Source organism: Salinispora oceanensis (assembly GCF_000383575.1).
In the GTDB taxonomy this organism is placed as follows: Bacteria; Actinomycetota; Actinomycetes; order Mycobacteriales; family Micromonosporaceae; genus Micromonospora; species Micromonospora oceanensis.
The window spans coordinates 2,016,523-2,129,062 of sequence record NZ_KB911579.1; the positions used below are offsets into that span (position 1 = coordinate 2,016,523).

General features: G+C 70.0%; 110 protein-coding genes, 2 tRNA genes and 3 pseudogenes (1 of these 115 cut by a window edge). 72 read left to right on the top strand and 43 right to left on the bottom strand.

The window, feature by feature from the left end; all coding sequences use genetic code 11:
- The 4 genes and pseudogenes from SALPAC4_RS28925 to SALPAC4_RS26390 form a co-directional block, all read right to left on the bottom strand.
- A pseudogene (locus SALPAC4_RS28925) lies at positions 1-104 on the bottom strand (SigE family RNA polymerase sigma factor); the annotation flags it as partial.
- 272 nt (positions 105-376) lie between these two features.
- Positions 377-550 carry a hypothetical protein gene (locus SALPAC4_RS27930; RefSeq protein ID WP_019870113.1) on the bottom strand — a complete coding sequence of 58 codons (174 nt, stop codon included), beginning with the start codon at positions 548-550 and terminating at the stop codon, positions 377-379.
- A gap of 110 nt (positions 551-660) precedes the next feature.
- Entirely contained in the window at positions 661-1,140 is a 480-nt protein-coding gene (locus tag SALPAC4_RS26380; protein WP_019870114.1) for a hypothetical protein, read from the bottom strand.
- A gap of 388 nt (positions 1,141-1,528) precedes the next feature.
- Positions 1,529-2,029, bottom strand: a complete 501-nt coding sequence (locus SALPAC4_RS26390; RefSeq protein ID WP_080640877.1) for a SigE family RNA polymerase sigma factor — start codon at positions 2,027-2,029, stop codon at positions 1,529-1,531.
- A gap of 125 nt (positions 2,030-2,154) precedes the next feature.
- Here SALPAC4_RS26390 and SALPAC4_RS0109420 point away from each other — a divergent pair, with 125 nt between their 5' ends.
- The 4 genes from SALPAC4_RS0109420 (at position 2,155) to SALPAC4_RS0109435 (ending at position 6,513) form a co-directional block, all read left to right on the top strand.
- A complete protein-coding gene (locus SALPAC4_RS0109420; protein ID WP_027644820.1) occupies positions 2,155-2,919 on the top strand; it encodes an ABC transporter ATP-binding protein in 765 nt (254 codons plus the stop codon).
- Complete coding sequence (locus SALPAC4_RS0109425; RefSeq protein ID WP_019870116.1) at positions 2,904-4,595, top strand: hypothetical protein; 1,692 nt, start codon at positions 2,904-2,906, stop codon at positions 4,593-4,595. Before SALPAC4_RS0109420 ends, SALPAC4_RS0109425 begins: the two co-directional genes overlap by 16 nt.
- Before the next feature lie 99 nt (positions 4,596-4,694).
- Positions 4,695-5,255: a sigma-70 family RNA polymerase sigma factor gene (locus tag SALPAC4_RS0109430; RefSeq protein WP_397537987.1), complete on the top strand. Its 561-nt coding sequence runs from the start codon at positions 4,695-4,697 to the stop codon at positions 5,253-5,255.
- Entirely contained in the window at positions 5,248-6,513 is a 1,266-nt protein-coding gene (locus tag SALPAC4_RS0109435; protein ID WP_019870117.1) for a hypothetical protein, read from the top strand. The genes SALPAC4_RS0109430 and SALPAC4_RS0109435 overlap by 8 nt, the downstream gene beginning before the upstream one ends.
- Positions 6,514-6,611: 98 nt before the next feature.
- On the opposite strand, the gene SALPAC4_RS0109440 is transcribed toward SALPAC4_RS0109435, so the two are convergent.
- The gene (locus SALPAC4_RS0109440) at positions 6,612-6,797 is read right to left on the bottom strand and encodes a DUF397 domain-containing protein (protein ID WP_027644822.1); all 186 of its coding nucleotides are present in this window, start codon (positions 6,795-6,797) and stop codon (positions 6,612-6,614) included.
- Positions 6,794-7,579, bottom strand: coding sequence for a helix-turn-helix domain-containing protein (locus tag SALPAC4_RS0109445; protein WP_027644823.1), 786 nt, complete (start codon positions 7,577-7,579; stop codon positions 6,794-6,796). Before SALPAC4_RS0109445 ends, SALPAC4_RS0109440 begins: the two co-directional genes overlap by 4 nt.
- Before the next feature lie 547 nt (positions 7,580-8,126).
- On the opposite strand from SALPAC4_RS0109445, the gene SALPAC4_RS0109450 reads away from it, so the two are divergent.
- The 11 genes from SALPAC4_RS0109450 to SALPAC4_RS0109500 all read left to right on the top strand — a co-directional run bounded on the left by SALPAC4_RS0109450 (position 8,127) and on the right by SALPAC4_RS0109500 (position 18,841).
- Entirely contained in the window at positions 8,127-8,834 is a 708-nt protein-coding gene (locus SALPAC4_RS0109450) for a flavin reductase family protein (protein ID WP_019870120.1), read from the top strand.
- Between the two features lie 135 nt (positions 8,835-8,969).
- The gene (locus tag SALPAC4_RS0109455; RefSeq protein WP_018733028.1) at positions 8,970-9,338 is read left to right on the top strand and encodes a DUF485 domain-containing protein; all 369 of its coding nucleotides are present in this window, start codon (positions 8,970-8,972) and stop codon (positions 9,336-9,338) included.
- Complete coding sequence (locus SALPAC4_RS0109460) at positions 9,316-10,989, top strand: solute symporter family protein (RefSeq protein WP_019870121.1); 1,674 nt, start codon at positions 9,316-9,318, stop codon at positions 10,987-10,989. Before SALPAC4_RS0109455 ends, SALPAC4_RS0109460 begins: the two co-directional genes overlap by 23 nt.
- Positions 10,990-11,134: 145 nt before the next feature.
- Positions 11,135-12,112 (top strand): NAD-dependent epimerase/dehydratase family protein, encoded by a 978-nt coding sequence (locus tag SALPAC4_RS0109465; RefSeq protein ID WP_019870122.1) that lies wholly within the window; start codon positions 11,135-11,137, stop codon positions 12,110-12,112.
- Positions 12,113-12,182: 70 nt separating this feature from the next.
- Positions 12,183-13,490 (top strand): LCP family protein, encoded by a 1,308-nt coding sequence (locus SALPAC4_RS0109470; RefSeq protein ID WP_080640879.1) that lies wholly within the window; start codon positions 12,183-12,185, stop codon positions 13,488-13,490.
- 263 nt (positions 13,491-13,753) lie between these two features.
- A complete protein-coding gene (locus SALPAC4_RS0109475) occupies positions 13,754-14,692 on the top strand; it encodes an LCP family protein (RefSeq protein ID WP_019870124.1) in 939 nt (312 codons plus the stop codon).
- A gap of 48 nt (positions 14,693-14,740) precedes the next feature.
- Positions 14,741-15,076 carry a rhodanese-like domain-containing protein gene (locus SALPAC4_RS0109480; RefSeq protein WP_019870125.1) on the top strand — a complete coding sequence of 112 codons (336 nt, stop codon included), beginning with the start codon at positions 14,741-14,743 and terminating at the stop codon, positions 15,074-15,076.
- 9 nt (positions 15,077-15,085) lie between these two features.
- Positions 15,086-15,877: a glycerophosphodiester phosphodiesterase gene (locus SALPAC4_RS0109485; RefSeq protein ID WP_019870126.1), complete on the top strand. Its 792-nt coding sequence runs from the start codon at positions 15,086-15,088 to the stop codon at positions 15,875-15,877.
- Between the two features lie 53 nt (positions 15,878-15,930).
- Positions 15,931-17,388 carry a sensor histidine kinase gene (locus SALPAC4_RS0109490; protein ID WP_019870127.1) on the top strand — a complete coding sequence of 486 codons (1,458 nt, stop codon included), beginning with the start codon at positions 15,931-15,933 and terminating at the stop codon, positions 17,386-17,388.
- 63 nt (positions 17,389-17,451) lie between these two features.
- Positions 17,452-17,895, top strand: coding sequence for an ATP-binding protein (locus tag SALPAC4_RS0109495; RefSeq protein WP_019870128.1), 444 nt, complete (start codon positions 17,452-17,454; stop codon positions 17,893-17,895).
- A 13-nt stretch (positions 17,896-17,908) separates the two neighbouring features.
- Positions 17,909-18,841 (top strand): DUF5926 family protein, encoded by a 933-nt coding sequence (locus tag SALPAC4_RS0109500; protein WP_050564975.1) that lies wholly within the window; start codon positions 17,909-17,911, stop codon positions 18,839-18,841.
- On the opposite strand, the gene SALPAC4_RS0109505 is transcribed toward SALPAC4_RS0109500, so the two are convergent.
- Positions 18,828-20,090, bottom strand: coding sequence for an arginine deiminase (locus SALPAC4_RS0109505; RefSeq protein ID WP_019870130.1), 1,263 nt, complete (start codon positions 20,088-20,090; stop codon positions 18,828-18,830). The genes SALPAC4_RS0109500 and SALPAC4_RS0109505 overlap by 14 nt on opposite strands.
- Before the next feature lie 164 nt (positions 20,091-20,254).
- Here SALPAC4_RS0109505 and SALPAC4_RS0109510 point away from each other — a divergent pair, with 164 nt between their 5' ends.
- The 5 genes from SALPAC4_RS0109510 (at position 20,255) to pheA (ending at position 23,833) form a co-directional block, all read left to right on the top strand.
- Positions 20,255-20,965: a hypothetical protein gene (locus SALPAC4_RS0109510; protein ID WP_027644826.1), complete on the top strand. Its 711-nt coding sequence runs from the start codon at positions 20,255-20,257 to the stop codon at positions 20,963-20,965.
- Between the two features lie 199 nt (positions 20,966-21,164).
- Positions 21,165-21,623, top strand: coding sequence for a hypothetical protein (locus SALPAC4_RS0109515; protein WP_019870132.1), 459 nt, complete (start codon positions 21,165-21,167; stop codon positions 21,621-21,623).
- 74 nt (positions 21,624-21,697) lie between these two features.
- A complete protein-coding gene (locus SALPAC4_RS0109520) occupies positions 21,698-22,081 on the top strand; it encodes an ACT domain-containing protein (protein WP_019870133.1) in 384 nt (127 codons plus the stop codon).
- A gap of 297 nt (positions 22,082-22,378) precedes the next feature.
- Entirely contained in the window at positions 22,379-22,867 is a 489-nt protein-coding gene (locus tag SALPAC4_RS0109525) for a hypothetical protein (RefSeq protein WP_027644827.1), read from the top strand.
- 9 nt (positions 22,868-22,876) lie between these two features.
- On the top strand, positions 22,877-23,833 hold the full coding sequence (pheA, locus tag SALPAC4_RS0109530) for a prephenate dehydratase (RefSeq protein ID WP_019870136.1): 957 nt from the start codon (positions 22,877-22,879) through the stop codon (positions 23,831-23,833).
- 75 nt (positions 23,834-23,908) lie between these two features.
- On the opposite strand, the gene SALPAC4_RS0109535 is transcribed toward pheA, so the two are convergent.
- Positions 23,909-24,253, bottom strand: coding sequence for a metallopeptidase family protein (locus SALPAC4_RS0109535; protein ID WP_018733044.1), 345 nt, complete (start codon positions 24,251-24,253; stop codon positions 23,909-23,911).
- A 150-nt stretch (positions 24,254-24,403) separates the two neighbouring features.
- Here SALPAC4_RS0109535 and SALPAC4_RS0109540 point away from each other — a divergent pair, with 150 nt between their 5' ends.
- Both SALPAC4_RS0109540 and SALPAC4_RS0109545 read left to right on the top strand, forming a co-directional pair.
- Entirely contained in the window at positions 24,404-25,117 is a 714-nt protein-coding gene (locus tag SALPAC4_RS0109540) for a hypothetical protein (protein WP_019870137.1), read from the top strand.
- 191 nt (positions 25,118-25,308) lie between these two features.
- Entirely contained in the window at positions 25,309-26,130 is an 822-nt protein-coding gene (locus SALPAC4_RS0109545; RefSeq protein WP_019870138.1) for an HAD family hydrolase, read from the top strand.
- Between the two features lie 23 nt (positions 26,131-26,153).
- Here the strand turns inward: SALPAC4_RS0109545 and SALPAC4_RS0109550 are convergent, their stop codons facing one another.
- Positions 26,154-26,762 carry a bacterial proteasome activator family protein gene (locus SALPAC4_RS0109550; RefSeq protein WP_018733047.1) on the bottom strand — a complete coding sequence of 203 codons (609 nt, stop codon included), beginning with the start codon at positions 26,760-26,762 and terminating at the stop codon, positions 26,154-26,156.
- 87 nt (positions 26,763-26,849) lie between these two features.
- On the opposite strand from SALPAC4_RS0109550, the gene SALPAC4_RS0109555 reads away from it, so the two are divergent.
- Both SALPAC4_RS0109555 and SALPAC4_RS0109560 read left to right on the top strand, forming a co-directional pair.
- Positions 26,850-27,650 carry an alpha/beta hydrolase family protein gene (locus tag SALPAC4_RS0109555; RefSeq protein ID WP_019870139.1) on the top strand — a complete coding sequence of 267 codons (801 nt, stop codon included), beginning with the start codon at positions 26,850-26,852 and terminating at the stop codon, positions 27,648-27,650.
- 75 nt (positions 27,651-27,725) lie between these two features.
- The gene (locus SALPAC4_RS0109560) at positions 27,726-28,925 is read left to right on the top strand and encodes an ABC transporter substrate-binding protein (RefSeq protein WP_019870140.1); all 1,200 of its coding nucleotides are present in this window, start codon (positions 27,726-27,728) and stop codon (positions 28,923-28,925) included.
- 63 nt (positions 28,926-28,988) lie between these two features.
- Here the strand turns inward: SALPAC4_RS0109560 and ddaH are convergent, their stop codons facing one another.
- Positions 28,989-29,774, bottom strand: a complete 786-nt coding sequence (gene ddaH, locus SALPAC4_RS0109565) for a dimethylargininase (RefSeq protein ID WP_027644828.1) — start codon at positions 29,772-29,774, stop codon at positions 28,989-28,991.
- 106 nt (positions 29,775-29,880) lie between these two features.
- Between ddaH and SALPAC4_RS0109570 the strand changes: the two genes are divergently transcribed.
- Both SALPAC4_RS0109570 and SALPAC4_RS0109575 read left to right on the top strand, forming a co-directional pair.
- Positions 29,881-30,336, top strand: a complete 456-nt coding sequence (locus tag SALPAC4_RS0109570) for an Lrp/AsnC family transcriptional regulator (protein WP_019870142.1) — start codon at positions 29,881-29,883, stop codon at positions 30,334-30,336.
- 154 nt (positions 30,337-30,490) lie between these two features.
- The gene (locus tag SALPAC4_RS0109575) at positions 30,491-32,467 is read left to right on the top strand and encodes a beta-propeller domain-containing protein (RefSeq protein ID WP_019870143.1); all 1,977 of its coding nucleotides are present in this window, start codon (positions 30,491-30,493) and stop codon (positions 32,465-32,467) included.
- Here the strand turns inward: SALPAC4_RS0109575 and SALPAC4_RS0109580 are convergent, their stop codons facing one another.
- From SALPAC4_RS0109580 to SALPAC4_RS0109590, 3 genes are all read right to left on the bottom strand, one after another.
- On the bottom strand, positions 32,468-32,761 hold the full coding sequence (locus SALPAC4_RS0109580) for a DUF6457 domain-containing protein (protein WP_019870144.1): 294 nt from the start codon (positions 32,759-32,761) through the stop codon (positions 32,468-32,470).
- Positions 32,758-33,396, bottom strand: a complete 639-nt coding sequence (mobA, locus tag SALPAC4_RS0109585) for a molybdenum cofactor guanylyltransferase (RefSeq protein ID WP_019870145.1) — start codon at positions 33,394-33,396, stop codon at positions 32,758-32,760. The genes SALPAC4_RS0109580 and mobA overlap by 4 nt, the downstream gene beginning before the upstream one ends.
- An 84-nt stretch (positions 33,397-33,480) precedes the next feature.
- Complete coding sequence (locus SALPAC4_RS0109590) at positions 33,481-34,581, bottom strand: DUF4192 domain-containing protein (RefSeq protein WP_019870146.1); 1,101 nt, start codon at positions 34,579-34,581, stop codon at positions 33,481-33,483.
- Positions 34,582-34,731: 150 nt separating this feature from the next.
- Here SALPAC4_RS0109590 and SALPAC4_RS0109595 point away from each other — a divergent pair, with 150 nt between their 5' ends.
- The 7 genes from SALPAC4_RS0109595 (at position 34,732) to SALPAC4_RS0109625 (ending at position 43,536) form a co-directional block, all read left to right on the top strand.
- Entirely contained in the window at positions 34,732-35,679 is a 948-nt protein-coding gene (locus SALPAC4_RS0109595; RefSeq protein ID WP_019870147.1) for a fructosamine kinase family protein, read from the top strand.
- Entirely contained in the window at positions 35,642-36,655 is a 1,014-nt protein-coding gene (gene moaA / locus SALPAC4_RS0109600) for a GTP 3',8-cyclase MoaA (RefSeq protein WP_019870148.1), read from the top strand. Before SALPAC4_RS0109595 ends, moaA begins: the two co-directional genes overlap by 38 nt.
- Position 36,656: 1 nt before the next feature.
- Complete coding sequence (locus tag SALPAC4_RS0109605; RefSeq protein ID WP_019870149.1) at positions 36,657-36,953, top strand: MoaD/ThiS family protein; 297 nt, start codon at positions 36,657-36,659, stop codon at positions 36,951-36,953.
- Positions 36,954-36,966: 13 nt separating this feature from the next.
- Positions 36,967-38,217 carry a metallophosphoesterase gene (locus tag SALPAC4_RS0109610; protein WP_027644830.1) on the top strand — a complete coding sequence of 417 codons (1,251 nt, stop codon included), beginning with the start codon at positions 36,967-36,969 and terminating at the stop codon, positions 38,215-38,217.
- A gap of 61 nt (positions 38,218-38,278) precedes the next feature.
- Entirely contained in the window at positions 38,279-41,467 is a 3,189-nt protein-coding gene (locus SALPAC4_RS0109615) for a UvrD-helicase domain-containing protein (protein WP_019870151.1), read from the top strand.
- A gap of 79 nt (positions 41,468-41,546) precedes the next feature.
- Positions 41,547-42,059: an LppU/SCO3897 family protein gene (locus SALPAC4_RS0109620; RefSeq protein WP_019870152.1), complete on the top strand. Its 513-nt coding sequence runs from the start codon at positions 41,547-41,549 to the stop codon at positions 42,057-42,059.
- A 238-nt stretch (positions 42,060-42,297) separates the two neighbouring features.
- Positions 42,298-43,536: an ATP-binding protein gene (locus SALPAC4_RS0109625; RefSeq protein WP_019870153.1), complete on the top strand. Its 1,239-nt coding sequence runs from the start codon at positions 42,298-42,300 to the stop codon at positions 43,534-43,536.
- A 58-nt stretch (positions 43,537-43,594) separates the two neighbouring features.
- On the opposite strand, the gene SALPAC4_RS0109630 is transcribed toward SALPAC4_RS0109625, so the two are convergent.
- Positions 43,595-44,131: a GNAT family N-acetyltransferase gene (locus SALPAC4_RS0109630; protein WP_033664357.1), complete on the bottom strand. Its 537-nt coding sequence runs from the start codon at positions 44,129-44,131 to the stop codon at positions 43,595-43,597.
- A 145-nt stretch (positions 44,132-44,276) separates the two neighbouring features.
- Here SALPAC4_RS0109630 and SALPAC4_RS0109635 point away from each other — a divergent pair, with 145 nt between their 5' ends.
- Together SALPAC4_RS0109635 and SALPAC4_RS0109640 are read left to right on the top strand one after the other, a co-directional pair.
- Positions 44,277-44,822 carry a DoxX family protein gene (locus SALPAC4_RS0109635; protein ID WP_027644832.1) on the top strand — a complete coding sequence of 182 codons (546 nt, stop codon included), beginning with the start codon at positions 44,277-44,279 and terminating at the stop codon, positions 44,820-44,822.
- 210 nt (positions 44,823-45,032) lie between these two features.
- Positions 45,033-46,469 carry a glycosyltransferase 87 family protein gene (locus SALPAC4_RS0109640; RefSeq protein WP_027644833.1) on the top strand — a complete coding sequence of 479 codons (1,437 nt, stop codon included), beginning with the start codon at positions 45,033-45,035 and terminating at the stop codon, positions 46,467-46,469.
- A gap of 64 nt (positions 46,470-46,533) precedes the next feature.
- Here SALPAC4_RS0109640 and SALPAC4_RS0109645 read toward each other — a convergent pair whose 3' ends face one another.
- Genes SALPAC4_RS0109645 through moaC form a run of 4 tightly spaced genes read right to left on the bottom strand, consistent with a single transcriptional unit; the run spans position 46,534 to position 49,228 of the window.
- A complete protein-coding gene (locus SALPAC4_RS0109645; RefSeq protein WP_018254968.1) occupies positions 46,534-46,962 on the bottom strand; it encodes a molybdenum cofactor biosynthesis protein MoaE in 429 nt (142 codons plus the stop codon).
- Positions 46,959-48,212, bottom strand: coding sequence for a molybdopterin molybdotransferase MoeA (locus SALPAC4_RS0109650; protein WP_019870157.1), 1,254 nt, complete (start codon positions 48,210-48,212; stop codon positions 46,959-46,961). The genes SALPAC4_RS0109645 and SALPAC4_RS0109650 overlap by 4 nt, the downstream gene beginning before the upstream one ends.
- Positions 48,213-48,266: 54 nt before the next feature.
- Positions 48,267-48,740, bottom strand: a complete 474-nt coding sequence (locus SALPAC4_RS0109655) for a MogA/MoaB family molybdenum cofactor biosynthesis protein (protein ID WP_019870158.1) — start codon at positions 48,738-48,740, stop codon at positions 48,267-48,269.
- Positions 48,737-49,228 (bottom strand): cyclic pyranopterin monophosphate synthase MoaC, encoded by a 492-nt coding sequence (gene moaC / locus SALPAC4_RS0109660; protein WP_019870159.1) that lies wholly within the window; start codon positions 49,226-49,228, stop codon positions 48,737-48,739. The genes SALPAC4_RS0109655 and moaC overlap by 4 nt, the downstream gene beginning before the upstream one ends.
- Positions 49,229-49,407: 179 nt before the next feature.
- Here moaC and SALPAC4_RS0109665 point away from each other — a divergent pair, with 179 nt between their 5' ends.
- The 3 genes from SALPAC4_RS0109665 to SALPAC4_RS0109675 are packed head-to-tail and all read left to right on the top strand — an operon-like array spanning position 49,408 to position 51,740.
- Positions 49,408-50,733: a glycosyltransferase 87 family protein gene (locus tag SALPAC4_RS0109665; RefSeq protein ID WP_019870160.1), complete on the top strand. Its 1,326-nt coding sequence runs from the start codon at positions 49,408-49,410 to the stop codon at positions 50,731-50,733.
- Entirely contained in the window at positions 50,717-51,349 is a 633-nt protein-coding gene (locus SALPAC4_RS0109670; RefSeq protein ID WP_019870161.1) for a phosphoribosyltransferase, read from the top strand. Before SALPAC4_RS0109665 ends, SALPAC4_RS0109670 begins: the two co-directional genes overlap by 17 nt.
- A 19-nt stretch (positions 51,350-51,368) precedes the next feature.
- Positions 51,369-51,740, top strand: a complete 372-nt coding sequence (locus tag SALPAC4_RS0109675) for a TFIIB-type zinc ribbon-containing protein (RefSeq protein WP_019870162.1) — start codon at positions 51,369-51,371, stop codon at positions 51,738-51,740.
- Positions 51,741-51,867: 127 nt separating this feature from the next.
- Here SALPAC4_RS0109675 and dnaB read toward each other — a convergent pair whose 3' ends face one another.
- The 5 genes from dnaB to rpsF form a co-directional block, all read right to left on the bottom strand.
- Positions 51,868-53,274, bottom strand: a complete 1,407-nt coding sequence (dnaB, locus tag SALPAC4_RS0109680) for a replicative DNA helicase (protein WP_019870163.1) — start codon at positions 53,272-53,274, stop codon at positions 51,868-51,870.
- A 412-nt stretch (positions 53,275-53,686) separates the two neighbouring features.
- Positions 53,687-54,133, bottom strand: coding sequence for a 50S ribosomal protein L9 (gene rplI / locus SALPAC4_RS0109685; protein WP_018733075.1), 447 nt, complete (start codon positions 54,131-54,133; stop codon positions 53,687-53,689).
- 14 nt (positions 54,134-54,147) lie between these two features.
- Positions 54,148-54,387 (bottom strand): 30S ribosomal protein S18, encoded by a 240-nt coding sequence (gene rpsR, locus SALPAC4_RS0109690; RefSeq protein WP_007073789.1) that lies wholly within the window; start codon positions 54,385-54,387, stop codon positions 54,148-54,150.
- Positions 54,388-54,428: 41 nt separating this feature from the next.
- Complete coding sequence (locus tag SALPAC4_RS0109695; protein ID WP_019870164.1) at positions 54,429-54,956, bottom strand: single-stranded DNA-binding protein; 528 nt, start codon at positions 54,954-54,956, stop codon at positions 54,429-54,431.
- Between the two features lie 91 nt (positions 54,957-55,047).
- Complete coding sequence (rpsF, locus tag SALPAC4_RS0109700; RefSeq protein WP_012015748.1) at positions 55,048-55,338, bottom strand: 30S ribosomal protein S6; 291 nt, start codon at positions 55,336-55,338, stop codon at positions 55,048-55,050.
- A gap of 534 nt (positions 55,339-55,872) precedes the next feature.
- On the opposite strand from rpsF, the gene SALPAC4_RS0109705 reads away from it, so the two are divergent.
- On the top strand, positions 55,873-56,664 hold the full coding sequence (locus SALPAC4_RS0109705) for a deoxyribonuclease IV (protein WP_018745588.1): 792 nt from the start codon (positions 55,873-55,875) through the stop codon (positions 56,662-56,664).
- Positions 56,661-58,829, top strand: a complete 2,169-nt coding sequence (locus SALPAC4_RS0109710; protein ID WP_019870165.1) for a hypothetical protein — start codon at positions 56,661-56,663, stop codon at positions 58,827-58,829. The genes SALPAC4_RS0109705 and SALPAC4_RS0109710 overlap by 4 nt, the downstream gene beginning before the upstream one ends.
- 16 nt (positions 58,830-58,845) lie before the next feature.
- Here SALPAC4_RS0109710 and SALPAC4_RS0109715 read toward each other — a convergent pair whose 3' ends face one another.
- On the bottom strand, positions 58,846-60,324 hold the full coding sequence (locus SALPAC4_RS0109715; protein ID WP_027644834.1) for a glycosyltransferase family 87 protein: 1,479 nt from the start codon (positions 60,322-60,324) through the stop codon (positions 58,846-58,848).
- Between the two features lie 162 nt (positions 60,325-60,486).
- Positions 60,487-62,688: a transglycosylase domain-containing protein gene (locus SALPAC4_RS0109720; protein WP_223874727.1), complete on the bottom strand. Its 2,202-nt coding sequence runs from the start codon at positions 62,686-62,688 to the stop codon at positions 60,487-60,489.
- Here SALPAC4_RS0109720 and SALPAC4_RS28425 point away from each other — a divergent pair.
- Positions 62,660-63,277, top strand: a complete 618-nt coding sequence (locus SALPAC4_RS28425; protein WP_027644835.1) for a hypothetical protein — start codon at positions 62,660-62,662, stop codon at positions 63,275-63,277. The two genes, SALPAC4_RS0109720 and SALPAC4_RS28425, sit on opposite strands and share 29 nt — an antisense overlap.
- Positions 63,278-63,529: 252 nt before the next feature.
- On the opposite strand, the gene SALPAC4_RS0109730 is transcribed toward SALPAC4_RS28425, so the two are convergent.
- The gene (locus SALPAC4_RS0109730; RefSeq protein WP_027644836.1) at positions 63,530-63,985 is read right to left on the bottom strand and encodes a DUF5318 domain-containing protein; all 456 of its coding nucleotides are present in this window, start codon (positions 63,983-63,985) and stop codon (positions 63,530-63,532) included.
- Between the two features lie 172 nt (positions 63,986-64,157).
- Here SALPAC4_RS0109730 and SALPAC4_RS0109735 point away from each other — a divergent pair, with 172 nt between their 5' ends.
- The 3 genes from SALPAC4_RS0109735 to SALPAC4_RS0109745 all read left to right on the top strand — a co-directional run bounded on the left by SALPAC4_RS0109735 (position 64,158) and on the right by SALPAC4_RS0109745 (position 66,928).
- Positions 64,158-64,793: a PadR family transcriptional regulator gene (locus SALPAC4_RS0109735; RefSeq protein WP_019870170.1), complete on the top strand. Its 636-nt coding sequence runs from the start codon at positions 64,158-64,160 to the stop codon at positions 64,791-64,793.
- Positions 64,794-64,816: 23 nt separating this feature from the next.
- Positions 64,817-65,896, top strand: coding sequence for an inositol-3-phosphate synthase (locus SALPAC4_RS0109740; RefSeq protein WP_019870171.1), 1,080 nt, complete (start codon positions 64,817-64,819; stop codon positions 65,894-65,896).
- 117 nt (positions 65,897-66,013) lie between these two features.
- A complete protein-coding gene (locus SALPAC4_RS0109745) occupies positions 66,014-66,928 on the top strand; it encodes a hypothetical protein (protein ID WP_027644837.1) in 915 nt (304 codons plus the stop codon).
- Between the two features lie 107 nt (positions 66,929-67,035).
- Here SALPAC4_RS0109745 and SALPAC4_RS0109750 read toward each other — a convergent pair whose 3' ends face one another.
- Positions 67,036-67,653, bottom strand: coding sequence for a hypothetical protein (locus tag SALPAC4_RS0109750; protein ID WP_019870173.1), 618 nt, complete (start codon positions 67,651-67,653; stop codon positions 67,036-67,038).
- 492 nt (positions 67,654-68,145) lie between these two features.
- Between SALPAC4_RS0109750 and SALPAC4_RS0109755 the strand changes: the two genes are divergently transcribed.
- Both SALPAC4_RS0109755 and SALPAC4_RS0109760 read left to right on the top strand, forming a co-directional pair.
- Complete coding sequence (locus tag SALPAC4_RS0109755; RefSeq protein ID WP_019870174.1) at positions 68,146-69,864, top strand: RCC1 domain-containing protein; 1,719 nt, start codon at positions 68,146-68,148, stop codon at positions 69,862-69,864.
- Between the two features lie 85 nt (positions 69,865-69,949).
- The gene (locus tag SALPAC4_RS0109760; RefSeq protein ID WP_018735417.1) at positions 69,950-70,183 is read left to right on the top strand and encodes a DUF397 domain-containing protein; all 234 of its coding nucleotides are present in this window, start codon (positions 69,950-69,952) and stop codon (positions 70,181-70,183) included.
- On the opposite strand, the gene SALPAC4_RS0109765 is transcribed toward SALPAC4_RS0109760, so the two are convergent.
- The 3 genes from SALPAC4_RS0109765 to SALPAC4_RS0109775 all read right to left on the bottom strand — a co-directional run bounded on the left by SALPAC4_RS0109765 (position 70,180) and on the right by SALPAC4_RS0109775 (position 72,659).
- Positions 70,180-70,668, bottom strand: a complete 489-nt coding sequence (locus SALPAC4_RS0109765; protein ID WP_019870176.1) for a methylated-DNA--[protein]-cysteine S-methyltransferase — start codon at positions 70,666-70,668, stop codon at positions 70,180-70,182. The genes SALPAC4_RS0109760 and SALPAC4_RS0109765 overlap by 4 nt on opposite strands.
- Before the next feature lie 89 nt (positions 70,669-70,757).
- The gene (locus SALPAC4_RS0109770; protein ID WP_019870177.1) at positions 70,758-71,774 is read right to left on the bottom strand and encodes an alpha/beta fold hydrolase; all 1,017 of its coding nucleotides are present in this window, start codon (positions 71,772-71,774) and stop codon (positions 70,758-70,760) included.
- Positions 71,775-71,825: 51 nt separating this feature from the next.
- Positions 71,826-72,659, bottom strand: a complete 834-nt coding sequence (locus SALPAC4_RS0109775) for an alpha/beta fold hydrolase (RefSeq protein ID WP_020113480.1) — start codon at positions 72,657-72,659, stop codon at positions 71,826-71,828.
- Positions 72,660-72,794: 135 nt separating this feature from the next.
- Between SALPAC4_RS0109775 and SALPAC4_RS0109780 the strand changes: the two genes are divergently transcribed.
- Positions 72,795-73,427 (top strand): TetR/AcrR family transcriptional regulator, encoded by a 633-nt coding sequence (locus tag SALPAC4_RS0109780; protein ID WP_019870179.1) that lies wholly within the window; start codon positions 72,795-72,797, stop codon positions 73,425-73,427.
- A 24-nt stretch (positions 73,428-73,451) separates the two neighbouring features.
- Here the strand turns inward: SALPAC4_RS0109780 and SALPAC4_RS0109785 are convergent, their stop codons facing one another.
- On the bottom strand, positions 73,452-73,856 hold the full coding sequence (locus tag SALPAC4_RS0109785) for a hypothetical protein (RefSeq protein WP_019870180.1): 405 nt from the start codon (positions 73,854-73,856) through the stop codon (positions 73,452-73,454).
- A gap of 120 nt (positions 73,857-73,976) precedes the next feature.
- Between SALPAC4_RS0109785 and SALPAC4_RS0109790 the strand changes: the two genes are divergently transcribed.
- Both SALPAC4_RS0109790 and SALPAC4_RS0109795 read left to right on the top strand, forming a co-directional pair.
- Complete coding sequence (locus tag SALPAC4_RS0109790) at positions 73,977-74,492, top strand: SigE family RNA polymerase sigma factor (protein WP_019870181.1); 516 nt, start codon at positions 73,977-73,979, stop codon at positions 74,490-74,492.
- Positions 74,489-75,631 carry a TolB-like translocation protein gene (locus SALPAC4_RS0109795; RefSeq protein ID WP_019870182.1) on the top strand — a complete coding sequence of 381 codons (1,143 nt, stop codon included), beginning with the start codon at positions 74,489-74,491 and terminating at the stop codon, positions 75,629-75,631. The genes SALPAC4_RS0109790 and SALPAC4_RS0109795 overlap by 4 nt, the downstream gene beginning before the upstream one ends.
- A gap of 9 nt (positions 75,632-75,640) precedes the next feature.
- Here the strand turns inward: SALPAC4_RS0109795 and SALPAC4_RS0109800 are convergent, their stop codons facing one another.
- Complete coding sequence (locus SALPAC4_RS0109800) at positions 75,641-77,098, bottom strand: CCA tRNA nucleotidyltransferase (RefSeq protein ID WP_019870183.1); 1,458 nt, start codon at positions 77,096-77,098, stop codon at positions 75,641-75,643.
- Between the two features lie 144 nt (positions 77,099-77,242).
- Between SALPAC4_RS0109800 and murJ the strand changes: the two genes are divergently transcribed.
- The 7 genes from murJ to SALPAC4_RS0109835 all read left to right on the top strand — a co-directional run bounded on the left by murJ (position 77,243) and on the right by SALPAC4_RS0109835 (position 85,694).
- Positions 77,243-78,985 carry a murein biosynthesis integral membrane protein MurJ gene (gene murJ / locus SALPAC4_RS0109805; RefSeq protein ID WP_027644709.1) on the top strand — a complete coding sequence of 581 codons (1,743 nt, stop codon included), beginning with the start codon at positions 77,243-77,245 and terminating at the stop codon, positions 78,983-78,985.
- Positions 78,986-79,453: 468 nt separating this feature from the next.
- Positions 79,454-81,055 (top strand): protein kinase family protein, encoded by a 1,602-nt coding sequence (locus SALPAC4_RS0109810; RefSeq protein ID WP_027644710.1) that lies wholly within the window; start codon positions 79,454-79,456, stop codon positions 81,053-81,055.
- Positions 81,056-81,098: 43 nt separating this feature from the next.
- Positions 81,099-81,833 carry an RNA polymerase sigma factor SigM gene (sigM, locus tag SALPAC4_RS0109815; RefSeq protein WP_027644711.1) on the top strand — a complete coding sequence of 245 codons (735 nt, stop codon included), beginning with the start codon at positions 81,099-81,101 and terminating at the stop codon, positions 81,831-81,833.
- Complete coding sequence (locus SALPAC4_RS0109820) at positions 81,830-82,807, top strand: hypothetical protein (protein WP_019870187.1); 978 nt, start codon at positions 81,830-81,832, stop codon at positions 82,805-82,807. Before sigM ends, SALPAC4_RS0109820 begins: the two co-directional genes overlap by 4 nt.
- Positions 82,808-82,997: 190 nt before the next feature.
- Complete coding sequence (gene trxB / locus SALPAC4_RS0109825) at positions 82,998-83,951, top strand: thioredoxin-disulfide reductase (RefSeq protein WP_018730981.1); 954 nt, start codon at positions 82,998-83,000, stop codon at positions 83,949-83,951.
- 34 nt (positions 83,952-83,985) lie between these two features.
- Positions 83,986-84,309 (top strand): thioredoxin, encoded by a 324-nt coding sequence (gene trxA / locus SALPAC4_RS0109830; protein WP_018738665.1) that lies wholly within the window; start codon positions 83,986-83,988, stop codon positions 84,307-84,309.
- A 206-nt stretch (positions 84,310-84,515) separates the two neighbouring features.
- Positions 84,516-85,694 (top strand): N-acetylmuramoyl-L-alanine amidase, encoded by a 1,179-nt coding sequence (locus tag SALPAC4_RS0109835; protein ID WP_019870188.1) that lies wholly within the window; start codon positions 84,516-84,518, stop codon positions 85,692-85,694.
- A 58-nt stretch (positions 85,695-85,752) separates the two neighbouring features.
- On the opposite strand, the gene SALPAC4_RS0109840 is transcribed toward SALPAC4_RS0109835, so the two are convergent.
- Positions 85,753-86,418: an N-acetyltransferase GCN5 gene (locus SALPAC4_RS0109840; protein ID WP_018730978.1), complete on the bottom strand. Its 666-nt coding sequence runs from the start codon at positions 86,416-86,418 to the stop codon at positions 85,753-85,755.
- A gap of 128 nt (positions 86,419-86,546) precedes the next feature.
- On the opposite strand from SALPAC4_RS0109840, the gene SALPAC4_RS0109845 reads away from it, so the two are divergent.
- Both SALPAC4_RS0109845 and SALPAC4_RS0109850 read left to right on the top strand, forming a co-directional pair.
- A complete protein-coding gene (locus SALPAC4_RS0109845; RefSeq protein WP_019870189.1) occupies positions 86,547-87,860 on the top strand; it encodes an aminotransferase-like domain-containing protein in 1,314 nt (437 codons plus the stop codon).
- Positions 87,861-87,867: 7 nt separating this feature from the next.
- Positions 87,868-88,848: a D-alanine--D-alanine ligase family protein gene (locus SALPAC4_RS0109850; protein WP_019870190.1), complete on the top strand. Its 981-nt coding sequence runs from the start codon at positions 87,868-87,870 to the stop codon at positions 88,846-88,848.
- A gap of 34 nt (positions 88,849-88,882) precedes the next feature.
- On the opposite strand, the gene SALPAC4_RS0109855 is transcribed toward SALPAC4_RS0109850, so the two are convergent.
- From SALPAC4_RS0109855 to rpmH, 9 genes are all read right to left on the bottom strand, one after another.
- On the bottom strand, positions 88,883-89,806 hold the full coding sequence (locus SALPAC4_RS0109855; RefSeq protein ID WP_223874863.1) for a hypothetical protein: 924 nt from the start codon (positions 89,804-89,806) through the stop codon (positions 88,883-88,885).
- A 790-nt stretch (positions 89,807-90,596) separates the two neighbouring features.
- Entirely contained in the window at positions 90,597-91,589 is a 993-nt protein-coding gene (locus SALPAC4_RS0109860) for a ParB/RepB/Spo0J family partition protein (protein WP_027644712.1), read from the bottom strand.
- A gap of 27 nt (positions 91,590-91,616) precedes the next feature.
- Positions 91,617-92,918 (bottom strand): ParA family protein, encoded by a 1,302-nt coding sequence (locus tag SALPAC4_RS28930; RefSeq protein ID WP_080640881.1) that lies wholly within the window; start codon positions 92,916-92,918, stop codon positions 91,617-91,619.
- 359 nt (positions 92,919-93,277) lie between these two features.
- Complete coding sequence (rsmG, locus tag SALPAC4_RS0109870) at positions 93,278-94,006, bottom strand: 16S rRNA (guanine(527)-N(7))-methyltransferase RsmG (RefSeq protein WP_019870193.1); 729 nt, start codon at positions 94,004-94,006, stop codon at positions 93,278-93,280.
- An 82-nt stretch (positions 94,007-94,088) separates the two neighbouring features.
- Positions 94,089-94,748, bottom strand: a complete 660-nt coding sequence (locus SALPAC4_RS0109875; protein ID WP_019870194.1) for a Jag family protein — start codon at positions 94,746-94,748, stop codon at positions 94,089-94,091.
- A 101-nt stretch (positions 94,749-94,849) separates the two neighbouring features.
- Positions 94,850-95,980 carry a membrane protein insertase YidC gene (gene yidC, locus SALPAC4_RS0109880; RefSeq protein WP_019870195.1) on the bottom strand — a complete coding sequence of 377 codons (1,131 nt, stop codon included), beginning with the start codon at positions 95,978-95,980 and terminating at the stop codon, positions 94,850-94,852.
- 3 nt (positions 95,981-95,983) lie between these two features.
- On the bottom strand, positions 95,984-96,271 hold the full coding sequence (yidD, locus tag SALPAC4_RS0109885; protein WP_026323417.1) for a membrane protein insertion efficiency factor YidD: 288 nt from the start codon (positions 96,269-96,271) through the stop codon (positions 95,984-95,986).
- Positions 96,268-96,678, bottom strand: a complete 411-nt coding sequence (gene rnpA, locus SALPAC4_RS0109890) for a ribonuclease P protein component (protein WP_019870196.1) — start codon at positions 96,676-96,678, stop codon at positions 96,268-96,270. Before rnpA ends, yidD begins: the two co-directional genes overlap by 4 nt.
- Before the next feature lie 35 nt (positions 96,679-96,713).
- The gene (rpmH, locus tag SALPAC4_RS0109895; RefSeq protein WP_018730967.1) at positions 96,714-96,851 is read right to left on the bottom strand and encodes a 50S ribosomal protein L34; all 138 of its coding nucleotides are present in this window, start codon (positions 96,849-96,851) and stop codon (positions 96,714-96,716) included.
- Between the two features lie 694 nt (positions 96,852-97,545).
- On the opposite strand from rpmH, the gene dnaA reads away from it, so the two are divergent.
- The 5 genes and pseudogenes from dnaA (at position 97,546) to SALPAC4_RS0109920 (ending at position 103,904) form a co-directional block, all read left to right on the top strand.
- Positions 97,546-99,312 (top strand): chromosomal replication initiator protein DnaA, encoded by a 1,767-nt coding sequence (gene dnaA, locus SALPAC4_RS0109900; protein ID WP_020113481.1) that lies wholly within the window; start codon positions 97,546-97,548, stop codon positions 99,310-99,312.
- An 800-nt stretch (positions 99,313-100,112) separates the two neighbouring features.
- Positions 100,113-101,246 (top strand): DNA polymerase III subunit beta, encoded by a 1,134-nt coding sequence (gene dnaN, locus SALPAC4_RS0109905; RefSeq protein WP_018734662.1) that lies wholly within the window; start codon positions 100,113-100,115, stop codon positions 101,244-101,246.
- Between the two features lie 21 nt (positions 101,247-101,267).
- Positions 101,268-102,158: pseudogene (gene gnd / locus SALPAC4_RS0109910) on the top strand (phosphogluconate dehydrogenase (NAD(+)-dependent, decarboxylating)); the annotation flags it as partial.
- 14 nt (positions 102,159-102,172) lie between these two features.
- Positions 102,173-103,306: a DNA replication/repair protein RecF gene (gene recF / locus SALPAC4_RS0109915; RefSeq protein WP_019870199.1), complete on the top strand. Its 1,134-nt coding sequence runs from the start codon at positions 102,173-102,175 to the stop codon at positions 103,304-103,306.
- Positions 103,296-103,904: a DUF721 domain-containing protein gene (locus tag SALPAC4_RS0109920; RefSeq protein ID WP_027644713.1), complete on the top strand. Its 609-nt coding sequence runs from the start codon at positions 103,296-103,298 to the stop codon at positions 103,902-103,904. Before recF ends, SALPAC4_RS0109920 begins: the two co-directional genes overlap by 11 nt.
- Here SALPAC4_RS0109920 and SALPAC4_RS0109925 read toward each other — a convergent pair.
- Complete coding sequence (locus SALPAC4_RS0109925) at positions 103,895-104,476, bottom strand: hypothetical protein (protein ID WP_019870201.1); 582 nt, start codon at positions 104,474-104,476, stop codon at positions 103,895-103,897. The genes SALPAC4_RS0109920 and SALPAC4_RS0109925 overlap by 10 nt on opposite strands.
- Positions 104,477-104,968: 492 nt before the next feature.
- On the opposite strand from SALPAC4_RS0109925, the gene gyrB reads away from it, so the two are divergent.
- From gyrB to SALPAC4_RS0109975, 9 genes and pseudogenes are all read left to right on the top strand, one after another.
- Positions 104,969-106,915 (top strand): DNA topoisomerase (ATP-hydrolyzing) subunit B, encoded by a 1,947-nt coding sequence (gene gyrB / locus SALPAC4_RS0109930; RefSeq protein WP_027644714.1) that lies wholly within the window; start codon positions 104,969-104,971, stop codon positions 106,913-106,915.
- 134 nt (positions 106,916-107,049) lie between these two features.
- A complete protein-coding gene (gene gyrA / locus SALPAC4_RS0109935) occupies positions 107,050-109,569 on the top strand; it encodes a DNA gyrase subunit A (protein ID WP_019870203.1) in 2,520 nt (839 codons plus the stop codon).
- A gap of 4 nt (positions 109,570-109,573) precedes the next feature.
- Positions 109,574-110,515, top strand: a complete 942-nt coding sequence (locus tag SALPAC4_RS0109940; RefSeq protein WP_019870204.1) for a DUF3566 domain-containing protein — start codon at positions 109,574-109,576, stop codon at positions 110,513-110,515.
- 126 nt (positions 110,516-110,641) lie between these two features.
- Positions 110,642-110,715 (top strand) — tRNA-Ile (locus SALPAC4_RS0109945).
- A gap of 219 nt (positions 110,716-110,934) precedes the next feature.
- Positions 110,935-111,303: a VOC family protein gene (locus SALPAC4_RS0109950; protein WP_019870205.1), complete on the top strand. Its 369-nt coding sequence runs from the start codon at positions 110,935-110,937 to the stop codon at positions 111,301-111,303.
- 142 nt (positions 111,304-111,445) lie between these two features.
- Complete coding sequence (locus SALPAC4_RS28430; protein WP_018221871.1) at positions 111,446-111,574, top strand: DLW-39 family protein; 129 nt, start codon at positions 111,446-111,448, stop codon at positions 111,572-111,574.
- Positions 111,575-111,600: 26 nt separating this feature from the next.
- Positions 111,601-111,673: transfer RNA gene (locus tag SALPAC4_RS0109960), tRNA-Ala, on the top strand.
- Positions 111,674-111,734: 61 nt separating this feature from the next.
- Positions 111,735-112,401, top strand: a pseudogene (locus SALPAC4_RS28935) (helix-turn-helix domain-containing protein).
- An 87-nt stretch (positions 112,402-112,488) separates the two neighbouring features.
- On the top strand, positions 112,489-112,540 hold the 5' portion of the coding sequence (locus SALPAC4_RS0109975) for a VOC family protein (RefSeq protein WP_019870208.1). 476 nt of this gene lie beyond the right edge of the window; only the first 52 of its 528 coding nucleotides appear in the window; it begins with the start codon at positions 112,489-112,491; the stop codon falls past the right edge of the window.

The following is a 112,540-nucleotide window of genomic DNA, read 5'->3' on the forward strand; positions in this document are numbered from 1 at the left end:
GCATCCTGCGCCTCACCCAGATCACCACCCAGCGCATAAAGCACCGTGACAACCCGATGTCGCGTGCTGCGGTAAAACTCCGCGAAACCGTCTTCCGCATCCACTAGGCTCCACCCCTCTCAACTTCGCCACTATCACCCGCCACGAACCAGGACGGTTGCCGAAAACATCCAGCGATCGACATCACAGTGAAGAACCAACTGGTCCTAGCCGACCGGCTGCGTCCACGGACGCGATGTAGGACTTGCCCGTAATAGGCGTGCTGCGTAGATAGGTAACAATCCCGTGATAGGGGTCTTGCGTCACGCCTGGTCTCGTCCCGGATCGGCGGCGTCCAGCCCGGGCCCTCCACCACGGCGAGGCCCGGAGCCGGGAATCATCTCAACAGGCGGCGTCGATGGGCCACCAGTTCGCCCTGTCGCACGAAGAGCCAACGGGACGTCAGGTCGCCGATCCGACCAACCAGCAACGACTCGTCCCCCGCGAGGTCCGAGGCGAAGACCTCCATCCCCTTGCTGCTGTCCGGGTCTCGGGGCTTACCGCCGGCCACCTCCCGCCGAACGTTTCCATCACAGCCGGCCGGCGGCGCCCGCCGAAGTAGTGTGCAGAGACCGTAGCCAGGGCCCTCCGCTGCGGGAGAGCCCTGGCCCATAGCTCAGCTCAGCAAGCGTCGGTACCAGCACAGAGACGTGCTGCCACCTTCTGCGCGAGTGGCCTCGCCTCGGCTCCGGTCGTTTGGTACTCAAGGTCCAGTTGAGCAACCAGGTCGCCCTGCCGGACGAAGAGCCACCGGTTGGGGATGCCCTGGATCACACCGGCAACCAGCACCGAATCCGCACCGGCCAGGTCCTCGGCCAGGATCGAAAGCGAACTGTCAGGGACGAGCATCTTGCAGCCCGCGACAAACTGGCGCACGTTCTCCATCACGGTGAGCGCATCGTCGCCCGAATGGCGGGTGACCCGTTGGTTGATCCACTCGGTCGGCGACCGGTAGACCATGCCGCGTCGACCCACCTCACCCTCCAATAGGGATGGCTGCTCGCTGCTGCAGTAGATGGCCACCGATTCCAGTGCCCAGTCCCCGTCCAGGTCGTCCTTGACGGCCTCGAAGCCGTCGGGGAAGTCGGAGGCTTTCAGCATCGCGGCTGCCGGGACTGTCTGCGGCGGTGGCTCCGACTGAGCCGGGGCCGGAGCCACCGGACTGCTGGGCGTCGTCGACGGCGCCTGCGTCGGCGAGGGTGGGCGGGAGGGCGTCGGGCTGCTGCTGGGGCTAGGCGAAATACTGGGCGAGAGGCTGGGCGAAGTGCTGGGTGAGGGGCTGTTCGTCGCGGGTGGTGCCGGTGGCGCCGGTTCCCGGCCTTCGGCCAGGGCCACCGCACCAGTAGCAACCACAGCGACAGCGACAACGCTTGCCAAACCAGCAACAAGACGGGTCTGCCGGGTCCGCCGCCGGGCACGCGCACGCACCTGATCAACCGGATCCCAATTCAAAGCTTCAGTATCACGATACAACTCGGAAAAAAACGAATCAGACATGATTGACCTCCTCCGGAAACGAGGTGTCAAGAAGGACAGCAAGAGCTTTACGCCCACGAGCAAGACGAGCCTTCACAGTGCCCGTCGGCGCACCCGTCTGATCAGCAATCTCAGCAACAGACAGATCCACCAGATGATGCAAGACAACCGCCTCCCGCTGCTCACTCGGCAACTGCCGCAACGCAGCTACCAACGCCACAGTGTTCTCCGACGGAGGCCCAGCGGCCGCACCGACACCATGCCGGCGATACGCAGAAATTCCATTACGAATCTTGCGCCAACGATTCACCAACCGCCGGTGCCCAACAGTCCGCACCCACGCCTCCGGATCGTCGTACGTGCTGATCTTCGACCAACGCTGCCAAGCCCGCACATACGCCTCCTGCGCAGCATCCTGCGCCTCACCCAGATCACCACCCAGCGCATAAAGCACCGTGACAACCCGATGTCGCGTGCTGCGGTAAAACTCCGCGAAACCGTCTTCCGCATCCACTACGCTCCACCCCCTCTTAACTTCGCCACTATCACCCGCCACGAAGCAAGACGGTTGCCCAGAGACACCCAACAATCGCCACCACAGTGGAAGACTGGCTGGCCCTGGCCGACTACGGTTTACGAATGACAGCAGAGCACCCCGCCCTCGCGCTGCGCGGTCTGGTGAAGCGCTTCGACGCGAAGATGGCCGTGGCCGGCGTTGACCTGACCGTGCCGGCCGGCTCGTTCTACGGGCTCCTCGGGCCCAACGGCGCCGGCAAGACGACCACGTTGTCAATGGCCGTGGGGCTGCTCCGGCCAGATGCCGGCGGCGCCTGGGTGCTCGGCCACGACGTCTGGGCCGACCCGGTACGGGCGAAGCAGCTCCTCGGCGTCATGCCCGACGGCGTACGCCTCTTCGACCGGCTCAGCGGCGCCGAGCTGCTCGCGTACCACGGCCTGCTGCGTGGCATGGACCCGGCGGTGGTCAACCAACGCGCGGCGGAGCTGCTGGACGTACTCGCGCTCGCCGACGCCGGCCGGACCCTGGTGGTGGACTACTCGGCCGGGATGAAAAAGAAGATTGGCCTGGCCTGCGCGCTGCTACACGGCCCCCGGCTGCTGGTGCTGGACGAGCCGTTCGAGGCGGTCGACCCGGTGTCGGCGGCACTGATCCGGGACATCCTCACGCGGTACGTCACCGGCGGTGGCACCGTCGTCTTCTCCAGTCATGTGATGGAGGTCGTGGAGCGGCTCTGCTCGCACGTGGCGATCCTCGCCGACGGCGCCATCAAGCGGGTCGGCACCCTGGACGAGGTCCGCGGAGAGCAGACGCTGGAGCAGGTCTTCGTGACGGTCGTCGGCGGACGCACCGCGACCGGTGAGGAGCTGGCGTGGCTGTCGCGGTGACCGACGCGGTATCCGATGTGGGGGCGGCCCGGCGGGTCTCGGCCTGGCACTTCGTCCGACTCAAGCTGCGGGTGCTGGGCAACAACTTCCGGGGCCAGGGTTGGCGGGTCGGCCTCTTCGTGCTCGGCGCGTTCGTTGGGCTCTGGTTCGCTGCCTTCGGCTTCTTCCTCTTCGCCGCTCCGGGCCTCGCCGGCAACGACCAGTACGCGACGCTGCTGGCGGCCTTGGGTGGTGGGCTGGTGGTGCTGGGCTGGTTCCTGCTGCCGCTGATCTTCTTCGGGGTCGACGAGACGCTGGACCCGGCCCGCTTCGCGCTGCTTCCGCTGCCCCGCCGGACCCTGGTCACGGGTCTCTTCGCGGCGGCGCTGGTCAGTGTTCCGGCGGTCGCCGTGCTGCTGGCCGCCACCGGTTTGGTCTTCACCGCGGGGGTCTTCGGCGGCTGGCCGGCCGCCCTCACGCAGGCGGTCGGGGTGCTGGCGGGCCTACTGCTCTGCGTCGCCGCCGCCCGCGCCGTCACCAGCGCCTTCGCCACGATGCTGCGTTCGCGTCGGGTCCGCGACCTGGCCGCGGTCCTGCTGGCGGGGGCCGCCGCCCTCATCGCCCCGGTGCAGCTGGCCGCCGCCGCCGCGCTGCAGGACGCGGACTGGGACCGGCTGGCCGCGGTGGCGGCCGTGGTCGGCTGGACACCGTTCGGCGCGCCGTGGACGATCGGCATCGAGGTCGCGCAGGGGCGGGTCTGGGCCGCACCGGTGAAGCTGATGATCACGGCATTCACCGTGGTGGCGCTGCTGCTCTGGTGGTCTCGCTCACTGGAGTCGGCGATGATCGGCACCGCGAGCAGCGGCAGGACGTCAACCCGGTCACCGGCGACCGGCACCGCTGTCACGCAGCTCTTCCCCCGGCTGCTGGGCTGGCTCCCCCGGGGCCGCTTCGGCGCGTTGGTGGCGCGGGAGGCACGCTACTGGTGGCGGGACGCCCGCCGACGGGCGAACCTGATCACGTTGGCCGTGGTCGGCCTCTTCGTCCCGGTCATGCTCAACCTCGGCAGCGCCGGCCTCACCGGGGGCGGCGGCGCCACGGAAAGCTCGTCCCCGGTCCTGGTCACTCTCTCCATGGTCTTCGTCGGGGTGCTCGCCGCCACGACCCTGGCCAACCAGTTCGGCTTCGACGGCAGCGCGTACGCAGCGCATGTGGTGGTGGGGGTGCCGGGCGCGGTGGAGCTGCGGGCCCGGATTGCGGCGTTCTCGCTCTACCTGCTGCCGCTGGTTCTGCTCATCTCCGGGGTGCTCGCCCTCCTGGTGCTGGGGCAGCCGGGGTGGATCGGCCTGACGGCGGGGAGCCTGCTCGCCACCTTCGGCGCCGGGCTCGCGGTCAACACCCTGCTGTCGGTACTCGGGGCGTTCTCGTTACCGGAGACGAGCAACCCGTTCGCGATGAACAGCGGCGCCGGGGTGGCCCGCAGCCTCCTCGCCATTCTGTCCATGCTCGCCTCGGCGGTCGCGGTGATCCCGATGGTGGCAGCCGCCGCGCTACTCGGCGACGTCTGGCTCTGGCTGGCCCTGCCGGTCGGCGCGGCGTACGGGCTGGGGGCGGCGCTGCTCGGCGCCTACCTGGCCGGCGACGTGCTGGACCGGCGGCAGCCCGAACTACTGGCGACCATCACCCCCCGTCGCTGAAAACTTCGACCCGTTGAACCGCAACCCTCGATGGTGTCAAGGGGTCTGCTGAGTAGTGCCGCGATCAGGCGGCCAGCCAGCAGGGGAGGCGCCAACGTGATGGTAGGGACACACGGCCCGGGGGAAACCCGGGAAGAACCGCCACCCGCGGTCACGGAGGGCGCGGGTGGTGTGGGTGACAGCTTCGAGGAGTTCTACGCCGCCACCTTCCAACCATTGATGCTCCAGCTCTACGCCTACACAGCCGACGTTGACCAGGCCCGCGACGCGGTCCAGGAGGCATTCAGCCGGGCCTGGCCCCGCTGGAACAAACTGGTCCACTACGACCACCCAGCGGCTTGGATCCGCACCGTCGCCATGAACGTCGCCCGCAACCGCTGGCGTCGGCTCCGCGCCGCCCGCGCGCATGCCCGCTTCCGCCGCGACGACGTCACCGAAGGACCAAGCCCAGACCGGGTGGCGCTGGCCCGCGCACTCGCCACGCTGCCCGAAAAGCAGCGACGGGCCATAGTCCTCTTCCACGTGGCCGACCTCAGCATCACCGAGATCGCCGACCAGGAAGGAGCCGCTACCGGCACCGTGAAGTCCTGGCTGCACCGAGGCCGGGCCGCACTAGCCGCCGCACTCTCCGACTCGGGGACGGAGGAAGCCGATGCCTGAGAACGACAACACCCCAGACCTGGACGACTTCTTCACCGCATTCAACTCAGGTGGACCACTGGCGATACCAGCCGGCGCCGTCGCCGCACAGCACGTCGCCCGCCGCCGTCGTACCACCCGGCTGGTCGCCGCCGGTGTCCTAGCCGTGGCGGTACTCGCCGCGACCCCAGCCATCGCCGCTACCTGGCCCGATCAGGATCCACCCGTACCACCAGCCAACACACCGACACCGGAACCGCCCCCGACGACGTCTCCGGCTCCATCCAGCTCCCCCAACCCGTCCGCCTCCCCAACCCCGTCGGCCACACCCAGCACCGCACCACCGGACGGCCAGATCGGGAAGACGGAGCTCGGCAACGCCACGCTGGAGCTCCCCGCCTGGCCCGATTACCTGAAGGACCACTGCCCAGCAGGACGAGTGAAGTTCTCCGACGGCACCGCCCAGCTCGCGCCCAACTCGGAACTCCGGATCGCAATCTCCGAGGTCAGCCACGTCGACTTCGATCGGGACGGAGCGAAGGAGACGGCCGCTTTGATCAACTGCAGTGGGATTGAGATGGGCGAGTCGCGGGTCCTCGCCTTTGACCGGGACGCCTCCGACAACATCGTGACGATGGGTCTGGTGACCGGGCACACCGGCGACATCGCCTGGATCAAGGGGATCCGCGCGAAAGGCACCGCCGTCGAGGTGGAGGTCGTGGACGCAGCCGGCGAAGGAGTCGTGGACGGGTTCGCACAGTCGCAGTGGCGGGCCTACTCCTTCTCGGGCAAGGGCTTCGTCCAGTCTGGCGGACCGAGCACGTTCCCGCCGAACCCGCACGTCAGCGACCTCTCCATCAGCGGGCATGACGTGCAGCTCGTGCCAGATGGCGCGGACACGGCGTCCGGCACGCTGAGCCTGACCGTCAGCAACCAGGGTCCGCAGCGGGCCACCGACCCCTTTCTGACGGTGGATCTGCCAAGTGAGGTCACGATCACCTCGCCACCCGCGAAGTGCGAGACGTCGAAGACTCCGAGCGGTACGCGCTATCGATGCTGGCTGCCGGCGCTGGCGGTGAATGCCGACTCCGTCGTCAACCTTCCGCTGTCCGCGCCGCAATCCGTACTCGGAGGGGCGCAGCCCAGCCAGTGGGACGCCAACATCGTCTGGGGTTTCACCGGAACAGAAACCGGAGACGGCAAAGGCTGGCCCTACCCCGAGCCCGACGGCGCCGAGGCCGACAACTCAGCGAAGGGAAACCTGCTGCCAGCCCCGTAATCAACACACGGAGCCGCCCAGCGATCGCCACCTCGGTCGCTGGGCGGACGGCGCGTCCGCCGGTCACGCGGGGCGCAGCCAGGCGGGCCCGCTGCCGGTCAGCGGAGGCGGGTAGCGGCGACGAACGTGCGCCAGGACTCGGGGCCGAACGTCAACGCGGGGCCGGCCCGGTCCTTGCTGTCCCGCACCAACACCACCCCGGCCAGATTGTCCGCCACCTCGACACAGTTGCCTTCATTGGCCGACCTGGTTGGCTTCCGCCATCGTGGCTCGGCACTCATCATGGCGTCACCTTCAGCTTGTTGATCATATCGATGGAGACACGTTCGTTCAGGGCCTCGCCGAGTAGATGCTCCCACTTGCGCTGCACCAAGCGTATCCACTCCGGGTAGTCAGCGATCTGTCCCCGGGCCGCGTTGTCGAGGCAGAGCAGATTGTCGCTTCCGGGGAGTTCCGCGATCACGAAACCCCCACCCATGGAGGCGTGGGCACCAACCTCGAGCGGCAGGATGTGTAGGCGCACCTGCGGTAGCTCGACCGCTTCGAGTAACCGACTGAGCTGCCGATCCATGACAGCACGCCCTCCGACAGGTCGGTGCAGGGCACTCTCGTCAATTACAAACACGCACTCGGACGACTCGTTCTGATGGAGGACCAGCTGCCGCCTCATCCGGAGACTGACGAGTTCCTCCACCCGCTCGGTTCGGTACAATCCGCCCGCCGAAACCACCGCTCGCGCATACTCCTCGGTTTGCAGGGGGCCGGGGATCAGACAGGGTTCGAAGTAACACAGTCGGACTGCTCGCTCTTCGTGCCCCGGCCAGGATTCAAACCAGGACGGCCCACCCCTGCCCTCATCCTCCTGGAGCAGAATGGTGAGGAGTCCTCCCGTTCCTAATGCCTGATCGGCAGCAACGGCGAACTCCATGGTTGGGCGACGCCGGCCGGTTTCGATCGCAGCCACGGTGGACGGGCTCCATCTGATCGAAGCGGCTAGCGCCTCCTGTGACATTTCTGCGCCCGCCCGAGCAGCCTTGAGTGCCCGGATCCACATCTCGACGTTCATCCTCACCTACCAGGTAAGTACGTGACCGCGTTCTGTAGTAAGCACTGGCATCCTCCCCCGCCCGGAGCACCGAGTCCAGGGTGGAAGCTGCGCGGCCCGGCTGGTGGAGGCGACGACCCGGTGGTCGGTCCTGCGTCGGGTCGCCCCGGTCACTTTCGGTCGGGGCGGCCCGCTAGCTGGAGGAGGCAGCGATGCTCAGACTGTTCCGACGAAACAGCGCGTCGCGGTGGTACCGCCGCAGGGGCCGGCCGCCGGCATTCAGCCCACGGGGCACGACGGCGTTGGGGCGGGCGCCAGCCCCGCCGCAACAGCCTCCAGCGTGGGCCAGCTGGCCCACGCTGGAGTCACCCCGACCGGGCCGAGCGGGCTGGCTGACCCCGGCGCAGACCTGGCGGGCCAACGGTGGCCGCTGGTGAGTAGAGCGCGACCACCAGCGGGCCGCCCAGCGGCGAGCCGAGTGGTGCCGCACGTACCGATGCGCCCGCTCTGGCGGTGTCGGGCGTGTGGCGCCCCCTGGCCCTGCCAACCGGCGCGGCTCGCGTTGTTGGTGGAGTACCGGCACGATCGACCGGCGCTCCTCGTCTACCTGGGAACGCTGCTCGCGGAGGCGGCAGCGCAGCTCGCGCCTCCGCACCGGAGTGAGCTGTCGGACGGACTGCGGGAACGCTTCGTCGGCTGGGCGCGGGCCGGGGACGGCAGAATGTTCCACGTGAATCATGAGCCGGGCGCTGACATCCACCACACCGACCCGTTCGCCGTTCCCACCGGCCAGCGGTCCCCCGTACGCCGGCTGCGCGGTCGGCTGGCGACACCGGTGACGCTCTGGACGGCGCCCGGCCCGGCCGGGTTGACGGTGTCCTCGACGCTGGTGGCGGAGGGTGAGCCGGACCGGCTACTCGGGTTGGTTGACCCGGAGTCGGAGCTGTGGGCGGCGGCCGAGGCGGCGGGGCGCTTCGCGGTGGCGCCACTCGGCCCGGCGCACCGGCAGCTCGCCGACCGGTTCGCCGGGCTCTTCCCGTCGCCGGGCGGCCTCTTCGCCACCGGCGACTGGACCGACACCGAGTACGGCCCGGTCCCGTCGGACGCCGGTGGCTGGACCGGCTGCCGCCTCGACACCGCTCGGGAGTACGGGTGGGCGCTGCTGGTGGAGGCCACGATCGTCGCCGTCGAGCTGGTTGAGGAGGCGGAGCCGCTGCTGCACTACCGGGGCCGGTACCGCGAGATCACCGGAGGCGGTCGCCGGTCACCGGAGTGAGCCAGGTCACTCGGCGCAGCCACGGTGCCGTTCGGCGCAGCTGACGACCAGCGACGATCGCCGCCTTCCGGGCCGGGTAGCGGATTCCCTACCGTGCGCGAAACCCCGGATACCTGTGAAGGTGGTGAGCCACGGATGTCCACGGACACACCCGCGTCCGCCCCGGCCGAGTCGGCGGCGGAACGCTATCTGGCCGTGCAACGGTCGGCCGAGTTCGCCGGGTTGCGGCGAGCGTTGCGCGGCTTCGTCTTCCCGATGACCGTCGCGTTCTTCCTCTGGTACGCGCTCTACGTGATCCTCTCCGCGTACGCGCGGGACTTCATGGGCACGAAGATCGTCGGCAACATCAACGTGGCGCTGGTCTTCGGCCTGCTCCAGTTCGCCTCCACCTTCCTGATCGCCTGGCTCTACTCCCGGTACGCCGCCCGCCGGATCGATCCGGTGGCGGACCGGATCCGCGCGGAGTTCGGGGAGGTGACCCATGACCACGGTCCTCGCGGCTGAGGCGGGTGACAGCACCGCCCGGAACCTGACCCTCACGCTCTTTCTCGTCTTCGTGGCGGTGACGCTGGCGATCACGGTGTGGGCCAGCCGGCAAACCAAGACCGCCACCGACTTCTACGCGGGTGGCCGCTCCTTCTCCGGCTTCCAGAACGGCATGGCGATCGGCGGCGACTACATGTCGGCGGCGTCGTTCCTCGGCATCGCCGGCCTGATCGCCCTCTACGGCTACGACGGCTTCCTCTACTCGATCGGCTTCCTGGTCGCCTGGCTGGTGGCGCTGCTGCTCGTCGCCGAGCTGTTGCGCAACTCCGGCCGCTACACGATGGCCGACGTGCTCGCCTTCCGGATGCGGCAGCGTCCGGTGCGGACGGCCGCTGCGGCCTCCACCATCACAGTCTCGATCTTCTATCTGCTCGCTCAGATGGTAGGCGCGGGGGCGCTGGTCGCACTGCTGCTGGGCATCAAGCCGGGTACGACCTTCCTCGGCCTGGACGCGGACGCCGCCAAGATCGCCACGATCATCATGGTCGGCGCGCTGATGGTCACCTACGTGACGGTGGGCGGCATGAAGGGCACCACCTATGTGCAGATCGTGAAGGCGTTCCTCCTGATGGGCGGCGCCGTCGTGATGACGCTGCTGGTGTTGGCGAAGTACAAGTTCAACCTCTCCGACCTGCTCGGGGACGCGGCGGACGTCTCCGGCAAGGGCGCCGCCCTCCTCGGTCCGGGGCTGCGGTACGGCGTCGAGACCCCCGGCGACGCCCTGACAACCTTCTACAGCAAGCTGGATCTGCTCTCCCTCGGCGTCGCGCTGGTGCTCGGCACGGCCGGCCTGCCGCACATCCTCATCCGCTTCTACACCGTGCCGACGGCGAAGGCCGCCCGGAAGAGCGTCCTCTGGGCGATCGGCATCATCGGCACCTTCTACCTGCTCACGCTCGCCCTCGGCTTCGGCGCCGCGGCGCTGGTGGGAAGCGAGGCGATCACCGCGCAGGACCGGGCCGGGAACACCGCCGCACCGCAGCTCGCCGAGGTGTTGGGGGTGGACTTCCTCGGCGGGGAACTGGGCGGGGCGACCCTGCTGGCGGTCATCGCGGCGGTCGCCTTCGCGACGATCCTGGCGGTCGTCGCCGGTTTGACCCTGGCCTCCTCGTCCAGCCTGGCGCACGACTTCTACGCCAACGTAATCAAGAACGGCACCGCCTCCGAGCGGCAGGAGGTGGCCGTCGCGCGGATCTCCGCCCTGGTGATCGGCGCGATCTCGATCGTCCTCTCCATCTTCGCGCAGAACCTGAACGTCGCCTTCCTGGTCGCCCTCGCCTTCGCGGTGGCCGCGTCGGGCAACCTGCCGGCGATCCTCTACAGCCTCTTCTGGCGGCGGTTCAACACCAACGGCGCGGTCTGGGCCATCTACGGTGGCCTCTTCGCCGCGGTCTTCCTGGTCTTCTTCTCTCCGGTCGTCTCCGGTTCGCCGACCGCGATGTTCCCCGACCAGGACTGGCAGTGGTTCCCCCTGTCCAACCCGGGCCTGCTCTCCATCCCGTTCGGCTTCCTCTGCGGCTGGTTCGGGACGGTGATCTCCAAGGAGCGCGACGATCAGCGCTACGCCGAGTTGGAGGTTCGCTCGCTCACCGGCGCGGGCGCGCACTGACCGTCCCGGGGCGGCGACATCGCGGTCCGGGCGGCGACACCCTGGGCCGAGCCGGCGGCACCCGGGCGGGCCGGGCGGGGCGACGATGCCCCGGCCCGGCCCTTCCGCGCCGGGCGGGAACCGACTGCTCGGTAGGGTGGCCGCCATGAAGGTTGTGCAACGCTTCGGCCCCGGTCATCGCATCCTCGTCACCGGTGGGGCGGGTTTCGTCCCCTCCCACCTGGTGGACGCCCTCCTCGCCCGTGGCTGCACGGTCGTGGCGGTGGACAACTTCGTGACCGGTTCCAAAGAGAACGTCGCCCACCTGGCGGAGACGTCGACCTTCACGCTCATCGAGGCGGATATCTCCGACGGGCTTCCCGAGCACCACCCCGCCCTCGCCGAACGGTTCGACGCCATCCTGCACATGGCGTCACCGGCCAGCCCCACCGACTTCGAGAAGCTGCCGGTGGAGATCCTCCGGGTCGGCTCGGTCGCCACCCTGCACCTGCTGGACCGGGCGGTCGCCGACGGCGCCCGGTTCCTGCTGGCCTCCACCTCCGAGGCGTACGGGGACCCGTTGGAGCACCCCCAGCGGGAGACGTACTGGGGCAATGTCAACCCGATCGGGATCCGGAGTGTCTACGACGAGTCGAAGCGGTTCGGCGAGGCGGCGACGATGGCGTACCACCGGAGCCGGGGGGCGGACGTCGCCATTGTGCGAATCTTCAACACCTACGGCCCACGGATGCGGCCAGACGACGGCCGGGCGATCCCGACGTTCATCGCCCAGTCGCTGCGCGGCGAGCCAATCACCGTGCACGGCACCGGGGATCAGACGCGCTCCATCTGCTACGTCGATGATCTGGTGCGGGGCATCCTGTTGCTGCTGGATTCGACCGAGACCGGGCCGGTCAACTGCGGGACCGAGCACGAGCTGAGCATGCGTCGACTGGCAGAGTCGATCGTGTCGCTCTGCGAGAGCAACTCCGAGGTGACCTATGTCACCCGGGCTGCGGATGATCCGAAAATGCGTCGACCGGATCTCACCCGGGCCCGGGAACTCCTCGATTTCGAGCCCGAAGTTACGCCCGAGGAGGGCCTGCGCCGCACGATTGCGTACTTCCGCGACCGGCTCGGGTAGCCGCCCGCGGCGGTCCATCGACGAAATCGGGTGCCACCGGCTTACAGCATCCCGACGTACCCTGACTCGCATGTCAGCGACCACCGCCGCCGCTTACCCGCTCCCGCACCTGAGTCGCAGCACCGGGCGGGCACGGGTGGGCGGCCCCACCACCGGACATGCCCGCCCCGCGCCGACAGGCTGGAACCCCGCGCCGGTCGGACCGACCGGCGGCGGGCCGCTCGGCCCCGGCGGGCCGGGTGGTCCCGGCGGGCCCGGTGGGCCGGGCGGTCCCGGCGGGCCCGGTGGGCCGGGCGGTCCCGGCGGGCCCGGTGGCCCCGGCGGTCCCGGTGGGCCGGGGGGCCGCTCCGGCCCGGGCCGACCAGGGCGGCGTGGCTCACGCCCTCGCTGGGTCCGGATCGCGTTGGTGGCCGGAGTCGCCGTCCTGGTGTTCGCGCTGCTCGCCGCCACCGGGGCCTGGGTCTACGCTCGTGGCCTCGACAATGATCTCGCCCGGACCAATCCGTTCCCGCCGGGGGAAGCCCAGGACCGACCGGTCAAAACGGTTGATGGCGCGCTGAACATCCTCCTCGTCGGCACGGACTCCCGGGATCCGGACGCGCCGATGGACCAACGCGGCGAGTGGCGCGCCGACACGATCATGGTGATGCACATTCCCAGTAACCACCAGGAGGCATACCTGGTGTCGATCCCCCGTGACCTGTACGTGCCGATCCCGGAGAGCGCGGACGCCGACTGCGACTCGGGGCAGCGCCGAAAGATCAACGCTGCTTTCGCCTTCGGGGGCCTTCCCTTGGCGGTCCGCACCGTGGAGTGCTTCACCGATGTCCGCCTCGACCATGTCATGGCGATCGACTTCGGCGGGTTCGAAGAGGTGACGGACGCCCTCGACGGCGTTGATCTCACGGTGGAGAAGACGATCACCTCGATCCACAAGCCCTACCGGACCTTCACCGAGGGCGTCAACCACATGGACGGCGCCGAGGCGCTGGACTGGGTCCGGCAGCGCAAACAGTTCGCCCGGGGCGACTTCGACCGGATGCGGCACCAGCAGGAGTTCCTCCAAGCGCTGATGAGCAAGGCGGCCAGCACCGGGACGCTCACCAACCCGATCAAGCTGAACGACTTCCTCAAAGCTGTGACCGCCGCGGTCACCGTTGACGAGGACTTCTCCCTCATCGACATCACCCTCCAGTTCCGCAACCTGCGCGGGGAGAACCTGACCTTCGTGACCAGCCCGCACAACGGCAGCCAGACCATCAACGGCGAATCGGTCGTGGTCTCCGATCGGGAGCAGGCGCTCGCGATGTACCAGGCGATCTCCGCGGACAAGATGGCCGACTGGGTCGCGGCGAACGAGAGCGACGACGGCAGCTGATTCCACGCCGGGGCGACGCCGCCGCCGGCGTCGCCCCGGCGGATCCCCGTGGGTCCGCCACTTCGACGCCGACCAGGTTGGGAACCGGCGAACGGACCCGACGGTGGCCCGACGGACCGTAGCCTGACGTGAGAATTACTCACAGACGGTGGCGGGGAGGAAACACGTCCAGGTCGAGGGGCGGACAGGAGCGGGCCGACGCGGGCGTCCGGCGCGGACGGCCACGTTGGGCCCGCCTCCTAATCGGCATCGGCCTCGCGCTGGTGCTCCTGGCCGGCCTCGCCGCGGTCGGCCTCTACCGGCTCGCCCAGCGGTACGACCAGGCCGTAGAAAGGGAAGAACTGCTCGACCCGGACGCCCGGCGGAGCCGGACAGATCTGGACGGTCCGCTGAACTTCCTGCTCGTCGGCACCGACCGCTGGCGGAGCAGCACCACCGCCGACCGAAGATCGGACACCATCCTCATCGTGCACGTGCCGGCGGGCGGGCGTGAGGCGTTCCTGATGTCCGTACCCCGAGACCTTCTGGTCACCATCCCCGCCGCCCCTGGCTTCGGTGGCGGAGAAGACAAGATCAACGCCGCCTACCAACACGGCGGTGGTGGAAAGTCCGGCACCCAACTACTCTCCGCCACTCTCGCTCAGCTCACCGGCATCCGCTTCGACGGCGCAGCAAAGATCGACTTCTCCGGCTTCCGCGATGTCATCGACCACCTCGGCGGTGTACGCCTGTGCGTTGACACCGAATTCCGCTCGATCCACACCGACCGGGTCTTCACCCCCGGCTGCCAGGAGATGGACGGCGGCACTGCGCTGGACTTCGCCCGCCAGCGTTACGACCTGCCCAACGGCGACTACGACCGGCAGGCCCACCAACAGCAGCTACTCCGGGCGATAGTGCAGCGCGCCTCCGAGACCTCGATCCGCACCAACCCGGTCCGCCTGGACCAGGTGATCCGAGCGGTCGGCAACTCGCTGACCGTGGACACCAACGGCGTACCCCTGGCGGATCTGATTCTCGCGCTGCGGGACCTGCCGGCGGACGCCCTCCGCGGGATCCAACTGCCGTCCTACCCGCAGACCATCGACCAGGTCTCCTACGTCGTCCTCCAGGAAGACAGCGCCGGCCTCTTCGCCGCCGTCCAGAACCAACGGGTGCCGCAGTGGGTCCAGGCCAACCCCCGGTGGGTCACCCAGCTCTGACCAACCGGCAACACCCACCCGGAGAGCGCGGCCCCTAAGCTGGAAGCCGTGTTCGGACCCCGCGTACCCACCGTGACCGTAACCGAGATCAACGACGACGTGTACCTGCTCGATGTCCGGGAGGACGACGAGTGGATCGCTGGTCACGCACCCGGTGCCCACCACCTACCGATGACCCAGCTGCCCACCCGGCTGACCGAAGTGCCCGACAACCGGGAGGTGGCCGTCATCTGCCGATCTGGCGGGCGCTCCGCGCAGGTCGTCACCTATCTCCTGCGCAACGGCTGGGAGCAGGTACGCAACGTCGAAGGCGGGATGGGCGAATGGGCCGCCACCGGACGGCCGGTGGTCGGCGGCGACGGACAGCCAGGCCGGGTCCTGTAGCCGCACGCCATGGGCCGCCCCCTGGTCTTCGCCCACCGCGGCTCGTCGTACGACCTTCCGGAACACACGCTGGCCGCGTACCTGCGCGCCCTTGACGAGGGCGCCGACGGGGTGGAGTGCGATGTTCGGTTGACGCGCGACGGGCACCTCGTCTGCGTGCACGACCGTCGCCTGGACCGCACCAGCAACGGGCACGGTCCGGTCAGCACGCGGACGCTCGCCGAACTGGAACGGCTCGACTTCGGGTCCTGGCACCCGGGCCCCCCGCTGGCCGACGGCGACGAAGGAGTGGACGAGTCGTACCTGCGGCTACTCACCCTGGACCGGCTCCTGGAAGCGGTCCGCACCGCCGGCCGGCCGGTCCGGCTGTTGATCGAGACCAAACACCCGTCCCGGTACGGGCGACACGTCGAGCGCCGGCTGGTCACACTGCTCGACCGGCACGGGCTGACCGTGCCGAGGCCCGACCACCCACTCCAGGTCACCGTCATGTCGTTCTCGCTGCTGGCGGTGCGGCGACTCCGTGCGTTGGCCCCCGCGCTGCCCACCGTGCTGCTGTTGGATCGGTTACCGCGCGGGCTCCGGCCGAGCCGATTGCCGTTCGGCATCCAGATCGCCGGGCCTGGCCTCGCGCTGGTGCGCTCCCACCCCACCCTGGTCCCCGCACTGCGGGCAGCCGGAAACCAGGTGTACGTCTGGACCGTCAACGACCCGAGTGACCTGGATTTGGTGCTGGCTATGGGGGTGGACGGCATCATCACCGATCGGCCGGCCCCGACGCTCACCCGGCTCCACGGCTGAGCGTGGGACCAACGGGCCTGTCCCCGAATCCGGTCGGCGGGCACACTCGGAGCATGCCGAGACGCACGGACTTCTCTGCTCTGATCGACGGCCACACCGCGGTGATCGAGATGGTCAACTCTGGTGAGGCCGGCGTGCCGGCGCTCAACCAGCTCCTCCGGGTGGTCCAGCAGGCGCTGGGGGCTGCCGGGATGGCCTTCATCGAGTTCGCCCCCACCGGGGGCCGGGTCATCGCCGCCACCGGCACCGTCGAATGGAGTCTCGGCCATCCCCTGCCGACAGACGACCCGGACGCCATCTGTCTCCTCTCCGGACCCCGGAGCCGCCAGCTCGACACCGACCGCCTCACCGGCCGGCTCGGGGCGAAACTCACCGGCTCGGCTCGGTCCCAGATGCTGGTGTCCCGCGCCGAGATCGGCGGGCACGTCGTGGGCAGCCTGCACGCCCTCTACCCCGCCACCGAGGAGCGGCCGTGCCCGGACCAGCAGTGCGTCATCGCCTACGTCGCCTCCTGCATCGCCCACCTCTACGGCGACCAGCGCGGCCTACCGGTACACGTCGACGGGCCGATCGTGGCGGCGCTCGCCGACGGTCTGGCCGTGGTGGACCGCGAGGCCCGCGTCCGACTCTGGAATCCCGCCGCCACCCAGATCACCGGCCATGCGGTCACTGACGTGATCAGCCAGCCCGTGCCGTTTCCCCTCCCCCCACCGGGGCAGGCGCTCGACCACCGGCTGCCGGATGGTCGCTGGCTGCGGGTCACCTCGGGAGAGCTCCCCGGGCCGGGAACGCTCCGCGTGGTCACCTTCCGGGATGTCACCGACCAGCAGCCGAGCATCACCGATCACGACCTCTTCGTCGCGGTGACCAGCCACGAGCTGCGCACACCGGTGACCGTCATCAAGGGGTACGCGGACACTCTCACCGATCACTGGGAGGCGCTGAGCGACGCTGACCGACAGCTGGCTGCCCAGAAGATCGGGCAGCGCGCCAACGAGTTGGCCCGCCTCGTCGACCGGCTCCTCTCCTCCACCGCCGAGGCGGGCTCCGGTGGAACGCCGCCCGCCCCGTACGACCTGGCCGACGCCCTGCGGGCGGCGGTGACCGAACTCCCCACCGAGCTGCGACGTCGAATCACCCTTACCGCGCCGGTCGGCCTGCCCCGGGTGCTCGGTCACCCGGCCAGCCTGGCGACGGTCCTCACCGAGCTGTGCACGAACGCCGGCAAGTACTCGCCCCCGGCCAGCCCGATCACGGTCACCGCCGGTGCCGACGGACAGACCGCCTTCATCCGCGTCACCGACCAGGGCAGCGGCATCCGACCAGAGCACGTGGAGCGTGCGTTCGACCAGTACTGGCAGGGCGATTCCGGCGACCGCCAGCGCTCTCCCGGAGCCGGGCTCGGCCTCTTCCTCGTCCGCCGAATCGTGGAACAACAAAACGGACGGGTATCCCTCCGGCCAAAAGCTGGTGGCGGTACGGTCGCAGAGGTACGGCTGCCACATGGATGATCAAGGGTGGCGGGGTGTGAAGGGGCGACAGTGTTGACGGAGACTCCCGAACAGACGTGGTGCGTGGTGGTCCCCCACGACGGGGCGGGAGCCCGCCAGGCGCGGCACTGGCTCGCCGACGAACTGGGGAACGCCGTGCCGCCAGCGCTGCTCGCGGATCTCGTGGCGGTCCTCGCGGAGCTGGTCGGCAACGCCGTACGGCACGCCGACCCGCTGCCGAACGGGGTGATCCGGGTGGGGTGGCGGTTGCGCCCCAATCCGGCGGGGCCCCAAATCCGGCTACAGGTAACTGACGGCGGAGCCCCCGTGCAACCGCGGATCCGGGCAATCGAGCCCGACGCACCGGATGGCCGGGGCCTGCACATCGTCGCCGGGTTGTCCAGCCGCTGGGGCGTTGACCGGGATGGCCTCGGGCAGAGCGTCTGGGCTGAGTTCGATCCGGTCGGCCAGCACGCGGAGCCGGTCGGCACCGATGCGGTCGACAAACCTGATCTGGTGGTCGCCTGACCGGCGGGGCCGGATGGGTCCGACCGCCGTCAGCCCACGCGGCCCTCTAGGCTGTCCGACCGTGAGCAAGCGTCGAAAGAGCCAACGGGCCGGGCACACCACCGGGAAGCGGGAGAAGATTCGGGATGTCTTCGTGCCCCGCCCCTTCGAGGGCCTGACCGACGAGCCAGAGTGGATCGCCCTCCGCGAGCTCGTGCCGGCCGCCACCGCACCCCTGCGCCTCGCCCCCGACCTGGTGACCGAGTTCGGCGAGCGGGAGGTCCTGCTGGCCACCGTCCTGCCGGTGGCGGCACCGGCGATGGTGCAGCCAACCGGCCGGGTCCTGCTCGGCCTCCAGCGGCATCAGCAGTCCGGCGACGTCTCCCGGGACCTGGCCGAGGCGTTGCTCTGTGCGCTGCGTACCGAGCCTGGCCACCAGGTCAGCGTGCCGCCGCTGCCCGGTCCGGGGCCCCGGCTGCCGGACGTGCTGGTTGATGCTCCACTGGAGATCACCCTGCACGACAGCTTCCAGTTCTGGCTCGACCCGGACTCGACTGACAATCCGACCGTGCAGGCGTCGCTGGAGCGGGCCAACGCCGCGATCTACCCGACCGTGCGGCTCACCGCCGCCCGCGCCGCCTACTGGTGCCAGGTCTCGGAGAAGGCGCACGTCCGCTGGGTGCTCCCCGATGACGAGGACGCCGCCCTGGACGCGCTGGCCCACCTCAGCGTGGCCGGCACATTGACCCTGGGCGAGGAGACGAAGTTCGCCGGCATGTTCCGCGCGCACGGCCGCCTCGTACCGGTCTGGGATCTTCCTGAGGAGACGCCGGCTGGTCACTGGGAGCAGCCGGTGGCGGAGTTCGCCGAACGCTACGCCGCGGCCCTGGCAGCCGCCGTCCCCGTGGACGCGGCGGCCCGACGCGCACGGCACGGGCTCCTCGGCCGCCAGCTCACCCTCCGCTGAGTCCACGCGGCCGGCGGAGGGGAGAGGTCAGATCAGTCTCCCGGCCGAGGGGGGCGCGGAGCAGCGGGCAGGACATGCAGCGGGGGCCACCCCGGCCGGATCCCAGCTCTGACCCAGCGATCGGGATAACCTCGATGCCGGCTCGCTCAAGCTGCGCGTTGGTCTCCGTGTTCCGTTCGTAGCTGACGCAGAGCCGGGGTGCCAGGGCAAGGGTGTTGTTGCCGTCGTCCCACTGTTCCCGCTCGGCGGTCACCGGATCCAGGCCGGTGTCGATCACCCGCAGCTGGTCCAGGTTCATCGCGTCCGCGGCGGCCCGCAGGAACGGCGCCGGCCCGTCCAACCGCAGATCATCGCCGTCCGTCCCGGCGATCACCGTGTACGCGACGAGCGTGCTGGCGATGTTCGGGTACATCAGCACAGCGTCGGCGTCGACCATCGTGCAGACGGTGTCGAGATGCATGGTGGCCCGCTCCTGGGCGATCGGCACGACCAGGATGGTGTGGGCCAGGTCCGCGGCGAAGACCTGGCGGGCGAGACGCTCGGCACCCGCCGGCGTGGTCCGCTCGCCGACGCCGACCGCCAGCACTCCGGGGGCGAGCAGCAGCACGTCCCCACCCTCCAGATGCTCCATCCCCGGGCGGTACGCCAACTCCGTGCCGGCGAAACGTGGATGGTGGCGGTAGATGGCGTCGGTCAGCGTGCTCTCCCGCCGACGGGCGGGCATGGCCAGGCTGGTGACGGCGACCTGACCGCCGATCCAGACCGAGGAGTCGCGGGTGAAGAGCAGGTTCGGCAGCGGGTCGATGACGAAATCGTGCCGGTCCATCAGCTGGTAGACCAAGCCGCCGGGACGCTCCCGGCCGATCCGCAGTTCCTCGTGGGCCAGGCCGGCGATGAGGACACCGGCCAACATGGCCGGGTCAAGGTAGGCGAGGTGGTCAGCGACCCGGGCGCGGAGCTGGTCGCCGAGCCGGGGCGAGCGCAGCACCTGCTCGGTCAGCTCGGCCCGGGCGTCGTCGCCGGCGAGCGTCTCGGTGAGGAGCTCTGCCAGGTGGAGCACCTCCACGCCGCGCTCACGCAGGGCCGTGGCGAAGGCGTCGTGCTCCTCCTGCGCGCGGCTGACCCAGGGGATCGCGTCAAAGAGCAGCGAGCCGCTGTTCCTAGGGGTTAGCCGGGCCAACTCGGGCCCGGGGCGGTGCAGCATGACCGTACCGAGGCGACCAACCTCACTGTCCACGTAGTGGCCCACCTTCGCAGCCTAGAGCCTGAGGTCACGGCGTCCGACAGAAACAGCGATGGATGAATGCGGCATTCATCCGCAGTCACTCCGGCGCTCCAACTTGCCCACTCGGGGGAGTAGCGACGTAGAGTAGCGGGGACATAACTTCGAGGGACCTTTTGCCGGAGGTCGCGATGACTGTCTACCCTGCTCGCCGAGCCGCACCCGCCGCCCAGGCGTTACCGCCGATGGCGGTGCCGCGCCCCCGGGTGGATAGGCCGGGCACACTCACACCACCCCACTCCTCCCCGCTCGAGTGGGCCCGCCGCCGACGGGCCGAGCGAGGAGCACGGCGGCTGGAGGCAGCCGGGGCACGGGCCCTGGGCCGGCTCGACCAACTCGGTCCGGCCTGGCACGTGATCGAGTGGCCGCGCACCGACTCGATCGACCTCCTCCGCGACGCCGCCGACAGCGAACGCGCCGGCTTCCTCGCGATCGGCCCGAGTGGGCTCTACGCGGTAACCATCGTTGACCACGGTCGGGCCCGGGTGCTGGTGGCCGGTGAGGTCGTGCAGATCAACGGCAAGCGTCCGGCCCACGTGGCGGAGGCACGTAAGGACGCAAGGCGGGCGAGCAAGGCCCTCAGCAGTGCGGTCGGGCTACCAATCCCGGTGACGCCGGTGCTGACCTTCGTCGGCTCCGGCGTCATCAGTGTGTACGGCCTCCCGGAGGACTGTCTGATGGCCACTCATCGGGAACTGGACCGCCTCCTCGTCGCCGCCGGAAACCGAATCAGCCCGGAAACGGCGGCCAAGCTGTCCCGGGTCGCGCAGCATCCGGGCACCTGGCGCAACGGCAGTCATCGCCCGGCGGCCGACTACCGGTGGTATGGCGACGGCAGCTGACAAGCCGGGGCGCCGACGGTACCGTCGGTGGGGACGTAGCGCGGCCCGGGTGCGATCGACGCCCGTCAGCCGCGCCGCCGCCGGCCCGACCTTCGCCGCCTTCCCGCCAGGTAGGTACGGCTCAGCCCGCCGCCGTCAGCGGAGATGCGTTGAGTCACGCTAGCGTGGACAGACCGTCCGGTTTTAAGAAGGAGGTGCGGTGGCCCACGTCGAGCTCTCACTCTCAGAAGTCCGCGTGCCGGCGGTAGGGGCACCGCCAGAGCAGGAGTACGACAACGTCACCTCCTGGTCGATGACCGTCTCCCGGGCCGCCGAGCCCTGCGTGCTCATCGCTGCCGACACCCGCGTGGTCGCCGTCTCCGCCTCCGGGTCCCAGCTGCTCTTTGTCGGCGGCTGCCAGGACATGATCGGGCAACCGTTACTCGACGGTGGCCTGCGGTTACTCGACTTCACCGCCAACCGGGGCGAGCTGAGCGAGCCGGAGCTCGACAAGATCCCACCGCTCCTCGCCATCACCTCCGGCCGCCTCGCCCGCGGGCTGCTCCGGATCAAAGGGGTGTCGGCGCGCGCACCGGACGCCACCGTTGACGCCATCTCCACCCCGGTTCACCGCGCCGGCGTAGTCGTCGGCTCACTCACATTCTTCTCCGAGGTCTGACCCGCACCCGGCATGTGGCGCGCGCCGCACGCGGTGTGCTGGGTAGGAACCGTCCGAGGCCGTAAGGTGCCCTCATGCTGGATATCGCTCTGCTGCCGGGTGATTACGCTGTCTGCCGCCTGGCAGCCGGCTCTGCCCTGCCGCCCGGTCTGTCGGGCGGGCTGAGCGACGATGACGTGGTCACGGTGAGCTGGACCACCGACGGCGTGTCCGTGATCTGTCCCGCAGCACGCGCTCCGGCACAGACCGAGACCACCTGGCGTTGCCTACGCGTGGTCGGCCCCTCTGACCTTGCGCTCTCCACCGGCCTGGCCGCCCTCATCGACCCGCTGGCCGGGGCCCGCGTCTCCGTGGTTGCCTTCTCCACCCACGACACCGACTACCTGCTGGTCCCGGCGGTCCGCCTCGATCAGGCCGTCACGGCGCTCGACCAAGCCGGCCACCGGGTCCGCACCTAGCCAGCGCCGGTGTCGCGGCTCGCCAGCGGCGCGGTGGGCCGGTGGTCATTGGCCTCGGTCGTAGTCGAAGCCGCAGACCCGCAGGGTTGCTGTCGAGACGAGACCCAGCAGAGGCTTCACCACACCAGCGGACCCTCCTACGATGGGTTTCCCACCCAGCTGCGCTCACTCACGTCGATTTGAGGATCGTCCGTGCCGTCCGGCTCACCCCACCCCGCTGCTCCCGCTCCGCCCGCCAACCGGTCCCGGCCGGGATCGCCGGCCCGGCGTGGCTGGTCGAGGACCCCGGCCACCACCGTGGCCGGGCTCGTGGCGCTCCTGGCGGCGCCACTCATGTCGGGCTGCGGCACCCCGCCCGAGCTGCGGGATGCCCAGCCGAGCCAGTCAGCTCGGTCCGCATCACCCAACCCGACCGACACCGCACCCACCACTGCCGCGGCGCCGCCGCCAACCGGGGCGCCGACCCCGACGGCCAGCAACACGCCGGTCGCCGTCCGGTGCCCCGCCGGCCCGTCCAGCCAACAGGTGACCGCCCTCGTACGCGGGCAGGACCTGCTCCCCGCCGACGCCCAGGTACGGGCGCTGACCGGGCCGCTCTGCGCCGACGACTGGCACTACACCCTCCTCGCCGTCACCGGCTACGAACCGCTCCAGGTCGTCAGCCGTGGTTCCGGCACCGCACCCCGCCTGGTCACCGCCGGCACCGATGTCTGCACAGCGGAGGTACGCGTCACCGCCCCGACCGGCATCCGGACCCTGGCCTGCGACGCCGGCTCCGGTACGTAGGCTGTCGCCATGCCGGGAACACCACCGACCCGCTTTGTCTACCTCGGGCCCGAGGGCACCTTCGCCGAGCAGGCGCTGCGGACCATCCCCGCGGCCGAGCGGGCCAACCGGACGCCCGCCCGCAGCGTCGGCGAGGCGCTGGAGAGCGTACGCGTCGGTGCCGCGGACGCGGCGTTGGTGCCGTTGGAGAACTCCATCGGCGGGGCGGTCGGGGTGACGCTGGACGAGCTGGCCGAGGGCGAACCGCTGGTGATCACGCGAGAGGTGATCCTGCCGGTGCAGTTCGTGCTCGCCGCCCGCCCCGGTGGGCACCTCGGCGCGGTGCGCAGTGTCGCCGCCCATCCCCAGGCGTCAACGCAGTGCCGGGCGTGGCTGCACGCCCACCTGCCCGACGCGGCGGTGGTTGACGTGCTCTCCAACGGGGCGGCGGCGGTCGGGGCGGCGGCCGGCGATTTCGACGCGGCGATCTGCGCTCCGATCGGCGCGGCTCGACACCGGCTCGCGGTACTGGCCGACAAGATCGCCGACCATCCGGACGCGGTGACCCGATTCGCGCTCTTCTCCCGGCCGGGGCCGCCCCCGCCGCCCACCGGTGACGACGTGACGTCGCTGGCGGTCTACATCGCCCACGACCGGGTGGGCGCGCTGCTCTCCGTGCTGATGGAGCTGGCCGTGCGGGGGGTCAACCTGACCCGGATCGAGTCCCGGCCAACCGGCGAGGCGCTCGGCCGGTACGTGTTCTTCCTGGACTGCACCGGTCACCTGGCCGATGCCCGGCTCGGCGAGGCGTTACAGGGGCTACGTCGGGTCTGCGCCCAGGTGCGCTTCCTCGGGTCGTACCCCCGGCACCGCTGGACCGACGGCGAAGGTGAGCGGCCGACCCCAGCCCCGGCGGGGCCCGTTGACACCGACTATGTTGACGCCGCCGCCTGGCTGGCCCGACTGCGTAGCGGGGATCTCAGCTGAGACCGGCCGCCGGGCAGCCCGCCGGGCTCAGCCCGAGCTGGGCTGGGGCTGAGCCCGCCGGGCAGCCCGCCGGGCTCAGCCCCAGCCCAGCTCGTGCAGGCGCTCGTCGTCGATACCGAAGTGGTGGGCGATCTCATGCACGACCGTGATCGCCACCTCCTCCACCACCTCCTCCTCCGTGTCGCAGATGCGCAGGATCGGGTTGCGGTAGATCAGGATGCGGTCGGGCAGCACACCCGAGTAGTCCCAGCCGCGGTCGGTCAGGGCGTGCCCCTCGTACAGGCCGAGTAGCTCCTCGCCCGGGGGTGGGGTGTCCTCGACCAGGATCACCACGTTGCTCATCAGGCGGAGCAACTCCTCGGGCACCTCGTCGAGTGCGTCGCCGACCAACTCCTCGAACCGCTCCCGGTTCATCTCCATGGCCACTGCCTCATTCTGCCGGTCCCCGCGGTTCCGGAGGGGAGCCCCACCCCGACCCGCCCGCCGGCGGGCGGACGCGGTTCGGTCCGGCCCACCCCTGGCTGGTTGTGCCATGATGCGGATCAGACTCGTCGATCCGAAAGGCTTCCGATGGATCCGGAGCAGCCCATCCCCCGACAGGAAGACCGGTCCGACAGCATCGCCGGCGGGCAGTGGAGTGGGGCCGATCCTCACCGGTCGGACCACCGGCGCGGCGTCACCCGGATCCTCCACGACCGGCGCCCGCCACTCGTTCTCGCCGGGCTCGGGGCCGCCGCCGGGCTGGCCTCGCTGGTGGGTGAGTGGGTGGTGCTGCACCTGCCAACCGGTGGTCCGGCCGGCGGTCCAATCGAAATACCGGAGACGGTTGACGAGGTGGGCAGTTTCGGTGCCGCCTACCTGGTCGGTGTCCTCGGTCTGGCCGTAGCGGTCGCACTCGCCCTGCGCGGCACCGGAGCCACCCGGTCAAACGCCCGCGTCGCCGGCCTCGCCCTGGCGGTTGCTCTGCTCGCGGTGCTGGTCGCCGGGGCGACCACGATCGGCGACACGGACGTGCGCGCCATCTACTACCGCGGCCAAGGAGGGTTCGACATCGAATACGGGCGGGGGATGGTCACCGCCTTCCTGACCTGCGCCCTACTCGGGGCTGCTCTGCTGCTCGCCCCGGCCGCCGGCAGGCCCGCCCCCGCGCCGGAGGCCGGTGCGGCAACCCCGGGCCGACGACTGCGTTCTCGCCGCAGCGCCGCGGTAGACGACCTACCGCCTCCCGCCGATCTCACCGTCGGCCCGACGGCCCCGTTCGTCCGCCCGGACCGATCGAGCTGAGCCACTGGGCACGATCCTCCGGCTTGCCCAACCACTGGCCCCGGCGCTGTCGCCAGGCCACCCGTTGGCACCAGATTCACCGGTTAGCCGTGGTTACGACCGCCTCCGCGAGGTACGGTTGCTGCCCGCCGTAACGCCGGGTCACACAACTGTGACGACTGGCCGCCACGGCGGCGGGCGAAGGAGGAGCCATGGTCCGCCCGGGATTACCGAAGTTGATCGCCACCGATCTGGACGGGACGCTCGTCCGCAGTGACAACACCGTCTCCGCGTACACGCACGAGGTGCTCGACCGGATGCGCGCCGCCGGCATTCCGTTGGTCGGCGCGACCGGTCGCGGACCGCGGTTGACCGAGCTGACCCGTAACGACATCCGCGCCGCCGACTTCCTGGTAATGGCGAACGGCGGCTGGGTGGTGGACCAGAGCGACCCGGACGGGCCGTTGGTGCTCCGCGACGAGTGGTTCTCCGGTGCGGTGCTGGCGGAGCTGCTGACCGAGTTGGAGGCAGCGGTCGGCCCGCTGACCGTCATGGTGGAGTCGTCCGGCGAGTCCAACGCACCGCTCTGGGGGGACTACCACGCGAGTTGGCCGTACCCGGACCTGTTCGAGGAGCGCAGCCGCGCCGAGTGCCTCGCCGGCAACGTGATCAAGGCTTTCGCCCGGACCGCCGACCACCACACCGATGAGCTCCTAGCGATGGCCCGGCGAATCATCCCACCGCACGCTGCCTCGCTCACCCAGGCGGGCCTGGGCTTCATCGAGATCTGCCCGCCCGGCGTGGACAAGGCGACGGGGCTTCGGGTGGTCGCCGAACGGCTCGGCGTGGATTCGGCGGAGGTGCTGGTCTTCGGCGACCAGCCGAATGACCTGCCGATGTTCTCCTGGGCGGGATGGGCCCGGGTGGCGGTGGCGAACGCGCACCCGGAGGTGCACGCTGCTGCCGACGAAGCTACCCTCCGTAACGATGACGACGGGGTCGCCGTCTACCTTGACCGGCTACTGACTCGCTGACGCGGCGGCCCGGGCGGAACCGATCAGAGGTACTGACCGGTGCTGTGCCCCTCGCCGCCCGCCGACTGCCCCATCCCGGGCATGCCGGGTGCGATTCCACCCGGCCCGCTGGGGAGGGCCTGCCGACCGGAGCGCATCTGCTCCAGCTGCACCCGGGCCGCCATCTGCTGGGCGACCAAGGCGGCCTGGATACCGTGGAAGAGCCCTTCCAACCAGCCCACGAGCTGCGCGTGGGCGATCCGCAACTCGCTCTCGCTGGGCGCCTTCTCCTCGGTGAAGGGCAGCGCGAGACGCTCCAGCTCCTCCCGCAGCTCAGGGGCGAGCCCCTCCTTGAGCTCCACGATGGACCGCTCGTGGATCTCCCGCATCCGGTGCCGGCTGGCGTCGTCGAGCGGGGCCGCCTTGACCTCCTCCAACAGCTGCTTGATCATGCTGCCGATCCGCATCACCTTGGCGGGCTGCTCGACCAGGCGGGCCGGGTCCTCCTGGGCCTCGTCGGTCTGCACCGTGCCGACTGGACGGCCGTCCGGTCCCACCACGACCACGGTGCCGCTCCGAGCAGCATCGTCCTGGCCCTGCTCGTCAGCCTGGTCCTGCACGTCGTTCTGTCCTGCGGACTGCGCTTCGGTCATGCACCCATCTTTCCCCAGCCACCGGCGGCGATGCCCCCCGGGAGCAACGATCAGCGCCGATCGGGGCAACCCGCTACCGTCACCGGCATGTCCAGCGACCCGCGTGCCGTACTCACCCGCCCCGCGCCGGCCCCGGATGCCACCGTCGCCTACGGCTCCCATCCGGACCAGGTCGCGGATTTGCGCCGGCCAACCGGTGCCGGGCCGGCCCAACGGCTGGTGATCGTCGTGCACGGCGGCTTCTGGCGGGCAGAGTACGACCGCCGGCACACCGGGCCGCTGGCGACCGCGCTGGCCGGGCTCGGTCACCCGGTGGCGCAGGTCGAGTACCGCCGGACCGGGCAACCCGGCGGTGGCTGGCCGGAAACCATGGCCGACGTTCTGACCGGGGTATCCGAGCTGCCCCGACTGACGGCCGAGGCGTTCCCCGACGCGGTGGCGGCCGGCCCGCCGATCCTTATTGGTCACTCGGCCGGTGGGCAGCTGGCCCTCTACGCCGCCGCCACCCTGCCCACCGGGGTCGGCGGGGTCCTTGCCCTGGCCCCGGTAGCGAACCTGGCCGAGGCCTATCGGCTGGACCTGGACACGGGTGCGGTGGCCGCACTGCTCGGGGGCGGCCCGGCCGAGGTGCCGGACCGCTACGCGGCTTGTGACCCGCGTTCGTTGCCGCCACCAAAATCACGGACAGTAGTTTTGCACGGCACCCTCGACCAGCAGGTTCCGGTAGCGATGAGCCGAGAGTTCGTCTCCGCCGGGCACGCCGCCGGCGGCGACATCCGCCTCCTTGAACTACAAAACTGCGAACATTTCGGCCTCATCGACCCGGAATCAGCGGCTTGGCCGGCGGTCGTCTCCGCGTTGCATTCCCTAAACAAACCTAAGAGTTAGTTGACGCAGCGTGGTCGAGCAGGGTAGAACGCCGGGTGGACAAGCAGCACCGCCAAGCTTCTGGAAAGAGACCCGGTGACACAGGTAAACCGCAGGAAAGCCCTGCAACTACTGGCCGCGCTCGGCACGGCCGGACTCGTCGCGGGATGTGGCCTCAACAGTGATTCCGAATCCGCGGGTTCACTGAGCCCGATCAAGATCGGCATGCTCATCCCGCAAGCCGGCGATCTCGTCGAGGTCGGGACCGAGGTGGCCAACGGCTTCCAGCTCTTCCTGGATCTCAACGAGGGGCAGCTCGGCGGGCACCCGACCGAGCTGGTCACCGCCGATGAGGGCAGTGACGCGGAGTCCGGCCAGGCCGCGGTTGAGGAGCTGCTCAAGCAGGGAGTGCTGGCCCTCACCGGCGTGGTCGGCTCGGCCGTCATGCTCGGCATCCGGGACACCGTGGAGCAGGCCCAGGTGCCACTGGTCGGTTCCAACGCCTCCCCCAGCAGCCTGCAGAGCGTCGTCTACATCTGGCGCACGTCGTACGTGCTGGACGAGGCCGGTCGGGCCCTCGGCGGCCACCTGAAGAAGACGCTCGACCCATCGGCGCGGTTGGCGATCATCATGCCGGACTCCCCGGCCAGCAAGGACGTACTCCGGGGCTTCCAGCAGGAGTTCGGTAGCTCCGACCCCCGGATCGGGGATCCGGTCACCTGGACGGAGGAGATCTCCGGCACCCCGGGCAAGAACGCCTACCGACGCGATATCGCCACGGCGCTCAAGCGTGACCCGGACGGCGTCTTCTGCTTCTTCGCCGGCACCGCCGCGGTGGAGTTCCTCAAGCAGCTCCGCGCGGAGGGGTACACCGGCCCCATCTACGCCCCGGGCTTCCTGACTGAGGGGAACGTCCTGGCGAGTTTCAAGGACGAGACCGATGTCCTCGGCATCCAGACCACCCTGAACTACTCGCCCGACGTCAGCAACGCGGCCAACCGGCTCTTCGCCTCCGCGTACCGCAAGAAGTACGGCACCTCGCCGACCGCGTACGCGACGGCGTCGTACGATGCGGCGCACGTTCTCAACCAGGCGATCCGGCGGGCTGGCGAGTCACCCACCCCGGCGGAGGTGAACCTCGCGCTCGGCAAGATCGGCCGGATTGACAGCCCCCGCGGCGTGTGGCAGTTCAACCAGTCGCGTACCCCGCAGCAGCGGTGGTACCTCCGGGAGGTACAGCTCGACGGCCAACTCCTCTCCAACGTGCTCTTGACCGAGCTGGCCACGCTCGGCTGAGCGGGGAAGGCGCGGATCCGCCCGCTGGCCACCTGCCGGCGCTGCGCCGCTCGGCTACGAGCGCTAGTGGCGCAGTTCGGCGATGCAGCACTTCACGCTTCCGCCGCCCTTGCGCAGCTCGGCCAGCGCCACCGGTACCGGCTGGTAACCGGCGGCTGCCAGCTTGTCGGCGAGGCCGGTCGCCTCGCTGTTCAGGACGACGTTGCGTCCGTCGCTGACCAGGTTCAGGCCGAACGCGAGGGCGTCGGCGTCATCGGCGATGACGGCCGCCGGAAAGAGCTGCGCCAGCACCTTCTGGCTGGCGGCGGAGAAGGCGCCCGGGTAGTAGGCGATATTACTGTCGTCGATCGCGGCCAGCGCCACGTCCAGGTGGTAGAAGCGGGGGTCGACCAGCCGCAGCGAGACCACCGGTCGGCCAAGTGCCTCCTGCGCCTCGGCATGGGCGGCGGGCTCGGTCCGGAAGCCGTAGCCAGCCAGGACGAGACCACCGTGCGCCGCCGGCAGGTACGCGAAGTCACCCTCGCCCTCGTTGGTAACGGTCGGGGCGATGAAGTGCCAACCCTGTGACTGGTAGAAGGCGCGGTGGGCCGCGGCCTCGGCGCTCCGCTGCGCATGCTTGAACCGCGCGCCATAGACGGTGCCGTCAACGACGAAGGCACCGTTGGCCGCGTACACCATGTCGGGCAGCCCCAGCTCGGGAGTGAGCAGGCGGACGTTGTGGCCGAGCCCGACCAGCGTCTCCCGCAGCCGATCCCACTGTTTGACCGCCAACTCCACGTCAACCGCGGCGGTGACATCCATCCACGGGTTGATTGCGTACTCGACCGCGAAGTGTTTGGGCGGGCACATGAGATATGTCCGCTTTCGCGGCACTCGCTGCTGGTTCACGATTACCAAGGTAGGTATCGTTTAACAGCGGTAACAGCCGCAAATGTTGCTTCCAGGAGGCAGAACATTGCAGATCGACGCAGTAGATCAGCGAATCATTGCGCTGCTCGTCGCCGACGCCCGTGCGTCGTACGCCGACATCGGACAGCGGGTTTCCCTGTCCGCCCCGGCCGTGAAGCGGCGGGTTGATCGGCTGCGCGCGGCCGGTGTCATCCGCGGATTCACTGCCGTCGTTGACCCGGCCGCGGTGGGCTGGACCACCGAGGCGTTCGTCGAGCTCTTCTGCGCCGGTCGAACCACGCCACCGCAGATCGGTGTCGCCGCCCGCCGACACCCCGAAGTCGTCGGGGCCTACACGGTCTCGGGCGAGGCGGACGCCCTCGTCCACCTGCGTGCCGCCGACATCGCCCACCTCGAGGCCGCGTTGGAACGACTGCGGGCGGAGTCCTTTGTGACCTCCACCCGCAGCACCATCGTGCTCTCCCGGCTCGTCGAGTCCCCCGGCGTCGGCCCCTCCGACTGATCACCCTCGCCGCGGCTCCGAGCTGTCCCGGGACCGCCACCGCGCCGCATCGATGGGGGCTCCGCCGCCGCGCCGCACGGCAACGGGCCGCATGGAGAGCCACGACAGCGAGCCGCACGGGAACCACGGGCCGGCCGGCGGCGTCGGAGGGGGCATGACATCGCGCCGTCCCACTCTTGTCGCGGGTACGCTGCTCGCACTCCTCCTGCTCGCGGGCAGCGTCGCCGCGACCCGGTCACCCGCGCCGAAGACGTCACCGGCCGGACCCGAATCACCACTACAGCTGGTCTCCTTCGACTCCTGCGCCGACGCGCTGACCGAACTGCGCGCCGCGACTGCGGCCGAGGTCCACCCGTGGGGGATCGCCAACGGCGCGCCCCAGCAACGAAGCGCACTGGAACTCCTAGACGCCAGCGGCGCCGCCGAGTCGAGGCCGGCCGGGGAACACTCGCTCACCAATGGGTACGAGCCCGGCGTTGACGAACCGGACCTGGTCAAGACCGACGGGCAGCGGATCGTCACCATCAGCCAGGGCGTGCTCCGGGTCGTCGACCCCACCACCAACCGATTCACCGGGCGGCTGGACCTCAACGATGGCCCCGACCAGCACCACTGGGCACAGCACGACCTGCTCCTGTATGGCGATCACGCGGTGGTCCTCACCGACGCAGCACAGATGGTCCTCCCCGCGTTCGGCCCCAGTCGCGAGCTCCCGCCGGATTCCCCCCAGCCAGGCCTGGACATTGCCGAATCGAGTCCGCGCCCCGCGACCCGGGTCCGTCTGGTCGACTTGAGCGGCCCACCCCGGCTGCTCAGCACGTACGACATCAACGGTCGCACCCTTGACGCCCGACAGACCGGGAGCACGGTCCGGGTGGTCGTCCAGTCCCACCCCCAGGTGACCTTCCCGGAGCTGCCCGCCACCGCCGACGACGCGACCCGCGAGGAGGCGAACCGGGCCGCGGTGGCCGCCGCGGGCATTGAGGCGTGGCTGCCGGCCTACGAGTGGACAGCCGGAGCGGAACACGGGAGCGGTCGGGTTGACTGCGACCGACTCAGCCGCCCGCAGATCGGCACCGGCTCCGCCGTACTGACCGTGCTCAGCTTCGACCTCACCGCCAGCCGACTCACCGACGGCGACCCGGTCAGCGTGGCCGCCGCCGCGGATACCGTCTACAGCACCGGCGACAGCCTCTACCTGGCGGGCCAGCGACAGCTGGCGGCATCGCCCACCCCGGGCCGGTGGCCCAACCCGGTCGGCGCGTCGGTCACCGACATCTACCAGTTCGACACCACCGCCGCCGGTCGTCCCCGGTACGTCGCCGCCGGCTCGGTGCCCGGCCGGCTGATCAACCAGTACGCCCTGTCCCAGTGGCAGGGCCACCTACGCGTCGCCACCACCACCACGAGCCAGCTCACGGCCACCACCGGCCAGGACGCCGCCACCACGAACCGGGAGGCCACCACCATCACGAGCCAGGACGAGCGCAGCTCGGAGTCCGGCGTCCACGTACTGCGTCGACAGGGCGAGGTGCTGACCCGGACTGGTGCGGTAACCGGCCTGGGCCCGGGGGAGCGGATCTACTCGGTGCGCTACCTCGGTGACACCGCGTACGTGGTGACGTTCCGGCGGACCGACCCGCTCTACGCGCTCGACCTGAGCGACCACGCCGCCCCCCGGGTCACCGGGGAGCTGAAGATCACCGGCTACTCGGCCTACCTACACCCGGTCGCGGACGGTCGGCTGCTCGGCATCGGGCAGGAGGCTGACCTCGACGGACGCACACAGGGGGTCCAGGTCTCGCTCTTCGATGTGCGGGACCCGACCCAACCGCTCCGGTTGGACCGCTGGCACCGCCCGGACGCCTGGTCCGCCGCCGAGCACGACCCGCATGCCTTCCGGTACGACCCGAGCACCGGGCTACTCGCTGTCCCGGTCAACGCCGGCCTGCGTCTGTTGCGGGTCTCCGGGGACGCCCTCACCGACCAGGGCGAGGTGACCCACCCGGCGGGTGGGCACATCACCCGTTCGCTACTCGTCGGTGACACCCTCTGGACGGTGTCGGACGCGGGCCTACGGGCCACCGACCCGATGACCGGGCAGAGTCTGGCCTGGCTGCCGAACAGCTGATCAGCTCTGGCCCGGCGGGTGGGCCCGGTCGTCCGGCGTTCCGGGCTCACCCGCCGCACCCAGCTCGATCGGCCAGTCGGCGGCCAACTGATTGATCCGGGCCACGGCGGCCGTCGGCTCCGCGCCCCCGCCAACCGCGACCCCCACCAGGTAGGCGGCGACCGGCGCGCCGGGGCGCAACACCTGATGCGCCACCTCCCGTGTCAGGTCGAGCACCGCTGGCACCGGCACCCGAGCCGGGTCGAGGCCGAGCTCGGTGCAGACCGCCGTCACCCAGTCGTCCATCGCTGTCATCGCACCCACTCCTCTGCCCGGCGTAAATCCTCGTCAGTGTCACAGTCGAACCATGGTGGCGGGCCAGCTCCACGCCACGGCACCTCGCGTACGGCCAACCCGTGCAGCAGAGCCCGCAAGGACGCCCCGGCCAGGGGACGCTGGGTGGCCAGCCGGGTGAACGCGGCTCGCAGCGGGGCGACCCGCCACACCCCGCAGAGCGGCTGCCGCCGCCCGGTGTCGTCCACGAAACACACCCCGTCAATCCCACCGGGGCCCGCCGCCGGTCGGCGCCCGCCCCGCGCGCCGTCGAGCTGGCCGTCGAGCTCGCCCAGTAGTTCCCGGACCGCTTCCCGCGTGAGCAGCGGCAGGTCGGCGGCGAGGAGAGCGAGGAGCTCCACCTCGGCGGGCAGCCGGGCCAGCCCGGCCCCGGCAGCGGCGACCGGCCCCCCGCCCGGCGGTGACTCTCGCGTGATCAGCACGTCGGGCGGCGCACCGGTTGGCGGGCCCACCAGGATTCGCGGTGCGGCGTCGCCGACCGCGGCCAGCACCCGGTCCCGCATCGGACGGCCACCGACCGGCCGGGCTGGCTTGTCCACGCCGTCCATCCGTCGGGCCGCACCCCCGGCCAGCACCACCGCCGCGTACCTGCGCACCCGGCTACGGTACCGACCGAGCCCGCTGGCCCCGCGCCCACCTGCGTGAACAGCGGCCCACCGAGGGTCGAGCCCACCGCCCGGTCAGCGGGTGCCCCGCCCGCCTCGCCGGGGACGAACCACGCCGGGCAGCGCGATGGCTGGCCACCCGGCCAGCCGGGTCGGGGGCACCCCACGCCGAAGCAGGTCGTCCACCAGCAGCGCGAGCGAATAGTCGGGATGTGGGGCGAGCACCCGTTCCAACGCCACCGCGGCCAGCGCCCCCTCCCCGGCCCGCCAGGCCGCGAAGGCCAACAGCGAACCAGGGGCGGCGATGAGCTCCGGCTCGGCGCGGCGGAACAGGTCGGCCCAGAGCGTGATGTCGGTGGCCCGCCCGTCGGTACGCGCCCAGGCCAGGTCTCGCACCGTCTGGTCGGTCAGCAGCCAACTCAGCCAGGCCACCTCGTCGTCGTCGAGCCGTTCGCCCCGTCGGTACCGGCGCTGAGCGGCCCGGATCGCGATGCTCCCCGCCGCCCGCACCGACCGCCCACCGGGCCGCCTGCCGGACTGCCCGCCGGACCGCCTGCCGGACCGCCTGCCGGACTGCCCGCCGGACCGGTCGGCCCCGGGTGTCCGGGCCACCAGGTCGGCGAAGCGCCGCCCCGCCCGCCGTGTGGCTCGCCGCAGCCGCGCTCGCTCGTCGCCCTCGACCGACGCCACCTGGGCGACGAGCGCCGCCCGATCGGGCAGCGCGACCTGGCCGGCGAGGACCGCGGCGGCGGCCACCTGACTCGTGCCCGAGTCGTACGCGGTGCCGTCGGACGGACAGCATCCCGGCTCCTGGCAGAGGTACGACCAGTAGCGACCATCGGTGACTCGAAGCGCGTCGAGCACCCCGACCCCGACTTCGGCCAGGGCCTGCCGGACCGCGTCAACCGCGGGGGTGACCCGGGACGCGGGCCCGTAGCCGAGCACCGTCGCGCGGTCGGTGCGCTGCTGTGCGACCACCACCGCCAGATGGCGGGCCGCCGCGGCGGAGCCGGTCAGTCCGGCAAGGTCCGCCCGCGCGACGAAGGTGACCCGTGGGCCACGCAGCCCCACCACGACCACGCTGTCAGCCGGATGGAAGCCGAGCAGGTAGGGCACGGCGGCGATCAGGTCCGCGCCGGAGCGAAGGGAGAACCGGGGGAGGTCAGTCGAGGCCATTCCGGCAGCCTGTACTCCGCCCTGACCCTCCGTCAGCCCCTGTGGACGACACGCGGTCCATCCACAGCTACGGTGGGTAATTGCGCTGGTAGCGGCGACTTCTCAGCCTCCGCCGCCCTCGACCCGCCCCCACCCACTACCGTCCGACCCATGGATCTGGCGTACCTGCGGGCCCACCCGGAGCACCTGCCGACCTTCCGGACCCACCAACGGATCCGGGAGACACCGGTCGCCGGTGGCAGTAGCTGCACCGCCACCCGGCTCACCCTTGACGACGGGCATTCGGTCTTCGCGAAGGCCTGGCCCGAGTCGGCCCCCGAAGACCAACCGGGGCACTTCTTCGCCAGCGAGGCGGCGGGGCTGCGCTGGCTACAGGAGGCGGACGCGGTCGCCGTACCGGAGGTGATCGTGGCACTGCCCAACCTGCTGGCGCTGGAGTGGGTCGAGCCCGGCGAGCCCGAACCGGGGGCCGCCGAGCGGTTCGGCCGGGAACTGGCTGCCCTACACCGGGCCGGCGCCCCGGCCTTCGGCGCCGAGTGGCCGGGCTTTATCGGGAAGCTACCGGCGGACAACACCCCGGACGAGGGCCCGTGGTCGCGGTGGTTCGTCGAGCGCCGGCTCCTGCCGTACCTACGGATGTCGGTCGACAACGACGCGCTCGGCCCGGCGGAGCGGAAGCTGGTCGAGCAGGTCGCCGATCGGGCCGCCGCCCTCGGCGGCGACGAGCCGCCAGCCCGGCTGCACGGTGACCTCTGGCCGGGCAACCTGCTCTGGGGCCGCGACGACCGGGTTTGGCTGGTCGATCCGGCAGCGCACGGTGGCCACCGGGAGACCGACCTCGCACAGCTCGCACTCTTCGGTGGCGCACCGCACCTGGAGCGGATCCGCGCCGCCTACGACGAGGCGTGGCCGCTGGCCGACGGCTGGCGGGAGCGGATCCCGCTACACCAGCTCCACCTGCTGCTGGTGCACACCGCTCTCTTCGGTGCGTCCTACCGCGAAGCGGTAGGTCACACCGCCCGGAACGCCCTACGCGCCTCGGACGCGCTACCGTCAACAGGTGAGCGCCGCCCGACCGACCGCTGGCGTCCTCGTTGACCGGCACGGCCGCGTCGCCCGAAGCCTGCGTGTCTCCCTGACCGACAAGTGCAACCTGCGTTGCACCTACTGCATGCCGGCGGAGGGGCTGCCCTGGCTCGCCGGGCCGCAGCTCCTTGACGACGACGAGGTGATCCGGTTGATCCGGATCGCGGTGCAGCGCCTCGGCGTGACCGAGGTGCGGTTCACCGGTGGTGAGCCGCTGATCCGACCCGGCCTGGTCGGCATCGTCGCGGCGGTCGCGGCGCTGGCCCCCCGGCCGCGCATCTCGCTGACCACCAACGGCATCGGTCTGGACCGGCTGGCGCCGGCCCTGCGTACCGCTGGCCTGGACCGGGTGAACGTCTCGCTGGACACCCTCGACCGGGAGCGGTTTGTCCGGCTGACCCGCCGGGACCGACTGGATGCCGTGCTCGCCGGGTTGACCGGCGCGGCCAAGGCCGGGCTGACCCCGGTCAAGATCAACACAGTCCTGATTCGCGGCATCAACGAGGACGAGGCGCCCGGGCTGCTGCGCTTCGCCCTCAACAACCACTACGAGCTGCGCTTCATCGAGCAGATGCCGCTGGATGCCCAGCACGGCTGGGACCGGTCAACCATGGTCACCGCCGACGAGATCCTCACCCTGCTCCGGGCCGAACACACCCTGGTGCCGGACCCCGCCCACCGGGGCGCGGCACCGGCCGAGACCTGGCTGGTCAACGGCGGCCCAGCCCGGGTCGGCGTGATCGCCAGCGTCACCCGCCCCTTCTGCGGAGAGTGCGACCGTACCCGGCTCACGACCGACGGCCAGGTCCGGGACTGCCTCTTCGCCACCACCGAGTCCGACCTGCGCGGAGCGCTCCGCGCCGGGGCCGACGACGACGAGCTCGCCCGCCGCTGGCAGGCCGCGATGTGGGGTAAACGGGCTGGCCACGGCATTGACGACCCGGGGTTCCTGCAACCCGACCGCTCGATGTCCGCGATAGGAGGCTGACATGTCCGACCTGCTCGGGCCAGCGACCGACGCCCAGCCCGACCGGATGACCGCGACCCTCACGATCCGCTACTTCGCCGGGGCCCGGGCGGCGGCCGGGTGCGCCGAGGAGCACCTGCCCGCCGGCCGTTCGCTGGACACGGTCCTGACCGACATCGCCGACCGACACGGCGAGCGGCTCCACGCGGTACTGAGCGTTGCCAGTTTCCTGGTTGACGGGGTCAACTGGCACGATCGGCGGGCACCGCTACCCGCGGGCGCCACGATCGATGTCCTGCCCCCCTTCGCGGGTGGCTGAGGGAGGCACAACCTTGTTCGCGGTACTGGGGTTCGTCGCCGCCATGGCCCTCCTCACCGGCCTGGTCCACCTCTACCTCTGGAAGCGGCTGGTACGCGACACCACCCGACCGGGGCTCCCGCGACGCGTCGGGGGTGTCACCATGCTGGTGCTCGCGGTGCTCGCCCCGGCCACGATGGTCGGCACCCAAGTTGGGGTGCACTGGCTCGCCTGGCCGGGCTACCTCTGGCTCGCGGTCATGTTCTACCTGCTGGTCCTGCTGGTGGCCCTGGAGCTACCGATGGTGGTCGCCCGGCTGGTGCTACGCCGCCGGATGGCCGCCGCCACGCCCACCGCCCCGGCACCAGAACCCGCCCTGGTGGTGGCCGGCGGGTCGGCCGAGCCGCCGGCCACCGCTCCGCCCGTCAACGGGCAGCCGGACCACGATCCGTCCCGCCGGTTACTCCTCGCGCGCGGGGCGGCGATCTTCGCCGGGCTCACCGCCACCGGCGTGACCGGCTACGGCGTGCGCACCGCCCTCGGCCCACCCCAGCTGGACCGGGTGCAGGTCCGCCTGGCCCGGCTACCCCGAAGCATGGACGGCCTCCGCATCGCCACCGTCTCCGACATCCACATCGGCCCGCTGCTCGGGCGCGGGCACACCGAACGGATCGTGGCCACCATCAACCGGCTGGACGCCGATCTCGTCGCGGTCGTCGGCGATCTGGTGGACGGCTCCGTCGCCGAGCTGGGCGAGGCGGCGGCACCGCTACGCGACCTGCGGTCCCGACACGGCAGCTACTTCGTCACCGGCAACCACGAGTACTACTCCGGCGTGGAGGAGTGGGTGCAGGAGGTGGACCGCCTGGGCCTGCGGGTCCTACAGAACCACCGGGTGGAGATCAAGGCTCGGGGCGGGGCACTCGACCTGGCCGGGGTCAATGACGCCGATGCGGCCGGCACCGGGGTGGCCGGCCCGCCGGACTACGCCGCCGCCCTCGGTGACCGGGACCCGGACCGACCGGTGGTGCTCCTCGCCCACCAGCCGGTCGCGGCGTTCGAGGCCGCCAAACACGGTGTCGACCTGCAGCTCTCCGGGCACACCCACGGTGGGCAGATGATGCCCTTCAACTATCTGGTGCAGCTGGAGCAGCCGGTGGTCTCCGGCCTCGGCGAGGTCGACGGCACCAAGGTGTACGTGACCAACGGCGCCGGCTTCTGGGGGCCCCCGGTCCGGGTCGGCGCCGCGCCACAGGTCACCCTCGTCGAGCTGCGTTCGGCATAGTGCAGCTCACGTAAGCGCGTGGCGGCGAGCGTAGGACGCGGGCTTCATGGCAAGATGCCTCGTGCCTCCGATCAACGCCGCACCCCCCGGTGGCCTCCCATCCTTCGTCGCGGACCTGCACATCCACTCGAAGTACTCGCGGGCGTGCAGCCGTGATCTCACTCTGCCGAACCTCGCCTGGTGGGCTCGGCGTAAGGGCGTCGCCGTCCTCGGCACCGGTGATTTCACCCACCCCGCCTGGTATGACCACCTCCGGGAGACCCTGCAGCCGGCGGAGCCGGGCCTGTACCGGCTCGCTCCGGAGGCCGAGCGGGAGATCGCGCGCCAGCTGCCGCCACGCCTCGCCGACCAGGCGGAGAAGACCCCGGTACGGTTCATGCTCAGCGTCGAGATCTCCACGATCTACAAACGCGACGACCGGACGCGCAAGGTGCACCACCTGGTCTACCTACCGGACCTGGCGGCGGTTGCCCGGTTCAACACGGCGCTCGGGCGGATCGGCAACCTCGGCTCGGACGGACGGCCGATCCTCGGTCTGGACTCCCGCGACCTGCTGGAGATCACCCTTACGGCCAGCCCGGACGGCTACCTCGTACCGGCGCATATCTGGACCCCGTGGTTCTCCGCCCTCGGCTCCAAGTCTGGCTTCGACGCGATCGCCGACTGCTACGCCGACCTGGCCGAGCACATCTTCGCGGTGGAGACCGGCCTCTCCTCCGACCCGGAGATGAACTGGCGGGTCGGCAGCCTCGACCGCTACCAGCTGGTGTCGAACTCCGATGCCCACTCCCCGCCCGCGCTGGCCCGAGAGGCGACCGTCTTCACCTCCGCCCGCGACTACTTCGCCATCCGGGAGGCGCTGCGGACCGGCGACGGCCTGGGCGGGACGATCGAGTTCTTCCCGGAAGAAGGGAAGTACCACGCGGACGGCCACCGACTCTGTGGCGTCAACTGGGCACCAGAGCAGACCCGGGCGGCCGGCGGCCGCTGCCCGGAGTGCGGCAAGCCGCTGACCGTCGGGGTCCTCAGCCGGGTGGAGGAGTTGGCCGACCGCCCCGCTGGGCACCGGCCGGCGCACGCCCCGGACGTCACCCACCTGGTGCCACTGGCCGAACTCCTCGGTGAGATCAATTCGGTGGGAGCGCGATCCAAGAAGGTCGCGGGCAAACTCAACGACCTGATCGCCGCGCTCGGTCCGGAGCTGGAGATCCTCACCCGGACACCGCTCGCGGAGATCGACCGGGTCGGCGGCGAGCTCCTCGCCGAGGGCATCCGCCGGCTCCGTCGGGGCGAGGTCCGCCGGGTGCCGGGGTTCGATGGCGAGTACGGCGTCATCACCCTCTTCGACCCGAAAGAACTCCGCCCCGGCGGCGGCGCGGCGGCGCAGGAGACGCTCTTCGACGTACCCGCCGTGCCGGCGCCGCGCCGACCCGCGGAGCCGACGCCGAAGCCGAAGGCCCGCCGCCCGGCGACGAAGCCGGAGCCGAGGCGGGTCAGCCCACCCTCGCCGCCGATCGCGCCACCCCCCTCGCCGCACGAGCCCTTCGAGCCGATGCTGTCCGGGATGGAGGAGGTCGGCACCGGCCTACTCGACCGGCTGGACGCGATGCAGCGGGTGGCGGCGTCCGCGCCCGGCGGCCCGCTGCTGATCGTGGCCGGCCCGGGCACCGGCAAGACCCGTACGCTGACGCACCGGATCGCGTACCTCTGCGCGGAGCTGAACGTCTTCCCGGAGCGCTGCCTGGCGATCACCTTCACCCGGCGCGCGGCGGAGGAGCTGCGGCACCGACTCGACGGGCTGCTCGGGCCGGTCGCCGAGGACGTCACCGTCGGCACGTTCCACTCCGTCGGCCTGCAGCTCCTGCGGGAGAACCATGCGGCCGCCGGCCTGCCCGCGGACTTCCGGATCGCCGACGACGCGGACCGGGCCGCCGCCCGCGCCGAGGCCGGCGACGACGACGACACCTACCTGGCGCTGCTCCGCAAGCAGGACCTGGTCGACCTTGACGAGCTGCTCACCCTGCCGCTGGCCCTGCTGCGAGCCGATCGACGGTTGGCCGACTCCTGTCGGGAACGGTGGCAGTGGATCTTCGTTGACGAGTACCAGGACGTTGATGAGGTGCAGTACGAGCTCCTCCGGTTGCTCTGCCCCACCGATGGGAACCTCTGCGCGATCGGTGACCCGGACCAGGCGATCTACTCCTTCCGGGGGGCAGATGTCCACTACTTCCTGCGCTTCTCGCAGGACTTCACGGATGCCCGGCTGGTCCGGCTGAACCGCAACTACCGTTCGTCGGCACCGATTCTGGCCGCCGCGGTACAGGCGATCGCCCCCTCGTCGCTGGTCCGGGGCCGCCGGCTGGACCCGGCCCGACTCGACCCGGAGGCCCCACTGCTCGGCCGGTACGCGGCCACCTCCGTCGCCGACGAGGCCACCTTCGTCGCCCGTACGGTGGACGAGTTGGTCGGTGGGCTGTCGCACCGCTCGCTGGATTCGGGGCGGATCGACGGCGCCACGACCACGCTTTCGTTCTCCGACATCGCGGTGCTTTACCGCACCGACGCGCAGGCCGCACCGATCGTGGACGCACTGTCCCGGGCGAACATCCCGGTGCAGAAACGCTCTCATGACCGGCTCCGCGACCGCCCCGGCGTCGCCGACATCGCCCGGGAGCTGCGGCACACCGGCGGCGTTGACGGCGGTCTGCCGGCTCGGGTGCGGCTCGCCGGACAGGTGGTCGCAGAACGGTTCGCCACCCCCACCCTCGACGGCTCGGGCAGCGCCGGGCCAGCCGACGTACGGGTGGCGGTCGACCTGCTCACCCCGCTGGCCCAACGCTGCGGCGATGACCTGGATCTGTTCCTGTCCCAGCTGGCGACGGGGGCGGAGGTGGACGCGCTCGATCCCCGCGCGCAGGCGGTCACCCTGCTCACTCTGCACGCCGCCAAGGGGCTGGAGTTCCCGGTGGTCTTCCTGGTCGGTGCCGAGGACGGGCTGTTGCCGCTGCGCTGGCCCGGTAGCGAGCCGGACGACGACGCGGTCGCCGAGGAGCGACGGCTCTTCTTTGTGGGGGTGACCCGCGCACAGGATCGGCTCTACCTCAGCCACGCCGCCCGGCGATTCCGGCACGGCACCGAGTACGACTGTCGGCCCTCGCCATTCTTGTCCGCGATAGATCCGGGACTCTTCGAACGCCTCGGGGAACCGGAGTCCCGCCGCCCCAAGGACCGCCAACTCCGCCTGATCTGAAATCGCACCCGCCACACCACGATGGCAACGGCGGCGGGATCCCGAGTGCCCGGCCGCTCACACCCGCAGGAGGATGCGCATGCCGGAGTACGAACCGTCGGCCGGCCACGGCGACGGACCGTCCCCCCCTCGGCGCCGCGGACCGCTGGTCGCGGTACTCGCCATCGTCGCGGTCCTGGCTCTCGGGGCCGGGGCGGGTGTCCTCTGGTTCCGCACCGGCGGTGACGACGCACCGGTGATGTCGGGGTCCGGCCCAGACCCGGACGTCACAGCCTCGGTCTCCTCGGCCGGGCCAGCTACGTCGGCGAGCCCGACGCCCAGCGTCGCGGCCCCAGACTCTTCAACCAACCCCCGCTTCGTCGAGGTCGGCCAGTGCGTCCGCAACGACGGGCCGGCCGACGGCAAGCCGGAGCTGCTGATCACCGAGTGTGGCCCGCAGACGTACGAGGTGCTGCTCCGCGTTGACGGACCAACCACCGGTGAGGAGGACGCCGCGGCGAAGTGCTCCGCCGTCGGTGGCTACACCAACTGGTTCTTCTTCGACAGTGACCTGGACACCCTCGACTTCGTGCTCTGCCTGAAACAACGCTGAGCACCGCAGCTCGGGGACGACAGGCGACGAGGCACCGGACGAAGAGATTGATTTCCAAACCTAAGGCTGTCTAGCGTAGGGGCTAGATTGGCCTAGATTTGACTCGACGCCCGCCGTCGGGCAGCGCGCCCTCCTCGACCGCGACCTTGGTGGCGGCGATCCGGAGTGCGCGACACGCCGGTAGCTCCATCTACCGAGATCTAGCCCTATTGCTAGACAGCCCGATACTCTCCGATGCGTGGATCCGATCCGCAATCCCTACGCTCCGGGCGCCGGGCAACGCCCGCCCGAGCTGGCCGGGCGGGGGCGCGAGCTGGACGTCTTCGACATCGTGCTGGAGCGGATCGCGCGCGGCCGACCCGAGCGCAGCCTGATGCTCACCGGGCTGCGCGGCGTGGGCAAGACCGTGCTGCTCAATACGCTGCGGTCGCAGGCCATCAACCGACTCTGGGGCAGCGGCAAGATCGAAATCCGGCCAGACCAGTCGCTGCGCCGCCCGATCTCAGCCGCCCTCCACATGGCCGTGCGCGAGCTGACCCCCCGGCACCGCGCTCCGGACCGCATCGACGCTTTCCTCGGTGTCCTGAAGGCCTTCGCGCAACGGTCCGCCCCGAACGGTCGGGGCGGGGCCTCCCCCCGACTACGCGACCGGTGGCAACCCGGCATCGATGTCCCCGCCGCGAGTGGGCGGGCCGACTCCGGCGACATCGAGATCGACCTGGTGGAGCTGCTGACCGACGCCGCCGCGGTGGCCGCCGACGTCGGCACCGGCATCGCCGTCTTCATCGACGAGATGCAGGACCTCGCCCCGGAGGAGGTCTCCGCGCTCTGCGCCGCCTGCCATGAGCTGTCCCAACTCGGCGCGCCACTAATCGTGGTCGGTGCCGGCCTGCCGCACCTACCGGCCGTACTCAGCGCAGCCAAGTCCTACTCCGAACGGCTCTTTCGCTACCAGCGCATCGATCGACTCGACCGGATCGCCGCCGACCAGGCGCTCTGCGCGCCCGCCGCGCGCGAGGAGATCGAGTACGAGCAGAAGGCGCTGGACCTGCTCTACGAGAAGTCCGGCGGCTATCCCTACTTCATCCAGGCGTACGGGAAGACGACCTGGGACCACGCCCCCCGCTCACCGATCACCGCCGCCGATGTCCTGGTGGCGGCGCCGGACGCCGAGGCCGAGCTGGCGGTGGGCTTCTTCGGTTCCCGGTTCGAACGAGCCACTCCGGCCGAGCGTGAATACATGCGGGCGATGGCGACCCGCTCCCTGGTTGACGGTGCGGACGAGGGCGCCGGGGATGACATGGACGCCGCCGTGCCGACCGCCGAGATCGCCCACGCGCTGGGACGCAAACCCGCGAGCCTCTCCCCGGCTCGGGACGCGCTGATCAAAAAGGGTCTGATCTACTCTGGCGAACGCGGCACGGTGGCGTTCACGGTGCCCCACTTCGGCCGTTACCTCCGCACCCAGCCGACGTAGGCCTTGGGTCGCACCAGCCGACGGAGCCCGGCCGAGCCAGCCGCGTTCTCCGGTCGACTCACACCTTCGACCACGGCGGCGGAAAGATCACCTCGCCGGGAGCGGGCGGTCCCGGGCCACCGCCGACCGAGGGCAACACCCGGGCCTGCCAGGGCTCGCCGAGCCCGGACCAGGGGCTGGTGAGGCCGAGCCGATCGGCCCGACCGAACCCGAACCGCCGGTAGAAGGCCGGATCACCCAACACCACCACGAGGCGCTCACCCTGCTCGGCGGCCGCGTCCAGGGCCGCCTGCACCACCGCGCTGCCCAGCCCGATGCGCTGCCGGTGCGGGGCGACCGCCACCGGCCCGAGGACGAGCGCGGCCACGTCATCGTGGTCGGAACGAACCCGCACCCGGGTGAGCAGCGCGTAGCCGACTACCTCACCCCCGTACTCGGCCACCATGGCCAGCGCCGGCAGCCACTCCGCGCTGCCACGCAGCTCGTCTACCAGGCCGACCTCGGGCGGGGTGGTGATATCGGGACGGGCGAACGCGCCGGCGAGGACCCGACGAACTGCACCGGCATCTGCCGGTTCCTCGGGCCGTAGCCGCATGATGGTCACGCCGGGGACGTTACCCCTCCGGCGCTGACCCGTCCGGGACAGTCCCGCGATTCGGCGTGGCAGGCGGGCCGCGACGACCGATCCGGATCGGTCGGTTGCCAGGGTGACGACGGTTCCGACGGGGTATGACTGACCCATGACACCCGTACGCTCCCTCGCCCGAGTAATGCTCAGTGGCATCCTCGTGGTCGAGGGGGCCCGTAGCCTCACCGCACCGGGCCGGCTCGCCCCCGCGGCCAAGCCGATGACCGACCGGGTCGAACCCCTGCTGCGACGAGCTGCTCCGGGCGTCCCCACCGATAGCGAGACCCTGATCCGCGCCAACGGAGCCGTCCAGTTCGGTGCCGGCCTACTGCTCGCCACCGGCCGACTCACCCGACCGGCGGCGATGGTTCTGGCCGGCACCCTGGTGCCGGGTACCATCGCCGGGCATCCCTTCTGGACTAACACGGATCCGGCGGTGCGGGTCAACAACCAACTCCACTTCCTGAAGAACCTCGGCCTCTTCGGTGGGCTCCTACTGGCTGCCGCGGACACCGAAGGAAAGCCGGGGCTGCGCTGGCGGGCCGGTCAGCGGCTCGGGCACTCCCAGCGTCGGGCGACCCGGGCTGTCCGTACCGCCCGCCGCCAGGCCCGGATCGCCGTACGATCGGCAGCGACGGCTCGACGCTTCCCTGGCTGACCTGCGTCGATTCCCCTCCCGTCGCACTTCGTCGGAGGAACAGCGAATCCGACGTACCGCCACCCGGCGTTAAACCGGTGGAAATGTCAAAACCAATGTGGGATCGGACACGGTCCCATAGCGCGGGAGGCGAAAAACGTGAGGGACCGTTCTAGGCTCCGTACCGGACCAGGACGGCTAGGACGAAATTGGTACGGGGGTGGCCACTCAATGCCGACGACTCTCCGTCGGCGGGTGCGTCGCCTCCCCCCGGTTCGCCGCGTCCCGCGGGGGCTCGATCGCAGGACCGTCCTCCGGATCGGAGTCGTGGCCGTCGTCGCCTACGCCGCCTGGCTCGCCGTCGGCGCGTTCGGGCGACCGTACAACTTCTTCGACATGAAGATCTATCACGGCGCGGCGGTATGGTGGGCGAACGGCCACGAGCTATACGAGTTCATCGCGCCGGACACGACCCTTGGGTTCACCTACCCACCCTTCGCCGGGCTCGCCATGCTCCCGATGGCGCATCTTCCGGTCGGGCTGGCCGGGTTGATAAACGCGGTGGCGAGCGTCGCCGCGCTGGCCGTGGTCCTCGCCGCGCTGCTCCGCCCGATCGCCGACCGGCTCAACTATCCCCTGTGGTATGCGGTGGCGCTCGCGACGGTACTCGCCGCCGCCCTCGAGCCGTCTCGGGAAACCCTCGGCTACGGGCAGGTCAACCTGCTGCTGTTCGCACTGATCATGGCTGACCTGGTCGGTCTGCGCTGGCGATCCCGCCGAGGCACCCACGTCGCCCCCACCGACGGGCCGCTGCTGCGCTTCGTCTACAGCGGCGCCTGGGCGGGCGTCGGGATCGGCCTCGCCACCGCGGTGAAGCTGACTCCCGCCCTCTTCGTCGCCTACCTCATGATCACCCGTCAGTGGCGGGCGGCGACCACCGCCGTCGGCACCGTCCTGGCCGTGACGATCGGGTCGTTCGCCGTCGTCGGCACCGAGTCCCGGGCCTACTTCGGCGGGGTGCTCTGGCAGACCGAGCGGGTCGGCGCCGCCGACATGACTCCCAATCAGTCGCTCGCCGGCCTGCTCGCCCGCCTCCACGACTCGATCGAGACCCCGGGGCTGCTCTGGTTCACGTTCGCGATCCTGGTGCTCGCGCTCGGTCTGTCCCGGGCCGCCAACGCCCGGGCAGACGGCGACGAGCTGACCGCGTTCACCCTGGTCGGGCTCACCACCAGTGTGATCAGCCCGATCTCCTGGACCCACCATCTCGTCTGGGTGATCCCCGCGATCATCGTGCTCGCCGACGCCGCCGTCCGACGCCGGGACGCCAGCCGGGCGCTCGCCGCCCGGGCCGGCCTGGAGGGTCTACCCGGAGTGAACGGTCTGCGCCCCCCGATCTGGTATCCGACGCTGACCGGGCTCCGACACGGGGTCGCCGCCGTGGCCCTCTATCTTCTCTTCCTCGTCTCGCCGATCTGGCCGTACGAGCACCAGCTGCCCGAGGTGTCGCACTATCAGGACGGTCTCTTTGGCGCCCTGATGGAGAATTCGCTGGCCCTGGCGCTGATCGTGCTGGTCGCCGCGCTGCCCTGGCGCCCCGGGGCCGAGCCGGCCTTCTACGGCGAACGTCCCGGCCGGCCGGTCGTGCCGCTGACCAGCCGCCGCTGACCGGCAATCGCTGGCCGAAGACGGACGACCGGCCGACGACCGCGGTCCTCGCCCGCGGACGGCGTCAGGGACAGTTCACCCACTCCTCGGTGCCGTCCGCGAACACCTGCCGCTTCCAGATCGGCAGCCGCGCCTTCACCTCGTCCACCAATCGGGCACAGGCGGCGAACGCGGCGGCTCGGTGGGCGGTGCTGACCGCCGCCACCAGCGCCGCTTCGCCGATCTCCAGCGGACCGACCCGGTGCGAGACGGCCACCGCGTACACCTCGGGGTCGGCGGCGATCTCGGCAGCGACCTCGCGCAGCACCCGCTCGGCGCTCGGGTGCCCCTCGTAGGTCAGCGCGACCACCGCCCGGCCGTGGTCATGGTCCCGGACGACGCCCTGGAAGGACACCACCGCGCCAGCGGCCCGGTCCGCCACCGCGCCCTCGTGTGCGGCCAGATCCAGCGGTCGCTCGGTCACCTCGCCGAACGCCACGGTCGGGGCGGTCACGACCCACGCTCCCCGGGCAGCAACGGCAGCGGCACGACCGACACCCGGTCGCCCGGCTCGCCGGACGTACCGGGGTGGATCACCGCGAACCCGTCGGCTCCGGCCAGGCCACGCAGCATCGCCGAGCCGACGTGCCGGAGCGGATGGGCGGTGCCGGTGACTCGATCCAGCCGGACCAACGCGAGGTGGGTGAAGGCGCCCCGCCCGGGGATCGGCTCGGCGAGCACCGCCTGCGGGAGCTCCGGCATCGGGCGGCCGGCGAGGCCGGCCAGCAGCGGTGCGACCAGCGACGCCAGGGCGAGAATCGCGGACTGCGGGTTACCGGGCAGCCCGGCGACGAAACGTACCCGGCCGTCGGTGCCGACCACCCGGGCCAGCAGCATCGGGAAGCCGGGCCGAACGGCGACGGTGTTGACCACGTATTCCGCCCCCAACGCCTCGAGCGCGGGGTGCAGGTGGTCCACCGGGCCGTGCATGGTGCCGCCGGTCGTACAGACCACGTCGGCGTGGGAGAGCGCGTCGCGCAGCGCCGCCACGTGCGCCGAGAGGGTGTCCGCCACCGGCCCGACCACGTCGGTGGGGCGCACCGCACTTCCGTACCGGCGCAGCCACGCCGGTACGGCGGGACCGAGTGCGTCCCGGACCCGCCCCGCCCCGGGTGGCCCGGCCGTCAACAGTTCGTCCCCGAAGACCAGCAGCGCCGCCCGCGGCTGCCGCCGTACGCGCAGGGTGTCGTGTCCGCAGGAGGCGGCCAATCCGATCACCGCCGGGTCCACGGGCGTCCCGGCCGGGCACAGCTCCTCTCCGGCGGCGGCCTCCTCCCCCGGCAGCCGCCACTCGGGCGACGGACGCGGGGTGCCGGCCACCAACCCGTCCGGAGTACGGCTCGACTCCTCCACCCGCAGCACCGCGGCGGCGCCGTCGGGAACCATCGCACCGGTGGCGATCTCGACGGTGGTGCCGTCCTCGGTCAACGGCGCCGGGACCCCGCCGGCCAGGACCCGACCCACGATCCGCCACGGGCCAGCGCCACGCACCGCCCAGCCGTCCACGCTGGTCGTACGGAACGCCGGTAAGGGGGTCCGGGTGGCCAACGGCTCGGCCAGGGTGTGCCCGTCCAGGTCAACGAGCGGCCGACTCACCACCGGCAGCGCGGCAGCTCGACCCACCGCGTACGCCCGGGAACGCGCCTCCTCCCAGCCCGCGGGTGGGGGCGGCGGAGCGACGGGGTCGGCGGCTGCGGCTTCCATGCTCACCCGACGAGAGTATCGGGGCAGCCACGTGCCCGTTGGTTCGCGAACCGATCAGTGGTCCCCGCCACGGAGCTGGTCAACAGCGTGGGCGAGGATCGGTCCGAGCACGGCCAGCCCGTCGCGGGCGCCCCCGGTCGAGCCGGGGAGGTTCACCACCAGCGTCCGCCCCAGCACACCGGCGACTCCCCGGGACAGCACCGCGGTGGGCACGCGGTCCCGGCTGTACGCCCGGATGGCCTCCGCGATGCCCGGGATCTCGTGGTCGAGCAGCGCCCGGGTCACCTCCGGGGTGCGGTCCGTCGGGTTGATGCCGGTGCCGCCACTGGTCAGCACGACATCCACCCCCTCGGCGGCGGCGGCACTCAGCGCCGCGGCGACCGGGTCTCCGTCCGGGACCACGATGACCGGCTCGTCCACCGCACAGCCCAGCTCCCGTAGGCCGGCGGCGAGCAGCGGGCCGCTGGTGTCCCGGTAGACACCGGCGAAGGCCCGGTTGGAGGCGACGATTACCCGCGCCCGGATCACGGCCGGTCCTCGGGGCGGACCCACTCACCGGTCGCCCCGCCCTCCTTGCGCAGGACTCGGACCGCGTCCACCGTGGCCGCCGGGTCGACCGCCTTGACCATGTCGACGAGGGCCAGGCCAGCGACCGCGACGGCGGTGAGCGCCTCCATCTCGACGCCGGTACGGTCGGCCGTCCGGGCGGTCGCGGTGATCTCGACGGTGTCGTCGGTGAGGGTCAGGTCAACGGCGACCCCGTGCAGGGCGATCGGGTGGCAGAGCGGAATCAGGTCCGGGGTCCGTTTCGCGCCCATGATCCCGGCGAGCCGGCCGACGGCGAGCGCATCCCCCTTGGGTAGCCCATCGCGGCGCAGGAGGTCGACGACCTCGCGAGTGGTCCGGAGCCGGCCTGCGGCGACGGCCAGCCGCCCGGTCACCGCCTTGGCGGAGACGTCAACCATGCGGGCTGCGCCGGCCGCGTCAACGTGGGTGAGCTGTGCGGAATCCGTCACGACGGCGAGTCTAGTCACCACTGCGCCCAGCCCGAGCCGCCGGTTGGAGCGGCTGCCAGCACGGAGCCGTCCGGTGGGTTTCGGTACGGTCGTCCCCTTCCCGCCGGCCGTCGGCCGGCTACCGCCGCGGCGTTCCCAGCCCGCCTGACCCGCCGCCGTTGATCTGAAAAACTGACCGCGTGACCAGCGCCGTTCCGGGGGTACGCCGCGGGTGGCCCGCCCTGGACAACGCCGCCGGTGGCCTCGCCGTCGACCTGACCCTCTACGCCGCCTCGGCCGGGTTCGCCGCAGTCACCACCCTGACCTCCACCATCGCCCCGCACCGCGCGTGGGGCAGCGTCGCCACCGCCGGCTACCTCGTCGCCGCCGTCGCCGTCGCCGCCCAACTGCTGATCTGGCGGCGCCGCCCCGGCTCCCCGCTGACCGGGCTCGCCACCCGCTGGGTGGTCGCCGGGCTCGCCGCCGCCACCACCGTGCTGCTGCCGGTGCTCTGGCAGAGCGTCGAACGGGCCTTCGGACGCACCGACCGGGCGCAGGAGGAGGTGATCGTCATTGAGGACTCCGGGCGGCGGCTGATCGAGACCGGCACCCCCTATCTCAGCCGCGAGGCGATCGCCGCGCTCCCCACCAGCGAGCAGCTCTTCGGCTACACCCCGTACCAACCGGGCATGGCCCTGTTCGGTCTGCCCCGCGCCATCGTCGACACCGCATTGACTGACGCCCGGGTGTGGTTCGCGCTCGCCACCGTCGTCATCCTCGCGCTCGCCGGGCGCACGCTCTGGCGAGCCGGAGCCCGCGACCCACACCGGCCCGGCGACGGCATCCTGCGCGGCGTACAGGCCGTCACGATCCTGCCGGTCAGCGCGCTCACCCTCGCCACCGGCGGTGACGACCTGCCCGTTCTCGCGCTCTGCCTGCTCGCGCTCACCCTCGCCGCCGCCGGTCAACCGGGCCGGGCCGGAGCTGCCGTGGGGTTGGCCGCCGCGCTGAAACTCTTCGCCTGGCCGGTCGCGGTGGTCTTGGCCGTCTGGGGCGCCACCCGATCGTCCGGCCGGCGGGTCCTCGCCGGCGCCCTCGGGCTACCGGTCCTCGCCCTGCTGCCCGTCCTGCTGATCGACCCCGACGCGCTGGTCGAGAACGTGCTCCGCTTCCCGCTCGGCCAAGGCCTGGTCACCAGCCCGGCCCAGTCTCCGCTCCCCGGCCACCTGATCTCCACCGGGCTGCCCGCCGGGCGGATACTCGCCGGCGGGCTACTGCTCGCCGTCGGGCTGGTCTTCGCCCTGCGGCTCACCCGCCGCCCGCCGCGGACGGCCGCTGCCGCGTCGCTCATCTGCGGGTACGGGCTCCTCGTCGCGCTCCTGCTCATGCCCGCCAGCCGGTTCGGCTATCTGCTCTACCCCCTGGCCTTCCTGATCTGGGCCCCCGCACTCGCCCGCCGGAATCCAGCAACCCGCCACGGAGCCGGCTCGCACGGCGTACACCTGAGAGATGACCACCTTTCGTGACCGCGGCGACGCGGGTCGGGCGCTCGCCGATCGGCTCACCGCGCTCGTCGGTGAACCCGATGTCATCGTGCTTGGTCTGGTCCGCGGCGGAGTGCCCGTGGCCGAGGTGATCGCCCGCCGGCTCGAGGCCCCGCTCGACGTGATCACCGTCCGCAAGCTCGGCCTTCCCGGTGCGCCCGAGGTCGCGTTCGGCGCGATCGGTCCCAGCGGGGCCCAGGTGCTCAACAAGCGGATCGCCAGCCGGCTCAGCCCGGCGGAAATCGCCGACGTGGACCGCCAGGAGCGGGCCGAGCTGGACCGCCGGGAGCAGCTCTACCGGGCCGACCGCCCGCCGCTGGACCTCACCAACCGGACCGCCCTGATCGTTGACGACGGCCTCGCCACCGGCGCCACCGCCCGCACCGCGGTCCAGGTCGCCCGCCACCTCGGCGCCCGGCGGGTGGTGGCGGCTGCCCCGGTCGGCTCGCAGGAGGCGTACGAGCTGCTCTCCGCCGAGGCCGACCAGGTTGTCTGCCCGCAGCACCCGACCGAGTTCACCGCGGTCAGCGCCTACTACGACGACTTCCACGAGGTCTCCGACGACGAAGTGACCGCCACGTTGACCGCGACCGCTTAGGTCAACCAGGTACGGTCGGATGATGAGCCTCACCTGTCCCAAGTGTCACGGCGAGATGCGCCAGTACGAGCGCAGTGGCGTCGTCATCGATCAGTGCAGCGAGTGCCGGGGGATCTTCCTCGACCGCGGCGAGTTGGAGAAGCTGTTCGAGGCGGAGGCTAACTGGAACCGGCAGCAGGCCGCTCCGGCGCCCGCCCAGCCCAACCAGCCCGGCGGGTACCCGCCGCCCCCGCAGCCCGGCTACGGCACCGTGCCGCCCCCACCGCCGCCCGCGCACGGCTACCCGCCGGCGCCGGCCCCGGCCTACGGCGGCCACGGTCAGCACTACGGTTACCACGGGCACTACCGGCGGAAGCGGCACAAGGGCTTCCTCGGCGACCTGCTCGGCTGAACACCGGTACGGCACGTCCGGAAGGACCCCACCGCTGCAGCGCGGGCCGGGATCCTTCCGGACGCTGGGCGGTCATTCCGGACGCTGGGCGGTCAGCCGGCTGGGCGCACCCGATCGCCCGGTCCACTCACACGATCGCCATGTCCACGAAGCGAGACAGGTGGAGCTGCGCGGCCACCGTCACGGTGTCGGTCGGCCCGTTCCGGTGCTTGGCCACGACGAAGTCCGCCTCCCCCGCCCGCGGCGACTCCTTGTCGTAGTAGTCGTCGCGGTGCAGCAGGATGACGACATCGGCGTCCTGCTCGATGGAGCCGGACTCCCGCAGGTCGGAGAGCTGGGGCCGCTTGTCGGTCCGCTGTTCGGGGCCACGGTTCAGCTGGCTGACCGCGATGACCGGGCACTCGACCTCCTTCGCGAGGAGTTTGAGGCCACGGGACAGGTCGGCGACCTCCTGCTGCCGGCTCTCCGTACGCTTCGGCGAGGTCATCAGCTGGAGATAGTCGACGACGATGAGCTTCAGATCGTGTCGCTGTTTGAGACGTCGCGCCTTGGCCCGGATCTCCATCAGGTTCATGCTCGGCGTGTCGTCCACGAAGAGCGGCGCCTCGCTGATCTCACCCATGCAGCGGGCGAGCTTCGTCCAGTCGTCGTCGGAGAGCTGACCGCTTCGCAGCACGTGCAGGGGCACCCGGGCCTCGGCCGAGAGAAGTCGCATCACGATCTCGACCTTGCTCATCTCCAGCGAGAAGATCGCCGCAGCCTGGTTGGCGCGAATCGCGGCGTTCCGCGCGAAGTCCATGCTCGCCGTGGACTTCCCGAGGCCGGGCCGCCCGGCGACGATGATGAGCTGGCCCGCCTGCAGACCGTTGAGGAGGCGGTCGAGGTCGGTGAAGCCGGTGGGAACGCCGGTCATCATGCCGTGCTGGGCGCCAACCGCCTCGATCTCGTCGAGCGTGGGCTGGAGCATGTCGGCGAGGATGGCGAAGTCCTCGCTGACCCGCCGCTCGGTGACGTCGTAGACGGCCTGCTGGGCGAGGTCGACGACGTCATCCACGTCCCGACTGCCGCTGGCGGCGGTGCCGAAGCCGAGCTGCACGATCCGGGTGCCGGCCTCGACCAGCCGCCGGAGCACGGCCCGCTCGCTGACGATCCGGGCGTAGTAGGCGGCGTTGGCCGCCGTGGGCACGCTGGCGATCAGGGTGTGCAGGTACGGTGCGCCCCCGATCCGGACCAGGTCGCCGGAGTCGGCCAGGGCCGCCGCGACCGTGATCGAATCGGCGGGCTCGCCCCGGCCGTAGATCTCGAGGATCTTGTCGAAGACGGTGGCGTGGACGGGTCGGTAGAAGTCGTTGCTCTTGAGAATCTCCACCACGTCGGCGATCGCGTCCTTGGAGAGGAGCATCCCGCCCAGCACGCACTGCTCGGCGGCGATGTCCTGCGGTGGGGTCTTCTCGAACTGGCCGTCCCGCTGCACCGGCACCGATGTCGGCCCGCCAGCACGCGGTTCGGCTGGCATCTCTTCGGCGACCGACACGGCTCCCCCTTCACACCGTCAACTCATCGTCCTGGCTGCACCGCGGAGTCACGGCCTTCTCCACCCGCAGGGCGATCGGGGGCCATCGCGCGGCGGGTCGGGTGGCAACCATACGGAAGACCAGGTGGGTGCCTCAACAGCAGCGGTGGACGAGTCTCGGGACAACCTGTGGAAAGCAGCGGGCAGGCATGTGCGCAGCTTGTGCACAGCCTGTGGATAACTGTGGAAGGATTCCCTCCAATACCGCCCTGAGCTCGAAAAATGGCATCCACACCCTGTGGATAAAAGAAACTGGGGCCCGGCGGGGACCGCCGCGGTCCGGCCGCATACAGATCGGGCCAGCCTCGGGCCGCACCACAGATCGGGCCCGCGCCGAATTCGGCGCGGGCCCGACCAGTGGTGCGGGTGGGTGTCAGCCCTGAACGACACTCAGGTCGAACGCGGCGGTCACCTCGGGGTGCAGCTTGATCCGCACCGGGTAGGAGCCGAGCGACTTGATCTGCCCGGGCAGCTCAAGTCGACGGCGGTCCAGCGTCGGGCCACCAGCGGCCTTGACGGCCGCGACGATCTCGGTGGCGGTAACCGAACCGAAGAGCCGACCGCCCTCGCCAGCGCGGGCCTTCAGGGCCACCTTCAGCCCTTCGAGCTGGCCCTTGACCTCGTTGGCGTGGCCGAGGTCGCGAATCTCGCGGGCCGACTGGGCCCGCTTGATGGACGTGACCTGCTTCTCCGCGCCCTTGGTCCAGGCGATCGCGAAGCCCTGCGGCAGCAGGTAGTTACGGCCGTAGCCGTTCTTGACCTCCACGATGTCCCCTGGGGCACCGAGGCCGGATACCTCCTGGGTCAGGATGATCTTCATGTCGGCGCCTCCTCTCAGCGAGCCGTCGCCGTGTACGGCAAGAGCGCCATCTCGCGGGCGTTCTTGACCGCGCGGGCGATCTGCCGCTGCTGCTGCGAGGTCACGCCAGTCACTCGCCGGGCACGGATCTTGCCACGGTCGGAGATGAACTTGCGCAGCAGCGCAGTGTCCTTGTAATCGATATAGGTGATCCCGTCCTTATCAAGCGGGTTCACCTTCTTCTTCGGCTTGCGAAGTGCCGCAGCCTTGGCCATTGACCTTGCTCCTGGTTTGCGATTGCGGGCGCTCGGCGCCATCAGAACGGAGGCTCCTCGTCGAAGTTGCCACCGCCGGACCCGCCACGCGAGGGAGCAGGAGCAGGAGCGGCCGAGGCCCACGGGTCGTCGAAGTTGCCTCCGCCGCCCTGGCCACCACCGCCGCCAAAACCACCACCGCCCGAGCGGGACATCTTCTGCACCTTCGCCGTGGCGTAGCGCAGCGACGGGCCGATCTCGTCGACCTCCAGCTCGATAACCGTGCGCTTCTCACCCTCGCGGGTCTCGTACGACCGCTGCCGCAGCCGACCGGACACGATCACGCGGGTGCCGCGCTGCAGCGACTCCGCGACGTGCTCGGCGGCCTGCCGCCACACGGTGCACGAGAGGAACAACGGCTCGCCGTCCTTCCACTCGCTGGACGACTTGTCGAAGAACCGGGGCGTCGAGGCGACCCGGAACTTGGCGACCGCCGCACCAGAGGGGGTGAATCGCAACTCGGGGTCATCGGTCAGATTACCGATGACCGTGATGATGGTTTCTCCTGCCATGACCGTCTCCTCGCGCACTCATCGTCTCGCCGAACAGGCTGACAGAGCCGTCCGACAATGCCGACGAGGCTGATCCGGGGGTGTCGGGGTCGGGTGGTCGGGGTGCGCCTCAGCGCACTTCCGGCCGAATAACCTTGGTACGCAGCACCGACTCGTTGAGCCGCAGCTGACGGTCTAGCTCGGCCACCGCCGCAGGCGTCGCCTGCAGGTCGATGACGGCGTAGATCCCCTCGGTCTTCTTGTCAATCTCGTACGCGAGGCGCCGGCGGCCCCACACATCGGTCTTCTCGACCGAGCCACCCGCGGTCCGAATCACGTTCAGGTACGTGTCGAGCGACGGGGCGACGGTGCGCTCCTCAAGGCTGGAGTCGAGGATCACCATGATCTCGTAATGACGCAAGACGTGCTCACCTCCTATGGGCTAGGCGGCCACGGTACTTCCGTGGCAGGAGGTCGTGCGTCGTGGCCCACTCCGGAACGGGGGGACCCGACCGGACGTGGACAACCGGACCAGGATACCCGGTCCGAAGGATCATGCCCGGGGCGGTAGAACGACCGCCGGACATGGTTCACGGGGGGCCCAGCCAGGACGTCGATGTCGTGGCTGGGCCCCCCGTGACCAGAGACCGCGGGGTGTCGCGTCCGCATTCCTTGGGTGGGACCTGGGGAGGAACGACCACACCGATGAGGTTGGACTGGCGACACCCCGCGGGGCTTCTTCATGTTGTTTCCCGACCATATCCCTGATGTGCAGGACTTGTCGGAGAATTCAGTAAATCCCAGACAATCTACTAATCTACGCCCACAGAACCGTCCATCCCACCTCGTTCAACGACCACTGATCGCTGCGGTGACGCACCTTTGACCGCTCCGGTTACGCGCGTCGCCGTACTGCGGTCACCGTCGCTCGGCGAACTCGACGTAGGCTCCCCGCATGCGTATCGGAGCCCACGTCGATTCGTCCGACCCACTGGCGGAGGCGACCGCACGAGCCGCCGACACCGTGCAGTTCTTCCTCTCCGACCCGCAGGGCTGGAAGGCACCGAAGCCGCGGGCGGACGCCGACCGGCTACGCAGCGCCGAGGTGGATCTCTACGTGCACGCGCCGTACGTGATCAACCTGGCCACGTTGAACAACCGGATCCGGATCCCCAGCCGCAAGCTCCTGCTCGCGCACGCCCGAGCCGCCGCCGCTGTCGGAGCCCGCGGCCTGATCGTGCACGGGGGCCACGTCAACGCCGGTGACGACCTCGCCACCGGTTTCGACAACTGGCGCAAGGCCTTCGCATACGCGGCGGAAGCTGGGGGCTTCGGCGTACCGGTGCTGATCGAGAACACCGCCGGCGGGACGAACGCCTGCGCCCGCCGGCTGGACGCGCTCGCCCGGCTCTGGGAGACGATCGGCGACCACGAGGTGGGCTTCTGCCTGGACACCTGCCACGCCTACGCGGGCGGTGAGGAATTGCTCGGGCTGGTCGACCGGATCAAGGCGATCACCGGGCGGATCGACCTGATTCACGCCAACAACTCCAAGGGCGCCTTCAACTCGGGTCAGGACCGACACGACAACCTGACTGGCGGCACGATCGACCCGGAACAGGTGGTGGCGGTGATCCGCGCGGCGGGCGCCCCGGTGGTGGTCGAGACCCCCGGCGGGGCGGACGGCCAGGCGGCCGACATCACCTTCCTCCGGGAGCAGCTCGGCGTGCCAGCCCCGACCGCATGACCACCGGACGCTCCGACAGCACACCGCCACCGAATCCCGAGGCGGCCAGCACCCCCGGCAACCGAAAGCCCACGAACAACATGGACAAACTCGACACCGACCCGGGTGACGCCAGGTCACCCAAGGATGGCTCCACAACCGCCGGCACCGGGAGCACCGCCGCGGGCAACGCCGACACCGCCACTACCGAGAGCACCACCGCCAGCGCCGACACCGCTTCTGCCACGACCAGCGCCGACACCGCGGAGACGGCTACCCAGACCGCCAAGGCGCAGACCGCTGCTGGCGGCACCGCCGAGAAGGGCGAGAAGGGCCAGGAGGGCGAGAAGGGCGAGAAGGACGAGGAGGGCCAGAAGGACGAGGAGGGCCAGAAGGACGAGGAGGAGAAGCGGGACCCGTTCGCCTCCTTCGGCCCCGCTCCGACGCCGGTGCCCACCCGTGTCGGCCGGGCAACCCGCGCCGTCGGCCGGTTTCTGGCGCACGAGTGGACGCTCGCGGCGCTCGGCTCACTGGCCCTGGCCGTCGCGATGACCTGGCCGACGCTGCGCTACCCGCGCTACACCCTGCCCCAGGACTACTGGGATCCGAGCCTGCAGGCGTGGCAGATGGCCTGGTCCGGGCACGCGCTGTTGACGGACCCGGGCCGGCTGCTGCACTCCAACGCGTTCTTTCCGGAACGGTGGAGCTTCGCCTTCTCCGACACCCTGCTGGGGTACGCCCCAGCGGGGATGATCGGGACCGGCCCCGAAGCGGCCCTGCTCCGATACAACATCATGTTTGTGCTGGCTCACGCCCTCGCCACGTTCGGGGCGTACGCGCTGGCCCGGCAGTTGGGTTCGGGCCGGATCGGCGCCGCGGTCGCCGGAGTGACCTACACGTACGCACCCTGGCTGCTCGCCCAGGCCGGGCACCTGCACGTCGTCTCCAACGGTGGTATCCCGCTGGCGCTGGCGATGCTCGCCCGAGGACACGGCTGGTCGCTGCGGCACGGCTACCGACCGGAGAAGCGACGGGTCGGTTGGGTCTACGCCGGCTGGCTGGTCGCCGCCTGGCAGCTGAGCCTCGGCTTCGGCATCGGGTTGCCGTTCGCGTACGTCCTTGCCGGGATCGGACTGGTCGCCACGGTGACCTGGTTCCTGCGGCGTTGGGTCGTCCGCCCGGTGCGACGCCCCTTCGGTCGACGGCTGTTCACCGCCGACGTGGTCGGCGGGCTGATCTTCGCCGCGGTCGGCGTACTCCTCGCGCTTCCCTACTTCACCGTCGCCGAGCTGCATCCGCAGGCGGAGCGAACCGCCGGCGACCTCTCCTTGTTCTCCCCACCCGCGAGGGGCTTCCTCACCGCGCCGGCCGAGTCACGGATCTGGGGTGACCTACACGAGGGGGCTCGGGCGACGCTGCCCTGGCAGCCGGAGATGACGTTGCTGCCCGGGTACGTCCTCTACGCGCTCGCCCTGGGCGGCCTCTTCTTCTCGGTGTGGCGGGTCCGGCACCGGCTCCTGCTGCTGGCGGGGGTCGTGGTCAGCATGGTGCTGGCGATGGGCACCGCACTCTTCGACGGGCAGTACACCTTCGTGCCGCTCTTCGAGCACCTACCCGGCTGGAACGGCCTGCGTACGCCGGGCCGGCTGATGCTCTGGGCGACGCTGCTGCTCGGGCTGCTCGCGGCCGGCGCGGTGAGCGCCTTCGCCGGGCGGGTCCGGAAGATCTCCGCCGCGCGGATCCCTTCTTGGCCGAGCCCGTGGCTGCGGTTGGCCACGCTGCTGCCACTGCTGCTGGTGACCGTTGAGGGGCTGAACCGCACGCCGCACCCGGTCGTCCCGGTGCAGCCCGCGGCGATGCGCACGGTGGACGGCCCGCTGCTCGTGCTGCCGAGCGACCAGGGCCATGACCAGGCGGTCATGCTCTGGTCAACCACCCACTTCCAGGACATCGTCAACGGTGGGAGCGGCTTCACCCCGGCCCTGCTCGAGGAGGTTCGTCGGGTAACGGTCACGTTCCCCGACCAGGCCAGCGTCGACTACCTGCGCACCCTGGGCGTTCGCAACGTACTGATCCCCCGGGATCAGGTGGCCGGCACGCCCTGGGAGTTCAGCATCGACGAGCCGGGTGACCTGCTCGGCATCACCCGGGAGGAGATCGGCGACGTGGTCGTCTACCGCCTGTGACCGGCGCGAGATCCGGTCACAGGCGGTAGACAACCGTGGACGCTCGCTGTCTGGCCACCCAGGGGGCGTCCGGTGCGCCGTCGATGACCCCGCCGTCCGGATCGTCGGGGTAGGTGGCCCGTACCGCGTCCTGCTCCGGCCGGAGAATCTCCTGGATGACCAGCACGCAGAGCACGACGACGGTGGTCAGCCGGAACGCGGCGGCCAGCACGAAGACGCCCTCGGGAAAGACCGGCGTGCCGGTGGAGGTGCCCAGCAGCTCGCCGTAGAAGGCCAGGAAGTAGCCGACCTCGGCGAGCTGCCAGGCCAGGAAGGCGCCCCACTTGGGGCGGGCGAGCACAACGAGGGGCAGCAGCCAGAGCACGAACTGCTGCGACCAGACCTTGCTGAAGATCAGGAAGGCGGCGACCACGAGGAAGGCGAGCTGGGCGAGGCGCGGGCGGCGCGGGGCCCGCAGGGCCAGCACGGCGATGCCGATGCAGGCCAGGAAGAACAGCGCGTACGCCAGGTTGTTCAGCACCGGAATGTTGTTGCTCAGCCACTCGAAGGGGCCGGCGCCGGGCTCGCCGATCTTGCCGTCGAGGTAGCGGCCGATATACCAGAGGGTGCCCCAGTCGATCGGCCGTTCCGTGTTGAGCTCCAGGAAGCGTCCCCAGTTGGTGGGGTTGGTCAGCGCGGCGGGGAGGTTCACCAGGACCAGCGCCATTGCGCCCGTAACGATCGCGGTGAGCGCGGCCCACAGCCGGCTACTTCGAATGGCCAGCAGCAGGATCGGCCAGAAGAGGAAGAGCGGCCAGAGCTTCGCGGCCCCGCCCAGGCCGAGCAGGAGGCCGGCCAGCACGGGTTTGCGGCGCGCCCAGGCGAAGAGGCCGAAGGCGGCCAGTCCGATGGCGAGAAAGTCCCAGTTGACGGTGGCGGTGAGTAGCAGCGCGGGGGCGAGCGCGAAGAGTGCCGCGTCCCAGGGTCGTCGACGCCGTAGCGCCAGGATCACCGCGACGGTGGCCACCGCCAGCGCCCCGAGCACGAGCGCGTTCAGGTTGTAGAACCACTGGGCCTGGTTCAGGCCGGGGTCCGCGCTGCCGAGCGCGTGCACCGGCAGGCCGAGGGCACCCATGAAGTAGCCGGTGAGTACCGGATACTCCACCGGGTGGTCCCGGTAGGGGACCTTGCCCTCATTGAGCCCTTCGGCGTAGTAGAGGGCGAGCACGTCGGTGTAGCAGAAGCGGGTGTACTGGACGTTGTTCGTCCAGGCGCCGTCCTGGCAGGGCGACTTCTGCACCCAGTGCAGGGCCATCGTCAGGCAGACCAGGGCCAGGACGATCCGGACCGCGGTCCAGAACCGACGCTCCCCGCCGGCCGGCCGGTCCAGCGCGGTGGCGTGGTCGCCCAACGGGCCGCCGATCAGGCCGGAGACACCACGAACGAAGCCGTCGGAGCGGGACGGGTGATCCGGCGCGGCGGCGTTGTCCGTGCCACCCGTCGTCTGCGTCTTCATGACGTGCATCCTGCACTAGATCCGCGTCGCCGTCGTGCACCTGGATGGCGAGACAGTTGGCCCGCACCGCACGGTCGGTCTGGACGTCGCCGACACCGCGCCGCCGCGCCCACCTAGCGAGGTGGAAGGCGCGGCGGCGCGGTACGGCGTTCGCCGGCCCGGCTAGTCCCGCCCGGGTCGGTCGGTGCCTCCGTTCGGTGGTGGCGGGAACCCGATATCCCCACCGTTGCCACCGCCGTTGTTGTTGTCACCGCCGTTGTCGTTGTCGTCATTGTCGTTGTTGTCATTGTCGCTGCAGAACAGGCCGAACGGGCCACAGTCCGGCTCCGGTGGCTCCGGCAGCTCGCCGTTACCGGCCTTGTCGTCCCCGACTCCGGTGATGCTCGGCAGGTCAGACTTGGGCGCGTCTTTCAGCGCCTCGCTCATGAACTTCTTCCACACATCCGACGGCAGGCCGCTGCCACCGATGTCCTCCTTGCTCTTGTCAAGAATCGCGCGGTTCTCGGTGTCCTTGCTGCCGATCCAGATCGCGGTCGCCAGGTTGTCGTCGTAGCCGACCATCCAGGCGTTCGAGTTATGATCGGTATTGACCAATTCCCAGGTACCGGTCTTCCCGGCCACCTCCCGCCCGGAGGGTGCGCTGCCGTAATCCTTCGGGATCTGCTTGAGCACCGCGGTCACCTCATCGGTGACCTCCTTGCGGATCCGTTGCTGCCCGTCCAGCTTCTCGCCGGTCCCGCGGACGACCTTCCACTCGCCGGTCGTCTCGTCCTTCTGCTCGACCTTGAGCACGAAGTGTGCCTGGTGAAAGACGCCGTCGTTCGCCAGCGTCGCGAGACCGTTGGCGTGGTCGAGAACGGTGATCGGGTACTGGCCATAGCCCACCACCCGGTCGAACTTCGATGGCGCCAGGTCCTCCGGCTTCTCCGCCAACAGGTTGTACGGCTTGACCGGGTTGTCGGTCCACATGGTGGTGATACCCGCCTGCCGGGCCATGCTCACCACCTTGTCCTCGCCGATCTGCTCCGCCACGTGGAAGAACGGAACGTTGTATGACTTCACCGTCGAATAGTCGAGAGTGCAGGACTTGCCGCAAGTCTTACTGACGTCTCGGCCCGCGTTATAGATGCGGTTGTCGTAACCCTCCGGCGTGAAGGGCGTGGCGTCCCACACCGAGTTGACGGAGATGCCGGCCTCGATGGCGGCGGCCAGCGTGTAAACCTTGAAGGACGAGGCGGGCGGGTGGCCACCGGTGAGCACGCCCTCCAGGGTGTTCTTGCCGGCATAGTCAATATTGGCGCCACTCTCCCCGCCGTAGTAGGCGAGCACCCGGCCGGTCTTGGGGTCCACGGCGACTCCGGCGGCCTGCAGGTTATCCGGCTCGCCGTTGAGGGGCGAGCCCTCCGCCTCCGCCCGGGCCGCATTCTCCATCGCGGTCTGCATCTTGTCGTCGATGGTGGTGGTGATCCGGTAACCACCCGTGCGCAGCTCGTCAGAGCAGGACGGCCTACCCTCGGCCCCCGTGTTGGTGCAGAGCCCCCACTGCTCCATCTCCGCCCGCACGTAGTTGATGACGTTGCCACGGGGGGTCGCCGTACCGAAGCCGTTGCCCCCCTCGGCCATCGGCTTCACCTCCGGAAACTCGGTCGGCCGCTCCGCGGCGTCGAGCCAGCCCTCGGCCACCATCCCGTCAAGGACGTAGTCCCACCGCGCCGTCGCGTCATCGGGACTTGTCGCCGGGTCGTACCCATTGTGGGTGGCGGTCTTCTCCGGCTGCTTGATGAGCCCGGCCAGCACCGCGCCCTCGCCGACGGTCAACTCGCTGGCGGGCTTGCCGAAGAAGGTCTGCGCCGCGGCCTCCACCCCGTAGGCACCACGGCCGAAGTAGATCACGTTGAGGTAGTTCTCCATGATCTTGTCCTTGCTGAACTCGTCGTTCAGCTTGGAGGCGAAGATCGCCTCCCGCACCTTTCGGGCGTAGGTGTCGTCCTCAAGGCTCTCGTAGGCGTTACGCGCGTACTGCTGCGTGATCGTGGACGCGCCCTGCCGGCCACCGCCGGTGAGGTTGTTCCAGGCGGCCCGGACGATGCCCTTGTAGTCGACGCCCGAGTGCCGGTAGAAGTTCCGGTCCTCGGCTGCGGCGACCGCGTCCCGGACGTGCTGCGGCATCTGGCTGATGGTGACCAACGTGCGGTTCTCGTTACCGAGCTTCGCGACCAGGCCCTTGCCGTCACGCGTGTAGACCGTCGTCGACTGCGGAAGTGGGATCTGATCGGGCAGGACGACGTTGGTGGAGAAGTAGGTGAAGCCTACGACGCCCAACCCGGCGAGCATGATGAAGACCGCGAACGAGGCGATCAACATGTTCGCCCGCTTCCGCTTCTTCGCCCGCCCGGCGTTCGGGTCACGGCCACCGCTCCGGGATCGGCCCGATCCACCGGGGCCACCGGGACCACCGCCGGCCGGCGCGACGCCGGCCCGCGCCACCGAAGCCCGGCCCCCGGCCGCTGCGGCGCCGGCTCGGGCCCGCCCCGCGGACGCCGACCCAACGGACGCCGAACCAACCGAGGCCGAGCCGCTCGCGGCGCCGACGCTCGCGCGCCCGGCGGAGCCGCCCGGCGCCGGGGATACCGGCACGGAGGCGCGTCCGGGACCAGCGGGCGCCGGCACCGAAGCGCGACCCGGCCCACCGGATCCTGGCACCGAAGCGCGACCCGGGCCACCGGACGCCGGCACCGAGGCGCGAGCGGCCCGACCGACCGAGGCCGATCCGGCGGTGCCCTGGGCGGGGACGGATGCCGAGCCACCAACCGAGGCCCGGCCGCTGGACGCACCGCCCCGGGGTGTCACCGAGGCGCGGCCCGCTGTTCCCTCCGGTGCGGCCGACTGGCCGCGCGCCGCACCATCGGGGGCGCGGTACGCGTCGTCGGCCCGCCCGGGGACGCCGTGCTGACCCGGTATCTGGGCCCGCCCGCGCGAGGAGCTGGGGTCGCCGTACGAGTTCATTCTTCACACCCTGCCGGTCGCGGTGGAGCGCTGCCGCGCCACCACCGGGTTGCCGTGAGTTGCGGCACCAGGTGCTCCGACGCGGTCACGTCAAAGACAAAGGTGCCTATTTGCCAATCAAGCGGGCTAATCGGACTATCAGGCCATCGATCGGTCTGGGGGACGGCCCGCGGGGCCGAAGCGACCGATCGTCCTGACGTCACCGTTGCGCCTCTCGCCTCCGTTGCCCGTCCGGGGCATCCGTGGTGGGCACCCCGCCCGCTGCGACCTGCTCCGGCCCGTTCTCCGCCAGCCCGTCCCGCCCGAGCAGATACTGCTCGATGAGGTGGTTCCAGTCGCACCCAAGGCACACTTCTACCACGAAGACCTGAAACTCACGCAGCGTCATCGCCAGCGCGGGCAGCTCCACCAGCCTCCGAGCCTGACCGGCGGACTGCCGGAGTTCGTCGCCGTAAATGTAGTGCACGCGCGTCAGGTTCTCACTCCGACAGATCGGGCACCGCTCGTCGGTTGGCTCGCCGTGGAACCGGGCCGCGTTCTTCAGGTAGGGCGAGGCGTCGCAGAGGTCGTCCGGGCCGACCCGGTTAGCCAGGAGATCCCGCAGCGCCGCCCGCTTCCGGAGCGAGTAGTCGACCACCTGACGCTGCGTACGCATGAGCACGAGGGTACGCGGTGCCACCCCACCCGGCGACCGGGGTAACTACCTGTAATCGAGACACGGCGGTGCGGTGTTTGCCCCACCTGCGGCGATCCGCTAGCGTGTCGATGTATCGGGCCGATACATCGTCGTGGTTAGTGCTCGGATGAGCAGGGTAAGGAGGAGGGCAGTGCTCGAATTCGCCATCCTCGGTCTCCTGCAGGAGGCGCCGATGCACGGTTATGAGCTCCGCAAGGAGCTCACCGCGAAGCTCGGCGCCATCCGGGCGGCGATCAGCTACGGAACCCTCTACCCAACCCTGCGCCGCCTACAGGCGGCCGGGTGGATCACCGAGGCCAACGAGACACCCACCACCTCGGATGTTCCCGCGCTGACCAGTCGACGAGGCCGCGTGGTCTACGAGATCACCGCGGAGGGCAAGGAACGGTTCGCCCAACTCATCGCCCAAGCCGGGCCCGAGACGTATGACGACACCGGTTTCGGTGTGCACTTCGCGTTCTTCGCCCGCACCGACCAGGCAACCCGACTTCGCATCCTGGAGGGTCGCCGTCGCAAGATCGAGGAGCGCCGCGAAGGGCTCCGCGACGTGCTTGGTCGCGCCGCCGAGCGGCTCGACGCGTACACCATGGAACTGCAGCGCCACGGCCTGGAGGCCTGTGAGCGTGAGGTCCGCTGGCTGGAGGAGCTCATCGCCAACGAGCGCTCCGGCCGTGCCCCGACAGCCCCGACCACCGGGGCCGCCGGCGGTCGACCAGAAGACAACAGCCCGCCTCCGCCTGGCGAGTCCAGGAAAGAGCGGCCGTGATGAAGGAGAAGGAGGCAGACGCTATGGGCTCCGTCCGCGTCGCCATCGTCGGTGTCGGTAACTGCGCCTCGTCCCTCGTGCAGGGCGTGGAGTACTACCGGAACGCCGACCCGAACGACCGCGTCCCGGGTCTCATGCACGTCACCTTCGGCGACTACCACGTCTCGGACGTGGAGTTCGTCGCGGCGTTCGATGTGGACGCCAAGAAGGTGGGCATGGACCTCGCTGAGGCGATCGTCGCCAGCGAGAACAACACCATCAAGCTGTGCGACGTGCCCCCGACCGGGGTGACCGTGCAGCGTGGCCCGACGTTCGACGGTCTCGGCCAGTACTACCGCGAGATCATCGAGGAGTCCGACGCCAAGGCGGTGGACGTGGCCGAGGCGCTGCGCGCGGCCAAGGTCGATGTGGTCGTGGCCTACCTGCCGGTGGGCTCCGAGGAGGCCGACAAGTTCTACGCGCAGGCCGCGATCGACGCCGGCTGCGCCTTCGTCAACGCCCTCCCGGTCTTCATCGCCTCCGACCCGGTCTGGGCGAAGAAGTTCGAGGACGCGGGCCTGCCGATCGTCGGCGACGACATCAAGAGCCAGGTCGGTGCCACCATCGTGCACCGCGCGCTGGCGAAGCTGTTCGAGGACCGCGGCGTCGAGCTGCTGCGCACGTACCAGCTCAACTTCGGCGGCAACATGGACTTCATGAACATGTTGGAGCGCAACCGCCTGGTCTCCAAGAAGATCTCGAAGACCCAGTCGGTGACCTCCCAGGTGCCGCACGAGATGGCCAAGAGCGACGTGCACATCGGCCCCTCGGACCACGTACCGTGGCTGGACGACCGCAAGTGGGCCTACATCCGCCTGGAGGGCCGCTCCTTCGGTGACACCCCGCTCAACGCGGAGCTGAAGCTCGAGGTGTGGGACTCGCCGAACTCCGCCGGCGTCATCATCGACGCGGTCCGGGCCGCGAAGATCGCCATGGACCGGAAGATCGGCGGCCCGATCCTGTCGGCGTCGTCATACTTCATGAAGTCCCCGCCGGTGCAGTACGCCGACTCCGACGCGCACGCCGCCGTCGAGGAGTTCATCGCCGGCGAGATCGAGCGCTGACGTTCTGACGAACGGTGTGGGCCGGGGCCGGGTGGCTCCGGCCCACACCGCCGTTGCGGACGAGCACACCGTGCCGCGCCCGCCGTGGGACGGCGCACCACCACCGCCCGTGGCAGCATGACGGCAGTGCGCCTACGACCGCTACTTCTCGGAACTGCGGCCGTACTGGCCACCGCCCACGTCCTCGGCGTCCTGTTCGACAATCCCCCGCTGCGCCACGCGGAGATCCTGGCCCTGCTGGCGCTCGGGGGCTACGCGCTCCTCGGTGAGCTGCCGAAGCCCCGCTGGGTCGTACCGGCCACACTCCTCGTGCTCGTCGTGGAGGCCTACCGCAGCGTTCCGGCCGCCATCAGCCCTGACAGTGACCTGCAGCTGCTGCTCCCCGCGCCCGTAGGCCCCTCTCCGTCGCCGGTCATGCTCACCGACGGTCTCGCCCTGACCTGGGCGCCCCTGGCTGTTTGCCTGCTGCTGCTCGGAACCGGACTTCGTTGGCCGATCGCTCGCAAGCCGGCCGCGCGGCGCGGGCCGGTCGTCGCGGGCACCGTACTCGCCACTCTGCTGTTCATGGCCTATCCAGCCGTCCGGCTCGGCGAGATAGCCCTCGACCTGTCCGCGCGAGCGCAATCGAATTCCACCTCGACCGACCGGATCCGGACGACCATGGTCAGCACCGGTTCGGTGCTGCTGGCGCCACTCGTACTCGGGCTGGCCGCGATCTGTCTCACCGCCGTACTGTTTCGGCGGGGTCGGGCGATCGCCGCCCTAGGTGCCGCGCTCCTCGCTGTCGCCGCCCTGCCACAGGTGGACCTGGCGCTTGCCACGGTGGACTTGCTGCTCGCCGTCAGGTTGAGCCCCGCCGTGGTCAGCTCGTTCGCCGTCACGCCACCGTCGCCGATCGCGCCACCAGCACTGATCGCGGCGCCGCTTCCCGCGCTGGCCGCCACCATCGAACTGACCGCGTACGCGCTGCTCGCTGTCGGCCTGACTCGCGCCGGGCGCCGCGAGCAGACCATCACCAACAGTCCGCACTGACGGCTCGAAAACGCAGCGCTCTCCAGAGACAGCCGTTGGCCGGCACCCGAACCGGGTGCCGGCCAACAACGTGTTCCCCTTGCGGGTCAGTTATGTGGTGCGGTGGGTCAGCTGGTCCAGTGCTCGGCCACCAGGTCGGCGGCCTGGGTCTCCCACTGGGCGTAGTGGAACGGGAACGCCGACACCTGCACCTTCTGCGCGGCCTCGGTCAACGGCAACTCCTGCCAGCCCTCGACCTGCTTCAAACCCTTCAGGAACGCGGTGGTGGAGTACTCGGGGTCGGTGATCTGCTCCACCGTGCCCCAGCCAGACGACGGACGCTGCTGGAACAGGCCCTGCGAGTCGTGGTCGTTACGAGCACCCAGGTGACCCAGGTTCTCCAGCTTCGACTCCTGCAGGCTGGTGGCGATCGCTACCACGGCGGCCCGCTCGTCCATCTCGGCCTTCTTCGTGGCCTCGATGATGGCCTTCACGTTGCCGGTCTGCTCGCCACCCAGGTCGATCCGCGACTGCTCACCCTGCGTGCCGTGCGGGATCAGCGTATCCATGTCCGGCTTCTCCGCCGGCACCGCAGCCGCCGTGGTGGTCGCGGCCGCCGACGTGCTCGGGGTGGCGGTGGGGGTGGAAGCGGTGGTGGTGTCGAAGGCCTGCGGGCCAGCGACCACACCGGCACCGAAGGCCAGACCAGCAATACCAAGTGCACTACGAAGCATGATCGTGTTCATGAGTGTTGCTCCATTCGGGGGTCGACACCCACACGCACCCGAAGGGGGTCGGGAACGGGGTGCAAGCACCGTCCGGCGCTCAAAGAACCAAGGGATAGGTCGGCGACCGCGGTCTCGTCGGGACACGCACGGCGCCGGGTCCAGATGTAACGACCGGCCGGCCGCCACCATTCCCGGCGGCCGTCCCCGCTTACGGCGGGGCACTTCCTCGGTCGTACGCATGGTGTAACGCCCCGGCGCCCGCCACGATTCCGCCCGCACCATGACCCCGGTCACGCACCGATCAGGCACATACCGGACAGGCGGCCCCCGAGATCAGGGGGCATCGACCTCAGTGGTGGCCTTCCCGGCACACCCCTCGGCGGTCGGTGTCCGGACGCGGACGTTTGGTCGATTCAAGCATTGCCGGGCGTTTCTCAGCCGGTCCAGGAGATCGGTCACCGATGATACGTTCGTTTGGTTTTGCGCAGCACTGTCCGCTCGGAGGTAGGAATGATGCCGGAAATTCCCCGGTGGGTAGTCCGGGACACCGACGCGCGCCGGGCGGGACGCACCGTGGCCGGCTGGTTCTTCCTCGCGCTGGCGGTGACCGTGACGCAGGTGAACGGCGGGTGGCCTGCCCTCGCGCAGCAGCAGCCCGCCGCGTCCAGCGCGATGTCGGAGACCGTCCTCGCCTGGGGAGGAAACGGCCAGGGCGAGCTCGGCAACGGCACCACCACCGACAGCTCCGTCCCGGTGGAAGCGGAGCTACCGGCCAACACCACGATCACCGCCATCGCGGCCGGCAACGGCCACAGCCTCGCGTTGACCTCCGATGGCGCCGTCCTCGCCTGGGGCGAGAACCTCTCCGGTGAGCTGGGCGACGGCACCAACACCAACCGCAATACCCCGGTGGAGGTCAACCTCCCCCCGAACACCACGATCACCGCCATCGCGGCCGGCCACAACCACAGCCTCGCGTTGACCTCCGATGGCGCCGTCCTCGCCTGGGGCTACAACTTCTTCGGCCAGTTGGGCGACGGCACCACCACCAACCGCAACACCCCCGTGAACGTCAACCTGCCGACCGGCACCACCATCACCTCCATCGCCGCCGGCGCCGTCCACAGCCTGGCGATAACCACAGCCGGCACCGCCCTCGCCTGGGGCGGTAACTACTCGGGCCAACTGGGCGACGGCACCACCGACAACAGGAACACCCCGGTGGAGGTGGACCTACCGACCGGCACCACCATCACCTCCATCGCCGCCGGCGGCGTGCACAGCCTGGCGGCAACCTCCACCGGCACCGCCTTCGCCTGGGGCAGTAACACCTACGGCGAGCTGGGCGACGGCACCAACACCGACCGCAACACCCCGGTGGCCGTCAATCTCCCCCCGAACACCACGGTCACCGCCATCACCGCCAGCGCCATCCACAGCCTGGCGATGACCTCCACCGGCACCGCCCTCGCCTGGGGCTACAACTACTACGGCCAACTGGGCGACGGCACCACCACCAACCGCAACACCCCAGTGAACGTCAACCTGCCGACCGGCACCACCATCACCACCATCGCCGCTGGCGGTGGCCACAGCCTGGCGATGACCTCCACCGGCACCGCCCTCGCCTGGGGCTACAACTACTACGGCCAACTGGGCGACGGCACCACCAATCACCGCAACACCCCAGTGAACGTCAACCTGCCGACCGGCACCGCCATCGCCACCATCACCGCCGGCAACGACCACGGCATGGCCCTCATCGAACCACCAAGCTCCACCACCACGCTGGAGGTCGCACCGCGGAACCCGGAACCGGATCAGGACGTCACTCTCACCGCCACCGTCACCTGCACCACCGACGCCCCCACCGGAACCATCACCTTCCGAAACGGCAGCAGCGACCTCCACACCGTGCCCCTGGACGGCACCAACGCCGCCGCCCACACCACCAGGCTCCCGGCCGGCACCCACACCCTCACCGCCCACTACACCAGCACCAACACCTGCCCCAGCGGCCAGTCGGAGGCCACCACCATCACCATCGACACACCCACCAGCCCCAGCCCTAGCCCCGCCGAGCCCGGCGACCCTGGCGACCCCGGCGGCCTCCCCATCACCGGCCCAAGTCTGCCCACCACCGTTGGCACCGCCGCCCTGCTCCTCCTCATCGGCACCGCCCTGATCCACCTCGCCCGCCGACGCCGACCAACACACCACCCGCGCTGAGCGAGCCGTGGTCGGTACCTCAGCCCTTACCCAATGGTGCCGTGCAGCGGTTCCTCTTTGATCTGGAAGCACGTCTGGAGTGAGCATGGCGGCGAAGACCTGGGTCCACTCGATCGAGCCGAGCAGGGTCGCCTGGCACGTCAGCACCCGCAGCGGCAGTGGCGGCGGCGACTGTGTCGAGGCGGGGCCGGTGCTCGATGGGAGCAGGCGGGTCGCCGTACGCGACAGCAAGGACCGCTCCGGCCCGGTCCTCGGCTTCTCCGCCACCAGCTGGACCGACTTCCTCACCGGCCTACGGTCCGGCACCCTGACCGGTTAGCCCGCCGCCGACCAGCTTCGTTGAAAGGCCACACCGGCCTCCAACTCCAACAGCTTCACCTTGCGGTCGAGCCCGCCACCGAAGCCGACCAGTTTGCCGCCGGAGCCGACGATCCGGTGGCAGGGCACGATCACCGGCACCGGGTTCCGGTTGCATGCCACGCCGACTGCTCGCGCCGCCGAGACATCGCCGAGCCGCCGGGCCACCTCGCCGTAGGTGAGCGTCTCCCCGTAGGGAATGGCAATCATCTCCCGCCACACCGCCCGCTCGAACTCCGAACCCCGGGGGATTCGCACCGGCACGGTGAAGGCGGTCAGCTCACCGGCGAAGTAGGCCCGCAGCTCGGCGACGGCGCGGGCCGAGAGGTCGTCGGCGGGTTCGTCGGCGGCCTCGGTGACCCGCGCGAAGTGCGCTCCGCACACGGTCTCACCGTCGGTGGCCAGGGAGAACTCGCCGATCGGCGAGTCGAGCACGGTCCAGCGCATCCGCCTATTCTCCTTCGCCGGTACGACAAACCGGGGGGTGGGCCGGCCCGTTGTGGCCGGCCCACCCCCCGGTTGTGGTGGTGTGGTGGCTAGAGGCTGTTGACGAAGGTGAGTAGGTCGTTGTTGAGCTGCTGCTTGTGGGTGTCGGTGATGCCGTGCGGGCCGTCGGGGTAGACCTTGAGGGTGGAGTTGGCGACGATTTCGTGGGCTTCCTCGGCCGAGTTCTCGATCGGTACGACCTGGTCGTCGCCGCCGTGGATGATCAGGGTGGGTACGTCGAAGCGCTTGAGGTCCTCGGTCAGGTCGGTTTCGGAGAAGGCTTTGATCGAGTCGTAGGCGGCCTTGTGGCCGGCCTGCATGCTCTGCAGCCAGAAGCTGTCCTTCATGCCCTGCGATACCTGGGCGTCGGGGCGGTTGGCGCCGAAGAAGGGTCCTTCGGCGAGGTCGCGGTAGAGCTGGGAGCGGTCGGCGCGGGAGCCTTCGCGGAGGCCGTCGAAGACGTCGATCGGTACGCCGTTGGGGTTGTCGGGGGTCTGGAGCATCAGTGGGGTGACCGCGCCGACGAGGGCGACCTGCGCGACGCGGTCGGTGCCGTGTCGGCCGACGTAGCGGGCGACTTCACCGCCGCCGGTGGAGAACCCGACGAGGGTGACGTCTTTGAGCTTGAGCTTTTTGATGACGGTGGCGAGGTCGTCGGCGTAGTGGTTCATGTCGTTGCCCTCCCAGGTTTGGGAGGAGCGGCCGTGGCCTCGGCGGTCGTGGGCGATGACGCGGTAGCCGTTGTCGGCCAGGTGCATCATCTGGGATTCCCAGCTGTCGGAGTTCAGTGGCCAGCCGTGGCTGAAGACCACGGGTCGTCCGTCGCGGGGGCCCCAGTCCTTGTAGAAGATGTCGACGCCGTCGCGGGTGGTGACGAAGCCCTCGTTGCGGTCGGCGTGCTTGCCGGCCGCGGCGGCGGGGTCGGCTTGGGCCTCACCGCCGCTGTTGGTGGCGATGGCGGTGCCGCCGGCGGCGATACTAAGCACGGCCACACCGGCCAGGAGCGCGGCCCACCCGGGGCGACGGCGGTGGCTGGTCATGCGGCTGGAAGTGTCGAGGGTGTCCATGTCGGGTTTCCTTGTCTGAGTGTGGTTCTGGGCCGGGATGCTGGGTTGGCCTTACTTGGCGAGGAAGGTCAGGAGGGCCTGGTTGACGTCGTCGGCGTGGGTCCAGAGCAGGCCGTGGGGTGCGTCGTTGATCTCGACGTAGTCGGCGTCGGGTAGCTGCTTGTGGAACTCGCGGGCGGTGGCGTCGATGGGCAGGATGTTGTCGGCGGTGCCGTGCAGGATCAGCGCGGGTACGTCGATCTTGGGGAGGTCGGCGCGGAAGTCGGTGACCCAGGTGGGCACGGCGGCGCTGGAGGCGTACCAGGACGCGCCGGCGGCGATGTTCCAGCTGTTGCGCAGCGCTTCTTCGGACAGGCGGGTGCCGAGGGTGTCGTCGGTGTTGAAGAAGTTGCGGTAGAAGTCGGTGAAGTAGGCGTAGCGGTCGGCGGTGACGGCGGCGGAGATGCCGTCGAACACCTCCTGGGGCACGCCGGTGGGGTTGTCGTCGGTCTGCAGCAGGAACGGTTGCAGCGAGGCCAGGAACGCGGCCTTGGCGATGCGGGCGGAGCCGTAGCGGCCGAGGTAGCGGGCCACCTCGCCGCTGCCCATCGAGAAGCCGACCAGGACCACGTCGGTGAGGTCGAGGGTCTCCAGCACGGTATTCAGGTCGGCGGCGAAGGTGTCGTAGTCGTAGCCGGCGGTGGGCTGGCTGGACTGACCAAAGCCCCGCCGGTCATAGGTGATCACCCGGTAGCCGGCCTTGAGTAGGGCCGCGGACTGCTTCTCCCAGGAGTGCCCGTCCAGGGGGTAGCCGTGGATGAGGAGCACCGGCTGTCCCTGACCGTGGTCCTCGTAGTACAGGTCGATGTTGGTGCTGTTCTCGGTTCCCACAGTGATGTACGGCATGACGGGCCTCCCAGACCGAAGGTGAGAACGTTCGTTCTCGCTTGCGTTGGGTAGTACGTTAGAGAACGAACGTTCCCCTGCGCCACTCGGGGCAGCGTGACCGTCACCACACCTGACCCGGGACAAGAGGAAGCCATGCCCCCCACCACCCGAAACCGGACCACACCCCAGACCGAGCAGATCCGCGAACACATCCTGATCACCGCCGATCGGCTCTACTACAGCCGCGGCATAAACGCCGTGGGCATGGACGCTCTACGCAACGAGTCCGGCGTCTCTCTGAAACGCCTTTACCAGCTGTTCCCCTCCAAGGAGAACCTCGTCGAGGCCGTCCTGCACCGCCGGCGCGGTATCTGGAACAGCCTCGTCGAAACCGCCGTCGCCGCCGGCAGCGGCGAACCCCGGGACCAACTACTCGCCGTCTACGATGTGCTGGCCCGCTGGTTTGACGAGGACGATTTCCGCGGCTGCGTCTTCATCAACACCTTCGGCGAGCTCGGCGGCACCGCACCCCACATCGCCACGCTCATCCGCGAACACAAGGCGAGTTTCCAGGCACGCCTGGCCGAACTGGTCGCGAATACCGGCGCCCCCGCCGCACTCGCCCACCAACTCGCCATCCTCGCCGAGGGAGCCCAGACCACCGCCGCCATCGCCGGCACCAACGACGCCGCCCACCACGCCCGCGCCGCCGCCACCACACTCATCGACACCGCACTGGCCACGAACCGGCCACAAGCCGGCCCATCAGCCACAACGACGGGGTAAACCCCCGGCACCACCTGACTGAGCTCAGAGGAGGCTCACCCCGAGCAGCAGGGTGCCGGCGGTGAGGCTCGCGCCGCCGGCGACGGCAAGCCAGATGAGTTTGTTGGGCTTCGTGTCCCGGGGCCGGACCACCGAGAGGAAGAAGCCGAGCGGCATCAGGATCGGGGCGGCGACGAAGAGCAGCCGGATCAGCGTACGGGTGCCGTCCCCCACGTCGGCCTGTTCGATGTAGGGGAGGGCGACGAGGGCGAAGAGGACCAGCACCCCGGCGTGCGCGTGCCCGGCGGTCCAGAGGCCCCGGCGGACCGGGTTGTCCAGGTAGCCGGCCGTGCGTCCGGCGAGGTGCCGGAGCAGGGCCAGTCCGCCGAACCCGATCGTCACGACGGTGATCAGCAGGATTCCGGCGGTGTTCAGCGTTGACGGGGACATGCGGACACCTCCAACTAGTCAACGTAAAGATGAACCTCCACCCGAATCTTGTCAACATCTAGATTGCCCGACGGGCAAGCTCTCAGGGGCCGCCGGCGTCAGAGGTAAGGGAGGTGACCGGTGTCCGAACGCATTGACGGGGAATTCACCACGTTCGTCAACGAACGGGGTGGTGTTCTACTGCGGGCCGCCTACGCCCTGGCCGGCAGCCAGCACGGCGCCGAGGACCTGCTCCAGACCGCACTGGCCAAGGCGTACGCCCGCTGGCCCCGGATCCGGGGGGACGCCGAGCCGTACGTACGCCAGATCCTCTACCGGGACCAGGTGTCCGGCTGGCGGCGCCGTTCCCGCCGGCCGGAGTTCCCGGTCGCCGTGCCGCCCGACCGGGTCGGCGGACCCGACCGCGGGCATGAGGTTGACCTGCGGCTGCTGCTGCGCGAGGCGCTGCTGGCGCTGCCACCACGGCAACGCGCGGTACTGACCCTGCGCTACCTGGAAGACCTGAGTGTCGAGCAGACCGCCGAGCTGCTCGGCTGCCGGGCCGGCACGGTCGCCAGTCAGACCTCCCGGGCGCTGGCCCGGCTGCGGCAACTGGTTCCCGCACTCGACGGACATCTCACCGAGGAGCGGGGATGAACGGACCAACCGAACAGGACCTGCGGACCGCCCTGCGGGAGCTGGCCGACGAGGCCCGCCCGACAACCAGCCTCGCCGACGCCGCGCGAAGCCGGGGCCGACGGCTGCGGCACCGACGACGACTGGCGGTGACCGGTGGCGCGCTGGCGACACTGGTCGCCCTGGCCGCTCCCTTCGTCTGGCTCCGGCCAACCGCCCCCGAGCCGGGCCCGGCCGCCTGGCTTCCGCCGTCCAGCTCAGCAGCTCCGAACCCATCCCTGATACCGGCACCCACCGGAGACTGGACCCAGCAGCCCCTGCCGCTGCCCGGCGGATGGCTGCTGGTCGGTGCCACCCCAACCGGCACGTCCTACACGCAGGACGGCGAGCGCATCATCCAGCAGGGGTACGCGTTGGACCGTACCCAGGACCAGTACGTCAGCACCGACGAGTACGACGAGATCTGGGCCTCGCCCAGCGGTGCGGTCGCGGGGGTGGTGGACTACGAGCGGCGGGGCGAGTTCGGGTTGCTCGACCTGGACAGCGGCGCGGTCAACTGGGTGCGTACCGGTCAGAGCAGCATGACGCCGCAGTGGTCACCCGACGGCAGCCGAATCGCCCTGACCGTCTTTGACAAGGCGAGCGGAGACAGCGCCCTCGGCGTGCTGAGTGCCACCGGCGAGTGGCAGCTGTTCCCGGTGGACACCGAGAGGTACTTCTGCACCGACTACTGCTACTTCACCTGGACCCGGGACGGCCGGGAGGTGGTGTGGCAACAGACCGACCCCACCGCACCCAGGTCCGAGGCGGCACCGCACATCCGGCGGGGGGTGCAGCTCTTCTCCCCCGACGACGGTCGGCCGACCCGGTTCCTCCCGATCAAGGGGGACCCCACCGGACCGTGGTCCTGGTCGCCGGACGGCCAGCGGGTGGTGGTCAAGGGCCCGCAGGGGCCGGAGATCGTCGAAGTGGCGACCGGACGCGTGCTCGGGCCGACGGCGAGCGCGGAGGCGGCGTGGGGCCCCGACAATCAGTTGCTGTACCAGGACCGGGGGACCGGGGAGATGGTGCTGATCGACCTGGACGGCCGGGAACTCGTCCGGCAGGCCCTCCCGGGCGAGGTCGGACAGCGCCCGATTGTTCTGGTGGCACCCCGTTGACCCAACGGGCTACTCGACGATTCCCTGCTCGCGGGACCAGCGCAGCAGCTCGGCCTCGGCCTCGTCCCGCCCCAGCGGGCCCCGCTCCAGCCGTACCTCCTTGAGGTGTTTCCAGGCCTGCCCGACGACCGGACCCGGCGGTACGCCGAGCAGCTCCATGATCGCATTGCCGTCCAGGTCGGGGCGGACCCGGGCCAGGTCCTCCTCGGCCGCGAGCCGGGCGATCCGCTCCTCCAGCGCGTCGTAGTCGGCGGCGAGCCCGGCGGCCTTGCGCCGGTTGCGGGTGGTGCAGTCGGAACGGGTCAGCTTGTGGAGCCGCGCCAGCAGGTCACCGGCGTCGGTGACGTACCGGCGCACCGCCGAGTCGGTCCACTCGCCCCGGCCGTACCCGTAGAACCGCAGGTGCAGCGCGACCAGTGCGGTGACCTTCGTGGTGGTCTCCCGGGGGAAGCGCAGCGCCTTCATCCGGGCCTTGGTCATCCGGGCACCGACCACCTCGTGGTGGTGGAAGCTGACCCGACCGTCCGGCCCGACCGCCTTCGTCGCCGGCTTTCCGACGTCGTGCATGAGCGCGGCCATCCGGAGGATGAAGTCGCAGCCGTCCTCCTCGTACGAGACGGCGTTGCGCACCACGGTCAGCGTGTGCTCGTACACGTCCTTGTGCTGGGCGTGTTCGTCGATCTCCAGCTTGAGGCCGGTCAGCTCGGGCAGGAAGCGCTCGGCCAACCCGGTGTCGACCAGCAGCCGCAGGCCGGCGACCGGGTCGGCGCCGCAGAGCAGCTTGGTGAACTCGTCCCGGATCCGCTCCGCCGTGATCCGGTCCAGGTCGGCGGCCATTCGTACCATCGCCGCCCGGACATCCGGGTGTACGGCGAACCGCAGCTGCGCGGCGAACCGGGCCGCCCGCAGCATCCGCAGCGGGTCGTCGCGGAATGATGCCTCCGGCGCCGCCGGGGTACGGACCACCTTGGCCGCGAGATCCGCCAACCCGCCGTGCGGGTCGGTGAAGCGATGCTCGGGCAGGCTGACCGCCATCGCGTTGACGGTGAAGTCCCGCCGCTTCAGGTCCTCGGCGAGGCTCGTGCCGTACTGCACCACCGGGTTGCGGCTGACCTGGTCGTACACCTCCGCGCGGAAGGTCGTGATCTCCAGCCGCAGACCGTCGCGCTGCACTCCGATGGTGCCGAACTCCCGCCCGGTCTCCCAGATCGCCTCGGCCCAACCACGCACGATCCGTAGCGTCTCGTCCGGCTGCGCGTCGGTGCAGAAGTCCAGGTCGTCGCCGAGGCGGCCGAGCAGTGCGTCGCGGACCGATCCACCGACCAGGTGCAGTTCGTGACCGGCGCTCGCGAAACGGCGGCCCAACTCGTCGGCGACCGGGGAGACCCGGAGCAGTTCGGCTACGGCGGTGCGCTGCGCGGCGGTGAGTTCGCGGCGGTCGGCGGCGTGCGGTGCGGAGTCGGACATGGGAGGGCCAGCCTATCGGTCCGACCGGGCCCGGCGTCCGCCGGGCGCGGATGACGCCGGGCCGACGACTAGTCTGTGTCGAGGCCCTCGCCCGCGGACCCATGGTCGGTGCCGGGCACCGACCAGATCCTGGAGGCGACAACGATGAGCGGCCGGCTCTACCGCAGCGCGAACGCGCTGGGCGACGGTGGCCGACCGACGGGGGACGATGCGATCTTCATCTCGGCCGAGCCGCTGAACCAGCCGGCCGCCGAGGCGGTCGCGCCCCCGGATGAGGCGGTGGCCGAGGGGAGCGCCGCGGCGAACAGCCTGGTGATGGCCGCGGGCAGCCTGGTCAGTCGGGGCACGGGCTTCATCCGGAACCTGATGGTCGGCGCGGCCCTGGGCAACCTGGTTGGTAACGCGTACACCACGGCGATCTTCCTCCCGAACCAGGTGTACGAGTTCCTGCTCGGTGGAGTGCTCACCAGCGTGCTGGTGCCGGTGCTGGTCCGGCGGCGCAAGGCCGACCCGGACCGGGGCGAGGCGTACGCCCAGCGGCTGCTCACCCTGGCGGTGGTGGCGCTCGCCGCCGCCGCCCTGATCGCGGTGGTCCTGGCTCCGGTCCTGACCGGCATCTACGCCGGCGGCAAGGACGAGGACTACCGGGGCCTGGTCACCAACCTGTCGTACCTGATGCTGCCGATGCTGTTCTTCACCGGTGTCAGCGCGCTGATCGCGGCCGTGTTGAACACGCGGGGGCACTTCGCCGCCCCGATGTGGGCGCCGATCCTGAACAACCTGGTGGTCATCGGCACCTTCGGCCTCTACATCGGCGTCTACAGCGCGGATGCGCTCCAGCCGGGCCAGGTCGGGCTGGACCGGGTCCTGCTGCTCGGCGGCGGCACCCTGCTCGGGGTGGCGGTGCAGGCCGCGGGTCTGCTGCCCGCCCTGCGCAAGGTCGGCTTCCGGTGGAAGCTGCGCTTCGACTTCCGCGCGTTGGGGCTGCGGGAGTTGGCCCGGCTCGGCGCCTGGATGTTCTGCTACGTCGCGGTCAACCAGCTCGGGCTCTTCGTGGTGGTCAACCTGCTCACCCGGGTGGCCGGCGAGGACGACGCCGGCCTGCTGATCTACAACAACGTCTTCCTGTTGCTGATGATGGCGCACGGCATCATCGCGGTCTCGATCATCACCGCGCTGATGCCCCGGATGAGCGCCGCCGCGGCGGACGGCCGATTCACCGACCTCACGGCCGACCTGTCCCGGGGCACCCGGATGGTCACGGCCGTACTCGCCCCGGTGGCGGTCTGCTACGCCGTGCTGGCCGCGCCGATCTCCGTGGTGGTGTTCCGGTACGGCGCGTTCACCGGGGAGAACGCCACCGCCACCGCCACCGTGCTGCTGGTCGCCGCGATCGGCCTGGTGCCCTTCGCGGTCAGCCAGCTCCTCACGTTCGCGTTCTACGCGCTGCCGGACACCCGTACGCCCGCGCTGGTCAACATTCCGGTGGTGGCGCTACGGGTGCTGCTTCAGGTCGGGCTCTTCGTCGCTCTTCCGGCCACCTTCGCGGCGGCCGGCATGATGCTCGGCAACGCGATCTCGTACCTGGCGGCGGTGGTGCTCTCCGCGCTGCTGCTGCGGCCCCGGGTCGGCCGGATCGGGCTGGGCGGGATCATGCGTACGGTGGGCAGGGTGCTGGTCGCCGCGCTCGGAGCCGCGCTGGTCGGTCTGCTGGTGGTCCGCCTGCTGCCGGGCCGGCCGGAGGAGCTCGGGTGGTTCGCCGCGGCGGTCCAGCTGCTGATCGGTGGGGCGGCGATCGGTCTCAGCTACCTCGGGCTCGCGATGCTGCTCCGGATTGGGGAGGTCACTGAGGTGGTCACCATGGTCCGCCGCCGACTCGGTCACTGAGCGTCCCGATCTGACCGTTTCTCGGGGCGTGGACGATCGGAGCTGTCCACCGACGGCAGCGCACTCTGCGTGAACGAGGATCACCAATCTGGGGATACGGCTGTGGATAACTTCCGCCCAGCCGCTCAGTTGCCGAGGAATCCTGTGGATAACCAGCCGGGCGGGGAGGCATGTCCGGGGCGGACCCGGGAATCTGCCCCAGGTGCCCCACCACCGGACCCCAGCCCCTGCGGCAACTACTAGCGGTCAACCTCTAGATTGGCTAGTACATGCGCCAGCAACACCGCCGACAACGGATATAACCGGACAAGAAACCCGAGCCCGGCAGCCGCTACCGGTGCGGCGGGAAGATGACATGCTGGGGAAGGCGGGGAACCCAGGTAAGGTCACTCTCGACGGGTGTGGCAAGCGTCGGCGCAGGCGCCGACGACGGCCGGCCGGTTCGTGGAGGGCAGAGCGGAAGCCACCATGCCCAGCAACGCTGGTCCATCGATCGACACGATCACCGAGGGAGGACGGGTGACCCAGGTCGGCGAGGGTCAGGAGGCGGACGAGAACGCTCCGCCGATCATGACCTTCGGTGCTCCGATCGCCGGTGATGTACTCGCCGAGCGGTACGAACTCGTCGAGCACATTAACAACGACAGCGCTGGCCGACTGCTCTGGCGTGGGGTCGATGTCGTGTTGCGCCGTCCCGTCGCCGTGGTGCTGCGCTACCCGGGCGGCGACTCCGCCACCGAGATGCTCCAGGCCGCCGTCGCGGCCAGTCGGGTCATCCACCCCAACCTGGTCGGCGTCTACGACGCGATCGACGAGGGCGAGCGGGCCTACGTGGTCCGCGAGTGGGTCGACGGACAGTCGCTGCGGGAAATCGTGGCCGCGGGGGCGCTGGATCCGGCTCGGGCGACCGCCGTCGGTAACGCCGTCGCGAGCGCCCTGGCCGCCGTGCACGCCACCGGAATGGTGCACGGCAACGTCCACCCCGGCACGATCATGATCAGTGACGACGGCCGGGTGGTGTTGGCGGACGCGCGCACCGACGGGGCCGACAGCCAGGCCAGCGACATCCGGGCGGTCGGCGGTGTCCTCTATTTCGCACTGACCGGCCACTGGCCTCACGCCGAGGTCCCATTACACGGTGCCACCGCCGGACACGGGCGGGCGGCGACCCCGGACGCGGTCCGAGGTCCGGAAGGTGCGCTCGCCGCGCCGCGCCAGGTGCGGGCCGGGGTTCCGGCGTACCTGGACGACCTCACCATGGATCTGCTGGACGGCTCGCTCCCGCCCCCACCGTCGGATGTCCTCGCCGCGGAGCTGGCCCGGCTGGACGTCCCGGCCGATGAGCACTTCCTGGAAAGCAACGGCCCGCTACGGTTCACCGCCGAGACCGGAGACGAGCCGTCACCGCTCGCCGCGGCCGGCGGGCGGAAGTTCGCCGTCGGGATCGCCAGCCTCCTCGCCGTCGCGCTCGTCGGCCTCCTGATCGGCATCAGCGTGCTCAGGGGAGACGGGGACAGCGACCGGAACCCGACGACGGCCGCCAACCCTTCCCCCACCGCCACGGCCGGTGAAGACCCGTCCGATCCCCCGGCAGCCGAACCGCCGACAATCACCGCTGCGAAGATCATTGACCCGGACAGCGGGGACCGCGCCGAGGTTCGCGACGCCGAGAAGGTGTTCGACGGCAGCGTGGATGAGGGCTGGGAGACCCAGACCTACAAGGGGCACCCGGATTTCGGCCGGATCAAGCGGGGCATGGGCGTCTGGCTCGACCTCGGCGAGCCCCGCACCCTCACGTCCCTGCAGGTCCAGCTCTCGGCGCGGGGCGCGTCGGCCCGGTTGTTCACGGGCACCAACGAGCACCCCTCCTCGAACGCGGGCGACAATGCGCTCTTCGAGGAGTACGAGCAGAACCCGATCGGGCCGGCCAAGGAAGACGCCGGCACGACGATGACCTTCGACGCGTTCGACGCGGACACGGAATACCAGTACCTGCTCGTCTGGCTGACCGAGCTGCCGCCGAGCGACGGCGGTTACAAGGTCGGCATCCAGGAGATCAAGGTCTCGTGATCCGCTCACCGCGTCCCCGGCACTGTCTCCGCCGGACGTGGTGATGGCGCCGAACGGGTCGGCCGAGCGACCGGTGGGTAGCGACAGCCCGCCGGTAGCCGGCCCCGCCTCCGATCTCGATCTGCTGCGCGCACACGTCGCTGGCGATCGGGACGCCTTTGCCGAGTTACTTCGCCGGCACCGCGACCGGCTCTGGGCGGTGGCGCTCCGCACCCTCGGCGACCGGGAGGAGGCGGCCGACGCGCTGCAGGACGCGTTACTCTCTGCCCATCGGGCCGCCGGGCGGTTCCGGGGTGACTCTGCGGTGACCACCTGGCTGCACCGGATCGTGGTCAACGCCTGCCTGGACCGGATCCGACGCCGCCAGGCGCATCCGACGGTGCCACTGCCGGACGGCGTACGCGACGTGGCGGGTGCCACCGGTGGTACGGAGCCGGCCGCTCCCGTGCCCGACCACGACACCGCTCTGGTGGTCCGCGAGGCACTGGCCGCGCTCCCGGTCGAGCAGCGTGCCGCGCTGATCCTGGTTGATGTGCAGGGCTACCCGGTAGCCGAGGTTGCCCGCATCCTTGAGGTAGCTGAGGGGACGGTGAAGAGCCGGTGTGCCCGGGGCCGGGCCCGGCTGGCGGCGGCGCTCGGCTATCTCCGGAGGCCACCGGAGCAGCCACTCTCGGATGGAGGCATGCCAGCCGTCACAGGACGGAACCAGCAGCCGCGCGGTGGCGTCCGATCGGTGTCGGGGCGACCCCGGCGCGAAGCCAACCAGGAGGAGCTGTGACGACCGGGGGGTTCCGGGAGGTCGACCACGAGTTACTCGCCGACTATGTCGGCGGGGCACTCGCGGGCACTCCCGACGAGGTGACCGTCGCCCGCCTGGTCGAACGGGACACGGCCTGGGCGGACGCCTACGCCCGGCTCGCGCCGGCGGTCGCGGAGGTCCACGCCGCCCTGGCCGCCTATGGGACGGCGGAGGAGATGCCGGCGGGCGTGGCCGATCAGATTCGCACCGCGCTGGCCGCGACCGACGTTGCGACGACGATCGAGGGCACGCCAGCCGAGGGCGTGACGGCCGGCAGGGCAGCACGCCCTTCGGTCGTGCCGACTCAGCCGCACGCTGGTTCACGGCGCCGCGGTGGCACTCCTCGAGTGACCGCCGCCGGCCCCGGCCGGCGGCGTCGACGGTGGCAGCGGGTCGGTGCTCCCGTCGCGCTCGCCGCGGTGGCGGTGGCCGCCGTCGGGCTGCTCGGCCTGGACCAACTCGACCGAGGGACAGACGGGCCGGGGTCAGGCACCGGCACCACGGAGCAGGCCGCCGCCGGGCCGGTGGGCACCGCCGGACCACCGATCCAGACCGGTTCGGACTACCAGCGGGCGGACTTGGCGGATCCGGCCTCATCGCCGCAGCAATTCCCCGGCGAGAGCAACATCGAGTCGGAGCCCTCCGATGTGGGCATCACCGAGTCGGAGCCCTCCGGCGTGGGAATCCAGGGCTACCGGACAGCTGGGCCGGTCGGGCTCGATCGGCTGACGGATCCGAGCGCGCTCGAAACCTGCCTGGCCGCGATCGGTACCGAGCACGACGCCGGCCGGTTGGCGGTCGAGTTGGTGGACTATGCCCGCTTCGAGGGCCGGCCGGCGCTGGTCGTCCGGTTCACCGATGCGACTGGTACCCGCTGGGCCTGGGTCAGCGGGCCCGAGTGCGGGGTATCCGGGTCGGGCGCGGACACCCGCTACCGTACGCGGGTAGGGTAGAACCCCAACAACGGTCGCGGGGTGTGGTGCCGTGACGTGAGCTGACCCACCGGATGACCGGCTCGGGAATTCCCGGTTCGTACGATGGCGTTCTCTACATCAGCTGCCGATGCCTGATCCAGGGGTGTCGGCACCGACTCGCCGTCGGTGCGCGCCGTCGGCGAACACACAGACGAATCGGGAGACGGCAGTGGACGACGTCCGCAACCTGATCATCATCGGCTCCGGGCCAGCCGGGTACACGGCGGCGGTTTACGCCGCGCGCGCAAACCTCGCACCGCTGGTCATCGAGGGGGCGCAGTCCGGTGGCGCGTTGATGACGACGACCGAGGTGGAGAACTTCCCGGGGTTCGCCGACGGCATTCTCGGTCCTGAGCTGATGGACAGCATGCGCAAGCAGGCCGAGCGCTTCGGCGCCGAGTTCCTGACCGACGATGTGACCCGGGTTGAACTCAAGAACACCGGCGAGGTCGGCTCAGACGCGGTCAGCACCGTCTGGGTGGGGGAGACCAGCTATCGAGCGAAGGCCGTCATCCTCGCCACCGGCTCCGCCTGGCGCCCGCTGGGAGTGCCGGGGGAGCAGGAGTACCTCGGCCACGGCGTGTCGTCCTGCGCCACCTGCGACGGCTTCTTCTTCCGTAACCAGCACATCATCGTCGTCGGCGGTGGTGACTCGGCGATGGAGGAGGCCAACTTCCTGACCCGCTTCGCCGAGTCGGTCACGATCGTCCACCGCCGGGACTCATTCCGGGCCAGCAAGATCATGGCCGAGCGTGCGCTGGGCAACGACAAGATCAAGGTCGAGTGGAACGCCGTGGTGGAGGAGATCCTCGGCGCCGATGGCAAGGTTTCCGGCGTCCGACTCCGCCACGTGCACACCGGCGATACCCGGGTGCTCGACGTGACCGGCGTCTTCGTGGCGATCGGCCACGATCCCCGCAGCGAGCTCTTCCGCGACCAGGTGGACCTGGACGACGAGGGGTATGTGAAGGTGGACGCGCCCAGCACCAAGACCAGCATCCCGGGGGTGTTCGCCGCCGGTGATCTGGTTGACCACACCTACCGGCAGGCCATCACCGCCGCCGGTACGGGCTGCGCCGCTGCTCTGGACGCCGAGCGCTTCATCGCCACGATCCAGGGCTGAAATTCCGAAACACATCCCCCGAGGAGGGAACGTAGTGGGAGCAACCAAGTCGGTCACTGACGCCAGCTTCACCACCGAGGTACTGCAGTCCGACAAGCCGGTTCTGGTGGACTTCTGGGCGGAGTGGTGCGGGCCGTGCCGGAAGGTGTCGCCACTGCTCGAAGAGATCGCCGGTGAGATGGGCGATCAGGTCAGCATCGTCAAGCTCAACATCGACGACAACCCGGAGACCGCCCGTAACTACCGGGTCATGTCGGTGCCGACGCTCACCGTGTTCAAGAACGGCAAGCCAGTACAGTCGATCGCCGGCGCCAAGCCCAAGGGAGAGCTGGTCAAGCTCATCCAGTCCGCGCTCTGACCAGCGCCGGACGCAGCTGCCCCCCGCATCCGCTCCACCGGGTGCGGGGGGCGGTCTTTTTCCGGCCGCCACACCTCAGGCCCGGCGAGCGCCTAACCTCAACCCCAGAGACAACACCGCCGTCGTCGGCGGGGCCACCGGAACAGGCCATCGGCAGCCTAGCCGGGCCATCCGGCCAGCCAGCGTCCGTGCAAAGGGGGTCGAGCGTGCGTCCGATCCGACCCGGCGACCGTGGACCGGCGGTCACCGAGATCCGTAAGGTGCTGGCCGGCCTCGACCTCCTCGTCCCGGCAGCACCAGACAGCGACGAGTTCGACGCCCGCACCGAACGTGCCGTCCGAGCCTTCCAACAGTCCCGCGGGCTGAGCGTGGACGGTCGAGTCGGCACCGAGACGTGGCAGGCCCTGGACGCGGCCCGCTGGCGGCTGGGTGCCCGTAGCCTCTACCACTCCGTACCGGAACCTCTCATCGGTGAGGACATCCGATCGCTCCAGGAACGGCTCCTCGAGATGGGCTACGACGTCGGCCGGGCGGATGCCATCTACGGTGTCCGAACAGCCCGGGCGCTCGCCCAGTTCCAACGCGAGGTGGGGCTGGTCCCGGATGGCACCTGCGGCCCCCACACCGTGAACTCGCTGCGACGCCTCGGCCGAAAGGTGGTCGGCGGGCGCCCACAGTGGCTCCGTGAATCCGACGCCATCCGACAGTCCGGTCCCACCCTGGTCGGGCGAATGGTGGTCATCGACCCGGGGCACGGCGGCAGCGACCCGGGCGTGAGCGTGCCCGAAGGGCAGCTGCACTGGACCGAGGCCGACCTGGTGCACGACCTCGCCAGCCGCCTTGAGGGGCGACTCGCCGCGGCCGGGGTACGAGTGCAGCTGACCCGCGGTCCGGCGCAGCGGGACCACCTGCCCGATGTTGACCGGGCCGCACTGGCCAACTCGCTCGGCGCGGACGTGTTCATCTCCCTGCACCTTGACGGCCACGTCAATCCGGCCGCCGACGGCGTGGCCACCTACCACTACGGCACCGACAACGGCGTCACCTCCACCACCGGCGAACGCCTCGCCGGCCTCGTCCAGCGGGAGATCGTGGCGCGAACCGGGCTGCGCGACTGTCGGTCCCACGCAAAGGCGTGGGACCTCCTCCGGCTGACCCGAATGCCGGCCGTCCGGGTCGAGGTGGGCTACCTGACCTCGCCGGGGGACCGGTCCCGGTTGGTCGAGCCGCGGTTCCGGGACCGAGTGGTGGAGGCGATCGTCGCCGCCATCCAGCGGATGTACTACCCGATCGAACAAGACGTACCCACCGGTTCGATCGACGTGAGCAAGCTGCGGGCGATGGTGGCGGCCGAGAGCGTGGCCGCCGGGACCGTGGTCGACTGACCAAACGATGCCCGCGATGCCCGCGGTGGCCACCGGCGCTGGACCGGGTCGCCGGTGGTCAGCCGGCGCTGGACCGGGTCGCCGGAGTGGGACGGACCGGCCGGAGCAGACTCTCCGGGCTCATCGAGCCGAGCAGCTTCTCCAACGCGTACTCGACGTCGGACTTCCAGCTCAGTGCGGTGCGCAACTCCAGTCGCAGGCGAGGGAAGCGCGGATGCGGGCGGACCGTCTTGAAACCCACCGAGAGGAAGTACTCCGCCGGAGCCACGCAGGCCCGCGCCGAGTCGTCAGCGTCGCCGAACTTCGCGTCACCGAACGCCTCGATCGCCTTGATTCCGCGCTTCGTCAGGTCCCGGGCGACCCCCTGCACGAGCATCCGACCAAGCCCGCCACCGGCGAAGGCCGGTACCACCTTCGCCGTCATCAACAGCGCCGCATCGGGGGAGACCGGTGAGGTCGGAAAGGCCATCGATCGCGGCACGTACGCCGGCGGGGCATACAGCACGAACCCGGCAGGCATGTCGTCAACGTAGACCAGCTTGCCGCAGGCGCCCCACTCCAGCAGGGTCTGCGAGACCCAGGCCTCTTTCTCCAGACCGGGATCCCCCGCCCCACGAGCGCGGTCGGCGGAGACCGGATCCAGCTCCCAGTAGACGCACTGCCGGCACGAACGGGGCAGATCCTCCAGGGTGTCCAAGGTCAGGCTGACCAGACGTCGCGACATCGGCGCATCCCCACAGTAGGCTCGGAGGTAGACCGCCCTTCGGTGTCCCCAACCAACGATCGTACGCCGGATCCGGACACCACGGGAAGGGATACGCGAAACGACCACCGGGCAGGTGACAGCGGAACATGACCGGCACGACGCTTGACGACTACACCGACCGCTACGCCCGACGGGTTCGAGGCATGACCGCCTCGGAGATCCGGGCGCTCTTCGCGGTGGCCAACCGGCCGGAGGTGGTCTCACTCGCCGGAGGTGCGCCGTACATCGCTGCTCTCCCCCTGGACGCGGTCGGTGAGATGCTCGGCCGGCTCGGGGCCGACCACGGCATCACCACCCTCCAGTACGGCATCGGTCAGGGCACCCCGGAGCTACGGGAGCGGATCTGTGAGGTGATGTCACTCTCCGGCATCGACGCCGCCTGCGGCGCCTCCCCCGACGATGTCGTCGTCACCGTCGGCGGCCAGCAGGCGCTGGACCTGGTCGCCCGCCTCTTTCTCGACCCCGGCGATGTGGTGCTCGCCGAAGGCCCGACCTACGTCGGGGCGCTCGGGGTTCTCCAAGCCGCCCAAGCGCAGGTCGTACACGTACCGATGGACAACGACGGGCTGATCCCCGAGGCCCTGGAGACGGCCATCGCCGACCAGGCGCGCGCCGGGCGCCGGATCAAGTTCCTCTACACCATCCCCACGTACCAGAATCCGACCGGCGTGACGCTGACCGAGCAGCGACGCGAACGGATCCTCGACATCTGCGAACGCGCCGGCCTGCTGGTGGTGGAGGACGACCCGTACGGGCAGCTTGGCTTCGAGGGCGACGCCCCGGCACCGCTGCGCGCTCGCCGCCGCGACGGCGTCTTCTACCTCAGCACCTTCTCGAAGACATTCGCGCCGGGGCTGCGGGTCGGCTGGATCCTCGCCCCGCACGCGGTGCGGGACAAACTCGTCATCGCCAGTGAGGCACAGATCCTCTGCCCCAGCAGCTTCGCTCAGGCGGCCGTCGCCACCTACCTCGGCACCATGCCGTGGCGGGAGCAGCTCAAGGTCTACCGGGAGGTCTACCGGGAACGGCGGGACGCGCTCCTCGCCGCCATGGCCGACCTGATGCCGGCCGGCACGGCGTGGACCCGGCCCGAAGGCGGCCTCTTCGTCTGGGCCACGCTGCCGGACGGGCTGGACTCGAAGGCGATGATGCCCCGCGCCATCGCCGCCCGAGTGGCGTACGTGCCCGGTACCGGCTTCTACGCCGACGGCACCGGCAACGACGCGATGCGGCTCAACTTCTCCTTCCCACCGCCCGAGCGGATCCGGGAAGGCGTACGGCGGCTCTCCGGGGTGATGGAGCAGGACATCGCCATGCGCCGCGTCTTCGGCGCGGTCGGCCCTCCTGGCTCTCGTCAAGGGCGGGCCGGTTCCGACACCCCCGGACCACACTTGGCATGATTCTGACATGGGTACGACCGCTGCCGATCCCGCTGTCCTGACCGACCTGCGCGTGCTGGTCCTCGCCGGCGGGCTCTCCTATGAACGGGACGTCTCGCTGCGATCCGGCCGTCGGGTCCTCGACGCGCTGCGTGCGGTGGGCGTGGAGGCGGAGCTGCGCGACGCGGATGTCGCCCTCCTGCCGAGGCTCGTCGCCGACCCGCCAGACGCGGTGGTCATCGCGCTGCACGGCGCCACCGGCGAGGACGGTTCACTCCGGGGGGTGCTGGACCTCTGCGATGTCCCGTACGTCGGCTGCGACGCGCGTGCCTCCCGCCGCGCCTGGGACAAACCCTCGGCCAAGACCGTGCTGCGAGAGGCACACATCCCCACCCCGGACTGGGTGGCCCTACCCCACGACCGCTTCTCCGAACTTGGTGCGGTGGCGGTGCTGGACCGCATCGTCGACCGGCTGGGCCTCCCGCTGATGGTCAAGCCCGCGCAGGGCGGCTCGGGTCTGGGCGCCGCCGTGGTCCGGGACAGCACCGCCCTGCCGGCCGCGATGGTCGGTTGTTTCGCGTACGACTCCACCGCCCTGGTCGAACGCTACCTGCCCGGGACAGACGTGGCGGTATCCGTGGTCGACCTCGGGGAAGGACCGCAGGCCCTGCCGGCGGTGGAGATCGTGCCCCGGAACGGCGTATACGACTACGCCGCCCGGTACACGGCCGGCCGCACCACCTGGCACACACCGGCCCGGCTGGCCACCGAGGTGGCCGAGGCGGTCGCCGAGCTCGCCGTCGCCGCCCACACCGCGCTCGGGTTGCGCGACCTAAGCCGGGTCGACCTGATCGTTGATAGCGACGGCCAGCCGCACGTGCTCGGGGTGAACGTCGCACCCGGCATGACGGAGACCTCACTGCTACCGCTCGCGGCCCAGGCCGCCGGTCTCGACTTCGGTCGGATGATCGGCACCCTGGTTTCCCAGGCTGCATCCCGGGCAGCCTGAGCCAGCGAGGCACGGTCGTGGTCGGCCGCCAGCGTCAGGACGGGACCGCGTTCGACGCTGTTGGCCGCGGCGGGGGAGTGTCACCAGCCTGCTCCAGCACACCGGAGCCGGTGCGGCCGCGGGCCGCACCATCGGGCGCGGCTGTACTTTCGGCACGGCCCGGGACTCCCTCGCCTTCGGCACGGCCCGGGGCTCCATCGCCGCCCCCCTGAGGTTGCGGAATCGTAGCGGCTCGGGCTGAGGCTGCCGCGGCCTCCGGAGCGCCAGCGTCGTCAGCCGGAACGTCGGCGTCAGCGCTAATCGCCGCGTTCCCGGGCTCCCCACCCAGCACCGCGTCAGCCCCCGCCCCACCGACACTCTCCGCCGTGCCCGCCGTGTCACCGCCCTGCGCCGTGCCCGCCGTGTCTCCGCCCTGCACCGTGCCGCCGCTGCCCGCCGTACCGCCGCCGTCTGTCGCGCTCTGCTGCCTGGCCACGGAATCCGAGTAGCCTTCACCCAGGGCCGCCTGAACGCTCTCCGTCTCCTTGGCCGCCTCCACGGTGTCAGTCTCGGTCTCAGTCTCCGAGTACTCCGCGGTCTCTACCGCACCGAAGCTGGCCGGTGCCTGCCACTGGATTCGAGGCGGCTCGGCAAGCTGACGGCCGCCGAAGTCCGCCAACCACGCGGCGACGAGGGCGAGATTCTCCCGCCAGGTCGACTCGGGAATCGGGGGCAGGATCGAATCCCACAGGGGCAGGAAGGTACCCCGAAGCTGGAGCTGACCGTACGGCCGGGCGAGGAACCAGAGGTGCAGGTGCGCGGAGCCGTCGCCCCAGCGATTCACATGCACCCGGGATACGCCGTCGAGGGACCGGATGGCGCGCTCCAGCCGGACCGTCAGCACGCCGAGTTCGGCCGCGAGCAGGTTCGGCAGGTCGCCTAGATCCAAATGCGAACGGGACTCGAGGATCAACACCATCGGAAGCCCGGTAGGTCTATCCATCGCACGTACCCGCCACCGCTCGCTGACCCAGATGTACGCCTCATCGGGGGCGCCGCAAGCGGTACATTCCCGGTCGCCTTCACCGCGACGGGGCGGCTCGGTCGCGACCGGATCATCGAGTTGTTTGACGCGGAGATCGCCCTCGAAGGGGAAGGAGGGCCATTGGGTGAAGTTCGGCACTGAGGGAGGGGTGTCGGGCACGAGGTGACCCTAACTGTTTCCGGGACTGCTGTCCCCACCTCCTTCAGCCATCAATCCGCCGGATCAACCCACCGCCGGCCCAGCCGCTTGCCAGCAAGTTATCCACAGGAGGCCTAAGTTATCCACAACCATCTTCCACAGGTCAACACGGCGATTGAGGCGCTGTTTCACGTGAAACAGCGCCACCTGTGGACAACTGCTGTGGATAACGTTGGGGACGAGACTTCTGCTACACCTGAGCCGGTATCAGCGCTCCGAGTAGGCCGGTTTACCGTTGGGCAGGCGCAGCCGATCGTGGGCCGGCCCCTGGGCACGGAAGCAGTCGCTCGCCCGGCCGATCCGGGTTCGCCATCGGCAGAAGGGCCAGCTAAAAGCCGGCAGGGTCGGAGTGAGCAGGGGAGTCAGGCACATGGCGCAGCCGGGGCGAGTGAACCGGCCGAGGAAACGTGGCCGGGCGCGAGTGGGCCGGGCGCGAGTGGCTGAGTCAGTCGGATCGAGCAAACGACAACCGCCCCCGTTTCACGTGAAACGGGGGCGGCGCTCTGAGGTGGAGCCGGGCCTACGGTCAGTCCTCGGGCTGCTCCCGGTCAACTCCGATGATGTCGACGATCCGCTCCAAGTCGTCCACACTGCCAAACTCGATCGTGATCTTTCCCTTACTCCGACCGATGTCGACCTTGACTCTGGTATCGAAGCGGTCGGAGAGTCGATCGGCGAGATCAGTCAGTGCTGGCGCGTGCGGCTTCGGCCGACGCTTCGGCGCTTCCTTCTCGCTGGTGTCATCGCTGAGCGAGAGCGCCACCACCTCCTCGGTCGCCCGTACCGACAGGCCCTCGGCAACGATTCGGTGGGCGAGCCGCTCCTGCGCCTCCGGGTCATCCAGGCTCAACAGCGCCCGGGCATGACCAGCAGAGAGCACTCCGGCGGCGACCCGACGCTGTACCTGGGCCGGGAGGTTGAGGAGTCGGATCGTGTTGGAGATCTGCGGCCGGCTCCGCCCAATCCGGCGAGCCAACTCCTCGTGGGTGGCGCCGAACTCATCCAATAGCTGTTGATATGCCGCCGCCTCTTCCAGCGGATTCAGGTTGGCGCGGTGAATGTTCTCCAGCAACGCATCCCGGAGCATCGAATCGTCCCGGGTGTCCCGCACGATCGCGGGAATGGAGCTCCGACCAACGGCCTGCGCGGCCCGCCAGCGGCGCTCACCCATAACGAGTTCGAACTTCTCGTCATCCAGCTGGCGGACGACGATCGGCTGAAGGAAGCCGACCTCCTGGATTGAGACCTTCAGCTCCTCCAGGGCGTCCTCGTCAAAGACCTGCCGCGGCTGCTTCGGGTTGGGGACGATCGCGTCAACCGGAATCTCGGCGAAGCGAGCACCCGGGACCGGGCTGAGTGATTCGGACGCAGGCAGCGGCGTACTCACCGCCGGCAGGTCAGCGGTCGGCGTCAACGCTGGGTTGTTGACGAATGGGGCGGGCCCGCTGGGCGCTGCTGCCTCGGTAGGAATGAGGGCGCCTAACCCTCGGCCGAGTCCACCCTTGGGACGATTCTTCATGCCTGGCCTCCCCGTGGCCGGTCCGCGCTACGCATTGCGGCTCACCTCGGCCTTGGCGCCCCGCTCAGCAATCTCCTGGGCGGCCTCGAAGTAACTTGTCGCCCCCCGTGACCCGGGATCGTAGGTCATCACAGATTGGCCGTAGCTCGGCGCCTCGGATACCCGGACGTTACGCGGGATGACCGCCTGGAGCACCTTATCCCCGAAGTGGTTGCGAACATCCTGCTCCACGGCATCCGCCAGCCGCGTGCGTCGGTCGTACATCGTAAGCAGGATGGTGGAGACGTCCAGCCGGGGGTTGAGGTGCTGCCGGACGAGGTTGATGTTGTTGATGAGCTGGTTCAAGCCCTCCAGCGCGTAGTACTCACACTGGATCGGGATAAGCACCTCTTCCGCAGCCACCAACGCGTTCACCGTGAGCAATCCAAGCGACGGCGGGCAGTCGATAAGGACGTAGTCGAAGTGGCCCGGGTAACCGGTGATGGCACGGGCCAGCCGCGACTCCCGGGCAACCACAGAGACCAGTTCGATCTCGGCTCCGGCCAGGTCGATCGTGGCGGGAACACACCATAGATCGGGGATTCCCTCGACCGGCTGGGCGACATCCTCCAGGGGCAGGCCGTTGATCAGACAGTCGTACACGTCCGGCACCCCGGTGTGGTGCGGGACGTTGAGCCCGGTAGACGCGTTGCCCTGCGGATCGAGGTCGACCACCAGCACCCGGTTCCCGTGCAGCGCTAGCGCCACTGCCAGGTTCACCGTCGTGGTGGTCTTTCCAACGCCGCCCTTCTGGTTCGCGACGCACATGACCCGGGTCCGTTCTGGACGAGGCATCGTCACCTCGCCGCTCGGGTTCAGGATCTGCACGGCGCGCATAGCTTCCATCGCCAACGGTGGGTCATCCTCTTCGCGCGTCGGTGTTTCACGTGAAACGTACGTGTCGTCCACCCCGTCCTGCCCGGAGGGCAGGCTCGGAGCCTTGGTCGGTTCGGCCGGCCGCCCCGGCGTTGCCTGCTGCGGCACAGCCACCTCGACGTGTGTCGACGTGGCTGTCTTCCCCCGTACCGACGCGGCCCGCTCGGCCGCCGGTGGATCGCCAGCCCGGGAACCCTCCCGGTTGCTCCGGCTCAACGGTACTTCCGACGACGATGGGCGGGTACGTCCGGGAGTCGACGCCGGTCGCCGGAAGGTCTCGTCCTGCGGCATTCGGGAAGGCGGGCTGACAGAGAGAGTGGGGGTGGCCCGCCCGGGGTCGTCGGTTTCACGTGAAACCGGGCCGCCCGTTGACCCGGTCGCGCGTGGATCGTCATACCTGCCGTCGTCATGCACCTGTCATCCCTGCCCGCTTCGGATGGTCGGTCCGCATCCTGCCAACGGGTCGCTCGGGTGGTCCACCCGAGCGTGCGGCCCGTTGGAAGCGGTCGGAATCCGGGAGTACCCGGCACCGCCCGCTCCACATTATCGACGCGCGGCCAGCCTACGGGGATTGGGCGCGGTCGGTCCACGTCGGGCTTCGCATCCCGCCTGCCACCCGTACCTGTTCAACGAGGCAGCTACCGCTCCGGCAAGCCGGATCCGTCGAATTCCGGTAGACCGCTGAGGGCGCCGGTCGTCGGCAACCACATGCTCCCGCCGAGTCCGATTCACAAAATCCGAGCAGGAAGCCAGCGATACGGGGCGGCGACGACTCAGCGCCGCCGACCGCCACGGGAGCGTTTCGCGGACTTGGGCTGCGGCGGTGCCACCACCCGCTCCCGAACGATCTCAATCACTGTCGTCGGTGGCTCGATAGTGCCGGCACCGCAGTGGTGCACCTCGGGCATTCCGCCGCCAAGTCGGTCCACGACGGCGGAATGCTCGGCGATTTCCTCCGCGGCCGAGGTGCCCTTGAGGGCGACCAGCCGTCCGCCCGGCGCAGCCAGTGGAAGGCACCACCGGGCGAGCCGGTCCAGGGGAGCCACCGCGCGAGCGGTCACCACATCGCCGGTGAGCGGCTCGACTCCGCCACCGCCAGAAGCGATCTCCTCGGCCCGGCCCCGGACAACCTGAACCGAGGCCGCCAGGTCAAGCTGCGCCACCGCCTCGACGAGGAAGGCGGTGCGACGGGCCAGCGGCTCGACCAGGGTGACCGAGAGATCCGGCCGGGCGACAGCGAGCACGAGGCCCGGCAATCCGGCACCGCTACCTACGTCAAGCACCGTCGCGCCCGACGGAATCCGCTCCGCCACGGCCGCGCAGTTGAGCAGATGCCGGTCCCAGATCCGCGGCGCCTCCCGCGGACCGATGAGTCCCCGGACCACCCCGTCGGTCACCAACAGACCCGCGTACGCAACGGCCAGGCCCAGCCGGTCACCGAAGAGCGCCCGGGCCGCGGTGGCCAACTCCGGCGGCGGTACGGCGTCCACCTCGCCCGGCACGGGGTAATCGCTGACAGGCAACGGCCCGGGCGGCGTACCACCCGGGCCGGACGCGAAGCGCGCCGCGTCGTGAGTCACCCGCTCAGTCCGCCGGCCGAACAATGATGCGCCGACTCGGCTCGACGCCCTCGGACTCGCTGGCCACGCCGTCGATGGCGTTGACCACGTCGTGCACACACTTACGTTCGAAGGCGGACATCGGCTCCAGCCGCACCGACTCGCCGTGCTCCTTGACCTTCTCGACGGCGTTCTTCGCCACCGCGGCGAGCTCCTTACGGCGGCCCGCCCGGTAGCCGCCCACGTCGAGCAGCAGTCGGCTGGGGGTGCCGGTCTGCCGGAAGACCGCGAGCCGGGTGAGTTCCTGAAGCGCCTCCAGCGTGGCGCCGCGCTGACCAACCAGGCTCTGTAGTCGGCCGCCAACCACCTCCACGACCGGACGCCCACCGGAGACCAGCTCGTCGATGTCCCCGTCGTAGTCGAGGATGTCGAGCAGGCCCTCCACGTAGTCGGCGGCGATCTCACTCTGCCGGAACAGATCGCTCTCACCAGTGGACCGCTGCTCCGTGCCGCGGTCGGCCTCGGCCGCCTCGGTCTGGCCCTTCGCCGTCGTCTCCGTCCCCTCGGCGTCCTGGGACTCGTCAGCGCGGGGCGTGCTGATCTCGGTCACGGTCTCCTCCGTACTCGCTCGGCCGGACCGTCGGGTCCGCTGGTCTCCCGGGGCCGGCGGGAACGCCGGCACCACGGGTAGGTCTATCCGGGCAGTCTCACCCGTGGCCGCGGGGCGCGGCGGCGTTTTGCCCCCGGCCGGCGGTATCGAGGCAGATACCGCCGGCACCGATCGGATCAGCCCTGCCGTTTGGCGGGACGGTCCTTCTGGTTCGCGGGCTGGCCCTTCTTCTGGCTGGCTGCCTGGCCCTTCTGGCTGGCTGCCTGGCCCTTCTGGTTGGCCGGCTGCCCCTTCTGGTTCGCGGGCGCGCCCTTCTTCTGGCCGGCGGCCTGGCCCTTCTGGTTCGCGGGCTGGCCCTTCTTCTGGCTGGTGGGCTTGGCACCCGGCTTCGGGGCGGCGACCTTGGTCGCGGCCGGCTGGGTGGCGGCCGAAGGGGCAGACTTGCCGCGGCCGAAGAGGCCACCGCTCTTCGCCGGCTGCACCGTCTTACCCGCGGTGCTCGACTTGGCGCTCGGCGGCGGTGGGAACTTGCGCAACACCCACTGCTGCTGGGCCAGCGTGAACATGTTGTTGGTGACCCAGTAGATGATCACGCCGATCGGGAAGATCGCGCCGGAGATGAGCAGCGACGCCGGGATGCCGTAGAGCATCAACCGCTGGATCATCCGCTGCTGCGGGTCCTCGGCCCAGCCGGTCTTGAGAATCATCTGGCGGCTGGTCAGGTAGGTGGTGCCCATCATCACCAGCACCAGAATGCCGGCCATGATCTTGACGGTGGTGCCGTCGGCACCCAGCGCGGCCAGTTCCTCGGGGGAGGAGCCGAACTTGCCGGCGATCGGCGCGGTGAAGAGCTTCGCGACTGACGCGCTGTCGAACTGGTCAACCGTCCAGCCGTAGAGCGTCTTCTTGTCCAGTGGCTTGTCTGGGTTGAGCCGGCGGAGTACGTGGAACAGGCCGAGGAAGACCGGAATCTGGAGGAACATCGGAAGGCAGCCCATGAGCGGGTTGGCCTTTTCCTTCCGATAGAGCTCCATCATCTCCTTCTGGAGCGTCTCCCGGTCACCCTTGTGCTTCTCCTGCAGCGCCTTGACCTGCGGTTGCAGCGCCTGCATCGCCCGCTGTGACTTGATCTGCTTGACGAAGACCGGGAAGAGGATCACCCGGACGGTGACCACCAGGAAGATGATGGCCAGGATCCAGGACCAGTTGGTGCCGAGCACCACGCCTTCCGGCACCCCGATGGCGTCCCAGAGCTGGTGCCAGCGCAGCAGGATCCACGAGATCGTTATATAGATAGGGTCGAGCAATTCTCAGACTCCAGTCACATCGGCGCGGCGGCGACCATCCGGCTCCGGCACCGGATCGAATCCACCCGGATGGAAGGGGTGGCAGCGCATCAGCCGCCGGGCCGTCAGGCCGGCTCCCCGAACCGGGCCGTGGCGGGTCACCGCCTCCAGGGCGTATGCGCTGCACGACGGGTAGAACCGACAGCGGGCCGGCAACGCCGGACTTATCCACCGACGGTACGCGATGATGGGCCCAGCCAGCACCCGGGCACCGAGTGAGATCGGTTGTGGGGGATCTGGTGCCGAACTCACCGGGACCGCCGCCCGCGGGGGACGCGTGCGGCCGCGATCGCGGCGTCGAGATCGACACCGAGTCGTTGGTACGACCGGTTCGCCGCGGCGGGCAGGGCACGGACGACCAGGGTGCTTCCGGCCGGCAACTCGGGGAGACGCTCCCGGACCAGGTGCCGCAGCCGCCGTCGGACGGCGTTGCGGACGACGGCGTTGCCAACCGCCTTGGAGACAACGAAGCCGGCGCGGGCTGGTGCGGATGTCTGCTCCGCACCTTCGTCCCGCGCCGACTTCGGCGAAGAGATCTCCGGCGAGGTGCTGGGCGAGGTCAGATGGACGACGACCACGCCACGCCCGACGCGTCGGCCACCACGGATCGCCGCGGCGAAGTCAGTGCTACGCCGCAGACGCTGCGCGGCGGTCAGCACGACTCTCCACGCCCTGCCGATCGGACCTGGTGGCCTCAGGCCGCCAGGCGAGCGCGGCCCTTGGTGCGACGGGTCGAGATGATGGCGCGGCCGGCACGGGTGCGCATGCGCAGCCGGAAGCCGTGGGTCTTCGCGCGCCGGCGGTTGTTCGGCTGGAAGGTGCGCTTGCTCACGTCAGGCTCTCCGTTGTCCTACCCCTGGGCGAGGGATCGCCGGGGTCGCGTCTGGTCCGAGGTCGTCCCAGTTTCAGTTCGTGTCACGATCCAGGTCGTGTCATGATCCGAACCAGGTCATGATCCGGAACACCTCCGTGGCGCTCCCGATCAACGCTGCCCGACGCTGCGGACAGCAAACATCCATCACCCTAGCAGAGGGGGAGCGAGCAGCCGTTCCAGCGTACGCAGGGGCACAACGAGCGTCAACGCTCTCACCGGCCGCCCCGGCGCAGGCAGTTCCGACGTTTTCGCTGCTGCCGCCGACGGTCGGCGTCCCTCCGCTGTTGATGGCGTCCGGACATCGCTGTTACCGTGCCCGATTGCGGTGCAGGGCTGTTGGCCCGAATCGCGGTGAGTGACTGTCGGGAAGCCCGGGGTCGGTCCGGCTGTGGTCGGCGCCGGCAGGCAAGACCGAATCGGGCGGTGGATCGTTCGGCAAGATGACCCACTTCAGCGCCGCCCGTACCGGGTGCGGTCTGACCCACGTTCGGCGGGCGGCCACAATCGGTACCCACACAGGCTGTGGATAACTTGTGGACAAGCACCGGTCGGTCCGCCGGGTGGGGAAGCATCGCGTGAACGCGGCGGGCCCGGGACGGCCGACGGGGAGGACGGCGGCGTCCGGGAACAAAGGCGAGGGGGTGGCACGACGGTGACGGGTACAACCGAACTCGCCGCGGTGTGGACGGCAACGACCGACGAGCTCGCCGACGAGATCGTCTCCGCACAGCAGCGGGCTTACCTGCGGCTGACCCGGCTCCGCGCCATCGTCGAGGACACCGCGCTCGTCTCCGTCCCGGACGCCTTCACCCGAGATGTCATCGAGTCCCGGCTCCGCCCGGCGATCACTGAGGCGCTCACCCGCCGACTGGGGCGGCCCATCCAGGTAGCTGTCACGGTGCGAGCACCGGAGGACGGCTCCGGCCGCCCGGCGGGCACCATCTACCACAGCGCCCCGAACCCGGAGGCGGGCGGCTTACCCAGCGACACCACCGGCGATGTCGCGGGAGGCGGCCCGGACGACGGCGTGGACCAACGATTCCCGCTGATTCCCGGGCAGGCTCAGCCGGAGCGCCGCGCTGCGGTGCCCGCCGGTCCGTACGGCGAGCAGCCGACGCCGGTGTCCCGGGACGGCCAGGAGCCGCTGTTCAGCTCCGCCTTCACCGGACCACCCCGAGCCGAGCGACACGATGTTGACGAGCAGGCCCGGCTGGGCCCGCCGATGACCGAACGCCCGTTCGACGGCCGCTACCGAGCAGAGGCAGTGGACCAGCGCGGAGGGCCGGTGCCGCCCCGGGAGCCCGGCACCGACAGCGGGCCGGGGCGGGTGGACCACCACCGGCCCGGTGGCCGCGAGGACCGCCGGCTGCCAGCACCCGCCGACGGCGGTGGCAACCGGCTCAACCCGAAGTACATGTTCGAGACGTTCGTCATCGGTTCGTCCAACCGTTTCGCCCACGCGGCTTCGGTGGCGGTCGCCGAGTCGCCCGCCAAGGCGTACAACCCGCTATTCATCTACGGCAGCTCAGGGCTGGGCAAGACGCACCTGCTGCACGCGATCGGCCACTACGCCACGACGCTCGGCAACGCCAACTCGGTCCGGTACGTCTCGACCGAGGAGTTCACCAACGACTTCATCAACTCGCTGCGTGACGACAAGACCAGCGCCTTCCAGCGCCGATACCGGGATGTCGACATCCTGCTGATCGACGACATCCAGTTCCTGGAGAACCGGGAGCGGACGCAGGAGGAGTTCTTTCACACCTTCAACACGCTGCACAACGCCAACAAGCAGATCGTGATCACCTCTGACCGGTCGCCGAAGCAGCTGGCGACCCTGGAGGACCGGCTGCGGACCCGGTTCGAGTGGGGACTGCTCGCCGACATCCAGCCACCAGACCTGGAGACCCGGATCGCGATCCTGCAGAAGAAGGCCGCCCAGGAGCGGCTGTTCGCCCCGCCGGACGTACTCGAGTTCATCGCGTCCCGGGTATCGAACTCGATCCGAGAGCTCGAGGGCGCGCTGATCCGGGTTACCGCGTTCGCCAGCCTCACCCGGTCGTCGGTGGAGCTGTCGCTGGCCGAGGAGGTGCTGCGGGACTTCATCCCGGACGGCACCGGGCCAGAGATCACCGCCGACCAGATCATGGTGGCGACCGCCGACTACTTCGGGGTGAGTCTGGAGGACCTGCGTGGGCACTCCCGCTCGCGGGTGCTCGTCAACGCTCGCCAGGTCGCCATGTACCTGTGCCGAGAGCTGACCGACCTGTCGCTGCCCCGAATCGGGCAGGCGTTCGGGGGCCGCGACCACACCACGGTCATGCACGCCGATCGGAAGATCCGTCAGCAGATGGCCGAGCGGCGATCGCTCTACAACCAGATCGCCGAGTTGACCAACCGGATCAAGCAGAACACCTGAGGCGCCCGCCGAGTCAGCGGCCGAGGCCACCCGAACCACCCGCCGAATCGCCGAAACCGGCGCCCTGGCGGCCTCCCTCGGTGCTCCACCATCCCCACGGACCGGACGATGGCCCTCGGATCCGGGCGGTGGGTCGAATCCGGGTGTCCCCGTCGGCGTCGCGCAACCGCACTCGTTGTCCACAGCTTCCGCTTCCCTCGGTGGAGAACGTGGGGCCGCCGACCCCTCGTTACCCACAGGCTGTGGAAAACCCTGGGGGTAGTGCTGTGGACGCTTGGGGATAACGATGTCCTTGTCCACCGGCCGCGGGCCGGGTGTGGACGGGCTGTTGAAGGTTCTGGGGATAACCTGGGTCAAGCGGCGAGCCGCAATCCACAAGCCTGGGGAAGAAGTCCGTGGATAACCGGTGGATAACCGGTGGACAACGGTGGACAGGCTGGGGGTAACTCTGGCCTGTGGATGACGGCCCGGGTTTTCCCCCGACTTCTCCACAGGAAACCCACCGGTGTATTCCCGGTCTGACCTGCGTCAACGCGGGTTCTCCACAGTTTGCACAGGTGCGACGAAGACGATGAGTTAGATCTCTAAAGACAACAAAAACCAATCATCACCGTTGGACTTCCTGTGGATCGGGCCGCAGACCGCCGCTGCCGGTCAGCGGCACCTGGAGACGCATGGGGTCGGCCGTACCGCCGATGCCCACGCGCCCTAAGGTGCCAGGAGAACCGGCACGCCCCGGCGGGTCGGCAGGCAGCGGTCGGCATGAGAGAGTTGGCGCTGACGTTGACGCGGAGGCATTGATGAAGTTCCGAGTAGAGCGCGACGCGCTCGCCGAGGCCGTGGCCTGGACCGCGAAGAGCCTGCCGAACCGGCCGTCGGTGCCGGTGCTCGCCGGAGTGCTGCTGCGGGTCACCGACGGCAACCTGCAGGTCTCCGGCTTCGACTACGAGGTCTCCAGCCAGGTGACCGTTGAGGTGCAGGGGGACGCCGACGGCGCCGCCTTGGTCTCCGGCCGGCTCCTCGCCGAAATCACCAAGGCGCTGCCGGCGAAGCCGGTCGACATCGCGGCGGTCGGTGCCCACCTCGAGCTCGTCTGCGGCAGCGCCCGGTTCACCCTGCCCACCATGCCGGTCGAGGACTATCCCTCGCTCCCGGAGATGCCGGTCAGCGCTGGCACCATCGACGCCGCCGCGTTCGCCGCCGCCGTCGCCCAGGTAGCCGTGGCAGCCGGCCGGGACGAGACCCTGCCGATGATGACCGGCGTCCGGCTGGAACTCTCCGGCGGCACGTTGGCCATGCTCGCCACCGACCGCTACCGCCTCGCCCTGCGCGAGATCGAGTGGCACCCGGAAGACCCGGAGGTCAGCCTCAACGCCCTGGTACCGGCCCGCACGTTGCATGACACCGCCAAGGCCCTCGGACCACTCGGCGGCCAGGTAACCATGGCGCTCTCCCAGGGCGCGGCGGGCGAGGGCATGATCGGTTTCGTCGGCGGCCCCCGGCGCACCACCAGCCGACTCCTCGACGGCGCCAACTACCCGCCGGTGCGCTCGCTCTTCCCCGCCACCCACAACGCGCAGGCCCAGGTTCCGGTCAGTGCGCTCATCGAGGTCGTCAAGCGGGTCGCGCTCGTCGCCGAACGGACCACTCCGGTGCTGCTCAGCTTCAGCGGCGACGGCCTGGTCGTTGAGGCTGGTGGCACCGAGGAGGCCCGTGCCAGTGAGGCGATGGAGGCCAGCTTCAGCGGTGAGCCGCTGACCGTTGGTTTCAACCCGCAGTATCTGATCGACGGTCTCTCGAACATGGGGACCCAGTTCGCTGTCCTGTCGTTCGTTGACGCCTTCAAGCCGGCGGTGATTTCTCCCGTTGACGAGGATGGCGAGGTCGTGCCCGGGTACCGCTACCTCATTATGCCGATCCGCGTCTCCCGCTGATCGCACCGAGACGACCCACAACGCACGGAGGTACGGACAATGCAGCTCGGCCTGGTAGGGCTCGGCCGCATGGGCGGCAACATGCGGGAGCGGCTGCGTGCCGCCGGGCATGAGGTGATCGGCTACGACAACCAGGCTGAGCTGAGCGACGTCGCAAGCCTGGCGGAGCTGGCGCAGAAGCTGGACGCGCCGCGCGCGGTGTGGGTCATGGTCCCCGCCGCCGTCACCGACGAGACCATCAACAAAATGGCGGAGGTGCTCGACGCCGGCGACATCATCGTTGACGGAGGCAACTCGCGGTTCAGCGACGACGCGCCGCGTGCCGAGCGGCTGAACGAGCGTGGCATCGGGTACGTCGACGCCGGGGTCTCCGGTGGCGTCTGGGGCCGGCAGAACGGGTACGCCCTCATGGTCGGCGGTGCCCAGGAACACGTAGACCGGTTGATGCCGATCTTCGAGGCGCTGAAGCCGGCCGGAGACTTCGGCTTCGTGCACGCTGGTCCGGTCGGTGCCGGACATTACGCCAAGATGGTGCACAACGGCGTCGAGTACGGTCTCATGCACGCCTACGCCGAGGGCTACGAACTGCTGGCCAAGTCTGAGCTGGTCACCGATGTCCCCGGTGTCTTCAAGTCCTGGCGGGAGGGCACGGTCGTCCGCTCCTGGCTGCTCGACCTCCTTGACCGGGCACTTGATGAGGACCCGGAGCTGGCCGAGTTGAGCCCCTACACCGAGGACACCGGCGAGGGGCGGTGGACCGTGGACGAGGCGGTCCGGCTCGCCGTCCCGATGAACGTCATCGCCGCCGCGCTCTTCGCCCGTTTCACCTCCCGGGAGGATGACTCGCCCGCGATGAAGGCCGTCGCCGCGCTGCGCCAGCAGTTCGGCGGGCACGCCGTTCGTAAGCGCTGACGGCCCCACCACCCGTGTACGTCCGCCGGCTGGAACTCGTTGACTTCCGCTCGTACGAGCGGGTCGGGGTGGATCTCGAACCGGGGGCGAACGTCCTGGTCGGTCCGAACGGGGTCGGCAAGACCAACCTGATCGAGGCGCTCGGCTACGTGGCGACCCTGGACTCCCACCGGGTCGCCACGGACGCCCCGCTGGTCCGGATGGGAGCCGCCGCGGGGGTCATCCGCTGCGCCGTGGTGCACGAGGGGCGGGAGCTGCTGGTCGAGTTGGAGATCGTGCCGGGGCGGGCCAATCGGGCCCGGCTCGGCCGCTCCCCGGCTCGGCGGGCCCGGGACGTGCTCGGTGCCCTGCGACTGGTGCTCTTCGCCCCGGAGGACCTGGAGCTGGTCCGGGGCGACCCGGCGCAGCGGCGCCGCTACCTCGATGATCTGCTGGTGCTCCGGCAACCCCGGTACGCCGGGGTGCGGGCCGACTACGAGCGGGTGGTTCGGCAGCGGAACGCCCTGCTGCGCACCGCGTACCTGGCGCGTAAGACCGGCGGGACCCGCGGCGGCGATCTCTCCACGCTCGCGGTCTGGGACGACCATCTCGCGCGGCACGGTGCCGAGTTGCTCGCCGGTCGGCTCGACCTGGTCGCCGCACTCGGCCCCCACATCACCCGGGCGTACGACGCGGTGGCCGCCGGTAGGGGCGCGGCCGGCATCACCTACCGATCGTCGGTCGAATCGGCCCGCCCAGCCGCCGACCGGGCGGAGCTGACCGCGGCGTTAAGCGACGCGCTCGCCGCCGGCCGGGCAGCCGAGATCGAGCGGGGGACCACCCTGGTCGGCCCGCACCGGGACGACCTCGACCTCACGCTGGGGCCACTGCCCGCGAAGGGGTACGCCAGCCATGGCGAGTCCTGGTCGTTGGCGTTGGCGCTTCGGCTGGCCGGATACGACCTGCTGCGCGCCGACGGGATCGAGCCGGTGCTGGTGCTGGACGATGTCTTCGCCGAGCTGGACACCGGCCGGCGGGATCGCCTCGCCGAGCTGGTCGGCGAGGCGAGCCAGCTCCTGGTGACCTGTGCGGTGGCAGAAGATCTCCCCGCGCGTCTGCACGGAGCGCGTTTCGTGGTCCGCGAGGGGGAGGTACAGCGTGTCGGATGAGGCGGAACCCGGCGCCGGATCCAGGGCGACGGCGGTGACTGGCGCGGACGGGGCCGTCCCGCCACCGGACGCCGGGGCGGAGGCACCGACCGAGGCGTCGTCCGGGCCGCAACTCGCGCGGGCGGTGCTGGATGCGGCGAAGGCTCGCCGTCAGGCGGCGCAGCCCCAGCGGCGCAGCCGCAGCGGTGGGGCGAGCGGTGGGGGGCGACGGCCGCGGGGCTACTCCGGCCCGGGGCCGGACCCGCGCGACCCGCAGCCGCTCGGGGCGGTGCTGGACCGGCTGGTGAAGGCGCGGGGCTGGCAGCAACCGGCGGCCGAGGCCACGGTCTTCGGCGCCTGGGAACGGGTGGTCGGCCCGGACGTGGCCCAGCACAGCCGGCCGGTGAAGCTGGAAGGCGGCGAGCTGACCGTGGAGGCGCGCTCGACCGCCTGGGCCACCCAGCTCCGGCTGCTCGCCGGCTCGCTGCTGCAGCAGATCGCCAGCGAGGTGGGCCACAACGTCGTACGCCGGCTGCACATCCACGGTCCGGCCGCGCCGTCCTGGTCGCGTGGCCCTCGTCGGGTGCGGGGCCGCGGCCCCCGGGACACCTACGGCTGAACGGCCCTGCGGGGTGCCACCGAATCGGCGTAGACCGCGAAGCCCCGCTCGGCGCAGCGGCGGTAGAACGCGGCGAGGACGCTCAGCTCCGCGCAGGTGAAGGTCCACTGCGGCGGGGCTCCGCTGTCGTCGCGGAGCCGGTCCAGCCGGCTGTCCAGCCAACGGAGCTGCTGCTCGGCCAGGCGTCCGTCGCCGAGTAGCGCGCGGAGCACCTCGCTGACGGTTTCGAAGGTGACTGCCTCACCGACTGCTCGGTGCCGTCCCACGAACCGCTCGACTCCGTCGGCGATCCACCCGCAGCCATCCGGGTCGATCACCGGGTCCTCGTCCTCTTCCGAGTTCTCTGTGGCGTACAGCACATTTTCCAGGCCGAGGATCAGATCGACCAGCTCGGTGTACGCGGTCGCCCGGACCGTGCCGGTCTTGGCGATCAGCTCGGCGAGCGCGGCGGTCGGTGCGGAAATCTGTGGCATGTCGACGATTTCGCCGAAGTCCACGAACTCTGCCGGTGCGACCGGGTCGTAGAAGCGGCCGGTCCGCGGCCAGTTCACCACGACGTTGTCCAGCCCCATCTGGTGTCACCTCTCAGCCCATGTCCGTATGAACGGGTCGATCGTCCGGTTCCAGCCGGCAAAGATCAAGCCGGCGTGCATCGCGAGATGGACACACATTGGTCGGGGGTGGCGCCGGCTGGTGCGAGCCTACGGTCGGCTCGGTGTGCGTAGGGGGAGTCGTGGAGTGAGCGGTCGGCCGGCTACGGAGGTCTCAGCCGCCGCGCAAGGGGTGCCGAGTGGTGGATCTGTCGCCGACGCCCAGTAGGATTGGGTTGAGACGAAGACCCGGTGCGGAGCGATGAAACCCGGGGCCGGCACGGGCCCGAGATCATCGTTCCACATCAGGTCGAGCCGATCGCGATCCGCGGACATCCGCGGCGGCCGGCGCGTTCGACCCCCGGTCCGGACCATTCTCCGGTGCCGGTCCGCGCGCCCGACGTCGCGTTCTGTCCGCCGAACCCCGTGACCGGTCGCGCCAGTGGTGTGGCCGACGCGAGAAAGTGGCCGAGGGTGGCAGCGCAGGACAAGCAGGAGTACGGCGCAGAGTCGATCACCGTCCTCGAAGGGTTGGAGGCGGTCCGTAAGCGCCCCGGTATGTACATCGGGTCCACCGGCGAACGCGGTCTGCACCACCTGGTGTGGGAGGTCGTGGACAACGCGGTGGACGAGGCGCTGGCCGGGCACTGCGACACCATCGATGTGGTGCTGCTCGCCGATGGTGGGGTTCGCGTCACCGACAATGGCCGTGGTTTCCCGGTCGACCCGCATCCGAAGCTCAAGAAGCCGGGTGTGGAGGTGGCGCTGACCGTGCTGCACGCCGGCGGCAAGTTTGACGGCAAGGCGTACGCCGTCTCCGGTGGCCTGCACGGCGTCGGTGTGTCGGTCGTGAACGCCCTCTCCACCCGGATGGCTGTCGAGATTCAGAAGGACGGCTACTTCTGGCGGCAGTCGTACACGGACTCGAAGCCGACGCCGCTGGAGAAGGGGGAGCCGACCGACGCCACCGGCTCGGCGGTCTCCTTCTGGCCCGACCCGACGGTCTTCGATACCGTTAGTTTCGACTTCCAGACCATCTACCGCCGGCTCCAGGAGATGGCCTTCCTCAGCCGGGGGCTGACCATCCACTTCCTCGACGAACGGGTCGACGAGGACGATGACAGCAAGACGCGTGAGGTCACCTTCTGCTATCAGGGTGGCATCGCCGACTTCGTCCGGCACCTCAACGCCTCGAAGACCTCGATCCACAAGTCGGTGGTCGAGTTCGGCACCGACGAAGACGGCATGTCGGTCGAGATCGCCATGCAGTGGAACGAGTCGTATGGCGAGTCGGTCTACACCTTCGCCAACAACATCAACACGCATGAGGGCGGCACCCACGAGGAAGGCTTCCGGTCGGCGCTGACCAGCGTCATCAACCGGTACGGTACGGAGAAGCGGCTCCTCAAGAGCGACGAGAAGCTCTCCGGGGAGGACATCCGGGAGGGGCTGGCGGCGATCATCTCGGTGAAGCTGACCAACCCGCAGTTCGAGGGGCAGACCAAGACCAAGCTGGGCAACACCCCGGTCAAGAGCTTCGTGCAGCGGGTCTGCAACGAGTGGCTGGTTGACTGGCTGGACCGTAATCCGGCCGAGGCGAAGGTCATCATCACCAAGGCCTCCCAGGCCGCGCGCGCCCGGGTGGCCGCCCAGCAGGCCCGCAAGCTGGCCCGCCGTAAGTCGTTGCTGGAGTCCGGCTCGATGCCGGGCAAGCTGGCCGACTGCCAGTCGACGGATCCTCGTGAGTGCGAGGTCTTCATCGTTGAGGGCGACTCGGCGGGCGGCTCCGCCAAGCAGGGGCGCGACCCGCGGACGCAGGCGATCCTGCCGATCCGCGGCAAGATCCTCAATGTGGAGAAGGCGCGGATCGACCGGGTCCTAAAGAACAACGAGGTCCAGGCGCTGATCACCGCGCTCGGCACAGGTATCCACGACGACTTCGACATCGAGAAGCTGCGGTACCACAAGATCGTGTTGATGGCCGACGCGGACGTCGATGGTCAGCACATCCAGACGCTGCTGTTGACCCTGCTCTTCCGCTTCATGCGACCGCTGGTCGAGTTGGGGCACGTCTACCTGGCCGCCCCGCCGCTCTACAAGATCAAGTGGAATCGGAAGGGGGATGATGCGCAGTACGCGTACTCCGACCGAGAGCGGGACGGGCTGATCACGCTGCGGCAGCAGAAGAAGCCCAACGCAAAGCCGGACGATATTCAGCGGTTCAAGGGGCTCGGTGAGATGAACTATCCCGAGCTCTGGGAGACCACGATGAATCCCGCCACGCGTACCCTGCGCCAGGTCACGCTCGACGACGCGGCGACCGCGGACGAGCTGTTCAGTGTGCTGATGGGGGAGGACGTTGAGGCTCGTCGCTCGTTTATTCAGCGTAACGCCAAGGACGTGCGGTTCCTGGACATCTGAGGCCAACTCGGATCCGACCGGTCCGTCGTCCGCGGCGACCACGGCTCATCCACAGAGTTATCCACAGCCAGGTCGGTTTCCACAGCGGTTATCCACAGCACAAAAGCGACTCTGAGTCTGATAAGGGTTAACAAGTGACCGATACCCCCGAGTCCACACCGAACGAGCCCGACGCCCCCGAGACCGCCGGCGCCGTCGTGGCGCACGACCGGATCGAGCCAGTCGGGCTCGAGGTGGAGATGCAGCGCTCCTACCTCGACTACGCCATGAGCGTGATCGTCGGGCGGGCGCTGCCGGACGTCCGGGACGGGCTGAAGCCAGTCCACCGCAAGATCCTCTACGCGATGTTCGACTCGGGGTACCGGCCCGACCGGGGGTACGTGAAGTGCTCGCGGGTGGTCGGCGACGTGATGGGCCAGTTCCACCCACACGGCGACTCGGCGATCTATGACGCGCTGGTCCGGATGGCCCAGCCCTGGGCGCTGCGTTACCCGCTGGTGGACGGCAACGGCAACTTCGGTTCACCGGGTAACGACCCGGCCGCGGCGATGCGGTACACCGAGTGCAAGCTCCAACCGCTGGCGATGGAGATGCTGCGGGACATCGACGAGGACACCGTCGACCTGCAGGACAACTACGACGGCCGGGCCAAGGAGCCCACGATCCTGCCGTCCCGGATCCCCAACCTGCTGGTCAACGGCTCAGAGGGCATCGCGGTCGGGATGGCCACCAAGATCCCACCGCACAACCTGCGGGAGATCGGTGCGGCGGTGCAGTGGTGCCTGGAGCACCCGGAGGCCGACGAGGCGAGCACTCTGGAAGCCCTCCTGGGGATCGTCAAGGGGCCAGACTTCCCGACCCACGGCCTGATCGTCGGCCAGGCGGGGATCCAGGACGCGTACCGCACCGGTCGTGGCTCGATCCGGATGCGCGCCGTGGTCGAGGTCGAGGAAGACAAACGGGGCCGGCCGGCGCTGGTGGTCAGCGAGCTGCCGTACCAGGTGAACCCCGACAACCTGGCCGAGCGGATCGCCGAGCTGATCAAGGAGGGGAAGCTCGGCGGGATCGCCGACATCCGGGACGAGTCCTCCGGACGCACCGGCCTGCGGCTGGTGCTGGTGCTCAAGCGCGACGCGGTCGCCAAGGTGGTGCTGAACAACCTCTACAAGCACACCCAGCTGCAGGAGACCTTCGGCGCGAACATGCTGGCGCTGGTGGACGGCGTGCCGCGCACGCTGAACCTGGCCCAGTTCATCCGCTACTACGTCAATCACCAGATCGAGGTGATCCGTCGGCGGACGGCGTACCGGCTGCGTAAGGCCGAGGAGCGGGCGCACATCCTGCGGGGTCTGGCCAAGGCGCTGGACGCCCTCGACGAGGTGATCGCGTTGATCCGGCGCTCGCCGACGGTGGATGACGCGCGGCAGGGCCTGATCCGGATGCTGGACATCGACGAGATCCAGGCGACCGCGATCCTGGACATGCAGCTGCGCCGGCTGGCCGCGCTGGAGCGGCAGCGGATCCTTGACGACCTGGCGAAGCTGGAGTTGGAGATCGCCGACTTCAAGGACATCCTGGCGAAGCCGGAGCGGCAGCGGCGGATCGTCTCGGATGAGCTGGGCGAGATCGTCGCGAAGTGGGGCGATGATCGGCGCACCCAGATCATCCCGTTCGACGGCGAGGTCTCGATGGAGGACCTCATCGCCCGCGAGGACGTCGTGGTCACCATCACCCGAACCGGGTACGCCAAGCGCACCAAGGTGGACGCGTACCGTTCGCAGCGGCGGGGCGGCAAGGGGGTCAGCGGCGCCACGCTGCGGCAGGACGACATCGTCAGCCACTTCTTCGTGTGCTCGACGCACGACTGGATTTTGTTCTTCACCAACAAGGGCCGGGTGTACCGGGCCAAGGCGTACGAGCTCCCGGAAGCCAGTAGGGTGGCCAAGGGCCAACACGTGGCCAATCTGCTCGCCTTCCAACCAGACGAGCAGATCGCACAGATCATCGAGATTTCGGACTACCAGGTCGCCCCCTACCTGGTTCTGGCCACCAAGAACGGAGTGGTAAAGAAGACGAGGCTTGAGGAGTTCGACTCCAACCGGTCCGGCGGCATCATCGCGATCAACCTGCGCGAGGACGACGAACTGGTCGGTGCCGCCCTGGTGGCGCCGGAGCAGGATCTCCTGCTGGTGTCGAAGAACGCCCTGGCGATCCGGTTCAACGCCTCGGACGAGGCGCTACGGCCGATGGGGCGGGCTACCTCGGGTGTGATCGGGATGCGGTTCAGCGAGGACGACGAGTTGCTCGCGATGGAGGTCGTCCGGCATGGCTTGGACGTCCTGGTGGCCACCAATGGTGGTTACGCGAAACGTACTCCGATTGAGGAATACCCGGTCCAGGGCCGGGGAGGTAAGGGCGTGCTGACTGCGAAGATCACCGAGCGGCGCGGTGGTCTGGTCGGTGCTGTGGTGATCGACCCGGACGACGAGCTCTTCGCTATCACCAGTAACGGTGGTGTCATTCGGACTCCGGTGAAGCCTGTACGCCGTACGCGCGACCGGAACACAATGGGGGTCAAGCTGATGGACCTTCCGGATGGCGTAACCATCGTGGCGATTGCTCGCAATGCCGACGAGCCTGACGAACAGGACTAGTTGCATGACGGAGACACAGGCGAAGTCGGGGAACGCGGGGAACTCGGCTAACCCGGTCGACGAGGACGGCGCCACGAGCGGTGCCTCAGCCGCCGGCCGGGCGGCAGTGGGGCGGGCCACCGTCCCCGCCGACGCGCCGGCCCCGAAGTTCACCAGGGCTCCCGGGATGGCCCCGCCGCCGGACAAGCCGGCCAAGGAGTCGGAACCCAGCGAGGAACCAGCTGAGGCCACGAAGATCGAGACACCGCGCACCGATGGTGCCGCCGCTGAGAAGGCCGCCGGGGCCACCCCGCCGCCGACCCCTGGCGGCGCTGGACCGGCCAGCCCGGTCGCCGGGAGCGCGGCTGGCCTCGGGAGCGCGGCTGCCCCCGTTGGCGCGAACGGCGTCCCCCGACTCGGTGACACCGGAAGTCAGTCCCGGGTCACCGGGACCGCCCGCCCACAGCCGAACTCCGCCGGCCGGCCCCAGGGCGGTGGCCTCCCGCCGGGAATCGGCGGGGTGGCGGCCATCGGGGCGGCACGCGTCGGTGAGGCGGTACGCGCCGCGCGTACCGCGGTTAGCTCTGCCGCCTCTCGTGGGCCGCGCCGGGCCCGGCTGAATCTGCGGCGAATCGACCCCTGGTCGGTGATGAAGTTCGCCTTCGCGGTTTCGGTCGTGATCTTCATCGTCGTCGTGGTCGCGACCTCGGTGCTGTACCTGGCGCTGGACGCGATGGGCGTGTTCGCCAGCGTCAACGACAGCTTGAATGATCTGGTCAACGCGGGCGGCGGCCAGAGTGCCGACGGCTTTCAGATCACCGCCCGCGGCGTGATCCTGAGTTCCGCGTTGATTGGCTTGGTCAACGTTGTGCTGTTCACGGCACTGGCAACACTGGGCGCGTTCGTCTACAACGTCTGCGCCGACCTGGTGGGTGGAATCGAGCTGACGCTCGCCGAGCGCGACTGAAACACGTCAGCGGGACCCGGGCCGTCGGCCCGGGTCCCTGAACCGCCGGTGCCGGGAGCACGCCCGGAGCGACCCCCCGATTTTGGGGCGGCTGGGCCGATGGGTTAACCTTGCTCGTCGCAACACGGGGCTATAGCTCAGTCGGTTAGAGCGCAGAGCTGATAACTCTGAGGTCGCTGGTTCGATTCCAGCTAGCCCCACCTCCCGCTCGGTCCTCACATTCTGAGGGCCGAGTTCTTTTGTAGCGCCGACTGAGGTCGCCACAGCCCTCACCGGCCTGACAACCTGGACGCCGGCGTCTCGCCGCTGGCGCCGCAGCATGTGGCGAAAGTGTCGTAGCCCACTTCTAGTCTGGCGCCCGTTCGATGTTCTGTCCCGGCCTGGTCTGCACTGGGTCGGTTCGCCTTCGAGGGGGTCCGGTGCTCAACCACCTTGGCATTCAGGTGCGTGATTTCGATGCCAGTCTCGCCTTCTACGATGCTGTCCTGGCCCCACTTGCGGGGCGTCGCCTGATGGAGTTTCCGGAGGCGGTGGGCTATGGCAGCAGCATTCCTGACTTCTGGCTCAGCCCGTTGGGCGGTGCGGCCGGGGGCGTCGAGGCGCACATCGCCTTCACCGCGCCGGACCGGGCTGCGGTGCAGGCGTTCCATGACGCCGCGGTGGCACTCGGGGTGGAGGTGCTGCATGCGCCCCGAGTCTGGCCGGAATATCACCCGACCTACTTCGGTGCCTTCGTCCGCGATCCGGATGGCAACAACGTTGAGGCGGTCTGTCACCAGCCGGAGTGATCGCTGCCGCAGCGCCGGCTGGGGATAGGTGACGCGTGGTCCGGTCCATGACGTCGGCGGGCCCGTTCACCGGGCCTTGCTTCCGGCTGGTACGGTCCTCGGGTAGGTCCGACGGCACTGTCGAGCGTGAGGGGTTGCCCTAATGTTCAAGAAGCTGCTGATCCTCGTCGGTATCGTCGGTGTGGCGGCAGTCGTGGCCAAGCGGGTCAAGGAGACCAACGACGAGCGCGCCCTCTGGCACGAGGCGACCAACGCGCCCGACCTGCGCTGACCCGCACCGGTCTGCGGACCGCTTCCGGGGCCCTAGCTCAACTGGCAGAGCACTGCCTTTGCAAGGCAGGGGTTAGGGGTTCAAGTCCCCTGGGCTCCACTTACCAAGCCTGTGACCAGGCATGACGTAGTTTCCAGAGTGATTGACCTACCATCGGTGCGTGTGGGAGCAGCGGGCTTCGCCCATCCCCGAGATCCGGACAGTCTGGCGTGCCTACGTCGAGGAGGCCGCCGGTTACATCGACGAGGCGAGCGAGCACTGGGGCCTGTCGTTCATCCGTCGCCCCGATGGGTCGCTGGCGGCCGAACTGGCGGGTCCGCGGATCACGGGTCTGCCGATTCGCTCACATGCCGGGGAGTCCTACTGGGGCGTCGAGCTCGCCGCTGACGTGGTGATCCCAGGCGTGGACAAGGCGTTGCTGCGCGGTGCGATTGCTGAGCTGCCGGTCGCCGACGGGCAGGTAGCGCTCGGGGGGCCGCCGCTGTCGCGTTCCTAGGTGGGAGGAACTCGAGTCCTTCGTCGCGCGGCTTGTGGCCGACGGGGTGTTGGTGGCGGATGCCGACATCCGGCGGGCGCTCAACGGCGACGACCGTGGGCTGTCGCGGCGGAGCTGGCAGCGGCGGTTCCGGTCGATCACCGGCCTGCGTCGCAAGGAAATCGAGCGGCTCGACCGTGCGCGTCGTGCCTACCAGCTGCTCAGCGCGGGAGTGCCGCCGTCCGAGGTCGCTCTCGCCCTGGAGTATGCCGATCAGGCGCATCTAACCCGAGAGCTGCGGCGCATCCGGGGTGAGACGCCGGCTCGCATCCGCGCGGCGGCGACCGCCTGACGTTGGCGTTTTTGTTCAAGACCTCCGGACGGTCGGCCAGCGAGGGTGGGGACACTGATCAGCCGACCCTGCGCAGGAGGACGACACATGAACGCCATCGTCACCCCGACCGGGTTCTCCACACTGAATCCGTTCTTCG

Excerpts from the sequence above, each read along its gene's own strand:
- SALPAC4_RS0109435 (WP_019870117.1), top strand. The coding sequence starts at position 5,248 with ATGCCTGAGAACGACAACACCCCAGACCTGGACGACTTCTTCACCGCA.
- SALPAC4_RS0109465 (WP_019870122.1), top strand. The coding sequence starts at position 11,135 with ATGAAGGTTGTGCAACGCTTCGGCCCCGGTCATCGCATCCTCGTCACC.
- SALPAC4_RS0109925 (WP_019870201.1), bottom strand. The coding sequence starts at position 104,476 with ATGGGGCTGGACAACGTCGTGGTGAACTGGCCGCGGACCGGCCGCTTC.
- SALPAC4_RS0109710 (WP_019870165.1), top strand. The coding sequence starts at position 56,661 with ATGACCACCGGACGCTCCGACAGCACACCGCCACCGAATCCCGAGGCG.
- SALPAC4_RS0109755 (WP_019870174.1), top strand. The coding sequence starts at position 68,146 with ATGATGCCGGAAATTCCCCGGTGGGTAGTCCGGGACACCGACGCGCGC.
- SALPAC4_RS0109795 (WP_019870182.1), top strand. The coding sequence starts at position 74,489 with ATGAACGGACCAACCGAACAGGACCTGCGGACCGCCCTGCGGGAGCTG.
- SALPAC4_RS0109715 (WP_027644834.1), bottom strand. The coding sequence starts at position 60,324 with ATGAAGACGCAGACGACGGGTGGCACGGACAACGCCGCCGCGCCGGAT.
- SALPAC4_RS0109780 (WP_019870179.1), top strand. The coding sequence starts at position 72,795 with ATGCCCCCCACCACCCGAAACCGGACCACACCCCAGACCGAGCAGATC.
- SALPAC4_RS0109440 (WP_027644822.1), bottom strand. The coding sequence starts at position 6,797 with ATGATGAGTGCCGAGCCACGATGGCGGAAGCCAACCAGGTCGGCCAAT.
- SALPAC4_RS0109850 (WP_019870190.1), top strand. The coding sequence starts at position 87,868 with ATGGGTACGACCGCTGCCGATCCCGCTGTCCTGACCGACCTGCGCGTG.
- SALPAC4_RS0109445 (WP_027644823.1), bottom strand. The coding sequence starts at position 7,579 with ATGAACGTCGAGATGTGGATCCGGGCACTCAAGGCTGCTCGGGCGGGC.
- SALPAC4_RS0109620 (WP_019870152.1), top strand. The coding sequence starts at position 41,547 with ATGCCGGAGTACGAACCGTCGGCCGGCCACGGCGACGGACCGTCCCCC.
- SALPAC4_RS0109640 (WP_027644833.1), top strand. The coding sequence starts at position 45,033 with ATGCCGACGACTCTCCGTCGGCGGGTGCGTCGCCTCCCCCCGGTTCGC.
- rpsR (WP_007073789.1), bottom strand. The coding sequence starts at position 54,387 with ATGGCCAAGGCTGCGGCACTTCGCAAGCCGAAGAAGAAGGTGAACCCG.
- SALPAC4_RS0109785 (WP_019870180.1), bottom strand. The coding sequence starts at position 73,856 with ATGTCCCCGTCAACGCTGAACACCGCCGGAATCCTGCTGATCACCGTC.
- SALPAC4_RS0109855 (WP_223874863.1), bottom strand. The coding sequence starts at position 89,806 with ATGGTGTTGATCCTCGAGTCCCGTTCGCATTTGGATCTAGGCGACCTG.
- SALPAC4_RS0109605 (WP_019870149.1), top strand. The coding sequence starts at position 36,657 with ATGTCCGACCTGCTCGGGCCAGCGACCGACGCCCAGCCCGACCGGATG.
- SALPAC4_RS0109535 (WP_018733044.1), bottom strand. The coding sequence starts at position 24,253 with ATGGAGATGAACCGGGAGCGGTTCGAGGAGTTGGTCGGCGACGCACTC.
- SALPAC4_RS0109510 (WP_027644826.1), top strand. The coding sequence starts at position 20,255 with ATGACTGTCTACCCTGCTCGCCGAGCCGCACCCGCCGCCCAGGCGTTA.
- SALPAC4_RS0109455 (WP_018733028.1), top strand. The coding sequence starts at position 8,970 with ATGTCCACGGACACACCCGCGTCCGCCCCGGCCGAGTCGGCGGCGGAA.
- SALPAC4_RS0109595 (WP_019870147.1), top strand. The coding sequence starts at position 34,732 with ATGGATCTGGCGTACCTGCGGGCCCACCCGGAGCACCTGCCGACCTTC.
- SALPAC4_RS28425 (WP_027644835.1), top strand. The coding sequence starts at position 62,660 with ATGAAGACCGCGAACGAGGCGATCAACATGTTCGCCCGCTTCCGCTTC.
- SALPAC4_RS0109485 (WP_019870126.1), top strand. The coding sequence starts at position 15,086 with ATGGGCCGCCCCCTGGTCTTCGCCCACCGCGGCTCGTCGTACGACCTT.
- SALPAC4_RS0109770 (WP_019870177.1), bottom strand. The coding sequence starts at position 71,774 with ATGGACACCCTCGACACTTCCAGCCGCATGACCAGCCACCGCCGTCGC.
- SALPAC4_RS0109860 (WP_027644712.1), bottom strand. The coding sequence starts at position 91,589 with ATGAAGAATCGTCCCAAGGGTGGACTCGGCCGAGGGTTAGGCGCCCTC.
- SALPAC4_RS0109840 (WP_018730978.1), bottom strand. The coding sequence starts at position 86,418 with ATGTCGCGACGTCTGGTCAGCCTGACCTTGGACACCCTGGAGGATCTG.
- SALPAC4_RS0109430 (WP_397537987.1), top strand. The coding sequence starts at position 4,695 with ATGGTAGGGACACACGGCCCGGGGGAAACCCGGGAAGAACCGCCACCC.
- SALPAC4_RS0109800 (WP_019870183.1), bottom strand. The coding sequence starts at position 77,098 with ATGTCCGACTCCGCACCGCACGCCGCCGACCGCCGCGAACTCACCGCC.
- SALPAC4_RS0109650 (WP_019870157.1), bottom strand. The coding sequence starts at position 48,212 with ATGGAAGCCGCAGCCGCCGACCCCGTCGCTCCGCCGCCCCCACCCGCG.
- SALPAC4_RS0109750 (WP_019870173.1), bottom strand. The coding sequence starts at position 67,653 with ATGAACACGATCATGCTTCGTAGTGCACTTGGTATTGCTGGTCTGGCC.
- SALPAC4_RS0109720 (WP_223874727.1), bottom strand. The coding sequence starts at position 62,688 with ATGTTGATCGCCTCGTTCGCGGTCTTCATCATGCTCGCCGGGTTGGGC.
- SALPAC4_RS0109705 (WP_018745588.1), top strand. The coding sequence starts at position 55,873 with ATGCGTATCGGAGCCCACGTCGATTCGTCCGACCCACTGGCGGAGGCG.
- SALPAC4_RS0109470 (WP_080640879.1), top strand. The coding sequence starts at position 12,183 with ATGTCAGCGACCACCGCCGCCGCTTACCCGCTCCCGCACCTGAGTCGC.
- SALPAC4_RS0109420 (WP_027644820.1), top strand. The coding sequence starts at position 2,155 with ATGACAGCAGAGCACCCCGCCCTCGCGCTGCGCGGTCTGGTGAAGCGC.
- SALPAC4_RS0109460 (WP_019870121.1), top strand. The coding sequence starts at position 9,316 with ATGACCACGGTCCTCGCGGCTGAGGCGGGTGACAGCACCGCCCGGAAC.
- SALPAC4_RS28430 (WP_018221871.1), top strand. The coding sequence starts at position 111,446 with ATGTTCAAGAAGCTGCTGATCCTCGTCGGTATCGTCGGTGTGGCGGCA.
- SALPAC4_RS26380 (WP_019870114.1), bottom strand. The coding sequence starts at position 1,140 with ATGCTGAAAGCCTCCGACTTCCCCGACGGCTTCGAGGCCGTCAAGGAC.
- SALPAC4_RS0109490 (WP_019870127.1), top strand. The coding sequence starts at position 15,931 with ATGCCGAGACGCACGGACTTCTCTGCTCTGATCGACGGCCACACCGCG.
- SALPAC4_RS0109675 (WP_019870162.1), top strand. The coding sequence starts at position 51,369 with ATGATGAGCCTCACCTGTCCCAAGTGTCACGGCGAGATGCGCCAGTAC.
- dnaN (WP_018734662.1), top strand. The coding sequence starts at position 100,113 with ATGAAGTTCCGAGTAGAGCGCGACGCGCTCGCCGAGGCCGTGGCCTGG.
- SALPAC4_RS0109520 (WP_019870133.1), top strand. The coding sequence starts at position 21,698 with ATGCTGGATATCGCTCTGCTGCCGGGTGATTACGCTGTCTGCCGCCTG.
- SALPAC4_RS0109760 (WP_018735417.1), top strand. The coding sequence starts at position 69,950 with ATGGCGGCGAAGACCTGGGTCCACTCGATCGAGCCGAGCAGGGTCGCC.
- SALPAC4_RS0109845 (WP_019870189.1), top strand. The coding sequence starts at position 86,547 with ATGACCGGCACGACGCTTGACGACTACACCGACCGCTACGCCCGACGG.
- SALPAC4_RS0109765 (WP_019870176.1), bottom strand. The coding sequence starts at position 70,668 with ATGCGCTGGACCGTGCTCGACTCGCCGATCGGCGAGTTCTCCCTGGCC.
- SALPAC4_RS0109730 (WP_027644836.1), bottom strand. The coding sequence starts at position 63,985 with ATGCGTACGCAGCGTCAGGTGGTCGACTACTCGCTCCGGAAGCGGGCG.
- SALPAC4_RS0109550 (WP_018733047.1), bottom strand. The coding sequence starts at position 26,762 with ATGACCGAAGCGCAGTCCGCAGGACAGAACGACGTGCAGGACCAGGCT.
- SALPAC4_RS0109810 (WP_027644710.1), top strand. The coding sequence starts at position 79,454 with ATGCCCAGCAACGCTGGTCCATCGATCGACACGATCACCGAGGGAGGA.
- SALPAC4_RS0109590 (WP_019870146.1), bottom strand. The coding sequence starts at position 34,581 with ATGGCCTCGACTGACCTCCCCCGGTTCTCCCTTCGCTCCGGCGCGGAC.
- murJ (WP_027644709.1), top strand. The coding sequence starts at position 77,243 with ATGAGCGGCCGGCTCTACCGCAGCGCGAACGCGCTGGGCGACGGTGGC.
- SALPAC4_RS0109635 (WP_027644832.1), top strand. The coding sequence starts at position 44,277 with ATGACACCCGTACGCTCCCTCGCCCGAGTAATGCTCAGTGGCATCCTC.
- SALPAC4_RS0109630 (WP_033664357.1), bottom strand. The coding sequence starts at position 44,131 with ATGCGGCTACGGCCCGAGGAACCGGCAGATGCCGGTGCAGTTCGTCGG.
- ddaH (WP_027644828.1), bottom strand. The coding sequence starts at position 29,774 with ATGTGCCCGCCCAAACACTTCGCGGTCGAGTACGCAATCAACCCGTGG.
- SALPAC4_RS0109575 (WP_019870143.1), top strand. The coding sequence starts at position 30,491 with ATGACATCGCGCCGTCCCACTCTTGTCGCGGGTACGCTGCTCGCACTC.
- SALPAC4_RS0109745 (WP_027644837.1), top strand. The coding sequence starts at position 66,014 with ATGACGGCAGTGCGCCTACGACCGCTACTTCTCGGAACTGCGGCCGTA.
- SALPAC4_RS0109740 (WP_019870171.1), top strand. The coding sequence starts at position 64,817 with ATGGGCTCCGTCCGCGTCGCCATCGTCGGTGTCGGTAACTGCGCCTCG.
- SALPAC4_RS0109555 (WP_019870139.1), top strand. The coding sequence starts at position 26,850 with ATGTCCAGCGACCCGCGTGCCGTACTCACCCGCCCCGCGCCGGCCCCG.
- SALPAC4_RS0109540 (WP_019870137.1), top strand. The coding sequence starts at position 24,404 with ATGGATCCGGAGCAGCCCATCCCCCGACAGGAAGACCGGTCCGACAGC.
- SALPAC4_RS0109670 (WP_019870161.1), top strand. The coding sequence starts at position 50,717 with ATGACCACCTTTCGTGACCGCGGCGACGCGGGTCGGGCGCTCGCCGAT.
- SALPAC4_RS0109580 (WP_019870144.1), bottom strand. The coding sequence starts at position 32,761 with ATGACAGCGATGGACGACTGGGTGACGGCGGTCTGCACCGAGCTCGGC.
- SALPAC4_RS0109545 (WP_019870138.1), top strand. The coding sequence starts at position 25,309 with ATGGTCCGCCCGGGATTACCGAAGTTGATCGCCACCGATCTGGACGGG.
- SALPAC4_RS0109775 (WP_020113480.1), bottom strand. The coding sequence starts at position 72,659 with ATGCCGTACATCACTGTGGGAACCGAGAACAGCACCAACATCGACCTG.
- SALPAC4_RS0109500 (WP_050564975.1), top strand. The coding sequence starts at position 17,909 with ATGGGTCCGACCGCCGTCAGCCCACGCGGCCCTCTAGGCTGTCCGACC.
- rplI (WP_018733075.1), bottom strand. The coding sequence starts at position 54,133 with ATGAAGATCATCCTGACCCAGGAGGTATCCGGCCTCGGTGCCCCAGGG.
- sigM (WP_027644711.1), top strand. The coding sequence starts at position 81,099 with ATGGCGCCGAACGGGTCGGCCGAGCGACCGGTGGGTAGCGACAGCCCG.
- SALPAC4_RS0109940 (WP_019870204.1), top strand. The coding sequence starts at position 109,574 with ATGACGGAGACACAGGCGAAGTCGGGGAACGCGGGGAACTCGGCTAAC.
- pheA (WP_019870136.1), top strand. The coding sequence starts at position 22,877 with ATGCCGGGAACACCACCGACCCGCTTTGTCTACCTCGGGCCCGAGGGC.